The following is a 115,343-nucleotide window of genomic DNA, read 5'->3' as shown; positions in this document are numbered from 1 at the left end:
GACCGGGCAGCCGTTGTTGCAGAACGGGATGCCGCAGTCCATGCAGCGCGCCGCTTGCTGCTTGGCCTGCTCATCGGTCAGGTGCAACACGAATTCGCGCCAGTTCTTCAGCCGCTTCTGCGGGGCCTCGGCGGCCTCCTGCAGACGCTGATATTCCATAAAGCCAGTAATCTTTCCCATGGTATCCCTCACGCAGCCAGTTGTTGCTGGTTGGCTGCACGCCACATTTCACCCAATGCCCGGCGGTAGTCCGTCGGCATGACCTTTACGAATTTGCCGCGCGAGGCTTCCCAGTCGCCCAGGATTTCTCGGGCGCGGTAGCTGCCGGTGTAGCGGAAATGGTCTTCCACCAGGCGACGCAGGATGGTTTCATCCGTCTCGCGTTCGCCGCCGCGCTGCGCGCTGTGCCAGATGTCGATGTTGTTCAGCGCTTGCTGTTCCGCATGCGGCGCGACGCTTTCCAGTTCGACCATCGACAGGTTGACGCGGTGCTTGAGCGTGCGCTCGGGGTCCCACACGTAGGCCACGCCGCCCGACATGCCGGCCGCGAAGTTGCGTCCGGTGGCGCCCAGCACGACCACCGTGCCGCCCGTCATGTATTCGCAACCGTGGTCGCCCGTGCCTTCCACGACGGTGGCCGCGCCCGAGTTGCGCACTGCAAAGCGTTCGCCGGCCACGCCGTTGAAGAACGCTTCGCCCGCCAGCGCGCCGTACAGGACGGTGTTGCCGGCGATGATGTGGTCGGGGCCGAAGCCGCGGAAGTCGTTGGGCGAGCGCACGATGATGCGGCCGCCGGACAAGCCCTTGCCCACGTAGTCGTTGCCTTCGCCCACCAGGTCCATCGTGATGCCGTGCGCCAGGAACGCGCCGAAGCTTTGGCCGGCGGTGCCGTTGCACTGGATGTGGATGGTGTCGTCCGGCAGGCCGTCGTGGCCGTAGCGCGAGGCCACGGCGCCCGACAGCATCGCGCCGATCGTGCGGTTGCGGTTGCGCACCGGCACGATGAACGAGACCTTCTCGCCACGCTCCAGCGCGGGGCGGCTGCGGTCGATCAGCTGATGATCCAGCGCGCCGGCCAGGCCGTGATCCTGCTCTTCGGTCTGACGCACGTCGGCGTCCGACTGCGTTTGATGGAACACGCGCGCGAAGTCCAGGCCTTGCGCCTTCCAGTGTTCGACGCCCGAGCGCATGTCGAGCAGATCTGCGCGGCCGATCAGGTCATCGAACTTGCGGATGCCCAGCTGCGCCATGATCTCGCGCACTTCCTCGGCGATGAAGAAGAAGAAGTTGACGACGTGTTCCGGCTTGCCCTGGAATTTCTTGCGCAGGACCGGGTCTTGCGTGGCCACGCCCACCGGGCAGGTGTTCAGGTGGCATTTGCGCATCATGATGCAGCCTTCGACCACCAGCGGGGCGGTCGCAAAGCCGAATTCGTCCGCGCCCAGCAGCGCGCCGATGACGACGTCGCGGCCGGTCTTCATCTGGCCGTCGGCCTGCACGCGGATGCGGCTGCGCAGGCGGTTCAGCACCAGCGTCTGCTGCGTTTCGGCCAGGCCCAGTTCCCAGGGCGTGCCCACGTGCTTGATGGACGACACCGGCGAGGCGCCCGTGCCGCCGTCATGGCCGGCGATCACGACGTGGTCGGCCTTGGCCTTGGCCACGCCGGCCGCCACCGTGCCCACGCCCACTTCGGACACCAGCTTGACCGACACCGAGGCCTTGGAATTCACGTTCTTCAGGTCGTGGATCAGCTGGGCCAAATCTTCGATCGAATAGATGTCGTGGTGCGGCGGGGGCGAAATCAGGCCCACGCCCGGCACGGAATAGCGCAGCTTGGCGATGTATTCCGACACCTTGTGGCCGGGCAACTGGCCGCCTTCGCCGGGCTTGGCGCCCTGCGCCATCTTGATCTGGATCTGGTCGGCGGATGACAGGTATTCGGCGGTCACGCCGAAACGGCCCGACGCCACCTGCTTGATCTTCGAGCGCAGCGAGTCACCCTTCTTCAATACGACGTCGGCTTCGATGCGGTCCGAGCCCAGCAGCGAGGCCAGCGTGTCGCCGTCCTTGATGGTGCTCTTGCCTTCGCGCATTTCGGCGCGGTAGCGCAGTTCGTCTTCGCCGCCTTCGCCGGTGTTGGACTTGCCGCCGATGCGGTTCATCGCCACGGCCAGCACGGAGTGCGCTTCGGTGGAGATCGAACCGAGCGACATGGCGCCGGTGGCAAAGCGCTTGACGATGTCCTTGGCCGGTTCGACGTCATCGAGCGGGATGGCGCGCGAGGGGTCGAAGCGGAACTCGAACAGGCCGCGCAGGGTCATGTGGCGACGGCTTTGGTCGTTGATGATCTGCGCGTATTCCTTGTACGTGCGGTAGTTGTTGGCACGCGAGGCGTGTTGCAGCTTGGCGATGGAGTCCGGCGTCCACATGTGCTCTTCGCCGCGCACGCGGTAGGCGTATTCGCCGCCCGCTTCCAGATCGTTGGCCAGCACCGGATCGGTGCTGAATGCCGCGCGGTGCTGGCGCAGCGCTTCTTCGGCCACCTGGAAGATGCCGATGCCTTCGATGTTGGAGGACGTGCCCGTGAAGTACTTGTTCACCAGCGAGCTTTGCAGGCCCACGGCTTCGAAGATCTGCGCGCCGGTGTAGGACATGTAGGTCGAAATGCCCATCTTGGACATGACCTTGTTCAAGCCCTTGCCGATAGCCTTGATGAAATTCTTCACGGCCTTTTCGGGGTCATTCATCTTGCCCAGCGATTCCAGCGCCAGGTAGGGGTGAATGGCTTCGGCGCCGTAGCCGCCCAGCAGCGCGAAGTGGTGCACTTCGCGGGCCGAGCCGGTTTCGACGACCAGGCCGGTGTTGGTGCGCAGGCCGGCGCGGATCAGGTGCTGGTGGACGGCGGAGGTCGCCAGCAGCGCGGGGATGGCCACGCGCTCGCTGTCGACCAGGCGGTCCGACACGATCAGGATGTTGTAGCCGCTTTGGACGGCGTCCACGGCGCGCGCGCACAGCGCGGCCACGCGGGCTTCGATGCCCTCGGGGCCCCAGGCGGCGGGGTACGTGATGTCCAGTTCGAAGCTGCGGAATTTCTTGCCCGTGACTTGCTCGATGTCACGGATCTGCGCCATGGCGGCAAAATCCAGCACCGGCTGGGACACTTCCAGGCGCAGCGGCGGGTTGACGTTATTGATGTCCAGCAGGTTGGGCTTGGGGCCGATGAACGACACCAGCGACATCACCAGCTGTTCGCGGATGGGGTCGATGGGCGGGTTCGTGACCTGCGCGAACAATTGGCGGAAGTAGTTATAGAACGGCTTGGCGCGGTCGGACAGCACGGCCAGCGGGGCGTCGTTGCCCATCGAGCCGATCACTTCTTCGCCGGTCGAGGCCATCGGTTCGAGGATGAACTTGTAGTCTTCCTGGGTCCAGCCAAAGGCTTGCTGGCGGTCCAGTAGCGACACGGACGATTGCGTTGCGACCGCAGCCTGACGCGGAGCCGGCAGCGATTCCAGCTTGATCTGCAAGCGCTCGATCCACTGACGGTACGGGCGGCTGTTGGCCAGTTGCAGCTTGATCTCGGCGTCGTCGATGATGCGGCCCTGTTCCAGGTCGATCAGGAACATCTTGCCCGGTTGCAGGCGCCACTTCTTGACGATGCGGTTTTCGGGGATCGACAGCGTGCCGGCTTCGGACGCCAGGATGACCATGTCGTCATCGGTGACCAGATAGCGGGCGGGGCGCAGGCCGTTGCGGTCCAGCGTGGCGCCGATCTGGCGGCCATCGGTGAACGCGACGGCGGCCGGGCCGTCCCACGGCTCCATCATGGCGGCGTGATATTCATAGAACGCGCGGCGCGACTCGTCCATCTGCGTGTGCTGTTCCCAGGCTTCCGGGATCATCATCATCATGGCGTGGGCCAGCGAGTAGCCCGAGTTGACCAGCAGTTCCAGGCAGTTGTCGAACGTGGCGGTGTCCGACTGGCCTTCATAGACGATCGGGTACAGCTTTTTCAGGTCGTCGCCCAGCACGGCCGACTGCATCATGCCTTCGCGGGCGCGCAGCCAGTTGAAGTTGCCCTTGACCGTGTTGATTTCGCCGTTGTGCGCAATCATGCGGTACGGGTGAGCCAGCGGCCAGGCGGGGAACGTGTTGGTCGAGAAGCGCTGGTGCACCAGCGCCAGGGCGGACACGGTGCGCGTGTCGGCCAGGTCGCGGTAGTAGCGGCCCACCTGGTCGGCCAGCAGCAGGCCCTTGTAGACCACGGTGCGAACCGATGCCGACGGCACGAAATATTCCTTGCCGTGGGCCAGATGCATGTTCTGGATGGCATGGCTGGCGGTCTTGCGGATCACGTACAGCTTGCGTTCCAGCGCGTCCGGCACCATCACGTCGGCGCCGCGGCCGATGAACAGCTGGCGGATGACGGGTTCGCAATCGCGCACGGTGGGCGACATCGGCATGTCGACGTCCACCGGCACATTGCGCCAACCCAGCACGACCTGGCCTTCGGCGCGCACCGAGCGTTCCAGCTCTTGCTCGCAAGCCAGGCGCGAGGCGGTTTCCTTGGGCAGGAACACCATGGCCACGCCGTACTCGCCCGGGGGCGGCAGGATGATGCCTTGCTGGCTCAGTTCGTCGCGATAGAGCGTGTCGGGAATCTGGATCAGGATGCCCGCGCCGTCGCCCATGAGCTTGTCCGCGCCGACTGCGCCGCGATGGTCCAGATTTTCAAGAATCTTCAGACCTTGCTGGATGATCGCGTGGCTTTTCTTGCCCTTGATGTGCGCAACGAAACCAACGCCGCAGGCGTCATGCTCGTTCTTGGGGTGGTACAGGCCTTGGGCGGCGGGCAGACCCATGCGGCTGGCATCGATCGGGGTCGCCTTGGGCGTGGGACAGGATTCGTTGGGGGTAATTTGGGGCATGGCGCGCTCCGCAGTGAGCCTGCGTCGTAATGTTGCAGTGCAGGAATCGGACAATACCCCCGCTGAGGGTAGGGTGCAACTGAAACATAAGGGGTGCGACCCTATTTATATAGATGCTTTGTCATAGGGCATAAATAAGGGGACATAACAACGGCCGCGCCATTATTGGCTTGCCGGGATGGTGTGCGCAGGCGGAGTTCGTAGCATGCACCAATACCGGGCGAAAACGCGTAATACGTCCCTATTTAATTGGGCTGAAAACGGCAGCCGGCGGCGATTGAAATGTCGCAAAAAATGCACATTGCCGACGGTAGTCGCAGCCGGGCAAAAGAAAAACCCGCCGGGTCAGGGCGGGTTTGGCATTCAGGAAGTGCTCGGGGGGGTGCCCGGCGCGGGGGGTGTCGGAGCATCCGACTCCGACGTAGCGGCCGGCTTCTTGCGCGGCCGGCCGCGCTGGCCCGGCGCCACGCGCCGGCTGGCGGTATGCGCCAGACTGGCGATGAAGCTGGGTCCGCCCAGCGCCCATTGGCCAGAGACAGCCTGGTCGATGCGCTGAGATTCCTCGCGCGAAAGCCCGTCCTGCAAGCGCTTGCGGTAGTTGGCCTGGCGGTCGAACGGCGTATTGCCGCAAGCCCAGTAGTCAGCGTGGTCGGACTGCCATTGCGCAGGCGCGGCGCTGGTGTTGCCGGTATGGCTGGCGGCCGATGACCAGGGCCAGGAGTCCGGATCTTGCGAAGCGCCGCTGCGCACCGGATACGTTTCCAGCCAGACCAGTGCCGGCAATACCCATGCGCCGGGTTCAAGCAGCGCGGAACGGTAGCGACCCGCGAAGACGCGTCCACCGCGCAGCCGCGCCGCCAGATTGCGGCCCAGCGTCTGCATCAATCGCGGCAAACCTTCTTCGTCGGCGGGGGTGGCCAAGAGCAGGATGCGGTCATTGGCGAGCACCCAGCCGTGAACCGACACCCGATGGCGTTGAGCGGATTCGCCCAGCCAAGTGGCCAACTGGTTCAGGATATCGGCTGGCGCGGGCTGAGACGGCGCGGCCAGCGGCGAAATGAAATTGGCCTGCACCAGTTGGGGCAGCCCAGGGGCGTACAGGCGGGGCAGACGGGCCATAGTGTCAGGGCTTGCGTATCTGGAAGAACGGGTTGTCTTCGCTCACGGGATATAAATAGTGCCACGGTGGCCGCTGGTCAAGTCCCATGATCACAATATGGGCGCGGATTCGAATTTTTTTGTCGTCCGGCCTGTATGCACAGCAGGTTAACATTCGGCGACGGAACGTCGTACCGTGTATATACCCTAACCCGTCGACGCATTTTTCACCCCCGACCGGAGAACGTCCATGCCCGTGGCCCTGGAGCTCATTTCCCAGCATCGCTGCTTTGGCGGTACGCAGCGCTACTACCGCCATGAGTCCGCGCAGATCGGCCTGCCCATGCGTTTTTCTGTTTTCGTCCCGCCCCAGGCCGAGGCGGGCCCCGTGCCCGTCCTGTTCTATCTGGCCGGCCTGACCTGCACCGAAGAAACCTTCATGATCAAGGCGGGCGCGCAGCGCCTGGCAGCGGAACTTGGCGTCATGCTGGTCGCGCCGGACACCAGCCCGCGCGGCGCCAACGTGCCGGGCGAAGACGAAAGCTGGGACCTCGGCACGGGCGCGGGTTTCTACGTCGACGCGGTCACGCCCGCGTGGCGCGATCACTACCGCATGTACAGCTACGTGACCGACGAACTGCACGCTATCGTCACGGGCGACGCTTTGCCGGGCGATGCCTCGCGCACCGGGATTTTCGGGCATTCGATGGGCGGCCATGGCGCGCTGGTGCTGGCGTTGCGCAACCCCGGTAAATTCCGCTCGGTGTCGGCCTTTGCGCCGATCGCGGCGCCCAGCCTTTGTCCGTGGGGCAAGAAGGCGTTCGGCGCTTACCTGGGCGACAAGGAAACAGATTGGGCCAACTACGACGCGTCCGAGTTGATGCGCGCAATGAAGCAGCCCTTCCCGGCCGGCATCTTGATCGACCAAGGCGAATCAGACCAATTCCTGGCCGAGCAGTTGTATCCCCAGGTATTCGAAGCCGCCTGCGCCGCCGCCGATCAGCCTTTGACCCTGCGCCGCCAGCCGGGCTATGACCACGGCTATTACTTCATCTCGACTTTCATCGAAGATCACATCCGGTTTCACGTCGAACGGCTTGGAAAGCCGGCTGGATAAATCCTCGCTTCTATACTGGGGAGCCTGCCGAGGCAGGCTCGCGGCGTCGTGGACGCGTCGGGCTCTGAACCACGGCGCGCTCAATAGGAACGCGTGATTTGATCAACGGTATCGCTCCCTTCGTCTGGATATTGCTAGGCGCCGTCGTCGTCCTGCTGCCCGGCCTCGTCATGCTGCTAGGCCGGGGCGGTCCCCGCGACGAACGCGGCCGCAAGATATTCCAATTCCGCCCGGTGCGCCGCCTGTTTGGCCTGATGCTGGTGTTGCTGGGGTGCGTGTCGGGCTTGCTGGCGTTGTCGCTGGTGCAATTTTTCAGGCTGACCTCGGACGAATCCGTGGCGCGCGTGGAAGTGCGCCAGCAGGCTGAAGGCCAATTTCAGGTCACGACTGACGCGCAGGGCATCGGCCCGAAGCAATATGTTCTATATGGCGATCAATGGCAGATCGACGCCCGGGTCGTGCGCTGGAAGTTGCCGGCATTGATGGCGGGCGTACCGCCGCTGTATCGTCTTGAACGCCTGTCCGGCCGCTATAGCGACGCCGCGCGCGAAGCCTCCGCGACGCGGTCGGTCCATTCCCTGGATGACTGGCCGGCGCCGGACCTGGGATCGCTGAAGAAAAGTTTTCCGAACTGGTTCCCCTTTGTCGATGTCCAATTTGGCAGTGGCGCCTACATGCCCCTGTTCGACGGCGCGAAGTACCAGGTGTTCATGGACCCGCGCGGCGCCCTGTTCATCCGGCCGGATGGCCAAGCCACGGTGGACGGCCTGAAACGCCTGGGCTGGTAGGGCTGCAACGCGCTCGGAACAGGCGCCAAAAACATTAAGGGACACATCAGAAGTTCGAAACTTTGATGCGTCGCAGTAGTCGAATTAGCACTCCCTTTACCAGAGTGCTAACATCGAATCCATGTCGTTACCCCTTCGCTTTCCGGAGACCTCCGCTATGAAACAACCCAGTACCTCGTTGACCGCTTCCGGCAACGCTCTGGCGTTGGCCATTGCCAATCCGGGCGCACTTGGCACAATCGACGCGTATATCTCCGCGGTCAACCGCCTGCCGGTTCTGTCGGCCGAGCGTGAAACCGAACTCGGCCGTCGTCTGCGCGACCAGGAAGATCTGGGTGCCGCGCGTGAATTGATTCTGTCTCACCTGCGCCTCGTGGTGTCGGTGGCGCGCCAATATCTGGGCTACGGCCTGCCGCACGCCGACCTGATCCAGGAAGGCAACGTTGGCCTGATGAAAGCCGTGAAACGTTTCGACCCCGAACGCGGCGTGCGTCTGGTGTCGTTCGCCGTGCACTGGATCAAGGCCGAAATCCACGAATACATCATCCGCAACTGGCGCCTGGTCAAAGTGGCCACCACCAAGGCCCAGCGCAAGCTGTTCTTCAATCTGCGCAGCATGCGCCCCGACGGTCAGACGCTGGACCCCGATCAGGTTGACCACATCGCGCGCGAACTGAACGTGCGCCGCGAAGACGTCAGCGAAATGGAAGTGCGTCTGTCTGGCCGCGAAATGTCGCTGGAAAACCAGGACGACGATGACGACAGCTTCGCGCCCATCGCCTACCTGTCCGACGATGGCCGCCAGGAACCCACGCGGGTGCTCGAACGCGCCGCGCGCGACGAGCTGCAAAGCACCGGGCTGACGACCGCGCTTGAGGCGCTGGACGCACGCTCGCGCCGCATCGTTGAAGCGCGCTGGTTGCAGGACGACGGCGGCGCCACGCTGCACGAGCTGGCGCAAGAGTTCGGCGTATCCGCCGAGCGAATCCGCCAGATCGAAGCCGCCGCCTTGAAGAAGATGCGAGGCAACCTGGCTGCCTGACCCCCGTCAGGTGCTGGACACGAAGGGCCGCGTAACGCGGCCCTTTTTCATGGCTGCCGCATTCTCCGAGCCAAGAAGGGGCGTCTGTCGGTCAAATAAATTGATACAAATTAGGGGCGGAATTTCTGGTCCTTCCAGAAACTTAATAAAGAGCGCGCCGACTAACTTCATGTAGACCGCGAACTTTGGTTAGCAGTCTTGCCATCCGTCTCGGCTTCTCCTCTTTCCCCTCCCCTATGAGACGGATGCTTGCGGGGCACCACATATATTCATATATCTGGTGCCCCGATTTTTATGCGGCTTGCTCATTGACCGGCGCCAGCGCGGTGTGCCACAGCGCATCCTGAACGCGGCGCACGCCAGTCGCCATCGACCCATCCTGATAAAGCTTGATCCATCGATAACCGGGCGCCAGGTTGTCCACGACGTGCTTGCCGTCGCGGATGCTGAACTGGAAGCAGGTAGAGGGCGTGGCCAACATGCGCAGGTTGTGGCGGCGACGATCGAATTCGTGATGCACGTGCCCCCACAGCAGAACGCGCGCCTGCGGCCACCGCGTCAGGCGCTTGAACAGCGCTTGCGGGTTGTCGATCATCATCGAGTCATGCCAGTGGCTGTCGATCTGCATCGGGTTGTGATGCATGGCGATCAAGGTGTGGCGCCCGGGCGCATCGGCCAGCGCGGCCTCCAGCATGTCCAGTTGGCTGTCGGGAAGATGGCCGGCATTGGAGCCGGGCACCGTCGTATCCAGCGTCACCACGCGCCAGGCGCCCACGTCCGTGACCGGCGCGGACCATTGCGGCAACTCCTGCCGCATCACGGCGGGCAAGTCATGATTGCCGGGCAGGCAACGGATCTGCGCACCAGACAGGACGCCGGCCTGACCCAGGATCGCCGCGAAGCGCCGGTAGGCTGCGGCCTCGCCGTCTTGCGATAAGTCGCCGGTGGCCAGCAACAGGTCGGGCCGCTTGCCATCCGCTTCGATCTGGCGCAGCACGGCGCGCAGGCTCGCGTCGGTATTGACGCCCAGCATCGACGTGTCGGGCTCCCCGAACAAATGGCTGTCGGTCAACTGGACGAGCATGGCGGGCGCGTCGTGACGCCGGGCCAGAGAATGGACGCGTGGCAAGTGCCGCTCCTGCGTAGTTTGCACGTTTGAACGTTACCCAAAAAACATGGCGCGACGCGTTTCCGTGACGGCAAGCGGGGTAACGAAACGTGCATTCTCCACGATTGCCTACAGTTTCCCAGCCAGCACTTTCTGAAAATGCCGCTATTCTTGTGAAACTTTTCACTGTTCGTGACGCGGCGCTATTCATGGATGTAGGTTTCCTCGTATTCGGCCTGGCCGGATTGCTCACTCTGGTCTGTTTCATGCCACCGCTGGCGGGCCGCCTCAAGCTGCCCTACTCGGTGCTGCTGGCTATCGTCGGCTGCTTGCTGGGGATCATCATCCACGTGCACGGCTGGGCGCCCAGCTGGATCGGCGACTTCCTGGATTCTCTGGAACGGTTCGAGATTTCGTCAGAAACCTTCCTCATGGTGTTCCTGCCGGTGCTGCTGTTCGAGACCGCGCTATCCATGAACGTGCGCCGCCTGATGGATGACATCGGGCCGATCCTGATGATGGCCATCGTGGCCGTGGTGGTCTGCACGGTGGTGGTTGGCGTGACGTTGGACGCGATCTCGCCCTACGGTCTGGTGGTCTGCCTGCTGTTGGGGGCCATCGTCGCCACGACCGACCCGGTCGCCGTGGTCGGCATTTTCCGCGAGGTGGGCGCGCCCAAGCGCCTGACCACCCTGGTCGAAGGCGAAAGCCTGTTCAACGACGCCGCGTCCATCGCCCTGTACTCTGTGCTGCTGGCCGTTTTGAGCGGCCACGGCGAACTGACCGTCAGCGGCATTTTCAACGACTTCATCGTGCACTTCATCGGCGGCGGCATCGCCGGCTTCGCGATGGGACGGCTGGCCTGCTTCCTGTTTGCCTGGCTGCGCGGTTTCCCGACGGCAGAAATCACGCTGACGTTGACGCTGGCCTATCTGTCCTTCTTCATCTCCGAACATTACTTGAACGTGTCGGGCGTGGTCGCGACCGTCATTGCGGGCCTGGTCGTGGGTTCCACCGGCCGCACTCGCATGTCGCCCACCACCTTCGAATACCTGGCCAGCGCGTGGGAACAGTTCGGCTTCTGGGCCAATTCCCTGATTTTCCTGTTCGCGGCCATGCTGATCCCCAAGCTGATGGCCGCCGCCGATTGGCAGGAACTGGTGCTGGTGGCCGTGGTGTTCGTGGCCACCCTGGTGGCGCGCGCCATTGTCGTGTTCGGGCTGTTGCCGCTATTGGGGCTGACGCGCTTGGGCACCAAGGTCAGCAACCCGTACAAGGTCGTGATGTTGTGGGGCGGGCTGCGCGGCGCCGTGTCGCTGGCGCTGGCGCTGGCCGTGACCGAGCAGAGCGGCGTGGCGGAAGAGGCGCGCCAGTTCATCGCCGTGGCCACCACCAGCTACGTGCTGCTGACCCTGTTCATCAACGGCATCAGCCTGCGCCCGCTGATCCGCATGCTGGGCCTGAACCAGCTATCGTCGGTGGAGCGCACCATCCGCAATCAGGCGCTGGCCGTCGCGTTGGAAGACTTGCAGGGCAAGACCGACGAGGTTGCCAAGACCGAGCATATCGGCACGGAGGTGCGCGACCGCATCCGCGCCGTGTTCGACGCCAGCCTGACCAGCGTGCACGACGGCCAGGTCAGCCAGATGAGCGACGAACAGCGCGTGGCCGTGGGCCTGGCCATCGTGGCGCAGCGTGAAGAGGAAATGTTCTTCGACATCCTGAAGGCGCAGATCGTGGACTGGCGCATGGCGGAAACGCTGCTGGCGCGCGCCGAGCGCTTGGAAGACGCCATCCGGCTGGGTGGCGTGCCGGGCTTTGAACGCGCCATCGTGCAAGACGTGCGCTATTCCACCGCCTTCCGGCTGGCGCTGCGCATGCATTACTTGTTCGGTTTTCAAGGCTGGCTGGCGCGCGAACTGGGCCAGCGGTTCGCCAACCTGATGAGCAAGCGCTCTGTTGCGCAACGGCTGATCGCCTTCGCGCGTGAACAGATCACGCCGCTGCTGGGCGAAGAGGCCACGCAGCGCATTGTGTCTTTGCACCAGCGTCGGCTGGACCTGATCGAAAGCGCAATGCAGGCGCTGAACCTGCAATACCCGTCCTATGCGCAGTGGTTGCAGGAAAGCTACCTGGGCCGCGTCGCACGCGAGCTGGAACGCATACGCTATCGCGACATGCTTGAGCAATTCCTGATCAGCGGCGAGGTCTACGCTGACCTGATGGCGCAATTGAAGAGCCGTTGGGCGCACATCGACAAGCATCCGCCGCTGGATATCGAAATGAGCGCGGCCGATCTGATCAAGCGCGTGCCCTTGTTGGAAGGCCTGTCACCGGATTCTCTGCGCGCCATCAGCAAGCTGCTCAAGCCGCGCCTGGCGTTGCCCGATCAGCGCGTGCTGACCAAAGGCAGGCATGGCGAGGAAATGTGTTTTGTGGCGTCTGGCGCTGTGGCGGTGCATCTGCCCGACAACACCATGATCGAATTGGGCAGTGGCGAATTCTTCGGTGAACTCGGCCTGCTGGGTGAACAGCAGATCACCCCTGAAGTCACCTCGTTGGGCTACAGCAAGCTGCTGATGCTGTCGTCGCGTGACTTCCATGCGCTGCTGGCACGCGACGAAAATCTGCGCGAGCGGATCCAGGTGGTGGCCAAACAGCGTTTGCGCGCCATCGAAGTGTGGAAGCAGTTCTCGCAGGCTCAAGCCGCACCCACGCCGTCGCCCGCGCCGGCTTCTGCGCCCACGCCTGCGCAGGCTGCCGAAGCGGCGGAAGCCGCCGGCGCCACGCGCGACTCGATCGAGGATGAGGGCGTGGGCATGCAAATGCCCGGCGAACCCGCGGCCGATGCGCCGGGGGGCGTATCGCGCTGAATCAGGTCCGCTGAATCAGATCTGGCCGGCCGCTTGCCGGCGCATGATGTCTTCGACGATCACCAAGGCCGCCTCCAGCGTGAACTCCCCTTCGCCCACCTGGCGCAGCACGGTGGGCACGTCGGCGGTGGCGATCTCCATGACTTCGCCATCCCGATTGGCGGGCCGGACGTCGGCGGCCAGCACGCAGGTGCTGGTCAACACGTCCTCGACCTGATAGCCCTCGGGCAGGCGACGATGGATGCGCAGGATGGTGCGCAATGGCGTGCGGTTGGCCAGTTGCGGCGCGTCCAGCCCCGCTTCCTCGCCGCATTCGCGCACCAGCGCCAGTTCCAGGTCTTCGCCGCTGCCGGCCAAGCCCCCGACCAATGTGTCCCACATACCGGGATCCGTGGACTTGCTCAGTGCGCGCCGCGCGACCCAGATGCGGCCGTCCGGCGTCCACGCATTCAGATGCACCGCGTGCGTTAACAGCCCCAGCGGGCGCACCGCCGCGCGTTCGATCACGCCCAGCGGTTCGTCGCCGTCCATCACGTCCAGCAGTTCGTCGCGCCAGCCACGCAAGCAGTTGGCTTGGCGCAACAGTTGCGCGGTGTTTTCGAGCACGGCGTTCAGCGCCGCGCCCGGTTCGAGGTTGGGACCGATGTGCAGCGCGGCCTCGTCGCAGGCAATGCCGGGCGCGTCGCGCAGTGCGTCGCAGGCCGCATGCGTGGCCCAGCCGCAGCGACGCCCCGCTATATATAAAGCGTGTGCGCCGTCGGGGGCGGGTTGCTGCGCGCGCGCGCACAGGTCGGCATACAAGTCGGACAGCTGCTGGGGCATCGTGGCGTGTCGTGATGGGGTTGGCGACGATTTTATGCCACACGGTTTGCGGCGCGCGTCAAGGGCCGAACAGTGGGCGAGCGCAGATGGGGGCAGGCCCCCTTAATTCAAGAGGCTTGTCTTACATCTGTTTGCGTGTCCGCTATAATCCGCCAGTTTCTTTGTGATTTCGAGTGGGAACGCGGGGGCCGCTCTATCTCCCTGCTTAACCCTGCCATCTAATAATTGCGCGTAGTCCTGTTGAAGTGACACTCGTGCCACTAGGCGACAAGGGCCCTCGCGCCGTGTTTCGAGGTAAGCATGAAGAAGTGGAGAGGGATACTGGGGGCTTGTGCGATGCTGATTGGCAGCGTGGCCGGTGCTCAGGTGCAAGACATGCCCGGCGGCCCGAAGGTCAATCAGCTGAACCTGCATGAAGGCGTGACCGCAATATCACGCGACATCATGTGGCTGCATTGGATGCTGCTCACGATCTGTATCGTGATCTTCATCGGTGTGTTCGGGGTGATGTTCTATTCCATCTGGGCGCACCGCAAATCACGCGGGCACAAGGCGGCGACCTTTCACGAACATCTGGGCGTGGAAGTCGCCTGGACGGTCATCCCTTTCATCATCGTCATTGCCATGGCCCTGCCGGCCACCAAGACGGTCGTGGCCATGAAGGACACCTCCAGCGCCGACCTCACCATCAAGGTCACCGGCTATCAATGGAAGTGGGGCTACGAATACCTCGACGGCTCCGCCGCCGGCGTCAAATTCCTGTCCACGCTGTCCACGCCCCGCGCGCAGATCGAGAACCGCGAGCCCAAGGGCGAGTTCTATCTGATGGAAGTGGACAACCACATGGTGGTGCCGGTGGACAAAAAGGTCCGGGTCGTACTGACCGCGGCCGACGTGATCCACTCGTGGATGATCCCCGACTTCGGCGTCAAGCAGGACGCCATCCCCGGCTTCCTGCGCGATGCCTGGTTCCGTGCCGACACCCCGGGCATCTACCGTGGGCAGTGCGCGGAACTGTGTGGCAAGGACCACGCCTTCATGCCCATCGTTGTCGAAGTCCTGGCGCAAGCCGACTACGATAAGTGGGTTGAAGACCAAAAGAAGAAAATGGCGGCAAACGCCGACGATCCTAATAAAGAGTGGACGGAAGCCGAACTGGTTGCCCGTGGCGAAAAAGTCTTCGCCGCCAATTGCGTAGCCTGTCACCAGGCCAACGGCAAGGGCATTCCGGGCAGCTTCCCACCGCTTGACGGAGACAAGGTTGTGCTGGGTCCCAAGGCGGACCAGATCAACACCGTGCTCAAGGGCAAGCCCGGCACCGCGATGGCGGCGTTTGGCGGGCAGCTCAATGATGTCGAGATCGCAGCGGTCATCAGCTATACACGCCATGCCTGGAGCAATGCAGGCAAGGGGCAGGACCCGACGGTTCTACCGAAGGACGTTGCGGCCGCGCGTTGATCGCGCACGCTACGCCCTACACCGATAGAACCGGTTCCGTTTAGTTAGAGATACCCTGCCGGTCCCGTGGATCGGGGCCGGCACTCAGCAGGAAGGAGTCCATCATGAGCAGCGTCACTGTAGACCACGTGTCGCCGGGCCACGGCCACGGTCACGATGACCACCACCACGCCATCCCCACCGGTTGGCGTCGCTGGCTATTCGCCACGAACCATAAAGACATCGGGACGATGTATCTCATCTTCTCGTTTGCCATGTTGCTGGAAGGCGGCACGCTTGCCTTGCTGCTGCGTACCGAATTGTTCGAGCCGGGCTTGCAGTTCTTCCGCCCCGAACTGTTCAACCAGTTCACGACCATGCACGGCATCATCATGGTGTTCGGCGCCATCATGCCGGCCTTCGTGGGCTTTGCGAACTGGATGATCCCGATGCAGATCGGCGCATCCGACATGGCGTTCGCGCGCATGAACAACTTCAGCTTCTGGCTGCTGCCGGTGGCCGCCATCATGCTGACGGCATCGTTCTTCGTGCCGGGCGGGGCCACTGCCGCGGGCTGGACGCTGTACGCGCCCCTGTCCTTGCAGATGGGTCCGGGCATGGACCTGGGCATTTTCGCCATGCACTTGATGGGCGCGTCCTCGATCATGGGCGCGATCAACATCATCGTGACCATCCTGAACATGCGCGCGCCCGGCCTCACGCTGATGAAGATGCCGCTGTTCTGCTGGACCTGGCTGATCACCGCCTTCCTGCTGCTGGCCGTGATGCCGGTGCTGGCCGCTGCCATCACCATGGTGCTGACCGACCGCCACTTCGGCACGGGCTTCTTCAACGCGGCCGCCGGCGGCGACCCGGTCCTGTACCAGCACGTGTTCTGGTTCTTCGGGCACCCCGAGGTCTACATCATGATCTTGCCGGCGTTCGGTATCGTGTCGGCCATCGTGCCCGCGTTTGCCCGCAAGAAGCTGTTCGGCTACGCCTCGATGGTGTACGCCACCGCCTCCATCGCCGTGCTGTCCTTCATCGTGTGGGCCCACCACATGTTCACGACGGGCATGCCGGTCACCGGGCAGCTCTACTTCATGTACGCCACCATGCTCATCTCCATCCCGACCGGGGTGAAGGTGTTCAACTGGGTCGCCACCATGTGGCGCGGCTCCATGACGTTCGAAACCCCGATGCTGTTCTCGATCGGCTTCATCTTCGTGTTCACCATGGGCGGCTTCACGGGCCTGATCCTGTCGGTGGCGCCCATCGACATCCAGGTGCACGACACCTATTACGTGGTGGCGCACTTCCACTACGTGCTGGTGGCCGGCTCCCTGTTCGCGCTGTTCGCCGGCGCTTACTACTGGGTGCCGAAGTGGACCGGCCGCATGTACAGCGAAAAGCTGGGCAAGCTGCACTTCTGGTCCACGCTGATTTCGTTCAACGTGACTTTCTTCCCCATGCACTTCCTGGGGCTGGCCGGCATGCCGCGCCGTTACGCCGACTACGCCGCGCAGTTCACGACGTTCCACCAGATGGCCACCATTGGCGCGTTCTGGTTCGGCCTGTCGCAGCTGATCTTCCTGTGGGCGATCGTGCGCTGCTACATGGGCAAGGGCGAACCGGCGGCTGCCAAGCCGTGGGAAGGCGCCGAAGGGCTGGAATGGACGGTGCCTTCGCCCGCCCCGTTCCACACCTTCGAAACCCCGCCCGAAGTGAAGTGAACCCGTCTTTCATGTTCCAGGTAGCACAGCAATGACACCCGAGCAGCGCCGCCGTAACAAGATTGCAGGATGGGTCCTCGTGGCCTTTGTCATCGCCGTGTTTGCCTGGACCGTGTTGCGCGGTTCAGCGTTGCTGACAGGAAACGCGGTCAGTTAGGCCCGAACCATGAGCGACGACCTGCACGAAACCTCCCGGCGCAAGCTGAGTTTCCTTCAGACGATGAAGGCGGTGGCGTGGGGGTTTTTCGGCGTGCGCAAGGGCGCGGGCTACCGGGAAGACAGCGCCAAGCTGAACCCGGTGCACGTGATCCTGGCCGGGCTGCTGGCGGCGGCAATCTTCGTGACTGTGCTGGTATTAATTGTGCGTTGGGCCGTTTCCAGCCTGACTTGAATCACTTAATCTATAAATCTGTACCAGGGAGAAAGCCATGAGTGCAAGCCACTCGGTTCAAGGTAAAGAGGCACCGTACTACTTTGTGCCCGCCGACTCGGGTCATCCCGTGCGTACGGCGGTGGCGCTGCTGTTCATGGGGCTGGGCGCCGCAGGCTGGATCAACGGGGTCAGCTGGGCCAAGTGGTCCGTGCTGGCCGGCTTCATCGGTCTGATCGTGGTGCTGTATTACTGGTTTGGCGACGCCATCCAGGAATCCGAAGCCGGCTTGAACAGCAAGCGCATCGACGGCTCGTACCGTTGGGGCATGAGCTGGTTCATCTTCTCGGAAGTGATGTTCTTCGCGGCGTTCTTCGGCGCCCTCTGGTACACCCGCACCATCACCACGCCGTGGCTGGGCGATATCGATCACCGCCTGATGCTGTGGCCCGACTTCAAGGCCGCCTGGCCCAACTTCGGACCGGCTGGCGTGGTCGAAGAATTCCAGACGGTCGGCCCGTTCTGGCTGCCCACGATCAACACCGCGCTGCTGCTGTCCTCGGGCGTCACGCTGACCATCGCCCACCACGCGCTGCGCGAAAACCATCGCGGCAAGACGATGTTCTGGCTGGCCGCCACGGTCATCCTCGGCTTCATCTTCGTGGCCTGTCAGGCCGCCGAATACCATCACGCTTATACCGAGCTGAACCTGAAGTTCAACTCCGGAGCCTATGGCTCGCTGTTCTACATGCTGACCGGTTTCCACGGCTTTCACGTGATCCTGGGCGCGACCATGCTGACGGTGATTCTGGTGCGCCTGATGCGGGGACACTTCACCGCCGACCATCACTTCGGCTTCGAAGGCGCGGCCTGGTACTGGCACTTTGTGGACGTGGTGTGGCTGGGCCTGTACTTGTTCGTGTACTGGTTCTAAGACCGGTGCACAAGACGGGCGACGCGCGGGAACTCCGGGGCCCGAACCCGGTCGATTAACGCGCGGCGCTCGCATCGACTTCAGCGATAACCGCACCCCAGGGTCTGCGCGTCAGCGCAGGCCCGTGCTTTCGATCCAACCCATGTGGTGGGCGAACAGCACGAACAGGAACAGGGCGACCGACAGCCCGATGCGCACGGTCAGCGCATTGACGGTGCGGCTGGTGGACCCTTTGTCCCGCATCAGATAGACCAGGGCGGATGCCAGACTGGCCAGAATTCCGATGAAGGCCAGTACGACGAATACGCGCATGGTGGTCTCCGGACAAACAGAGTTAGCAACGATACATGGCCCGACCGCATTCAACCCGCTACACCATAGCCGCCCTACTTCTGCTTGGCATCGCCGTGGTGATTCTGGTGTCGCTCGGGCAGTGGCAATTGCGTCGCAGCGATGAGCGACGCGCCATTCTGGCCGCTATCGAAGCGGGCCGCAAGCAAGCGCCGGTGATGCTGACGCCTGCTACCCCTTCCGATGACTTCACGCCCTGGCGCGTGGCGCAGGCCACAGGCGCGTGGCTGCCGCAATTCAGTGTACTGCTGGACAATCGCAACCACGAAGGGCGTCCGGGCTATTGGCTGGCCACGCCATTGCTGCTTGACGCGTCCTCGCGCCAGGCCGTGCTGGTGTTGCGGGGTTGGTTGCCCCGGGTCATGCCCGGCCAGGGCGACCCCGTGTTACCCGCCGCGCCGCAAGGCCCACAGACGGTGACCGGCGAAATGAACGAACGCGTGCCGCGCATGTTTGAATTGTGGTCGTTGGGCGGATCGGACCAATCTGCCCTGCCCGCGACCTTGCCCGCCGCCGAGGGGCGGATTCCACAGGTGCAGAACCTGCCGCTGGACGCCTATGCGCGCGCCACGGGGCTGAACCTGCTGCCCGTGGTGTTGAGCCAGACCGACCCGCACAACGCCGACGGCCTGGTGCGCGACTGGCCGCGACCGCCTGTGGATTTTCAGAAAAACACGTCTTACGCCGTGCAGTGGTTCGCGTTTGCTTCGATTGCCGCCATCGCATGGCTGGTGGTGCTGGGGGGCGCCATCAAGCGCATGCGCCAGCGCGCGGGACAGGGCTCAAGGCCCTGAGCGCGCATCAACGAAAGATTCTTCCAGGATACAAAGTGGCTCGCGACATTTCATCCCATCCGCCCGCACGCAAGCGTTCATTGACGCCCATGGTGCTGGTGTTCCTGTGTTCGCTGGCGCCCATCGTGGCCGCCTTCGTCGTATACATGAATCCGCAATGGTGGCCGGCGGATTCCAGCAACTACGGGACGCTGGTCTCGCCGCAGCGGCCCATGCCCGCCGCCAACGAGCTGAAGCTGACCACCCTGGACGGCAAGCCCTTCGATCTGCAAAGCCTCAAAGGCAAGTGGCTGCTGGTGGCGGCCGACGGCGCGGCGTGTCCTGAAAGCTGCGCGCGCAAGCTCTACATCACGCGCAACACGCACGCCAGTCAGGGCAAGAACGTGGACCGCCTGGCCCGCGTCTGGTTCATTACCGACAACGAGCCGGTGCCGGAAAAGGTATTGGAGGCCTATCAAGGCACGGTCATGCTGCGCGTGAATGCGGATCAGCTTGCCCACTACCTGCTGGCCCGCGACAGCGCCGCCGGACAGCCGGCCTTGCAGGATCCGATCTGGGTGATCGACCCGCTGGGCAATCTCATGATGCAGTACCCTGCCCAGGCGGATGGCGTGAAAGTGCGCAAAGACATCAGCAAGCTGGTCTACAACTCGCGCATTGGTTAAGGGTTTTTTCTTTTGGTTGACATGGAACGCATCAAAGCGCGTTATCGCAAGCTCGTTTTCTTCACCTGGTTCCTGACGCTGGACCTCATCATGTTCGGCGCCTTCGTGCGCCTGACGGACTCCGGCCTGGGCTGTCCCGATTGGCCTGGCTGCTACGGCAGCGTGACGCCGCTGGGCGCGCAGGGCGACATCCATCAAGCGTCGCAGGCCATGCCTTTCGGCCCCGTGACCATGTCCAAGGCCTGGATCGAAATGATCCATCGCTACGTGGGCTCCATCCTGGGCATGCTCATCATCGGCATCGTCTACATGGCGTGGCGCTACCGCCGCGAACTGGGCCGGTCGCCCGCGCTGGCGGTGACGACGCTGGTCGCCGTGTGCGTGCAGGGCGCGTTTGGCGCCTGGACCGTGACCCATAAGCTGATGCCCGCCGTCGTGACGGCGCATCTGGTGTTCGGGCTGTCGGTGCTGGCGCTGATGACGTGGCTGTCCGCGCGCGAGCGTCCGCACTTGGCGATCGCAGCGGCGGCTTCGCGCTGGAAGCCCTGGGTGGCGGTGGGCTTCGGCCTGCTGCTGGTGCAGGTGACGCTGGGCGGCTGGGTCAGCACCAACTACGCGGCGCTGGCCTGCATGGACTTCCCCATGTGCCACGGCAAGTGGGTGCCCGACATGGACTTTCACGGCGGCTATTCCGTGATACGCGGCCTGGGCGAACTGCCCTCGGGTGAAATGATCTCTCAGCCCGCGCTGACCGCCATCCATTGGGTCCACCGTAATTTTGCCTTTGTCGTGTTCCTGTACCTGGGTACGCTGGCCTGGCGGTTGCGGGCCGAGCCCGGCCTGCGCGGCCCGGCCACCTTGATGCTGGCGCTGCTGGTGGCGCAATTGTTCACCGGCCTGACGACCATATTTTTCCAGTGGCCGTTGCTGATCGCCGTGCTGCACAATGGGGGCGCGGCCGGCCTGACCTTGGCCGCCGTGGTGCTGATGGTGCGCCTGTCCACGGCGGGCAGCGTGCCGGCAGGGGGCAGTGGCCCCAATTCGGTGCGCGTTTAAAATAGGGTCCACTATGACCAGTCTTGCCGCTCCTCAATCCGGATTGCTTCGCCAATACCTCGTCCTCACCAAGCCGCGCGTTACGCAGTTGGCGGTGTTCTGCGCCGTCATCGGCATGTTTCTCGCCGTGCCGGGCGTGCCCGATATGCGCCGCGTGCTGTTCGGCACCATCGGCATCTGGCTGCTTGCCGCAGCCGCCTTCGCCATCAACTGCCTGATCGAACAGGAAGTCGATGCGCGCATGCTGCGCACGGCGCGGCGCGCCACCGCTCGCGGCACCATCTCGGCCTTCCAGGTGTTGAGCCTGTCCGGTTTGCTGGGCGGTGTGGGCATGTTCGTGCTGTATACGCTGGTGAACCCGCTGACCATGTGGCTGACGTTCGCCACCTTCGTGGGCTACGCCGTCATCTACACCGTCATCCTCAAGCCGCGCACGCCCCAGAACATCGTGATCGGCGGCCTGTCGGGCGCGATGCCGCCCGCGCTGGGCTGGGCGGCCGTGGCCGATTCCGTGCCGGCCGAGGCCTGGGTGCTGGTGCTGATCATCTTCATCTGGACGCCGCCGCATTTCTGGGCGCTGGCGCTGTACCGCAACCATGACTACGCCAAGGCCGGCTTGCCGATGCTGCCGGTCACGCACGGCAACCAGTTCACGCGTCTGCACATCCTGCTCTACAGCGTGGCGCTGGTGGCGACGACGCTGTTGCCCTACGCCATCCGCATGAGCGGTGAACTCTATCTGCTGTCGGCGCTGGTGCTGGGCGGCATGTTCGTGTCCTATGCCTGGCGTCTGTACCGCGCTTATAGCGACGAACTTGCGCGCAGCATGTTCCGTTTTTCCATTCTCTACCTGGCGTTGCTGTTCGGTGCTCTGCTGGTGGACCACTGGGTCGCCCTGCTGCGCTGACCCCTGGAGATTGTTGATGTCCGTGTTTTCCGCCAGCCGCCGGCTCGGCCTGCGCATTGCCGCAGCCACCGCCGTGACGGTCCTTACCGCCGCCCTGGCCGCCTGCGGCGACGCCGCGCCCACCTTCAAGGGTAGCGACATCAGCGGCACCCAGCTGGGACGCGGCATGGAGCTGACCGACACCGACGGCAAGACCCGTCAGCTGTCCGACTTTGCAGGCAAGGTCGTCGTGGTGTTTTTCGGATTCACGCAGTGCCCCGACGTGTGCCCCACGTCGCTGGCCGAGCTGACCGAAGTGATGAAGAAGCTGGGGCCGGACGCCGATCGCGTGCAGGTGCTGCTGATCACGGTCGACCCAGAGCGCGACACGCAGGAAGTGCTTAAGCAGTATGTCACCGCATTCGATCCGCGCTTCCTGGGCCTGACGGGCACGCCCGACCAGATCAAGAAGGCGGCGGCGTCGTTCAAGGCTTACTACGCCAAGGCGCCCACCAAAGATGGCAACTACACGATGGACCACACCGCCGCGTTCTACCTGCTGGACGGCAAGGGCGAATCGCGCGTGCTGGCCAACAACACGCTGGGCGTGGACGCGCTGACGCACGACATCAAGGAATTGCTGAAAGGCTGAGGGGTGCCGTGCAAAAGAAGGATCAGCGGGCGCCAGCGCTCGCCGCAGCCCAGCCGGCCAACGCCGCCTGGGCTTTTTCATGCAGCTCGGCGACCGCGATGTCGTGGCGGTGCGAGATGATCATCAAGGCGTAGGGCGTGGCCAGCGCAGCGGCCTCGGGACACAGGCGCGACTCTTCGCCGACCGAGGGCGAGACATTGCGCCAATAGTTGATTGCCTGTTCGAGTTGGGGCAGGGAAATGGAATCCATGGCGCCTATTGTCCACGAATGCACAAGGCTGTCCACCGCTCCAGCACGCGCTGCAACGCCTGCAAAGAAGCGTCACCATCGCAACATGCCGAAACCGCGCCCGGGTGCTATACCGATGCCGGTTAGTTACGATGGAGCATCGTCATGAATACATCCACCCGAATTCAACAGGCGCGCAGCGGCCTGCACCCGCTGGTGGCAGCGGCGGCCATCGCCGTCATCGTCATGTGCGCGGTAGGTGTGGCAGCCGTGATGGGCTGGCTGCCCTCGCCGTCCGCCAATCCGCACGCCGATACGCCGGTGGCCGAAGCCGGCCCTGAGAACGCCAACCTGGCGCCCGCCCCGCAAGAAGCGCCCGCGCCGGCGTCGCGCCAGGCGCAGCAGTCCGCGCCGGCTACGCAGCAGGCCCGTCCGGCCTCCGCTTCGGCCCCGCGCGCGCCTGCACCCGCCCCGGCCCAGCAGGCTTGCCAAAGCTGCGGCGTGGTGGAAACGATCCGCCAGGTTCAGGTCCCGGTGAAGGACAATAGCGATCATCTGGTTGGCACCATCGGCGGTGGCGTGGTCGGCGGCGTCGTAGGTAATCAATTTGGCGGAGGCAGCGGCAAGACGGCGCTGACGGTGCTGGGCGCAGTCGGCGGTGCTTTGGCAGGCCGTGAAGTTGAGCGTAATATCAGACAGCAACAAACGGTGACGCACTATGAGCTGACGGTCCGGATGAGCGACGGCAGTGCGCGCCAGTTTCGCAGCGCGCAGCCGTTCGCCTTTGCGTCCGGCGATCATGTGCGTGTGGAAAACAACCAGCTGCTGCCCGGCTAATCCGCGGCCAGCCGCAATCAGTCTATGGGGAGACCTGGCATGAGCGACCAATTCACAAACCCGTTCGTCCTTCCTGGCATGGGACAGAATTCCGATCTGTCGGGCAATCCCTTGCTGGCCAGCATGGAAATGATGCGTCAGGCCTGGGCGGGGTTGACCGGCCCGGGCGGATTGGCCAGCAGCCTGCCGATGGCCCCTCCCATGAATCTTGAAGACCTGGATCGGCGCATCGCCGAGCTGCGTTCGGTCGAGAACTGGTTGCGCATGAATCTGTCGATGTTGTCATCCACGATCCAGGGCATGGAAGTGCAACGCTCCACGATCAGCACGTTGCGCGCGTTCGTGGACAGCGCCGCCAGCATGGACATGAGCGCGGTGCGAGATAGCGGCGCGGCCTCGCCGCTGGAAGTGGTGCTGGGTTTGAAGCCCGCACCCAAGTCCACGGCCAAGCCGACGTCGTCGGCCTCCTCGTCGGGCGCTCGTACCGACGCGCCGCACGACACCAAGCCGTCATCCGACACCGGGGCCGGCGCTACCAAAGCGTCCGCTTCCGAATCGGATGGCCCCGGCATGACCGAGCAGATGGGCGCCGCCGCGCAGTCCGCCTCCAACGCCTGGTGGGACTTGCTGCAACAGCAGTTCAATCAGATCGCCGCCGCCACCGCCGCGTCCATGCCGTCCAACCCCGCCGCGCCAGCAGCTGGGTCCGGTGAACCCGGCCAGTCCAAGCCCAAGGATTCCAAGGCTGCCGCCAAGCCCGAGGCCAAGGCGTCCAAGCCCGCCGCCCGCAAGCCCGCGGCCAAGTCCGCTTCGAAGAGCGCCGCCAAGAGCGCCCCTCGCGCGTCCAATAAAGCGGGGCCTGCCGACGGCAAGCCCTGATCTTCTTTCAATCGACCCGCGTCGGCCGCAAGGCCGTTCGCGCCGTCTCTCAACCTTACAGAACCTATGCTTAATGTAGTGATCCTCGCCGCCGGACTGGGCAAACGCATGCAGTCCAACCTCCCCAAAGTGCTGCACACGCTGGCCGGCAAACCCATGCTGGCCCATGTGCTGGACAGCGCGCGGCAATTGAAGCCGGCGCGCATCATCGTGGTGGTGGGCCACGGCGCGGACCGCGTCAAAGAAGCTTTCGAAGGTCAGCCCGACCTGCATTTCGTGCTGCAACAACCGCAACAAGGCACCGGCCACGCGGTGCAGCAGGCGGTGCCGCTGCTGCAGGAAGGCAGTGGCAAGGACGACGTGACGCTGGTGCTGTACGGCGACGTGCCGCTGGTGCAACCGGACACGCTGCAACGCCTGCTTGATGCGCGTGGCGCAGGCGCCGCCGTGCTGACCGAAGTACTGGACGACTCCACCGGCTATGGCCGCATCGTGCGCGACGCCAAGGGCAACGTGTGCCGCATCGTCGAACACAAGGACGCCTCGGAAGCCGAACACGCCATCAAGGAAGTGAACACCGGCATCCTGACCGCGCCGACCGCCAAGCTGAAAGACTGGCTGACCCGCATCGACAACAAGAACGCGCAGGGCGAGTACTACCTGACCGACGTGGTGGGCCTGGCCGTGGCCGATGGCGTGCCCGTGGGCGCTGCGCAACCGGGCGCGGGCTGGGAAACGCTGGGCGTGAATAGCCGCGTGCAGCAGGCCGAACTCGAACGCCGCTGGCAGGCCGAGCAGGCCCGTCGCCAGTTGGAAGCCGGCGTCACGCTGGCCGACCCGGCTCGTTTCGATGTGCGTGGCTCGCTGACCTGCGGACGCGATGTGTTCATCGATGTGGGCTGCGTGTTCGAAGGCAACGTGACGCTGGCGGACGGCGTGCGCGTGGGTCCGCATTGCGTGCTGCGCGACGTGGCCATCGGCGCGGGCACGCAGATCGAAGCATTCAGCCATCTGCAACAGGCCGAAGTGGGCCGCGATGCGCGCGTGGGTCCCTACGCGCGCCTGCGTCCGGGCGCTGAGTTGGGCGACCGCAGCCACGTGGGCAACTTCGTCGAAATCAAAAAGAGCGTGCTGGGCGCCGACAGCAAGGCCAATCACCTGGCCTATATCGGCGATGCCGACATCGGCGAGCGTGTGAACGTCGGCGCGGGCACCATCACCTGCAACTACGACGGCGTCAACAAGCACCGTACCGTCATCGAAGACGACGCCTTCATCGGTTCGGACACGCAGCTGGTGGCCCCGGTTCGCGTCGGTCGCGGCGCGACGCTGGGCGCTGGCACCACGCTGACCCGCGACGCGCCGGCCGACAAGCTGACGGTATCGCGCGCCAAGCAGCTTACCGTTGAGGGTTGGCAGCGTCCCGCGAAGAAGTCGTGATGGCGCAGAACGACCCCACCCAGGACGCCGCCCCGGGTGGGCCCAAGGGCGGCGCCAAGAGCGCGCTGCCCGACGGCTTGCCGGCCCCGCGCCGGTATTGGGCGGCCGCTACCGTCATGACGGGCATCAGCCTGTCGGTGCTGGACACCACGATTGCCAACGTGGCGCTGCCCACGATCTCCGTCGACCTGAACGCCTCGCCGGCCCAAGCCGTCTGGATCGTCAACGCCTACAACCTGGCGGTGGTGATGACGCTGCTGCCCTTGTCGGCGCTGGCCGAGCGCATCGGCTTTCGCCGCATGTTCACCTTCGGCCTGATGTTGTTCACGTTGGCCTCCTTGGGCTGCGCGCTGGCGGGCACGTTGTGGCAGTTGACGGCGGCCCGCGTCTTCCAGGGCGTGGGTGCCGCGACCTTGATGTGCATGTTCGGCGGCCTGGTGCGCAACATCTATCCGCTGCATATGCTGGGCCGGGGCATCAGCATCAACGCCACCACGGTGGCCGTGATGTCGGTGCTGGGCCCGACCATCGGGTCCGCGATCCTGTCGGTCGCGCCCTGGCCGTGGATCTTCGCCGTCAACCTGCCGATCTGCGTGCTGGCCATGTTCGGCCTGCGCCATCTGCCCGAAGTGCCGCGCAACGACGTGAAGCTGGACTGGGTCAGCGCCTTGCTGTGCATGGTGACGCTGGGCGTCTTCATTTCGGGCGTCGACATGATGGGGCAGGACCTCTTGCGCGGAATCGGCCTGGTGGCCATCGCGACGGTGGCTGGCCTGGTGCTGGTGCGACGCGTGCGCAAGCAGCCCGCGCCGCTCGTGCCGGTGGACCTGCTGCGCATCCGGCCGCTGGCGTTCGCCGTGGGGGCGTCCGCCTGCACGTTCGCCGCGCAGATGGCGTCCTACGTATCGCTGCCGTTCTATTTTCAGCAGGTGCTGGGCCGGCCGTATCTGGAAGTGGGCATGCTGATGGGCGCGTGGCCCGTGGGCACCGCGCTCATCGCCCCACTGGCGGGCCGCTTGTCGGACCGCTACTCGGCGGCCACGTTGAGCGGCGTGGGCGCGGCGACGATGGTGGTCGGCATGTTGTGGCTGACCTTGCTGCCGGTCAATGTCTCGAATTGGCCCATCGTCACGGGCATGTTCGTGACGGGGGTGGGTTTCGGCTTTTTCCAGACGCCGAACAACCGCGCCATGCTGTCGGCCGCGCCCCGTTCGCGCAGCGGCGCGGCGGGCGGCTTGCAGGCCACCACCCGCGTATTCGGCCAGAGCTTCGGCACTGCGCTGGTGGCCATCGCGTTCAGCGTCAGCCTGGCGCACGGCCCCGGCCTGGCGCTGGTGCTGGGCACGATATGCGCCGCGCTGGCGGTGGTGGTCAACACCGTCCGGTTCAACAAACTGCGCGTCTGACGGCGGTTGCGCCCCTGGCTCCCGGCCGCTTCTATAATGGCGGCCGGCGCCTGGTTTCTTTTGCCAGGCGCGCGAAATTCCCTATTTTGAAGGCGTGCAGGCATGAAAATCACGGTCGTGGGTACCGGTTACGTGGGGTTGGTGTCGGGAGCGTGCCTGGCCGACATGGGCAACGACGTCATGTGTCTGGACGTGGACGCGGCGAAAATCGCGCTGTTGCGCCAGGGCGGCATCCCCATCTACGAGCCCGGCCTGGAAGACCTGGTCCGCCGCAACGTGCAGGCGGGCCGCCTGCAATTCACCGACGACGTGGCGCAAAGCGTGGCGTTTGGCGACGTCCAGTTCATCGCGGTCGGCACGCCGCCCGGCGAAGACGGCTCGGCGGACTTGAAGTACGTGCTGGCCGCCGCGCAGAACATCGCGCGCCACATGACGTCCCGCAAGCTGATCGTGGACAAGTCCACCGTGCCGGTCGGCACGGCCGACAAAGTGCGCGCGGTGGTGAACAAAGAACTGTCCGCTCGCGGCGTCGAGATTCCGTTCAGCGTGGCATCCAACCCCGAATTCCTGAAGGAAGGGGCGGCCATCAATGACTTCATGAGCCCGGATCGCGTGATCGTCGGCGCGGACGACGACTACACCGTCGGTGTCATGCGCCGCATCTACGAGCCCTTTCAGCGCACGCACGACCGCCTCATGGTGATGGACGTGCGTTCGGCCGAGCTGACGAAATACGCCGCCAACGCCATGCTGGCCACCCGCATTTCCTTCATGAACGAAATGGCCAACCTGGCCGAAGCGCTGGGCGCCGACATCGAGCAGGTGCGCCGTGGCATTGGCGCGGATCCCCGCATCGGCTACCACTTCCTGTATCCGGGCGCGGGCTACGGCGGTTCCTGCTTCCCCAAGGACGTGCAGGCGCTGGTCAACACCGCCGCTGAAAATTCGCTGCCCATGCGCGTTATCGAGGCGGCCGAAGCCGCCAACCATGCGCAGAAATTCCGCTTGTCCGAAAAGCTGGTCGCTCGTTATGGCGACGACCTGCGCGGCCGCAAGATCGCGTTGTGGGGCCTGTCCTTCAAGCCCAACACCGACGACATGCGCGAGGCACCCAGCCTGACCGTGATTGCCGAACTGACGCGCCGGGGCGCGGACGTGCGCGCCTATGACCCCGTCGCCATGCACGAGGCGGCGCGGGTGCTGGTCGGCCAGCCCGGCATCAGCTTCGCCACCGATATGTACGACGCGCTGGACGGGGCGGACGCGCTGCTGATCGCCACCGAATGGAAGGTCTTCCGCGCACCCGACTTCGACCGCGTGAAAGCCCTGTTGAAAGCGCCGGTGATCATCGATGGCCGCAACCTGTATACGCCGGCCGACGTGCGCGCCATGGGCTTCGAATACTCCGGCATCGGACGCGCATGAAAATCCTGCAACTGAACTTCGAAAAAGGCTGGCGCGGCGGCGAACGGCAGACGCTGTATTGCATGCGCGCTTTCCGCAAGGCCGGCCATGATGTCGAAGTGATGTGCCGGGAAGGCGCGCCGCTGGCCGAGCGCGCGCGCCAGGAAGGTTTTGTGGCGCACACGCGCCGCAATGTGCCGGGGCAACTGGCGTTCCTGGCCGGCGCGGGCCGCTATGACATCATCCACGCGCAGACAGCCAACACCATCACGTGGGCCGTGCTGACCAAATGGCTGCATCGCCGTCCGGTGGTGTTCTCGCGCCGCACCTCGTTCGTGGTCAAGCCGGGCGACGAATGGAAGACCGGGTTCAAATGGCGCCACGCCGATCTCTTCGTGGCCATCAGCGAGATGGCCGCCAGCGAACCGCGCCGGCTGGGCATCGAGCCCGTCATCATCCGCAGCGCGGTTGAGCCGCACGACATCAACGCCGACAACGTCGCCAGCCTGGTCCGGGAATTCGACCTGGATGGCAAGAAAGTCATGGCGACTTCCGCCGCGCTGATCCGCGACAAGGACCCGGTGACGCTTGTGCGCGCCGTGGGCGAACTGGCCAAGACCCGCCGCGACTTCGTCTTCCTGCACTTCGGCGCGGGCGGCAATCGCGAGCAAGAAGCCAAGGACGAGGTCCGCCGCCTGGGCATCGAGGACGTCTATCGCTTCGCGGGCTTTCGCCGTGGGGTCGAAGACTTCTACAGCATTCTTGACGTCTTCGTCATGAGCTCAGAGGAAGAGGCGCTGGGCAGCAGCGTGCTGGACGCCTTCCTGCAACATGTACCGGTTGTCTCCACCGACGCGGGCGGCCTGAAGGAAAGCCTGGCCGACGGCCGGGGCGTGCTGGTGGCCGTGGGCGATTACCAGGCCATGGCAGCCGGCATGGCCCGCTGCCTGGACGACGCGGCCTTCCGGCAAGACATCACCACGCGCGCCTACGACTACGTCAAGAGCGAACACGACGTCCAGAAGATGGGCAACCGCTATCTGGCGCAATTCGAGCGCCTGCTGGCCCGACGCTGAACCCGGCGCGGCCTTATCCGCGCACATCGATCCTGGTTTCGAACTTGGCGCGATGCACCGAGAAAAACGTGCGCACGTTGCGCACGTTGGCCTGGGCCGTGAACGCGCGGTGCACCAGCGCGTGATAGGCGGGCATGTCCTTGACCTGCGCGATCACCACGAAGTCCGGCCCCGGCGACACCCGATAGCACTGCAAGACTGCCGGTTCGGTCAGCATGCTCTGTTCAAAGGCGTCCAGGCTTTCAGCGGCCTGCACATCCAGCGTGATCTCGACAATCGCCGTCAGCGTGCTGCCCAGCTTTTCCGCCGCCAGGATCGCCACCTGCCGATCGATGACCCCTTCGTCCACCAGTCGGCGCACGCGCCGCAGGCAGGTCGGCGGCGACGCATGCACCCGCGCCGCCAGGTCCTGGTTGGTCAGCGAACTGTCTTGTTGCAGCTGCTCAAGGATGCGCAGGTCCAGATCGTCCAGCTCAGGCTGGAAATTCGCGGCATTTTGCATGATTAATTCAAAAACGTAGATTTAGCGAAAGATTATTTAATCACAATTATGTAAGTGAATTAACTTCCAAATTTGGCCACATTAAGAAATCAAATTTCTTCCCGGGGCGCGCACAATGCGTCGGTACACGAACTTAAGTGGAGTTTTCCTATGTGCGGCATTGTTGGCGCCGTCGCCCAGCGCGACATCACCCCGATCCTGGTTGAAGGTTTGAAGCGGCTGGAATATCGCGGCTACGACTCTTGCGGCGTCGCCGTCTATGCCGACGGCCATCTGCGCCGCACGCGCAGCACGCAGCGCGTGGCCGAGTTGGCGGATCAAGTCGCCCAGGACAAAGTCCAGGGCTTCACCGGCATCGCCCACACGCGTTGGGCCACGCACGGCGTGCCCGCCACGCACAACGCCCACCCGCACTTTTCGCACCTGGGCAACGACGAGCCGCGCATCGCGCTGGTGCACAACGGCATCATCGAAAACCACGACGAACTGCGCGCCGAGTTGCAGGCCGTCGGCTATGTCTTTGAAAGCCAGACCGACACCGAAGTCATCGCGCATCTGGTGAACCACCTGTATGCCGGCGACCTCTTCGAAGCCGTGCAAAACGCCGTACGCCGGCTGCATGGCGCTTACGCCATCGCCGTGTTCTGCCGCGACGAGCCGCATCGCGTGGTGGGTGCGCGCCAAGGCTCGCCGCTGGTGGTGGGCGTGGGCCAGAATGAAAACTTCCTGGCTTCCGACGCGCTGGCGCTGGCCGGCACGACCGACCAGATCATCTACCTGGAAGACGGCGACGTCGTCGACCTGCAGTTGTCGCGCGTGTGGATCGTCGACGCCAACGGCAAGAACGTGGACCGCGACGTGCACACCGTGCACGTGCATACCGGCGCCGCTGAACTGGGCCCGTACCGCCACTACATGCAAAAGGAAATCTTCGAGCAGCCGCGCGCCGTGGGCGATACGCTGCAAGATATCGAAGCGATCACCCCCGAGCTGTTTGGCGATGACGCCTACAAGATTTTCAAGGACATCGATTCGCTGCTGATCCTGGCTTGCGGCACCAGCTACTACGCCGGCCTGACCGCGAAGTACTGGATCGAATCCATCGCGAAGATCCCGGTGGCCGTTGAAATCGCCAGCGAGTATCGCTACCGCGACAGCGTGCCCAACCCGCGTTCGCTGGTCGTCACCATTTCGCAGTCCGGTGAAACCGCCGACACGCTGGCCGCGCTCAAGCATGCGCGTTCGCTGGGCATGGACAAGACGCTGACCATCTGCAACGTGTCCACCAGCGCCATGGTGCGCGAATGCAAGCTGTCGTACATCACGCGTGCCGGCGTCGAAATCGGCGTTGCATCGACCAAGGCTTTCACCACGCAGCTGACCGCGCTGTTCCTGCTGACCCTGGCGTTGGCGCAGGTGCGCGGCCACCTCAGCGATGAACAGGAAGCCGAGCACCTGAAGGCGCTGCGTCACCTGCCGGTGGCCATCGGTTCGGTGCTGGCGCTGGAACCGCAGATCATGGCGTGGGCCGACCGCTTCGCATCCAAGGAAAACGCCTTGTTCCTGGGTCGTGGCATGCACTACCCGATCGCGCTGGAAGGCGCGCTCAAGCTCAAGGAAATCAGCTACATCCACGCCGAAGCCTACCCGGCTGGCGAACTGAAGCACGGCCCGCTGGCGCTGGTGACGGAGCACATGCCCGTCGTGACCATCGCGCCCAAGGACGAGCTGCTGGAAAAGCTGAAGTCCAACATGCAGGAAGTGCGCGCGCGTGGCGGCGAGCTCTACGTCTTCGCCGACGCCGACAGCAAGATCCAGAGTGCCGAGGGCATGCACGTGATCCGCATGCCGGAAAACTACGGCAAGCTCTCGCCGATCCTGCACACGATTCCGCTGCAACTGCTGTCGTACCACACGGCATGCGCGCGCGGCACGGATGTGGACAAGCCGCGTAATTTGGCCAAGAGCGTGACGGTGGAGTGATTCCGGCGGCTATCGTTGTTTGGTGAAAACGATAAATAAAGTCGGTCGCAATGCTGGCGGCTGTTCTTGTCGTTATCTTGTCTCCAAATGCACCGCTGTAACTTCGAAAGTCGAGAAGGGCCGCAAAGCGGCCCTTCTTTTCGCTGCGCTGTATTGAGACCGAGGGCCCGTACAGCTTGCGCCCCGAGCCCGGCGCCATGGCGTCAATGGCCAGTGCCACTGAAGGCGGTTGCGCGCAGCGTGGCCTGGGCCTTTTACAACCTGATCTGCGTTTTTAAATGAAGTCCGTCCGCCAGCTACTGCCGGCTGGATTGCCCATGCATGTCGCCGACAGCATCCTCAACGGCCTGCAAGAGGCCGCCAACGAAATCAACCGCCGCAGCGATTGACTGCCAAATTCAGAACGGTTTGGTCGGGAGATACTTGCCGTCGAGCGTGATGACTGCACGTTCACCGCCTTCGGGGTCTGGCACCTTCTGGATGTCGAGTTTGAAGTTGATCGCGCTGATGATGCCGTCTCCAAATTTTTCGTGAACCAGCGCCTTCAGCGTCGAGCCGTAGACCTGCACCATTTCGTAGAAGCGATAGACGGTGGGATCGGTCGGAACACCACCCGGAATGCTGCCGCGCATTGGAATGGTCTGCAATAGACGCACGGCGTTTTCGTCAAGTCCGAGGCGTTCGGCGACCAAGCTCGCCGCGCTCTCCGGCAGCGCATGTTGACCGAGCAGCGCGGCGGTCGTGTACGCAATGCTCAAGCCAGTACCTTCGTTGATGGCTTCAAACGTGAGGTTCTTGATCATCTTCGCGTTAATGATCGTTTCCGTCAGTGCTACGCGTGCGTTCGGCGTGACTTGCGATTGGGTCATGGTGTTGCTCCTTAAGCAAACTAACTCGGTGGGATCGGCCGTCGGAATGACGCGCCGGGATTCAGTGCGACGCTACGAACTCGGTAGGCGTCGCTGTCGCCTGGGGATGCGCGGCGAGCGGCGCAAACTTTCCTGTCGCACCGTCCAGCGCTTCGATCAAGCCGGATTCGATGTCGTAGACCCATCCGTGCAGAGTTAGCCGGCCCTGCGAGAGTGCGAGCGCGACGGAGGGGTGAGTCTTGATATTGTTGAGTTGCGCGATCACGTTCTCGCGCACCATCGCGTCGACGCGGTCGCTCTCGCTCGCATGTTCACGAGATTCGTTGACGAGCTTCGCTGAGTCGGCGTAGCGCAGCCAGTTCGAGACTGCGGGCATATGGTCGAGGCACTTGCATGTCGCGATGGCGGTCATCGCGCCGCAGTCTGAATGGCCGCATATCACCACATCCGTCACACCCAGCGCGGCGACTGCGTATTCGACAGTCGCTGACACGCCGCCCGGCTCTGGGCCGAACGAAGGCACGATATTGCCCGCGTTGCGGATCACAAAGAGATCGCCCGGTTCCTGCTGTGTGACCAGCTCAGGAACCATCCGGCTGTCAGAACACGAGATGAAAAGCGTGCGCGGCGACTGGCGAGAGGCCAGCTTGCGGAACAACTCCCTGCGTTCGGGCACGATGTCCCGTTGGAACTTCAGAAAACCTTCGATGATCTCTTGCATGGTCTGCTCCATTCAATCTGCGTTTGTCGCGGTGTTTGTCAGTGCGCGCCGTCAGGGAGAGAATGAGCCAGCTCCGTCATAAGGTCCAAGACTTGTTTATGATGTTCTCCATAGGCAATACCAATAGTTATCCAGGGCAAGGAGCCGCGTCATGATGCTGCGTCATATCCGTTATTTTTTGGCGGTCGCGGAACACCGCAATTTCACGCGCGCCGCCGAAGCGCTGCACGTCTCGCAGCCCACGCTATCGCAGCAGATACGGCAACTGGAGGACGTGCTGCGCACGCAGCTGCTAGACCGTTCCGGGCGGCATGTGCAATTGACGGATGCCGGTGTGGCGTGGATGCGCTATGCGAAGCTCGCCTTGCAGGATCTTGACGCGGGTGTGCGAGCCATCCACGACGTCAGCGAACTGAACCGCGGCAGTCTGCGCCTTGCCCTGACGCCCACGTTCGCGGCGTATCTTGTGGCCCCCTTGATGGATCGCTTTCATGGCCTGCATCCTGGCATCACGATCGACATTCAGGAACTCACGCAGGATCAGATTGAGGCGCAGATCGCCGATGACAGGCTCGACGCCGGCATCGCCTTCGAACCCGTCCACTCTGCGGATATCGTAAGCGAACCTTTGTTTCGCGAGACGCTGAGTCTCGTCGTCGGTCGTGGCCATGCGCGCGCGACGCGCCGCAAGCCGCTTTCCGCCCAAGACTTCGCAAGGGAACGGCTAGTGCTGCTGAACAAGGCGTTCGCGACGCGGCGCTACATCGATGAATACTGCATGCAGAATCGGATTCGCCCGCAGGTTGCTATCGAAGCCAGTTCGATCGGCGCGATTGTCGAGATCGTGCGGCGGGGGCAGCTCGCAACCGTACTGCCTGACCGCATAGCGCGCGAGCATGCCGAGCTGCACCACGTGCTACTCGAACCGCCGCTTCCGGCGCGTACGGTCGTGCTGCTTCAACGCAAGGACGGTTATCGGACGGCGGCGAGCAAAGCCTTCGTTCAGGCTTTGAAGGAAGTGGTCGAGGTCTTCCGACGCTGATAGCGCGCTTACCCACCTAGCCAAATACTGGTGCGGTTGAAGTCGATGCTTGTCTCGAATAAGCGAAGCATCTCCTGCAGTAGCGGGCGATGGTCGTCGCGTCGAGACAGGAAGAAATATTGCAGCGGCGTTGGGCTGCTCTTTGTTTTCAGCATGTGAACCTTGCCGCGCTTTTCCAGCGCAACGGCCCAGCCCATGGGCAGAAGGCCGAACCCCATGCCATCAGCGATCAGCGATGCGACGACCGGCCAGCTATTGCACAGCAGCCTTGATGCGGGTTCCAGCCCATTAGCCTCAAGACAGGCATCGACGATTGCAGCCGTGCCGCTGCCGACTGGCAGGGTGATCAGTGGCAGTCCGTCAATTACCTTGGCAGTCAGGCTTTTCGGCGGCGCACCGGAACGTGTCCCAATGACCCAGCAGAGTTCGGCTTGGCCTACGGGTCGCAAGCGGATGTTCTCGCGTGGTGAGCGGCTGGCAGCGATCGCGAAGTCGAGCGAGCCGTCGCTTACCCGTTGTGCCAGACCACCAAGCGAACTTCCCGCCTCCACCGTGGGCTCCAGGCGCAGTGCCGGGTGAGCCAAGCGCACATTCGAGATCAGGATAGGCAGCCAGGTCAAAGCTGTTAATTCGCCGACACCGAAGCGGCACAGGCCCCGGAGCCCCTGGGTTTGCTTGAGCTGTTGTTCGATGTCATCGGCCTCGCGGATCAGGCTCTGCGCTCGCGGCAATAGCAAATCCCCTGCACTGGTCAACACGGCCCTGTGCCCGCTGCGGTCGAATAGCTCAACGCCCAGTGCTGTCTCCAGTTCCGATATGCGCTTGGACAGAGATGACAAAGACAAGTGAAGCCGGTCTGCCGCCACAAGAAAACTCGAACAAGTCGCCGCCCAGTAAAAGGCCTCAAGCTGTTTCAACGTCATCTACTTCGCCTAAATCGAATCAGATGCTGCGATTTTACTCGCTTTTGGAAAATTAGAGCCGGTCTTAGAGTGCGCGTGGTGGGTAAGCAATCTTGCCCGTGAAGATGAAACACACCGTGCTAGCACCGTGACCGACTGTTGACCACACACCGAGGAAAAACAATGAAGCGGCTTCTGTCGAGCTTGGCTCTTACGGCCTTGATTCCCTGCTTGGTTCAAGCCCAGCAGTTCCCGAACAAGCCCGTCACTGCCGTCGTGCAGATGGCGCCGGGTGGGCCGACGGATCTCATCGTGCGTGCGATTCAGGCGCAGATGGGGGCTGCTCTTGGAGAGCCGTTGGTCGTCGAGAATCGTTCCGGGGCCAGCGGGCTCATCGGCTTGAAGTATGTGCTGAGTGCGCAGCCTAATGGCTATACGGTCGGCATCGCGACAGGCACCTCGCATGGCGTTGCCGTGAATTTCTACAAAAACCTCCCGTACGACCCGCTTAAGGATTTCAAGTCGGTCGGAGGAATCGCCTTGGCGCCAGGCGTCGTGCTGACAAGAAAGGAAATCGCGCCCGACTGCAAGTTCGAGACGCTGGTTGCGAAGCTCAAGGCAAAGCCGGATGAATATAAGTTTGGGTCGCCCGGTGCAGGCACCTTGGGTCATATGTCGGCCGAAGCCTTCATGAGCGAGGTCGGCGTCAAGATGATGCATGTGCCGTATCGCGGCTTGGCGCCTGCGATCAGTGACCTTTACGGTGGCGTCATCGATGTGGTTTTCGACAACATCAGCTCGTCACAAGCCCACCTGAAGAGCGGCAAGATTTGCGCGATTGCGATCCAGGCGCCTGAACGGCTGGAAGCATTTCCAGATATTCCTACTTACCAAGAGCTGGGCTATCCGAATCTGAATCGGCCCGCCTGGTACGGAATGATCGTGCGCAGCGACACGCCCGATGATGTCGTTAAGCGTCTGAATACGGCGTTGAACCAAGCGCTTGAGACCGATGCGGTGAAAAAGACGTTCCAGGGTTTGGGGATTTCGGCGATCCCCGGCAGCCCGGAGCCTTTCCAGTTGCGCATGAAAGAGGAAATTGAATATTGGCGAGATGTCGTCGAACGCGTCGGCATCGCCAAGGAAACCCTTTGATCGACGCGCCGTGCGCCGCATGCGCATCCCCACCCATCGCGCATTGAATTTGGCGCGGCGCCAAACGCACACGATGGGTAAGCGTCGGCCCGACCTCTGTCGGTCATGGGCCGCCTCTTTCACTACGCATCCCTGCTTTCTCCAACGATGAGCTTCAACGAACTAATCCATCTGACCGCGACGCAAGCAGTCCAGGCGCTGCGCCGGGGCGACGTCTCGCCCCTTGATTTGATCGATGCCGCAGAGGCTCGCATCGCCGAGGTGGAGCCGCTGGTGAATGCGCTGCCGACGCTGTGCTTCGATCGTGCGCGAGAGCATGCAGGAAGGCTGATGCGCGCAGGGGCGGCAGCGCAGGACGGTTCGCCGGGTTGGCTCGCGGGACTGCCCATCACGATCAAGGACATGACGGATGTCGCGGGTGTGCGCACCACCTATGGATCGCCGATCTTCAAGGATCACGTACCCGGTCTCTCTCATCCGCTGGTCGAGCGTCTTGAAAGACAAGGCGGAATTGTTATTGCAAAGTCCAACACGCCGGAGTTTGCAGTCGGCGCCTCCACCTTCAACCAAGTATTCGGGCGGACACGAAACCCCTGGAACACGTCGCTGACTTGCGGCGGAAGCTCGGGAGGGGCCGCCGTGTCGGTCGCGACGGGAGAGGCTTGGCTGGCGCATGGCAACGATATGAACGGCAGCCTGCGACGCCCCGCCACGTATTGCGCAGTGGTTGGCTTGCGCCCATCGCCTGGAAGGGTGACACGAGGCACGGTAGATGATCTGTTCTCGCCGCTAATGGTCGAAGGCCCGATGGCGCGCAACGTTCCCGACCTTGCGCTGTTTCTCGATGCCATGGCCGGACTCTGCTTGCACGACCCGCTTACGCACGCCGCACCCAGCCGCTCGTACGTAAACGCCGTCGCGGTTGCCGAGCAGGAGCCGCCGCGGCGAATCGCCTACTGCGCCGATTTTGGCGGCAGCGTGCCGGTTGATAGCGAGACACGTGACCGCTGCGCCCAAGCCGTTCGTGCATTCGAAGCGCTGGGCTGCGTGGTTGATGAAGTCAGTCCAGATATCGGCGAATTGGATGAGGCCTCATTGATCCTGCGCAGCCAGGCGTTTGTCGTCGATCGCGAGCTGCTGATCAATGCGCACCCAGACATGATCAAGGCTGACATCGTCTGGAATACGGAAATCGGCTTGAAGACCAGCCCGTCCCGGATAGCCTGGGCGCAGAGGCGGCGAACCGCATTCTTTCGCCAGATGACTCGCGTGTTCGAGCAGTACGACCTGTTTGTCACGCCGGGAGCATCGACGCCGGCCTTCGACGTCAACTTGCGGCATCCGGCCACGATCGCCGGCACCAAGCTCGACAACTATTTGGCGGGGTCGATGCTTAACGGCGCCATCACGCTCACCGGCTGCCCGGCCTTGTCTGTTCCTTGCGGGCTCGATCAGTTCGGCAGACCCATTGGCCTGCAACTTGTTTCCCTGCCTCATCGTGAGGATCGATTGCTCCAAGCCGCCGCATTGTTTGAGCGTATTGCAGGGTTTAGGAGTGGGGTTCCGATAGACCCGCGATTTGGCGAAGTTCCACCTGCCGAATGACTCAATCGCGCCCGCCACGAAGTCGCGGCAGTCGTCGGTCAAAAGGTTCGCTAAAGGTGGACTTTCCATTTGATAAATGATCGCCCTTAAATCACGAAAGCAGTAATTGGAGTGCAACTATGAATACCTCGATCAATCCCCAATCGCTACCGCTACGCCCGTACCGTGTATTGGATCTGACACGAGTGCGCGCGGGCCCCACGGCCGTCCGTCAGTTAGCCGATTGGGGCGCTGATGTGATCAAAATCGAGGAGCCGGTCGACGAGGGCAACGAGACCGAGATGGGCGGCGTGCGGCTCGGTCCTGACTATCAGAATCTGCATCGCAACAAGCGCAGCCTTACGCTGAACCTCAAGTCGCCGGAAGGCGTGCGCATCCTGAAGGAGCTGGCGAAGGACGCGGATGTGGTGGTTGAAAACTATCGCCCCGACGTCAAAAAGCGCTTGGGTATCGACTATGAGACGCTGAACGAGATCAATCCCCGCCTGGTCTACGCGAGCATTTCTGGTTTTGGACAGGACGGACCCTATGCGCGGCGTCCCGGCTACGACCAGATTATTCAGGGGATGACCGGAATGATGTCTGTGACGGGCATCCCCGGTCATGGACTCGTTCGCGCAGGTATTGCCATCGCCGATACGACGGCCGGAATGTATGCGGCGATGGGCATCCTGATGGCGCTACTGGACCGCGAGCGCAGCGGGAAAGGACAGTGGATTCAGACATCGCTGCTTGAGTCGCTGCTCGCCGTCATGGATTTTCAATGTGCACGCTGGCTGGTCGCCGGCGAGGTCCCGACCCAGGCGGGCAACGATCATCCGACGATCATCCCCACAGGGAATTTTCCGACTCGGGACGGCATGATCTGCATTTGCGTATCTGGCCGGGTGATGTGGACCCGTCTGTGCAAAACGCTGAACCGTGAAGACTGGCTTACCGATCCGCGATTCGAAACGAATAAGGCGCGTTCGGCCAATCGAGAACAGTTAAATGCTGAACTCTCGGAGATCTTCTCCGGCAACACCACCGCCCATTGGATAACGTTGTTGAATGACGCCGGCCTGGCTTGTGGTGCGGTCAATAGCATCGACCAGGCATTCGAAGATGCGCAGGTTCAGCATCTGGGTGTGAGATGGCCTGTGAGTCACCCCCAGCTTGGGGAGATCGGATTGGTGGGGCAGCCCTATCGCACGAGCCGACATGTTGCCCAGCTTGCGCGGGTAGCGCCAATGCCTGGCGAACACACGATGGAAATCTTGCGTGAGGCCGGGCTTACTGTTGAACAAATTCACGAACTGAAGGAAAGCCATGTCATCTGATTCCCTGATGCAAAGCGCAAGCGTGCCGCAGATCCATGCTCACATCGATGGCGCGATTGGCCGTCTGGTGATCGACAACCAGCCCAAGAAGAATGCACTGACGTTCGACATGTGGGCCAGCCTTCCCGAGCAGATCGGCCGACTCGATACGGATCCAGACGTTCGGGTCATCGTGGTCGAGGGCGCGGGGGGTAAGGCCTTCGCGTCGGGGTCCGACATCTCGCAGTTCGGCGAGAAGCGCAACAACGCGGAAAACGTGAAGCTCTACAACGATAACGTTGATCGGGCCATCTCCGCCTTGGCTTCGGCGCGCAAGCCGACGGTTGCACGAGTGCTTGGCTACTGCTTTGGTGGCGGGGTGGCGCTCGCGCTGCATTGCGACCTGCGCTATAGCAGCGAGGACGCGACGTTCTGCATACCGGCTGGCAAGGTGGGGGTCGGCTACAACGAGCTTTGGCTGCAAAGGCTCGGATGGATGGTCGGGCCCTCCAATGCAAAGGAAATCATGTTTACGGCCCGCCGCTACGGCAGCGCGGAAGCCTTTCGCATGGGACTCGTGACACGGGTTCTTGGCGAACCTGATTTCGATCAGATCGTTGCGGATATTGCCGGGCTGGCCCCGCTGACGCATGAGGCCAGCAAGATCGCCATAGACGCTGGCGCGCGTGGTTTCGATCAGGGCCGTAAGGCGAGCCAAGACGCGATCATGCGGTGCTTCATGAGCCAAGACTATGTCGAGGGCCGTGACGCGTTCACGGCAAAGCGCGCGCCCAAGTTCACAGGACGTTGACGTTCGGAAGTCCCTGTCATCGAGTCGACCGACGAGCCTGGCGCAGTGCGCCAAGCCGTTCGTGATCGCTTGTCGATGGCCGGGGCCCGCCAAAGTTGCCTTGGGTGCGTACGGCCAATGAGCCCTGCGCTTCTGTCCAACTACATGACGCCATAAAAATAATCAGGAGACGCTATGACCATTTTGATAAATCGACGCCGCTGCATGGCAATGCTTGCTCTGGCGGCATTAGCAGCGCGTGATGTGCGAGCCGCGACCAAACAAGTCAGGTTTGTCCTGCCTTATCCGGCAGGTGGCGGCGCAGACAACCTTGGCCGAGTTCTGCTCGCCCGCGCGAGCGCCGAACTCGGCGAAGTTTTCGTTATCGAAAACCGGCCTGGCGCCGGGGGCACAATCGGCGCCGCCCTAGTGGCCAATGCAGCGCCGGACGGCCAGACCTTTCTCTACGATGCGACCAGTCACGCTATCAATCCGTTTCTGTATCCGAAGCTGCCGTACGTGACGACGAACTTCGTGCCGGTCTTTTTGGCCGGTCGGGTGCCTAACATCCTGGTCACGCATCCTTCTGTCGAGGCGAATACGGTCGCGGAGATCATCGCCTTAGCCAAAGCGACGCCAGGAGGGCTTGATTTCGCCTCGTCGGGTAATGGCACCGTTCAACATCTGGCGCTCGAACTGTTCCAGCGTCAGGCAGGCGTCAAGCTGAACCACATTGCGTATAAAGGTGGTTCCCAAGCGCTGGCCGACGTTGCGGGTGGGCATGTCAAGTTCTACTTCAGCAATGCGGCAGCTTGCACGTCCTATATTCAGAGCGGTACGGTTAAGGCCATTGCGCATACGGCCGAGGGCCGCCTGGCGCAGTTTCCATCTTTGCCAGCGATAGGCGATACCGTGCCAGGGTTCGTGATTTACGAGTGGAACGGTGTATTTGCGCCGAAGGGAACGCCCGCTCAACTCGTGCTGGCGTTGAATAAGGCGCTGAATACGACCGTTGCCGATCCCGAGATCCGCAAACGAACCGACTTCTTCAGCGCGCTGACCTCGCCCAATACGCCCGACGAGTTCGCCCGATTCCTGGCGGCGGAAATGGAACGATGGGGCCAGCTCATCAAAAGTGCAGGGATCAAACTAGGCTGAACGAGATGGACCACACGAAAGATCAAGCTGTGAAAGTTGACCCCGCAAGCATTGCGCAATCGATAGAGCCGCCGGCGATCGCCGGGCCGGTCGACCATCCGCGACGACCAAGCTGGAAACCCCCCGCCGGTGCGTGCGACAGCCACGCGCATCTCTTTGGTCCTACCGACCGCTTTCCTTACACTGAAGGACGTGGCTATACGCCGCCCGAGGCGCCGCTTGAACGCTACCTGGGCCTGCTCGATCACCTTGGCTTGGACCGCGGTGTAATCGTTCAGGGAAATTCTCATGGCTACGATAATCGCGTGGTGCTCGACGCCGTCGAACGCGAACCCCAGCGGCTACGGGGGGTCTGCATTACCGATAATCGGGTCGGTCCCGCAGAACTGAAGCGCTGGGATGCCTCCGGCATACGTGGCCTGCGCTTTCACCTGTTTGCGAAGTCAAATCAGCCGGGCTATTTGCGTGGCGTCGGCTGGGATGTACTGCAAAGTTTCTTGCCTACGATGCGTGACCTGGGGTGGGTCGTGCAACTGTGGATCGACTGGCAACTCTTGCCCGACATCGTGGACGACATCGCGTTGCTTGGGCGACAAGCACCGGTGGTAATTGACCACGTCTTGAGCCTGCCCGCGTCTCGGGGCGTCGCGGATCCGTCGTTCCAGTCGCTCTTGAAGCTGGTGGGCGACGGGCTTGTCTACGCAAAGCTTTCTGCTCAGAACCGTCAATCGGATGACCGCGATCGCTATGACGACGTGCGTCCTATGCACCAACAGCTGGTGGCTGCCAATCCCGAGCGCTTGCTTTGGGGCAGCGATTGGCCGCACACGTCGAGTCCTGCTGATCTCATGCCTGACGATGGCGCGTTGGTCGATCTGCTTGAGCGTTGGGTGCCTTCCCCCGCGATACGAGAAACCATTCTTGTGCACACGCCACAGCGTTTGTTCTGGAATCACTGATTGGCTTACCTCTGACGGCGACGCCTGGATGAAGGGCGCGTTGAGTGCCATTCATGATGAACCGCAGCTGCCGACTGTATCCGCCCCTTTGGAGAAAGACGTGAACTTGCCCCCTGACCCAATCGGAGTGGTGGGCCTGGCTGATTACGGCCAGCGCCTGCGCGACGGCAGGACGACAGTAGTCAAGACGGTGCAAGACTACTTGGATCGTATCGAGCGGCTTGATTCGCAGTTGCGCGCCTTTGTTTATACCGACCCAGAATCGGCGCTTCGTGCTGCTTCGGCCATAGATGCTCTCTTGGCCAGTGGTACAGATCTTGGCCCCCTGATGGGTGTGCCGGTGGCAGTGAAAGACGTGTTGGCGGTGGCGGGAATGCCGACTCGCGTTGGCTCTGATGTCGATGTAGAAGATTTGGTCGGTGCAGAGGGCGGCTTCATTGGGGCTTTGCGGCGTGCGGGCTGCGTCATACTCGGCAAGACGCAGACCGTTGAGTTTGCGCTAGGGTCCGCCGGTACGAATTACCGGCGCGGAACTCCTCGAAATCCTAGGGACCCACACCACTTTCGCGTGCCTGGCGGTTCCTCCAGCGGCTCTGCTGTAGCCGTGGCGGCGGGCCTGTGCGCGCTCGCAGTCGGTACTGACACCGGAGGCTCGGTCCGAGGCCCCGCTGCATTCTGCGGCATCTTCGGTATGAAGTTTGGGGGGCTTTCAATGCCAGATGACGGCATGTTCTCCATGAGCCGGAGTCTTGACTCGCTGGGTCTGTTCGCACCGCGAGCGGTAGATGTTGCGATTGCGTGGGAGGCACTGTCGGGGCAGACGGTGCCCAGTGTCGACCTGGGCGCCGTCAAGTTAGGGTTGCCTCGATCCTATTTCTTCGACGGGCTTGCGCCAACGATGGCGGCATGTGTGCGCGAAGGAGTGGATGCTCTGGCAGCAGGTGGCGCGCGGGTCGTGCCATTTGATATGCCCGCGCTTTGCGAGACCGATGCTATCTATACCGATGTTGCGCGCCCTGAGGCGCTTGCGATGCTCGGCAGCGAACGGTTCCAGGAGATGCGCCCGCGGCTGAATCCAGACGTGGCTCATCGAATTGCCGCGGGGCTGGAGATATCAGAACAACGCTACTTGGCGGCGCAACGTCGCCGTCAGGTGCTGCTTTCTGAAGTCCATGCCACTTTCGAAAACTTTGACGCATGGATCGCGCCGGTCAAACAGCATTTTCCGCCGATCTACCCCGACGACTTCCCAACCGCCGACGCGGAAACGGCGATGGAAAGCCGTTGCTTCGGACCCACCCGACCGGCAAACATTTTTAATCTTTGCGCAAGTGCGCTGCCACTCAGGCTGCGCCATGAACTATTGCCTGCCGCGTTGCAGTTATTGGCGCCGGCGGGCCAAGAGGCGCGCTTGCTGGGTCTGTCCATTGCATGTGAGCAGGTGGTTGGCTCCGCCAGCCTGCCGGACATGTCGAGTTGGTTGCACTCGACTTGAAATGCGCGGCGATGAACTGCCCCTGTTGCATCCGGAAAGTCAGGCTGAATAGGGCGAAATAGGAAGCGGAGCTCAATCCCACGCGGGCTGGACGCTCCGGCTCACCATTCTTGCGATCGTTCAGAGTCCCAATTCCGACAAGCCCGGATGATCGTCGGGCCGGCGGCCCAGAGGCCAATGGAACTTCCGCTCCGATTCCTTGATCGGCATGTCGTTGACGCAGGCGTAGCGGCGATGCATCAGTCCATCAGGCATGAACTCCCAGTTCTCGTTGCCATAAGAGCGGAACCAGTTGCCCGCGTCGTCGTGCCACTCGTAGGCGTAACGCACCGCAATCCGGTTGCCATCGTGCACCCAGAGTTCCTTGATGAGCCGGTAGTCGAGCTCCTTCTTCCACTTCCGATCCAGGAAGGCCTGGGCTTCTGTCCGGTTATTGGCGAACTCGGCGCGATTGCGCCACTTGGTATCCAGCGTATAGGCCAGCGCGACTTTCGCGGCATCGCGCGTGTTCCAACCATCTTCGGCGAGCCGTACCTTCTGAATGGCGGTTTCCTTGGTGAACGGCGGCAGCGGGGGGCGAGTTTCCATGATTGCTCCTGGGAAAAAGTAAGTAGAACGATCTGTCTACGTGTGCAGATTAATGCAAGTAGAACGACCTGTCTACTACTGATTGCGACGGGTGGACCGATCTGTCTACAATGCGCCATGACACGCAACACTCCCCCCGTCGACACGCTCTCGCCCCGTGAACGCATCCTGCATGCGGCCCATGCCTTGTTTTACGGCCAGGGCATACGCGCCACCGGGGTCGACAAGATCATTGAAGCCGCCGCAGTCACCAAGGTGACGTTCTATCGGCACTATCCCAGCAAGGAATTGCTGGTAATGGCCTATCTTGAGTTCCGCCACGAACGCTGGATGCAGTGGTTTCGAGGGAGTCTCGCGTCCAACCTGGCCGCCGGCGCCTCGCAGATCGACGCGCTGGCGCTCACGCTGCGCGAGTGGTTCGACAGCGAAGAATTTCGCGGTTGCGCCTTCTTGAATGCCGCGGCCGAGTTCGGTTCCACGCATCCCGAGATACTGAAGATCGTCCGCGAGCACAAGAACGATGTCGCGAGATGTCTGGACGAGATCTTCGAGAGCCCCGGCCACTCCCTGGGCGGCCCCCTCACGGTCGCCATCGACGGCGCCATCGTGCACGCCCAGATGGGTGAATCCACCGATCGCGCCATCGATGCAATGCGGAGTCTCTCGCACTGCGTTCTGGATGAGTGACGCCAGCGTAGGCGTATGTTGGTTGCCGCGAATGGCTCTCCAGGTCGGCGCCTATCCGAGAAACTTCGCGATTTCCGTTGCCTTTCGGAGTTGCGGGCGCGATGTGGCCGACTTTCGTTCAATTGCCTTGAGCGTGAGGCGGGAACGCCGGCAGTGCGACCGACGATGGCCCAAGTTATCTAATCTCGGAGGTCGTTAGCGCCCGCGCAGGCCATCGCTGCTCAACACCGCTCCTCAGCATCACGTGAGATTCAATCCGCCATCGGACAGCAGAATTTCGCCTGTCAGATAGTGGGATTCGATGAGCATGGACACGGCCTGTGCAATATCGTCCGGGCTTGCCGCCCGCCGCATTGGCGCGCGCTCTCGCCACAACTGCTGGGCCTGCGTCCAGTCAGCGGTCAACGGTGTATCCACAAGCCCTGGCGCGACGGCATTCACACGAATGTCTGGGGCCAGTGAGACCGCAAGCAAGCGCGTGACGTGATTCAGCGCCGCCTTCGTTGCGGCGTAAGGGATGGAAGCCCCTTTCGGGCGAACGCCTGCATGCGAACTCACGTTGACCACGCAAGCAGGCCGTCCGTCAGCGGCAGACGCCCGCAGTGCAGCCTCCGCTTCCGCAACGATACGAAACGGCGCAATGACGTTGACCTCGTGCAGCTCGCGCCATATGTCAGGCGTCGCTGCTGCCATGTCGGCATGGGGAACCACGCGGCTGATTCCCGCATTGTTCACGACTACATCCAATCGACCCCATTGCGCGATGGCTTCTTGCACCAGTCGTATCCGGTCTGCATCGTCTGCGAGGTCTGCTTGCACGTAGGCCGCCAAACCCAGCTCACGCGCCATGGCCATGCCTACGTCCACCGAGCTGCGCGAATGCAAAACGACTGCGTAACCATCGCGGGATAGCCGGCGCGCTATCGCTGCTCCGATACCCGAAGTCGATCCGGTGACGAGAGCAACACGTTGTGGTTGAGCCATAGAGAAGCCGAATGAAATGGAAAAGGGGAGTTTTGCATACTGGGCGTCATGCTGCATGCCGCCGCACTTAAAGGGTAGACATCTGTCCCGGCAGCCACAGCGCCAGTTGCGGCGCGGCCAGCAGCAGCACGATCAGCAGCAACAGCATGGCGAGGAAAGGCATCACGCCCACCACGACGTCCATGAATTTTCCTTCGCCTCGCACGCTGTGCACCACGAACAGATTCATGCCGAAAGGCGGCGTGAGTTGGCCCATCTCGCACAGCACGATCAGCAGCACACCGAACCACACGGGGTCGTAGCCCAGCGCCACCACGATGGGAACGGTGAGCGGCGCCGTGGTCACGAGCATGGCAAGCGTGTCCATGAAGCAGCCGAGCAGGATGTAGAACAGAATGATCGCAAGCATCATGCCCAGGGGCGGCAGGTCCAGGCTGGTCACCGTGCTCACCAGCATTGTCGTCAGGCCGATCGACGACAGCACGAAGTTCAGAAAGAACGCGGCCAGCGTGATGAGGATGATCATGCCGGTGGTACGCAACGTGGCTTCAAACGCGCGGCCCAGCATTTGCCAGGTCAGCACGCGCTTGCCGGCGCACAGCAACGTCGCGGCCACCACGCCCAGCGCGGCGGACTCGCTGGCGGTGGCGATGCCGCCGTAGATGACGCCGATAACCAGCGCGAAGATGGCGAGGGGCGGCAGCAAGTGCGGCAGTGCGTCGATGCGTTCGGCCCAGCTGACTGTGGGGCGCTTGCCGGCCAGACCCGGTCGCCACAGGCACAGGCCAACGATCAGCCCGATGAACAGCACGGTGAGCAGTACGCCCGGCACGGTGGCGGCCAGGTAGAGCTTGGGCACCGACACGTTGGCGATCAGTGCGTACACGATCATGTTGATCGACGGCGGGATCAGAATGCCGAGCGTGCCGCCCGCCGCGATCGAACCCAGGAACAGCGGTGCGTGGTAACCCGCTTTGCGCTGCTCCGGCAGCGCCAGCGTGGAGATCGTGGCGGCGGTAGCGACGCTTGAACCGCTGGTGGCCGAGAACAAGGCCGATGCGCCAATGTTGGCGTTCATCAGTCCTCCCGGCAGCCACGAAACCCACTTGGACACGGCGCCGTACATGCGGCCAGCCACGCCCGAATGCACCAGCAGTTCGCCCATCAGCACATACAGTGGAATCGCGACCAGCAGGAACTCGGCGCTGGTGCCCCAGGCCAGTTCGCCGATGGCGTTGCTCAGTCGCAGCGGCGAATACGCGCCGGCCAGACTCATGCCCAACAGGCCCACGGAAGCGGCTGCGGTCACACTCAGCGCCAGCAGGCCGAGCAGCATGGAAATCGTCATTATCAACATGGCTCACTCCTGGGGTTGCGTGCGCGCCGGCACGAGCGCGTCGGCGGTTTCTTCTTCAATGCCCTCTTCCACGGTGTGGATGCCGATCAGCGCGTTGACCGCCTGCCAGCGGCCGCGCATCACGCGGCCCAACGCGCAGGCGCCCAGCACCACGATGGTGAGCAGGAAGAATGCGTAGCCCGCAAACCACAGCGATTGTGGGATCCATTGCGGCACCTGCAACGGCGTGTTGGAGACCGACTGGAAGGCGATGGAGTCGGCCAGCACGAACCATGCGTGCCAGGTCAGCGTGCCCACGAACACGCCAAGGCAAATGAGCGCGAACAGGTCGAGCGCCACTCGCGCCTTGGGGGGAAGATGGGTGTAGACCACGTCGACCCGAATGTGCGAGCGGCGCAGCAAGGTAATGGGGAAGGCCCAGGCGCTTGCTACCGCGAGCGTGTAGCCGGCCAGCTCGTCGGCGCCGCCGATCGAGACGCCCGCCACCTTGCGCGCGATCAGGTCGATCACGATGAGCCAGGATACGAGCAGCAGGCCAAGGCCGCCTATCCAGGCGCCGATGCGAGATACGCGCTCAAGCAGGCGCAACGAACCATGCGTTTCTGTCGTCATGAGAGTTCCTTGAGATTCAACGCAGCGTCACGCCCAGGGCCTGGCCCACGGACGCGCTCCAGTTGGCGGCGCATTCTTCGCCACAGCGCCGCGCCCAGCGGCTTGCCATGTCGGTGGCCACCTCGCGCAACGCGGCGCGCTCGGCCTCGTCGGGCGCCGTGGCGTGCATGTCGGCCTTCGTGTGGATGCGGCATTCGCCCTGTCCGGTGTTGCAGGCCAGCGCGTATTCGCCTTCGCGGCCGGTCTCGTCCCACAAGCGCTGCTCCAGCACCTGCGCCTCTTTGAGCATGAACTGCTGCACGGCGGGGTCGAGCTTCTGCCAGCGGCGTTCGGCGATGGCGTAGAAGCCGATGGACCAGTCGATCGGCAGTAGATAGAGGTTCTTGGCCACGTCGTACCATTTCGCGGCGTTGCCCGAGCCGATGCCGGTGACCGCGCAATCGACCACGCCTGTCTGCAAGGCAGGAATCACCTCGGCAAATGGAATGGTCACGGGTGCGCCGCCCAGCGCACGCACGTATTCGGCCATGTTGCTGCCGCGCGTGCGCACCTTGCGCCCCTTCAGATCGGCCAGGCGCGTGATGGGCGAGCGACAGAAGAACACCTGGGCGGTGTACGGCACGGTGGCCAGGAGCCGCACGCCGTGGCGCTTGAGCATGCGCTGCTCCAGCACAGGGCGATAGGCGGCGACCATCTTGCGCGCGGTGGCGAAGTCGGCCGCCATGCCGGGCAGGTCCACGCCCTCGAAGGTTGGATCGTCACCGCTTACGAATGCGAATACGCCCATGCCCACGTCGAGCGCCCCGGCGCGCATCAGGCGCACGATCTCCGGGCCCTTGAGGCCGCTCTCCGACAGGCCAACCAGTTCGGCTGTAATCTTGCCGCCGGAATCTTGCGGCAAGGTCTTTTCCCAAAAGGGCTTCTCGACGGCCGAGAAGGTGTAGTTGTGGCTGCCGCCGCCGACCACCGCGAAATGGGTTTCGGGCAGCGCGGCGGTCTGGGCGTTGGCCGGTTCGGGCGTGGCGAGCGAGGACGCGACGGCAGCCAGCAGCGCCGCCAGAATGCTGCATTTCATATTTTCCCCTGTGTTGTTGGTATGGAGGCGCGCGCGTCGCGCGCATCGCTGCGGTGTCGGGTCAGACCGCGTTCGCCTGCGCGTGTGCGTGTGCGTGGGCACGCTCGCGATGCCAATCGGAATGACGCTGGAACACCTCGGCCAGATACAGCGCCAGCCGGTCTTCGCCGCCAGGACACAGAATCTGCAGGCCGGTGGGCAGGCCGGCTTCGTCGCGGCCGTTGGGCACCGACACCCCGCACATCTGCAAGAGGTTGCCGATGCGGGTGTAATGCACCGGTGCATTGGCGTGATCGATCTCGGTGAGCGGCAGCGCGGTGGTGAACGTGGTGGGCGTCAGCAGTCCCGCCACGCCTTGCAGACGCGTCTGCATCTCTGCTTGCAGCCGATCGCGCTCGCGTAGCGCGGCCAGATACCGCACCGCCGGCACGTCCAGTCCAACCAGCAGGCGTGGACGCACCGAGTCATCCACCGGCAGGGTGGAATCAGTCATCTCGCGCTCGAACGAGGCCACGCCTTCGGTCATCATGATGTCGCCGGTCACGGCCTTGAATTCGGCCAGCGTGGCGGGCAGTGCGACCTCAACGATTTGCGCACCCAGGCCCTGATATAGCGCGATCGACGCTTCGTAGGCCCGGCGCACGGCGGGCGTGACGTCTGCGAGAAATGCCTCCGGCAGACGGCCCAGCGTGGCGCCGGCGATGCCGAAGCGCGACGCGTCGAGCGGCTCGCGCCATTCGCCCGGTTCGGCTGGCGCCAGCACGTCGAACACCAGGCGCGCGTCGGCGGCGCTGTGGGCGAAAATGCCGACGCTGTCGAGCGTCTGGCTCAAGGTCACCACGCCGCGCGATGAGATGCGGCCCACGGTCGGCTTCAGACCGGTGATGCCGCAGTAACTGGCCGGCACGCGCACCGAGCCGCCGGTGTCGGTGCCGATCGCGGCCGGCGCCAGGCGCCCCGCCACCGCCACCGCCGAGCCGCTGCTTGAACCGCCCGGTATGCGATGCACGTGGTCGTCCCAGGGATTGCGGGGCGTGCCCATGTGCTGATTGAAGCCCCACGCGCCCATGGCGAATTGCACCATGTGAGTCTTGCCCAGGATGATGGCGCCGGCGTGCTGCAACTGCTGCACCAACTCCGCCGTGCGCGCGGCAACGGTGTTGGCATGTATCGGCGAGCCGATGGTGGTCGGCCGGCCCGTAATGTCGATCAGGTCCTTTAGCGCAATCGGCACGCCATGCAGCGGACCCAGCCAGATACCCTGGTCCAGCTGCAAGTCGGCCGCGCGCGCGGCGGCCAGCGCCTCGTCGGCATACACCGCGACGTAGGCGTGCAGCCACGCATCGAGCGCCGTGATGCGCTCCAGATAGTCGCTCACCAGCGTTTCCGCGCGCAGTTCGCGGCGGCGTAGACGCTCGGCCAGTTCGGTGATGTCCAGGTCGATGCTCATCTTCATGCTCCTTGGGCCGCCGCGATGGCGCGTTCAATCTGCGAGCGCGAGCCCACGATGTCGGGGAATTTCTCGCCGGCGCGCAGCCGCGCCAAGGTGGTCTGTTCCTGGGTCTGGAAGTCGATTGCGCGTTGGGCGGCAGCACGCACGGCGGCGCGGTCGAGCACCAGCACGCCGTTCTCATCGGCCAGCACTGCTGCGCCCGCCCACACCGTGACGCCGCCGCAGTTGATCGTGCCGCAGAACTCGCCTTCATGGCCGAGCAGCCGCGTCGTGATCACCGATGGTCCCTTGGACCATACGGGCAGGCCATGCTGGCGCAGCTCGCCCAGGTCCGTGACCACGCCGTCCACGATGATGCCGGCCACACCCGCCTGTTTGGCGGCGTAGGCCATGGCGCCGCCGAAAGCCGCCGTCACGGCCTCGCCGCAGCGGTCGATCACCAACACGTCGCCAGGCCGCACGCATGCCATGGCATGGTGCAGAATGCCGCCATCGCTGCCCGGCATGCGCACCGTCACGGCCGGCCCGGCGATGCGCACGTCCTGCTGATGCGCGCGGATATCGTTACGCATGAAGCCCGTGGTCTGGAAGTGGCCGATGGTGGCCGGCTCGGCCTTCTGCAACAGCGCCAGATCGTCGGGCGGCAGCGCAGCGGGCATGGGATGAATCAGATACATCGTGTGTGTTCACTACAATCAGATGGGCCGGAACCCGTTGGAAAAAAAGTATCACGCGGGCTTTCCGGCTCAATAATCAAAGTTTCGGCGCTGTTTGAAAAAGACTCCTTATCATGCGGATAACCCTAAGCCAGCTTGAGGCCTTCTACTGGACGGCAAAGCTGGGCAGTATCCATGCGGCCGCGCGTCATCTGCACGTGACGCAGCCTGCCGTGTCGGCACGCATCCGCGAACTCGAAAGCGCGCTCGAAGTGCAGCTGTTCGATCGCTCGCGCCAGCGCGTGAGCCTTACCGACGTAGGCCAATCAGCGCTGCGGCATGCTGAAAGCGCGTTGCACAGTACGCGCCAGCTTGAACACTTCGGCAAGGACCGCAGCCTGGGCGGAAAGCTGCGGCTGGGCGCGGATGAATGCTCGGCCAACGTGGGCCTTACCGCCGTGATCGCGCAGCTCAAAGAGCACTATCCCTCGCTGGCATTGGAGATGACGGTGGACGTGGGCTCGGTGCTGAACAGCAAGCTCAATGCGGGCGAGCTCGATATGGCGCTGCTCACCAATCCGGCCACCGGCGACACCGTCACCGACGTGTTCATCGGCTGGATGACCTTTCACTGGGTGGCCTCACCCACGCTGCACATCACGGCCGATCCGTTTCGCGCCGAGCATGCGCGCGGCCATCACATCGCCACGCACTCGCCACCCTCCACGCTCTATACCGTGGTCGAAAATTGGCTGGCCTCGGGCGGCGTCGATATGTCGGGGCCCAGCACCACGAATTCGCTGGCGCTGATCTCGCGCCTGATCGCGGCCGGCCACGCCATCGGCATCCTGCCGGTGCCGCTGCTTCAGGACATGCTGACCATGGGCGTGCTGCGCGCCCTGCCCGCCGATCCGCCGATCCCGCCCGCGCGCTTCTACATCTCGTATCTCACGGCTTCGCACGGTGCTCACATCGACTCGATCGTGGACATCACGCGCGACACGCTCACGCGTTTGAACTTCCTGGCGCCCATCGACGCCACGCCGGCGCACGCCGACAAGGCATGACAAAAGGGGCCGCAGAAGCGGCCCCCTATCTGGTGCAAGGCCATCGCACCAGGACCGTGTGGCGGCAGGCTCAGTCGATTCGCGCACCCGACACGCGTACGACTTCGCCCCATTTCTGTACCTCGGCTTCCACCAGCGTCACGAATTGCTGGCGGTCGGTGAGCGGCGGAATCACCAGGCCGACGGCGCCGAGTTTTTCCTGAATGGCGGGCGACTGCATGGCGCTACGCGTGGCCTCGAACAGCTTCTGGAAGACCGGTGGCGGTAGCCCAGCGGGTGCGCTCAGGCCAAACCAGTATTCCGACGAGAATCCCGGATAGCCGCTTTCGGCGACGGTGGGTGTGTCGGGATAGGTGGGATTGCGCTGGGCGCTGCCGATGGCAAGCGCGCGCAATTTGCCGGCGCGCACGTGTGGCAAGGCCGTGTCCTGGTTTACGAACAGCACGTCGACGCGGCCCGCCAGTACATCATTGATCGCAGCCGAACCACCGTTGTAGGGCACGTGCATGATGTCGAGCTTGGCGCGCTGCTTGAGCATTTCCATGCCCAGATGGCCGGTGGTGCCGTTGCCAGACGAGGCGTAGGAATACTTGCCGGGTTGCTTGTGCACCAGCTCGACGAACTCGGCCAGCGTCTTGGCCGGGAAGGTGGGAGCGGTCACGAGTACATCGGAGCCGAACGCCAGCACGGCGACCTGGTCCAGCTGGTCGAGCTTATAGGGAAGCTTGCTGTACAGGCCCTGGTTGGTGGCGATTCCCACGCCCGACACCAACAGCGTGTAGCCGTCGGGCCGGGCCTGGGTCACATAGGCCGTGCCGATGTTGCTGTTGGCGCCGCCCTTGTTCTCGACCACGATCGTGGTGTTCAGTGCCTTGCCCATCTCCGAGGCCAGCAGGCGGCCGATGAAGTCGGTGCCGCCGCCAGCAGGGAACGGCACCACCAGGCTGATGGGCTTGCCGCCAGGAAAGTCGGCTGCCCGCGCTGGCGCGGCGGCCACGGTGAAGGCCATGCCGGCGATCAACGCGGGCGCCATCAACTTCAGAAATGTGTTGCGAACGGACGATGCCATCCCTGCCTTGCGGCATGCTTTATCCACGGCGTGCATGGTGTGATTCCCTTGTGTGTTATCGAGCGATTTTTTACCCGCAGGGAAAAATTAGCATGTGGGTTTGAGTCGCCAGTAATCACAAATGCCCGCTGAATTGAGAGATTTTTCTTATTACGGGTAATCCCGGCGATGTGTGGCGGACGCTCGATCACCCTACGTTCGACGGCCGGCTTGCGTGGCGGCTATCTAACCCGCAGCACGACCTTGCCCTTGGCGCGCCCACTATCCGAGTAGGCCAACGCTTGGACAGTGTCGTCAAAGGAAAACACTTTATCGACAACGGGCAGGATTGCACCAGATTCGACGAGGGTAGTGATCTGCTGCAACTGTGCTCCATCGGCGCGATTGAACACAAAGGTGTATTCGACGTTCTTCTGCTTGGCCTTCCTGCGAATGCCATGGCTCAACAGGCGCACGGCTTGCCTGATTGGCCATGGCAGAGCGCGCGCCGCCGCAAACGTCGGGGTTGGTGGTCCCGAGATGGAGATGAGATGCCCGCCCGGTTTCAGGACCTGGATGGATTTGTGTAGCACGTCGCTGTCCAGGCTGTTGAGCACCACGTCGTAGTCGCGCAGAACGGTCGAAAAATCTTGCTGCTTGTAGTCGATAACGACGTCCGCGCCCAAGGCTTTCACAAACGAGATGTTGGCGGTACTCGTGGTGGTGGCGACCCCTGCGCCCAGGTGCTTGGCGAGCTGGATGGCGATGGAGCCCACGCCACCGGAGCCGGCGTGGATCAGTACATTCTGTCCGCTTTTCAACTTGGCGGTTTCCACCAGCGCCTGCCAGGCGGTCAGGGCCACCAGCGGGAGGGAGGCGGCTTCGACCATGCTGACGTTTGCCGGCTTGAGCGCCAGTGATGATGCCTTGACGGCAATGAACTCGGCAAAGGCGCCCATGCGATCTACATCGGCGCGTGCATAGACTTCATCGCCCGGCTGGAACTGACGTACGCGGGCACCGACGCGCACGACCTTGCCGGCCACGTCGTTGCCCAGCACCAGCGGGAATCGATAGGGCAGGATCAGCTTGAATTCGCCACGCTTGATCTTCGCGTCCAGGGGATTGACGCTCGCTGCGTGGACTTGGATCAGGACATCATCGTCCCGCAGGGCCGGTTCCGGTATGTCGCCGATGCGGCCGGGGTCTTTCTTGCCATAGCGGTCGATGATGAAGGCTTTCATGGTTTTGCGTCTCAGGAAGGGCAGGCAAGCCGAAAGAGGCTGTCGCGAAGTCGAGTTCGGATGCGGGCGCACCGGCGCAGCGGTGCACCGCCCGCCGAACTTTCTTTCTCAGGCAATGCTGCGATAGCGTTCAGCAGCCTGTGCCTGTCGGATGTCGCCAAGCAGGGCCAGTCGCGAGGCTTCCAGTGTGTCCCAGCGTGCGGCCTCATGCAGCGGCGGAATGGTGACGGTCTCGCGGCGATCGAAGCCGACCAGGGCCGCATCGACCAGTTCATTCACGTCCATCACCTCGGGCAGCGTGTTGATGTCGATACCGGCGCGTTCCCAGATCTCGGTGCGCGTGGCCGCAGGCAGAACCGCTTGAACGTAAACCCCCTTGGGCGAGAGTTCCAGGTTCAGTCCCTGAGACAGAAACAGCACGAATGCCTTGGTTGCGCCGTAGATGGACATGCCGAATTCCGGAGTCAGGCCGACCACCGAGCCGATATTCACGATCGCGCCTTTGCCTGCCTTGGCCAGCCGTGGTGCGGCGGCGGCGGCCAAGCGCGTCGGCACGGTCGTGTTCAAGCTCACCAGCCGTTCGATGCTATCGGCGGATTGGTCGACGAAGCTGCCTGACTGGGCAATGCCAGCGTTGTTGATGAGGATGCCGATGTTCGCGTCGTCGCGCAGGCGCGCTTCGACAGTGGCCAGTTCATCGTGCTGCGTGAGATCAGCGCGCAGCACCTCGATCGCGACTCCGGATTCTTGGCGTAGTCGGTCGGCGAGCGCTTGCAGTCGTGCGCGGTCGCGCGCGACCAGCACGAGATCATGGCCGCGCCGCGCAAAGCGTTCGGCATAGGTTGCGCCGATGCCGCTGGAAGCGCCGGTGATGAGGACGGTCGGAAGATTGGACATAGTGGTTCTGCCTGGGGCGGATATGGAAAAGGGAGATCTGGCCAGAAGGGCCGCGTGCGCCGCGGCCTCGTCATCAGCCTTATTACGCGGGGATGTCGGCCAACGCCGGATAGTCGATGTAGCCATGTGCGCCGCCGCCGTACAAGGTCGCGGGATCCAATGCGGCAAGCGGCGCGCCGGCTTTCAGGCGTTCGACCAGATCGGGGTTGCTGATGAACGGACGGCCAAAGGCAAACAGGTCTGCCTTGTGTTCGCGCAGGTGGGTGGCGGCCAGTTGCAGGTCGTAGCCGTTGTTGGCCATATAGGTGCGTGTGAAGCGGCGGCGCAAGCTATCGAAGTCGAACGGCGCCACGTCGCGTGGGCCGCCCGTGGCCCCTTCCACCACGTGCAGGTAGACGATGCCAAGCGCATCGAGTTGTTCGGCGATGTAGTCGTACTGCGGCTGCGGATCGCTGCACGAAATGGCGCCGGCCGATGACACGGGCGAGATGCGCACGCCGGTGCGATCGGCGCCGATCTCCTTGATCACTGCTGCGGTGACTTCCAGCAGCAGCCGCGCGCGGTTTTCAATGGAGCCGCCGTAGGCGTCGGTACGCTGGTTGGCGCCGTCCTTGATGAACTGTTCCAGCAGATAACCGTTGGCGCCGTGGATCTCGACGCCGTCGAATCCGGCCGCGATGGCGTTGGCCGCGGCTTGGCGGAAGTCGTCCACGATGCCCGGCAACTCGGCGATGGACAGTGCACGCGGTTCGGACACGTCGACAAAGCCATTGTTGACGAAGGTCTTGGCCTGCGCGCGGATGGCCGAAGGCGCAACCGGGGCTGCTCCGCCATGCAGATCGACATGAGAGATCCGGCCGACGTGCCACAGTTGCGCGAAGATGCGCCCGCCTCGGGCGTGGACGGCGCTGGTGACTTCACGCCAACCCTGGATCTGTTCTTGCGTGTACAGGCCGGGGGTGTCCTGGTAGCCCTGCGCCTGAGCCGAGATTTGAGTGGCCTCGGTGATGATCAGGCCCGCCGAAGCGCGCTGCGCGTAGTAAGTGGCGGCCAGCGCGCTGGGCACCAGGCCCGCGCCGGCACGGTTGCGCGTCAGTGGCGCCATCACGATGCGATTCGCCAGGGTCAGCGAGCCCAGGGTGTAGGGCTGGAAAAGAGTGGTGTCGGTCATGTCGAGTCCGAGGGTTGAGCCTGAATGAGCCGCGGGACAGTGACTGCCCGGGGCCCGGCGTTGTTGAAACGGAAACAATGATGACGACCATCATCTTTAATGTCAATGGTTTGATGATGATCATAATCTATGGGTGTTATAGTGCCGCCTATCCGTTGGCAGAGCACACAGAGAGATTGGCTATGAAGGTCACCAAGGCACAGGCGCAAGCAAACCGCGCGCACATTGTCCAAACCGCGTCCACCCTGTTCAGGGAACGCGGTTATGACGGCGTCGGCGTGGCAGACCTGATGGCGGCCGCCGGCTTCACCCACGGCGGCTTCTACAAGCACTTCGGCTCGAAGGCAGATCTCATGGCAGAGGCGGCTAGCTGTGGCCTCGCGGGGTCCGCGGACGCCAAGACGGGTGTCGATCCGGCAGACTTCATCAGGCACTATCTTTCCCGCGACCATCGCGACAAGCCGGGCGAGGGCTGCACCATGGCCGCGCTGTGCGCGGACGCAGCCCGGCAACCGGAGCCCGTCAAGGCGGCTTTTGCCGCGGGTATCGAGCATCAGTTGGCGACGCCGGCTGGCTCGGGGGATGAGTCGGTTGCACGTCCGGGCAGCGAGGCGCGCGCCCGCAGGCTGGCCATCATGGCGCAGGCCATTGGCGCCATCGTGTTGTCGCGCTCCTGCCCCGACGATTCGCCCTTGGCGGATGAAATTCTGGATGCCTGTCGGGCCGATATCCTGGCGCGCCTGCCGGACGCTCGGCCTGCCTGACGACAACTGCCGCACAACGCGCCACGAGTTCCGATGCGTCCGTTGCTGTCTCGACTGGCAACATCAAGTAATGGCCCACTGCGAGCGGTGGGCCATTTCTATTGCGCCGTCCCATTATGCGGGATTATCCGCACCATTATGGATCGCAAAACCTCCCGATTTTGCATTACGGAATTATTGCTTTACGCTATTAATAAATAGCCACTGAATCCTCATTATCTTTTTCAGTTTGGTTAAACCATCATAAGAAATACCCTTTTTTATATTCGCTAACATTTACCGGAAGCCTCTGTGTTGCGGTTTGTGTAATGAATGTAATTATTTGAGGGAATTCCCGGGGTTTATTACGGAAACCCTGACTCATTTCCACAGCAATAATAATTTTTAGAAAGAATATTGCTGTCTGGCGCCTCTACGATTCGTTGGCTCGTCACCAAACACGTATGTGTAGGTATCGAGCCGTAACAATTCCTAAGCATTAAGTCCGCCCAACAAGGGCAGTCGTATATCGAATTTGATTCGATTTACGCGTCCTTGGGTGTCGATTTCTAGTGTCTACGACACGACGAAAACAGTGAGGCCCCCGTGGTAAAGAGAATCGCAGTGTGTGGCCTTGGATATGTCGGCCTGCCCGTAGCAGTCGCATTTTCCAAGCGCTTTGATGTCATCGGCTTTGATGTGGATAAGCGGAGAATCGCACGACTGAAAGAGGGACATGACTGGACCGGCGAGATTGAAGACGACGCCTTGCGTGCCTCTGCCATGACCTTTACCGACAAGGTTTCCGAACTGGAAGGCTGCGACTTCTTCGTGGTCGCCGTTCCCACCCCCGTCGACGAAAAGAACAACCCTGATTTTTCCCTGCTGGTGCGGGCATGCCAGTCGATCGGCCCCGTGCTGCGTCCTGGCTGCATCGTCGTTTTCGAATCCACCGTCCACCCCGGCGCCACCGAGGAAATCTGCGGTCCCGAGCTGGAAAAGGCGTCGGGCCTGCGCTGCGGCGTCGACTTCAAGCTGGGCTACAGCCCTGAGCGGATCAACCCGGGCGACCGTGAGCATCCGCTGGAGAAGATCGTCAAGATCGTGTCCGGCCAGGACGAAGCCTCGCTGGAAATCATTGCCGGCGTGTACGAAAAGATCATCGACGCCGGCGTGCATCGCGCCTCGTCCATCAAGGTGGCCGAAGCTGCCAAGGTGCTGGAGAACACGCAGCGCGACATCAACATCGCGCTGATGAACGAGATGTCCAAGATCTGCGACCTCGTCGGCATCCGCACCTCGGAAGTCCTGAGCGCCGCCGGCACCAAGTGGAACTTCCTGAAGTTCTCGCCCGGTCTGGTGGGCGGACACTGCATCGGCGTGGACCCCTATTACCTGACCTCCAAGGCGCAGGAACTGGGCTATCACCCCGAAGTCATCCTGTCCGGCCGCCGCATCAACGACGGCATGGCCAACCACGTTGCACAGCGCATCGTGCAGACCCTGGCCCGCCACGGCCGCCTGAACCCGACCACGCGCGTCGGCATCCTGGGGATGACGTTCAAGGAAAACGTGCCCGACATCCGTAACTCGAAGGTGGTCGATCTGTACAACGCGCTGGGCAGCTACGGCATCACCCCGGTGGCATGCGACCCGATGGCCGATCGGGACCAGATGGAACACGAATACGGCATCAAGCTCGTTTCCCGCGATGAATTCCGTGGGATGGACGTGTTGATTCTCGCGGTCCCCCACCGCGAAACCATGGAGACCATCTGGGACGACATCCCCGGCCTGGTCAACAGCGGAGGCATGGTGTGCGACTTGAAGTCGGTGCTCGACAGCAAGCGCCTTGCCCCCGACCTCTTGTACTGGACTCTCTAAGTCCAGGCTCGCTATCCATCACTACAGGAGAGACCCTGGATGACTGCTTTCAATATCGCTCCGATCGGCACCTGCCGTATCCATACGCCGCTGCGCGATGCCGTGGGCCGCTACCCGATCAAGCTGCAACTCGGGCGCAACTACGGTTTCGTGCACACCAGCGCCGAGGCGCTTCAGCAGGCGCGTTTCATGTTTGGACAGGCCGACATTCCGGCCGACGTCCAGCGCCTGATCTTCCGCCCGTCCAATGGCGAGCAGGCTCGTCGCGGCGCGCACAAGCCGGCCGATCTCTACATGGTCGAGCTGTCCTCGCGCAAGCTGCTGACCATCGACGGCCATCCTATCCAATCGAACTACCTGGGACGCTACTTCAGCGAATTCTTCGCCGACCGCACGCGCACCCGGATGTTCTGGTCGCTAGCCAGCGCAGAAAAGCTTGCTGAACGGCGCACGCAGCTGGATCAGGACCCGGTGTTCAAGAGCCTGTCGCGCGACGATCAGGATCTGCTGTCGCGCATCGTCAAGCGCGATCAGACCGACGAGGAAATCGAAGCCGACATGCGCGAGCTGGTCGCGCTGCTTGGCCAGGACAAGGTGGTGTTCGTCACGCACGTCAACGCGCTGACGCCGGACAACGTGCCGATCGAACAACGCGCCCAGCTCATCGCCGCCGTTGCCGCCAGCGCGCAGCGCATCGGCGTGCCGTGCTATGACCCGACGCCGTTGATGGGCAAGATCGGCCAGGCCGACGCCATGGAAGACGGCGGCCTGGACCTGACGCACTACACGCAGGTCTTCGCTGAACGCCTGTGCGCCGAGTGGTTCAAGAACTACATGCGTCCGCGCATGAGCGCGTCCACGCCGCAGTCGTCCGTGCCCAAGCTGGGCGCCGAAGACAGCGCCGAACGCATCGAAAAGATATGGGATTCGGGCGACCTGCGCGAAGCCTCGCGCCGTGTGCGCGACGTGCTGCGCCGCCACCCCGGCCTGCCCGAGCACACGCTGCTGTTCGCTCGCATCCAGGAAGAGCTGGGCGACTACGAAGGTTCGCTGGCACTGCTGGGCAGCGCGGACGGTGCGCTGGCTTCCGGCAGCAAGGCCGAACAGATCCTGATGCGCAACCACTTCAAGCTGGGCCGCCATGATCTGGCGTATTCGCTGGCAGCGGGCCTCTTGGGCGACGAAATCGAAACCCCCGAGATCGTCCGCATCGCAGCCGTATCCGCCGGCCAGCTGGGCTACGTGGACGAGTCGCTGGGCAACTGGAAGCAGCTGTTCCGCATCTCGTCGCCGGAAGACGCCACCGCGCTGGAAGCCGCCGACACCGTGTTGTCGTTGTTGCAGACCAGCGGCGACATGCCCGCCGTGATCCGCTGGGTCAATGAAGTCCGCGAAGTCATCCCCACGTATGGCCGTGGCTTTGCCGTGCTGTGGCGCGACCGCCTGCTGGCTGGCGACCGCGCCGGCCTGCGCGCGCTGGCCTCGGAATCGCCCGCGTTGGAAGACGTGGACGCCCTGGAACTGGTCAAGGAAGCGTCGTGGCGCGGTTGCATCATGGCCGCCGCGGCGCTGGCCGTGTCTTGCAGCCTGGCCAAGAGCGAGCACGAAGAGGTCAGCGCCTGGCTGCAATCGCAGTCGGCGGGCTGGGCCGAAGAAGGCACGCGCGCCCTGGAAGAAGGGCGTCTGCGCGACGCGGCCGAACGCATCTGCGCTCACCGCCTGCTGAATCCGGACGCCTTGACCGCGCTGCGTGCGCAACGCTCGTTCGAACGGGCGATGCGCCTGGGCGTGCGCGCCGCGCTGCTGGCCGGCAATCACAAGGAAGTGATCGACCTGACCGACATCGCGCTGGACACGCGGGTTGATTTCCCCGAACTGGACGCCATGCGCGGCCGCGCCGCCGATGCGCTGGGCGACAAGCAAACCGCCATGCGCCATCTGGAGCAGGCCGCCGCCGACGAGGCCGCGCCCTTGAGCACCCAGCTGTACTTTGCCCGCGTCGCCTTCAACGGCGGCTGGTTCGGCGAAGCCATCGACGCCTACAAGGCGGTGCTGGCCAATGCGTCGGCCGACCAGGCCGCCCGCGATGAAGCCGAACGCCAACTCGGCCGGCTCGGCCCCCGCGCCATTCGCGGCGCCCGGGAAATCCTGGCGGCAGGCGATCACCGTGGCGCCTGGAATCTGCTGGAGCGCGTTGCGCAATCGTGGCCCGCAATGACGGAAGTCGAACACGAAAAGCGCCGCATCATCGCCGTGCTGTATGCCGAAGCGCGCGCGCTGGATCCGGCCAGCACCACCGAACGCCTGGCGCTGGGCGAAAAGATCGTGCAACTGGTCCCCACCGATGCCATCGGCCTGCGCCTGGCTGCCGTGGGCGCCATGCGGCTGCATCGTTTCGAACAGGCCCTGCCTTACTGGCGACGCCTGCGCGAGCAGTCGGATAACCCCGCGCAGTTCGACCACTACATCGATCGCTGCCTGGCGTGGATCGAGAAGGCCAATCGAAGGAAGGCGGCATGAATCCCCCACTGACTACCGAACGGGCGGACGTTGCGTCCGATCTCCAATGGGTGCACGCCCAGTTGGAGGAGATCGTCACGGCGTCGGTGCGGGTCCAGGTCGCACAAGAAAACCTGGCGCGCGCCGAAGCGTTGGCGCGTGATCATCTGGAAGATTCGAAGGTCCGCTTCCTGTTGCTGCGGCTCAAGGAGACGGCAGGCCTGAACGAAGAAGGCATGGCCGGCCAGTGGGCGACGCTGTTGGAAGAGTGCCCCGACGATCTGCAAATCGTGCGCTATTGCGCGACGCGCCTGGTCAAGGAACGGCATCTGGACGACGCGCTGTCTCTGGTCGATCGCCATCTGCCGGCGTCGTCCGAGAACCCCAGCCGGCTGTTCGCACGCGCCAAGCTGCTCAGTGACATCCGCGCGCACGAGCAGTCGGATCAGCTGTTTCGCCGGCTGATCCTGGAACACACGGACCGCAACATCCGCGTGGAGTTCGCCAAGCGCCTGCGCAAGCGTGGGCTGTTGGCGGAAGCCTATGAAGCGATCCGGCCCGTGGCCGCGCACCTGGCGCCCGGCAGCAAGGCGGCGGAACTGGCCAGTGCGCTGGCCAGCGACTATGCCTTCTACAAGGGCTTGGAGCCCGAAGGCGGCCTGGCAGGCAAGGACGTGCGGATCGTGTCGATGAAGCACGCGATCCTGCACTTTCGTAATCGCAAGATCGCCGAGCAGCCCGCCGAGAAACCCGTGTCCGTCGCCCTGGTGACGGGCAGCCTGGGGCCTGGCGGCGCCGAACGCCAACTGACGCGGCTTGCCGGTGAGTTGACGCGCATGGCGCAGACGCCCGAGCGGCGGCTGCCCGACGTGGCGATGCGGCCGGACAAAGTCGAAGTCATGGTCAAGCAGCACACCGAGCCCGCGGGCGCGGTCAAGAAGAAGCAAGGTCTGGACTTCTTCCTGCCGGTGCTGACCGAGGCGCGGATTCCGGTTACCGAGATCAACAAGCTGCCCGCCATTTCCGTTGCGCATCAGTCCGTGCCCGACGGCAGGCTGGGCCGCATGCTGGAACAGCTGCCCCCGCCCGTGCACTATGGCGTGACGCGGCTGGCGCCGGTGCTGCGCGCCAACCCGTTCGACGTGGTCAGCCTGTGGCAGGACGGCACTTGCCTGTTCGGCGCACTGGCGGCCTTGCTGGCCGGCGTGCCGACCATCCATCTGGTGTTTCGCGGCTTGCCGCCGAACATCCGCAAGGACCGCTTCCGGGAAGAGTATCCCGAGCTGTTCCAGGCGCTGGCGCAGGTGCCGGGCGTGTACTTCGTCAGCAATAGCCGCACGGCCGCAGAGGCCTATGCGCAGTGGCTGGGCATTCCGGTCGTGCGCTTTCACGTGCTGTACAACGGCGTGCCTGACCTGGCGACCAATGCCTCGGCAACGGACGAGCAGAAGTGGGAAGCCTTCAAAGCGACCACGACGGACGCCACCGAGACGATCGGTGGCGTGTTCCGCCTGGAGCCGGACAAGCGGCCGCAGTTATGGATCAAGCTAGCCGCGATGTATTTGAAGCGGCGGCCCAAGGCGCGCTTCGTCATCGTGGGTGACGGGCGTCTGCACGACAACATCGTGGCGCTGGCAGAAGAGCTGCGGGTGGTTGACCGGCTGTTGCTGGTGGGCCTGTCCAACCACGTGGGCTACTGGTATTCGCAGATGGATGCCAGCGTGCTGCTGTCGCGCTACGAGGGCCTGCCCAACGTGTTGATCGAGGCGCAGCTGCTGGGCGTTCCGGTGATCTCGACCCCCGCCGGTGGCGCGGGGGAATGCTTTGTCGAAGCCGAAACCGGGCATCTGCTCAGTGACGTCGAGCACCCAGACATGACCGAAGCCTGCGACAAAGTCGAATCGATGGTCGACCGGGTACGCGACAACCAGGCATTGCGGCAGCAAAGCCGTCAGCGCGCACAAAAGCTGTTTTCGCTGGACGCGATGCTGTCCATGTTCCTGAGCCTGTGCGTGCCCGTCATGCCCGTCTCGGAGAACGATGAGCGCATCGACTTCCAACCGATGCAGCGCATGCTCGCCTGATTGGCGGCGGGGTTTTTCCGAGGTCCTACAGATTAAGGTTTTTATGCAAATGAACGTCCCGGCTTTCGGCCTGCGGCGCAATGCGGCGCTTGCCATGGTGGTGCTGGCCGCGCTTTCACTTTCGGGATGCCAGCTGCCGCGTTCCGGTCCGATGTTGAGCGAGATGACGGGCGCTCACGATGACAAGGACGTCATCGTGATGCCCGCCTCGCGCGAACTGGTGCAGGCAAGCAGGGTGCCCGACGTGGCCGACTTTCCCGTGCGCTATCGCGATCTTACGCAGGCGGGATTCGATCGCCTGGTGCCTGGCGATGGCATCAACGTGCGCGTGTGGGAACGCGGTGGCCTGGGCGTGTTCGCGGCGGACCCGTCCGGCGTGAGCGATCTGGGCAACCAGGATATCGACCGGTCCGGCAATGTCTATTTCCCCATCCTGGGCAAGTTCCGCGCCGAAGGGCTGACGCTTGCGCAGCTGCATGACTCGGTGGTTGCTCGCCTGAGCAAGCTGGTCGTGGGCGCGGACGTCAGCGTCACGCGCGTGACCGATACGCGCGGCCAGATGGTGACCGTGCAAGGCAACCTGACCAAGCCCGGCATGTACCCGATCACGCAGACTGCCCAGCGCCTGAGCAGCGCGCTGGCGCAGGCCGCGCCCGTGCAGACGAATCCCGAGCAGCTCGTCATCAGCTTGCGCCGCGACAATCAGGTGGCGTCGGTGCGTCTGTCGGACATCTACCGCAACCAGAACAATGACATCCTGCTGCGGCCGGGCGATGTGATCACTGCCTACGACTCGCGCGAATACCTGACGGTATTGGGCGCGGCCGGCAATCAAGGCCGCGTGGCGATCAGCAAGCGCAATTACTCGGTGCTGGACGCACTGGCCGATTCGCGCGGCCTGGACGACAAGCTGGCCGACCCGCGTTCGGTGTTCCTGTTCACGCCGGCCAAGGCGGGCGTGGCGGGCAAGCCGGACATGCTGCCGGTGGTCTATCAGTTCGACCTGACGCGACCGGAGCAAGTGGCCTTGGCGCGCGAATTCACCGTGCATGAAGGGCAGGCCATCTACATCTCGGATGCGCCGTTCACGCAGGTGCAGAAGGTGCTGTCGGCCTTCCGCGTCACCATGAGCGCCGGCTTCAGCGCCACGCGTGCGATCGATAGCGATTCGGGCTCCAGTTCCGGCGTGTCCCAATAGCGTGTCGATGAGTAACGAGGACCGAATCAAGGGGTGGCGTAACCGCCGCAAGGACAGTAGCTACGCGGTGGGTTCGGGGGTCGATGCCTGGCGCCTGGACCCGGCCGCGCTGTTTGAAGCCAAGGCCACGCCCAGCGTGCTGCTCAAGCCGCTGCTTGCGCGCCTGCTGGGAGAGCCGCACGATTCCGTGGCCGCCCGGCGGGCGGTGTACGAGGCGGTGCAGGCCGAGCTGGATGCGGAAATCGCGCGCGGCAAGGTCGATGAGACGCTGGCCGACTTTTCACGGCGTCGGCTGCGACTGATCGTGCGACTGTTGGAGCAGGACATCCGCGCGGGCGTGGATGTCTTCGCCACCAGCTACATGCCGGCCAAGCTCATCGCCGAAGACGAACGGCTGGCGGCGGCGCATGCACGGCGCGTGGAGCGGCGCAAGCAGGAAGAGGCGCGCGATGCCCGCCGTCATGCATCGCGCAACGACATCGCATTGCAGATCGAGCTGCCGCAAGGCGAAGCCGGCGACCTCGCGATCCTGCGCGAACGCCTGCAAGCTCTGCATGAAGGACATCACCCGGGCAACGCCGCCAAGGGCCGGCCCGTGGGGCGTACGTTGATGGCGTTGTTCGTCTATCAGCTGCGCGTGATCCATGGCGAGAGCCGCATCGCGCTGCTGTGGGCGCTGGTCGGCCCGGTCGTGCTGCTGACGCTGATCTCGTCGCTGTACATCCTGATGGGGACGCACTTCATTCTTGGCATGGACGTGCAAACGTTTTCGCTGTTGGGGGCAACCACATGGATCATGTTCCGGCAGATCGTCTTTCGCAGCAGCACGGCCTATGTCTCGGCCCGTGGCCTGCTGAACTTTCAGGGCGTCACGCCGCTGATGTGCGCGCTGGTGCAGGCGATGATCTACGTGTCCATCTACCTCGTGGTGTTCGCGGTGCTGATCAGCGCGGGCCATGCGCTGGGGCTCATCACGCTGCCCGAAAGCTGGGCAGGATTCATCCTGTTCGTCGTGCTGATGGGATGTTGCGGGTCTGCGATGGGCATCCTGTTCGGGTCGATCGCCACGTTCTGGCACTTCTTCCTGCGCCTGGCGCCCGTGATCGAACGCTTTCTTCAGATCTTCTCCAGCGTGTTCTTCGTGTCGGAGCAATTGCCCGAGCATCTGCGTCCGTGGATCCTGTGGTCGCCCTTCGCGCACGGCATGCAGCTGCTGCGCTCGGCGTACTTCAGCGCCTACGAGTCGCACGACGCCAGCCTGGGTTATTTCCTGACCTCATTGGTGTTCCTGATGGTGGTCGCCCTGGCGGCCGAGCGTCTTGCGCGCCCCAACGTGCAGCCGATGTAAGGGGGGAAGATGATTCATCTGAATGGCGTCACTGACGAACCCTATGCATTTGGCAGCCGCCAGCCGCTGCTGTTGAACGCCACGCTGGATATCCCGGTAGGGCGCTACGCGCTCTTGTCGCATACGCCGGAAATGCACCGCCAGATCGTGGACGTGTTGTGCAACCTGCGGCCGCCGCGCCAGGGCTTTGTCAAACACGATGGCAACGTCTCGTGGGCGATCGGCCGGCAAGGCTTCATCCGTGGCAAGGCCAGCGGCCTGAGCGTCATCGACTTCGTGTGCGAGATGTACGAAATCGATGTCGCGGCCACGCATGAACTGGTCGCGGACCTGATCAGCGATCCCAAGTGCCTGGCCAAACCCATGGAACATTGGCCGCTCTACGCACGGCAGGAATTCTCGTTCGCCCTGGCGCTGGCGCCGGCGTTCGATGTGTACGTGATCGAAGGGGCCATTCCTTTCGAACCCTGCCGGTTCACCCGGCTCTGGCTGGCCCTGTTCGAAGAGCGGTTGATCGGCCGGACCCTAATTCTCTCTAGCTACCGTCAGAACCAGATGGCGGACTATTGCCTCAAAGGCTTGATTTATGAACGAAGCGCTCTCAGCATCGAAGACGACCTCGACCTCTGCCTCAACAAGTACCCCCCGCGACGATCACGAAGCGACTCCGGCACCGGCGATGACGTCTTCGGAGGCGGCTTCGAAGACAGCCAGCTCGGGATCTGAGGGCGGCTCCGAAATCGAGCGCCGCCGTCGCGAACGGCAGGCCGCGCTGCGCGAGCGCCGTCGCCACCGCTGGATCAATGCGTTCATCGTCATTGCGCCCGTCGCGCTCGCGCTGGTGTACGTGCTGTGCGTCGCCACGCCCCGCTACGAAGCCGAATCGCGCTTCTTCGTGCAGTCCGGCTCGGGCCAGCAAGGCGGCGGCGGGGCCGCCAGCCTGCTGACCACGGGCAACATGGGCGGCATGCTGGGCGGCTTTGTCGACGGCTGGGCGGTCAGCGATTTCCTCAAATCGCGCGACGCCATGCAGCAGCTGGACAAGAAGGTCGGCCTGCGCCAATACCTGATCCACAAGGGTGTCGACCCCTTCAACCATCTTGCCGAAGACTCCAGCGAAGACGATCTGTATCGCGCCTATCAGTCGGCGGTCCATGTTTCCTTCAATGCGTTGGAACAGATCGACGTGCTGCGCGTCAGCGCGTTCTCGCCGCAAGACGCCGCCACGCTGTCCAAGGCGCTGATCAGCCTGGCCGAAGAGTTCGTCAGCTCGATGAACGAGAAGGGCGTGGCCGACAAGTTGAAGGTCAGCGAAGAGTCGGTCAAGCTGGCCGAGCAAAAGGCGCTTGCCGCGCGCGAGGCATTGACGACGTGGCGCACCACGCACGGCAACATCGACCCGACCGCCACGGTGGCGATGCTGTTGAATCTTTCGAGCCAGCTGGAGACCGAACTGAGCAGCGCCCAGATCAATCTGGACAAGATCCGCGCGCTGAACAACAAAGACCACTTCATGCTCAAGCCCGCTGAAATGCAGGTGCTGGCGCTGCAAAAGCGCATTGCGTCGGTGCGTCGTCGCTTGAGCGGCGACGGCAATGCCGAAGCCAAACAGCTGAAATCGTATGAGGCGCTGAGAAACACCCAGGCGTTTGCGGACTCGAACCTGACGCTGGCCCAGCAGTCGTATCAGCAGGCCATGACGGATGCGCTGCGCCTGCAACGCTACCTGTCCATCATTGCCCAGCCGGTGCCGACGGACCGTCCGAGCAGCCCGCGCACCGGCATGTTGCTGCTGCAAGCGTTGGCGCTGGGCTTTGTGCTGATGTTCATCTCGCGCGTTGCGATGGCATTGCTCCGGGGGCTGCGTCATGGTTGATACCGCAATCGACGAACGCCGCGTCCAGGCGGACGCGACCGCGCAACTGCGCCAGGTCATCAAGGACATCCTCGCGGCCGATGACCCGAATGCCGAGCTGGCGCGGCTGGCTCCGGCCCTGGCGCAGACCAACGAGGGCTGGCGCGACGTGCGCCGCCTGTTGGTGGCGCCATGGATGCGGCAGGCGCGCTACGCGCCCGCCATCGCCGCGCTTGAGATGCTGGCCGTGGCGTACCCCACGCGCGCCGATGACCGCCGATTGCTGGCCAGCCTGTTGGGCCGCATCAAGGACTGGGACCGCGCCATCGCCCAGGCCGATGCCGCCGCCGACATCGATCCGGCCGACGCATCGCTGCATGCCGCCCGCATCCAGCTGCGCGTGCAGGCCGGCCGGGTGCCGGACGCCGCCCAGGTGGCGCGCGCGACCGCCCAGATGGCCAACAAAGATCCAGGCCAGGCCTATGCCTGGATGATGGCTTACGCACGCAATGGCGACGTGGCCGACGCGGCGGGCATCGCGGCAAGCCTGGATTCGGATCAGCTGCCCAACGAACGGGTGGCGACGATGGCCGTGCGGGCTTTGCTTGAAGACGACCGGGCTGAAGCGGCGATCCAGCTGGGCGGCAAGGCTTTGAGCGCGGGCCACGATTGCCCGGCGCTGCGCGCATCCCTGGGGCTGGCGCACCTGCGGCGCGCGTCCGAGGAAGACCGCAAGGTGCATGCGCTGGCGCATTTCGAAGCGGGCCTGGCCGCCGCGCCGGCTGACGTCAGGCTGTTGACGCTGTATGGCGAAACCCTGCTGCGCGCCGGCCGCTACAAGGAGGCCGTGGCGCCGCTTACCCAGGCCATCGAACTGGCGCCGGACCTGGAGCAGACGCGCGCCCTGTATGCGCGCGCGTTGCGTTATACGCAGCAGTACGACGTGGCCGCCGACCAGATGTTGCAGTTGGTCGGCAAGTCGCCCGACAAGCTCATCTGGCAGCGCTCGGCGATAGGCGCCCTGTCGCAGGCTGGCCGCAAGCAGGAAGCCGAGACGCTGTACGAGAAATACATCGCGACCCGCAGCGCGCGGCTGCCCAAGACCTTCCAGCAGGCCTTGGCCCAGATGGAAGAACAGCTGCATACCGCGCCCATCCCGCAGGCGCGCCTGGATTGGGCCTGGTCGATGCGGGGCGATCCCGACGCCGACCGCGCGCAGTGGGAACGCCGCGCGCGCTGGGGCCACATGATCGATCACCTGCTGTTCGACTGGCTCGAATGCCGCGAGGACGACGTCGAAGAAGCCATGCAGATGCTGGGCGAACTGGACACCGGCGAGCGCTTCTTCGCACCGCTGCTGGCGGCGGGCAAGGGCGTTGTGGTGGCCACCGCGCACGTCGGCCCCATGTATGCGGGGCTGATGGCGCTGGAGCTGTTGGGCATCCCTTCGCGATGGCTTGCGACCGCGCCCAGCGTCGCCCAAAGCAGTTACGCCACCGCCCTGATTTCCACGGCCGACCAGACCGAGGCGCAAGTGGCCAAGGCTTGCATGCGCGCCATCAACGAGGGCTACGTGCTGTGCCTGGCGATCGATGGCGCGGCCAATCCCGCCGCGCCGCGCACGACGTTCGAAGGTCAGGAGGTGACGTACTCCAGCTTTGCGTCGCACCTGGCGCATCGCATGGGCGTGCCCTCGGTGTTCTACACCCCGCGTTGGGAGAACGGCAAGGTGGCGTACACGCTGGCGATGCTGCCCGCCGCCAACCCCGGCGAGGATGCGGACGCCTATGCGCTGCGATGGCAGAAGGCGTATCTTGAACGGCTGCGCGAACACGTGGCTGGCCCGCCGGAAGACCTGCGCCTGAGCGGGGGCATCTGGCGCCATGTGCAGTCCGCGGATCGATCCGCGCAGCAATAGGAATCACGCACTGATGAAGCCTGCAATGAAAACGATGCGTTGGCTGCTTGCCTTGCTGACCTTGCAAGGCGGCGTAGCGGCCGCGAATCAGCCCTGCCCCAGCCCGGACGAGCACTGCCCGCTGGTGTCTTCCTTGCTGTCCCAGCGCGAGGGCTACGGCGCCAAGGCCACGGGCGGCCTGGGCGGGAAATTCATCGAAGTCACCTCGGATCAGGACTCGGGGCCGGGCACGCTGCGCGCCGCGCTGGCGCAAGCCAAGAAAGGGCCGACGTGGATTCGTTTTGCATCCGACATGACCATCGTGCTGGACAAGCAGTTGCGCGTGCCGTCCAACACCACCATCGACGGGCGCGGCAAGCGCGTCACCTTGATCGATGATGGCCTGGGCGTGTACGGCAGCCAGAACGTGATCCTGACGCATCTGACGATCGATGGCCGCCTGAACCGGCTGACGCAGGCGGTGAACGTGGCCAATGGCAGCCGCGATGTGTGGGTGGACCATATGGATCTGTCGCGCATGTCCGACCGGCTGCTGAACGTGAAGAACGGGTCCACCGATGTGACGATTTCGTGGACCAAGTTTCACAATTCGAACAAGGTCATGCTGCTGAACAACATTACGTCGAAGAATCTGTTCCAGAACTACGACCGTGATTCGATCGCGCGCGTGACGTTGCATCACAATTACTTTTTCAATACGGTGCAGCGCAATCCGCGCGGCCAGTTCGGCACCTTCCATCTGTTCAACAACCTGCTTGAAAACTGGGATTTCTACGGCATGAGCTTCAGCCTGGAAGCCCGCGCGCTGGTCGAAGGCAATATTTTCAACAACACGGTCCAGCGCAAATGCGTGGAGCCGGCGTTCTTTCCGACGGTGGAAGGCATCAACGTCAACTACTGCCATTACATCCCCATCGCCGCGCAGCGCAGCGCGCTGGCCAATGGGGAGTCGGATCGCGGCGCGTATGAAAAATTGAAGTCGCAGCATGGGTACACGCGCGACTACAAGGCGTTCCTGCGCCTGAAAGACAATCTGTACCTGGGCGATGCGAAGCCGGTGTTGCAAGACTATCGTCCCGAGGACGCGCCCACGCCGCCGTATTGCTATGGGTATGAACGTCCCACCCCGGAACTGGCTCAAAAGATTCGTGATTTCGCCGGCAATACCAGTGGCGATACGCCCTTGCCCTCGTCACGTATCGGCTCGGGTTGCGGCGCAAAGCCGTAACCCGCCACCCCTGCCGGAAAAAAACTGTCCACGCTGAGAGACACTGCGCCCGCCGTCCCCCGATGATTGCAAAGCCCTGTGCTGCAATAGACGTAACAACGTTTACAAATTCGTCCCGCCAAGGACGAGGGGACAGCAATCATGAGTCAAACACCACGCTACCAGCGTCGTCCGGAGGGATCGAACTGGGGTGATTTCGGGCAGGACGACCAGCTGGGCACGCTGAATCACCTGGACAGCCAGGCCCGTCTGGCCGCCGTCGCCGAGATCAAGACGGGGCTTTCCTTTTCACTGAGCTTGCCCTTGACCGTGCCGCGCGCACCGGTGCTGAATCCGCGCCGCAAGGGGCCGTCGATCGTGCCCGCCGAGAAGAATGGCGTGCCGGTGTACCGGTACCCGCTTGCGCTTGACGTGCCGGGCGCCACCGACGTCGTCAGCGACGATCGCGTCACGCTGTCGCCGCAGTATTCCACGCAGTGGGACGCATTGGGCCATGTGGGGTCGATGTACGACGCCCACGGCACCGGCCAGCCGCAGCCCACGGGCTACAACGGCTACACCGTCAGCGAGCCGGGCGGCGACCCCTTCACCGGTACCGAAGACCTGTCCATCGCACCGATGGCGCGCCATGGCATTCAGGGACGCGGCGTGATGGTGGACCTGCGCGCCCGTTTCGGAGATGAGCGCCGCAAGGTGTCGTACCGCGACCTCATGGATGTGATCGATAGCGACGGCGTGCAGGTGCGGCCGGGCGATGTGCTGTGCCTGCATACCGGGCTGGCCGATCTGGCGTTGAGCCTGCGCGACGATGAACAGGAACGCCTCAAGACCAGCTGCTGCGTGCTCGATGGCGCGGATGCGCAACTGCTGGCCTGGATCAAGGACAGCCGTATCGCCGCCATCGCCGCCGACAACCACGCCGTGGAACTGCGCAATCATCAACTGGATGCCGACACCGGGCCGCTGCTGCCCTTGCATGAACAATGCCTGTTCAAGCTGGGGCTGCCGCTGGGCGAGCTCTGGCACCTGACCCCGCTGGCGCAATGGTTGCGCCAGCATGGCCGGCACGCCTTCTTCCTGACCGCCGCACCGATGTACGTGCCCGGTCTGGTCGGCGCGCCGGTCAACCCCATCGCGACCGTCTGACCCTGTCAGGCGGATCGCGCAACGATCCATGATTATTAATTGACTATCCCCGTCGGGGATTTGTGAGGAGCACACATGAAGAAGAACCGTCACGCGGCCTTGGCCGCCTTGCGCCCGCTGGTTGCAGCCATCGGTATGGTCAGCGCCTTGGGCGTCGCCCAGGCCGCTGGCTATCCCGACCAGCCGATCACCCTGGTGGTCCCCTATTCTGCCGGCGGCGGCGCTGACAATGCCGCGCGCATCATCGCGCAAGGCATGGGCGAAGTGGCGGGCCAGAGCGTCGTGGTCGAGAACAAGGGCGGCGCCAGCGGCTCCATCGGCGCGGCGTTCGTGTCGCGCTCCAAGCCGGATGGCTACACGGTGCTGTTTGATGCGTCCGCTTTCTCGATCAACCCCGTGCTGCGCAAGCTGCCCTACGACGCCAAAAAGGATTTCGTGCCGGTGTCGCAAGCGGTCAGCGTGCCCAACATCCTGGTGGCCGCGCCCGGTTCCGCCTTCAACAACCTGCCGGACTTCATCAAGGCCGCGCGCGCCAATCCTGGCAAGTACACCTTTGCGTCGTATGGCCCCGGCAGCCTGGCGCAGATGGCGGCCGAACTGCTCAAGAAGGATGCCGATGTGAACGTGGTGCACGTGCCTTACAAGGGCGGCGCGCCGGCCATCGTGGACGTCATGGGCGGACAGGTCGATGTGTACTTCGCCAACGCTGCCTCCAGCCTGAACTACGTCAGCGGCGGCAAGCTGAAGGCGCTGGCCGTGTCCTCGGCCAAGCGCATGCCGGAGCTGCCGAACGTGGCCACGGTGGGCGAAGCCGGCATCAAGAATTTCGACGTGGTGGAATGGAACGGTTTGTTCCTGCCCGCTGGCGCCAGCCCCGAGGTGGTCGCCAAGTTGCAGGACCTGGTGCAAAAGGCGCTGGCGCGTCCCGACACGCGCGACAAGCTTGCCAAGCTGGGTTTGACGCCCGTGGGTAGCAGCGCGGCCGACTTCGCCAAATTCGTCGACGCAGAACAGGTCCGTTGGGCCGAGGTCGTGAAAGCCAACAACATCACGGTGAACTGATGCACCGCCGGGGCGCGGGCGCTTGGCCCGTTGCCCCGGTTGTGCTTGAACAGGGAGATGCACACGATGAGCCGGGAAGAAGACTTCGAGCGCGGGCTGGCCAACCGCCGCGCCGTGCTGGGCGATGAATGGGTGCAGCGATCGCTGGACCGCGCCACCACGTTCACCGCCGATTACCAAAACATGATCACGCGTTACGCCTGGCACGATATCTGGAGCCGGCCGGGCCTGCCGCACAAGGCGCGCCGCATGATGGTGCTGGCCGTGACCTTGTCGCTGGGCCGTTGGGAAGAGTTCGAACTGCACGTGCGCGCCGCGCTGACCGCTACCGACGCGTCGCGCCTGACGCCCGACGAACTCAAGGAAGTGCTGTTGCAAAACGCGATCTACGCGGGCGTGCCGGCGGCCAATACGGCGTTCAATCTTGCGCAGAATATCCTGCGCGAAGTGGCGGCGCAGATAGGCTATGACCTGGCGGCGGCGGATCCGCGGCAAGCGGATCTGTTTGGCGCGGATTCCCAGCCGTAGCCGGTGCGGTGGATGCGTCGCTGCTGGCGCCTGCCGGCGCGGCGGGCGGCTCATCCGTCCCGAAGCGCCCGCCCAGGGCCAGATGCAGGTTCACGCGCTGCACCAACCTTTCGGCGCGTACGTGCAGCAGATCGCTCTGGACGCGCAGCGCGTCGCGCTTGCGCTGCAATACGTCAAAGTCGTCGAACTGGCCGATCTGGCGTTGCACCTGGGCCAAGGCCAGCGCGCGGCGGCTTTCGGCATATTGGCGTTGTATCGATTGCTCGCGCATCGCCAGCTGTTGCTCGCCCGTCAGGCCGTTTTCAACCTCGCCCATCGCGGTAAGAATGGCGCGCGCGTACAGCGCCAGGGCTTCCTGCTGTTGCTCGGTGCGCAATTCCAGCGTGATCTGGCGGCGGCCCGCATCGAACAAGGGCCAGGCCAGCGACGCGCCGACCGGGTAGACCCAGCTTTGCATGCTGGTCGCAAGACCGGAATAGTCTTTGGTGAAACGGCCCGCGCCGGCGAAGATCGAAATCGTGGGCAGGCGCGCCGCCTTCGCTTCCTCGGCCCCGTAGTACGCCGCCACCAGGCGTTCGCGCGCGGCCACCAGGTCGGGCCGGCGGTCCAGCAGCGACAGGGGCAGCCCGGGCGCCAGCGGCGCGGGCGAATCGGGCATGGGTTCGTTCGCGTCGGCGACGCCTGCGGGATAGCGACCCAGTATCAATTCCAGCGCGCGCAGCGCCTGCATCCGCGCCAGTTCACGTTGGGCAACCACGTCCGCGGCGGCGGCCACTTGCTCTGACCACTGCGCAACTTCCACTTCGCCGACCTTGCCGATGCGGCGGCGATACTCGATCAGCTTGAGTTGTTCGCCGGTCATGGTTTGCAGATCGCGGGCCAGCGCCAACTGAGCGCTGGCTTCCAGCGCCGCGAGCCAACTGCGGGCCGTCAATGCGCCGATGGATTGGCGGGCGTAGGCGTAGTCCGCTTCCGAGGACCGGTAGCCCGCCATGCCCGCGAGCTTTTCGGCGCGCGCCCTGCCCCACAAGTCGATCTCCCAATTCATCAGCACCGCGTAACCGTTGGCTGAAAACGCGCTGCCGGGCGTCGGGTCTGTGGCCGCGCGTGCGCCGATGCCGACCGTGGGCAAGAGCGATGCGCCCGCCAGCCGGGCCTGATGCGCCGCCTGCTGCATGCGGCTGGCCGCGACACGCAAGTCCACGTTGTTGGCCAGGGCTTCGTCGATCAACGCCTGCAACGTGCCCGACTGCGGAAAGCCGGCCCACGCGGGCTCGAAGGCGGCGGCTTGCGCGCTGGTCACCCACTGCGGCGGCACCTGCGTACCGGCCATGGCGTCCTTGACCATGGCGTCGTCCGCCGGCCGGTCCAGGTTGGCGCAGCCCGCCATCGCGGCGGCCACGCAGGCCGTCGCCAGAAGTCGGGAAAACGGGATCAGGGGCGCGGACATAGGGGGCCGGTCAGTGAAGCTTCAGAACCAGATAGTCGAGCTTGGCTGACACGCGGAAAATGACTTTGCGCACCATGTGCAGCGCTCGCAGGCTTTCCGTGTAGATCGCGGCGTTGCCTCGCGCGCCCATCGCCAACACCACGTCCTGCGGCGTATCCAGGTCGATGCGCACCGCGTACTGCATGGGCGGCGCGGCGCTGGCGCCCTCGGACGTGGTTCCCGGCAATGCGCCAGAGGCCAGGAACTGGCCTTGCGAGGTCGCCCACACGATGGAATCGACGTTGCCTTTGAACACGTGGCCCGGCACGGTGCGCAAGGACACCTCCACTTCGTCGCCCGGCTTGACCTTGGTCAGCTGGTTCTGGTCGAAGAACGCAATGACCTGCTGCGTGGTTTCGACGAACGACATGATGGGGCGCAGCGGTATCGCGGCGGCGTAGGAGCCCACGCGTGCTTGCAGGTTGATGGCGTAGCCGTCGGCGGGGGCGTACAGGGTCGTCTGTTCCAGCTCCCACTTGGCGTTGTCCAGTTCTGCCTTGACCTGGGCTACGGCGGCCTGGTCGCCTTCATACATCGCGCCGATGCTCAAGCGGATTTTCTGCTCGGCCTCGCGCGCGGCTTCCAAATTGGCCTGCCGCACTTTCAACTCGCTCTGATAGCTCTGCACGTCGTATTGGCTGCCCGCGCCGCGTCCGGCCAGGGCGGTGCTCTGGCGCAGCCGCATGCGCGCCAGATCGACCTGCGCCAACGCCGCCGCCGTCATGGCCTTGGCGGCGGACAGATCGGTGTCCAGCGATTGCTGGGTGGCTTGCGCATCGACGAGCTTCGCTTCCAGTTGCCGCAGCTTCAGCCGATAGGGTTCGGCGTCCAGGCGCAGCAGCACGTCGCCTTTCTTGATGAGCCGATTGCCCTCGACGGCAATCTCCACCACGCGCCCGGTCACGCGAGGAACGATCTCGACCACGTAATTGACCACGCGCACTTCCGAAGACGAGGGCGTGACGACGTTGATGATCAGGATAAGCGCAGCCAGGCCGGCCGCGCCTATCGACACCACGCCGACCTGCGACTGGATATTCCACGGCAGCAGCTTGAGCTTGATGAAGATGAGCCACACCAACCCGCCGTAGACGACGGCAATGAGTTCAAGCATTCAAACCTCCTGGGCCAGTCCGGCCCCAAAGCTGTCCCGCTTTGGGGCACATGCCGCACGTGCGTCGCGGAACGCCCCGGCGATCAACCGTCTGTTCGGGATGGGTGGGGCGGTATATCGGGAGCAGGGTCGGCGGCGGGGGCGGGCGCCTCGGGAAGGACATAGCCGGACGGGCGTTCCGGTTCTCGTTCCCAGGGGTAGTGGTCATGCTTGTCGCGGCCATACGCCAACTGATAGCCGATGGGTTTGGTGTGCGCCCACAGCCAGGCAAAGGGCCACAACATCCCGCCGAACGCGAGCGATAACAGGCACAGCGATTTGATGGCTTCGGCTTGCGGATGATGTTTCTTTTCCGCGATGACTTCCGGCAAGACGTGCAGCTTCCAGAATATCCAGATCGCGAGAATGGGAACCATCACCAGGACCACCCAGACCAGCACATCCGCGATGGCGTCTTCAAGATGACCGGCTGCCGCGTGCCCGGCGCAGGGCAGCGTCGTCCCGACGATGGCCAAAGACATGAGCCAACCGCGCCCTAAGCGGGATATAGACATTTCGCGCCCCTTTTCCCTGTGGGATGCCGATCATTCAGCGCGTCGCCGGGGTGGCTTCTTGCGAAAAATGTGAATTTATTTTCGCTAGTGACGGGCTGATGTGTCCATGCTAATTTCGGCAATATGTTGTCAGGTCCACGCAGTCGGCGCCTCTACGGGGAATCAGATGGATCTTCATCATTTCAAGTCGTTCGATTCGTATGCCGACGCGATTTTCGACGCCGATGCCCGGATATTTCTTTTAGGCTCGGGAGCTGGCGATTGGACAATCAACCGTTTTGATATTGATGGGCTCAAGCTCCAGCACGGGCGGGCCGCCGTCTCGAATATCTGCGAGGTTGTATGCCGGTCCACGCACCTGACGCTGCTGTTGTCGCATCCCGCGCCCTCTCAGAGCTGGTTGAACGGCGTGCCCTTGAATGCGGCGTCGCTGGGCGTGCTGGCGCCGGGCAAGGGTTATGTGTTTCGCGCGGCGGGGCCAACCGAATGGATGAGTCTGTCGCTGCCGATCGATGCCGACGTGTTCAACGGCGTCGGCCTGATGGCGCAGACGCTGCGACGATGGCGTAGTGCGGGCGGCATGGAGAAAACAGATCCCCTGCAATGGAGCGCGCTGCGCGAAGCCGTGCTGATGGCGATGACTCCGGACTGTCCCCCGGGTACGGGCCGCCGTTTCATCGAGCGCAGGCTATTCGACCTGATCGCCAGCCGCGCGCCCAACGATCAAAGCAAGGGACGGCCTTCGTCCTCCTTGTCGGGGCTGTGCGACGCCACGCTGGCGCTATTGCGCGAACGAAATGAACGCGCCCAGGTCGACGACCTGCGCCGCGGCCTGAAAATAAGCGAACGCAGTTTGCGCGGCTTTTTCCAAACCTGTTTCGGCATGGGCCCGGGGCATTATCTTTGCCTGCGTAAGCTGCACGACGTGTATTGGGATCTGGCTTCCGGGACGGATGAGCGAATGACGGTGGCGGACTGTTTCTTGCAGCATGGCTATGCCTATTCCACCCATTCCGCCGCGCAATACCGGGCGCTTTTCCTGGAAACACCTTCCGCCACGCGCCAGCGGCTGCATCCGCGCCAGCAGCATGCAGCCCTTAAACACCAGCGCGCGCGTACCCCTATCCGAACCTGACGATTTTTCGCCGGAATCATCATGGACGCCCGCCCAAGTCTCGGAACACAATTTCCGTTGACCGAGCCAAGGGAGCCCCATGATGAAAGCAAAAAAAGACATCGCGCAGGATGAAGCCGATAACGCGGCCCCTGACACCGACGCGCCGCCCGATGCGCGTTTGTCGAGCAAAAAGTACGAACGCGAACTGGCGCGGCTGCATGTTGAATTGGTGAAGCTCCAGCAATGGGTCGTGCATACCGGGGCGAAGATCTGCGTTCTGTTCGAAGGACGCGATGGGGCCGGCAAGGGCGGCACCATCAAAGCGCTGACAGAAAGGGTAAGCCCGCGCATATTTCGGGTGGTGGCGCTGCCCTCGCCGACGGAACGCGAAAAGACGCAGATGTACCTGCAACGCTATCTGCCGCATCTGCCAGCGGCCGGCGAGATCGTCATCTTCGACCGCAGTTGGTACAACCGCGCCGGCGTGGAACGCGTGATGGGATTCTGTACGGAAAGCCAGGCCAAGGTATTTCTCAAAGCCGTTCCGCTGGTCGAAAGGGCCATCGTCGATTCAGGCGTGATCCTGCTGAAATATTGGCTGGAAGTCAGCGAGGCCGAGCAGACGCGCAGGCTGCGCGCGCGTATTCACGATGAGCGCAAAATCTGGAAGCTGTCGAAACTGGATCTGGATTCATACAGCCACTGGTATGACTATTCCCGCGCGCGCGACGATATGTTCGAGCAGACGGATACCGGCTTTGCGCCATGGTTCGTCGCCGATTCCAATGACAAGAAGCGGGTGCGGCTGAACATCATCAGCCATTTTCTCCAGAGCATCCCGTATAAGGCGCCGCCCCGCGCGAAGATCACGCTGCCCAAGCGGCAAAAGCGGCAAGGCTATCGCGAGCCGACGCGCGAGGTCAGGAACGTGCCACGACTGTTCTAGACGCCGTCGGGGCCGCGCGGGTGGTATCTTGTGTCTGTTTTTTTATTGACGCATCGATTGCCGCCCCGCCCCATGTCCGACCACGCTCCACCCGCGCAGCCCACCCCTTCCGACGAACCGCAAGCCATCCACCGGCCCTTCGTCCAAAACCTGGGCACGCGGCGCATGCTGCATTTCACGCAGAAGGAAATCCAGAGCAGCATGTCGCTGCTCAATCCTGATGCGCTGGAAATCGAATACACGCGGATGATGATGGGCTTCGTGCTGTTCAACCCCGAGCCCGCGCGCATCCTGATGGTGGGGCTGGGGGGCGGCTCGCTGCCCAAGTTCTGTTATCGCTACCTGGCCGGCGCGCAGATCGAGGTGGTAGAGATCGATCCCGCCGTCATCGCGCTGCGCGAAGCGTTCATGGTGCCGCCCGACAACGACCGCTTTCGCGTCGTAGAGGCGGATGCCGCCGATCACTTGCGTGATTTGTCGGACTACGCCGATGTGATATTCCTGGATGGCTACGGCGTGGGCGGCATTCCCGATGCGCTATGTTCCGAAGCCTTCTATGCCGATTGCCACCGCGCGCTGCGCGATGACGGCATCCTCGTCATCAACTATCACGTGAACCATCCCATGCATCACGAGTACCTGGCGCGCGTGCGCGCCTCGTTCGGATCGGCGATGTTTGAAGTAGTCGACGACGACATGACCAACAGCGTTGTCTTCGCCTGCAAGGGGGATTTGTTGAACGACCCGGCCGCGGCCGAACTGAAGCGCCCCGCCGCCATCCCCCGCGACGCTTGGCGTCAGCTGATGCCGACGCTGCGCGTCATCGGGGCCACGCTAGAGCTCAGGTAGCGGCGCGGACCACCACAGGAATGGATTTGTAGCTGGGCGTGCCGCTTTGCTTGTCCTGATAGTCAAGCGGGCAAAGATTGTTGGCTTCCGGGTAGTACGCGCCCACGGATCCGGGCGCGATGTCGTAGGCGATGGCGGTCAGTCGCAGGCGGCGGTGCGATTCGCCGGCCAGGCCCGTGCTGATGTCCACGTCGTCGCCGTGTTCGATACCGTGCCGCGCCATGTCCGAGGCGTTCATGAACAGCACGTCGCGCCGCCCGAAGACGCCGCGATAGCGGTCGTCCAGCCCGTAGATCGTGGTGTTGTACTGGTCGTGGCTGCGCAGCGTGGTCAGCCTGAGCGTGTCCGGCGCGCCGGCGGGATCTTCGCGCAGTCCCTTGAACGGCAGGAATTGCGCTTTGCCCGACGGCGTCTTCCAGATGCGTTCGGTGGGCGGCAGCGACAGGCGAAAACCGCCCGGCTTCAGGATCCGTTCGTTGTAGCCGCGAAAGTCGGGATAGACCTGTTCGATCAGGTCGCGGATGCGCCCGTAGTCTTGCACCAGGTGCAGCCAGGGCACGCGGCTGCGCGGCAGCGTGGCGGCTGCCATGGCGGCGATGATGGCGGGCTCGGAACGCAGATGTTCCGAGGCCGGCGTCAGCTTGCCGCGCGATGCATGCACCATCGACATGGAATCCTCGACCGTGATGGATTGCGCGCCGCTGGCCTGCACGTCGCTCTCGGTGCGGCCCAGCACGGGCAGGATGATCGAATCGCGGCCAATTAGCAGGTGCGAGCGGTTCAGCTTCGTGTTCATGTGCACGGCAAGGTCCAGCCGGCGCATGCCGACCGCGCATTGCTCCGTGTCTGACAGGGCCATCGCCAGGTTGCCGCCCAGGCAGATCAGTGCGCGCGCGGATCCCTCCACCATGGCCTTCATGGCGTCGACGGCGTCATGCCCGTGGCGCTCGGGCGGCCGAAAGCCGAACGTCTTCTCGAAGTTGTCGAACATCACGGGATCGATTTTTTCCGTGATGCCCACGGTGCGATTGCCCTGCACGTTCGAATGCCCGCGCAAGGGGCAGATGCCGGCACCCGGCTTGCCGAAGTTGCCGCGCATCAGCAGCAGCGCCGCGATCTGCTGCACGTTGTCGGTGCCGCGCGCGTGCTGGGTGATGCCCATGCCGTAGGTGACGATGGTGGCGTGCGATTTTGCATAAGCCGCCGCCACCGCCTCCAGATCCGCCCGCTTCAATCCACTGGCGACTTCGATGTCGTGCCAGGCGGTGTCGTCCAGGTCCTGCACGTAGGCGTCAAAGCCTTGCGTGTGTTGCGCAATGAAGTCGTGATCGAGCGCGCCAGGCGCTGCGCGGTCCGCATCGACCAGCGCTTTCATGATGCCCTTGAGCGCCGCCGCGTCGCCGCCGACCTTGACCTGATAGTAGGTGGATGCGATGCGGGTGGAGCCCAGCGTTCCCATCTCGATCGGGTTTTGAGGATCGGCGAAGCGTTCCAGCGCGCGTTCGCGCAGGGGGTTGAACACGATGATGGGTACGCCGCGCCGCGCGCATTCGTGCAGGGTGCCCATCATGCGGGGATGATTCGTGCCCGGGTTGTGGCCCATCGAGATGATGAGGTCGCAGGTGTCGAAGTCGTCCAGCGACACCGTGCCCTTGCCGATGCCGATGGCTTGCGGCAGCCCGACACTGGTGGCCTCGTGGCACATGTTCGAGCAGTCGGGAAAATTGTTGGTGCCCAATTCGCGCGCAAACACGCTGAAGAGAAACGCGGCTTCGTTCGAGGCGCGGCCCGACGTATAGAACTCGACCGTGTCCGGATCCGGCAGGGCGGACAAGGTGGCGCCGATGCGGGCAAACGCCGCATCCCAGTCGATGGCCCGATAGGTGTCGCTGGCGGCGTCGTAGGCCATGGGGTGCGTCAGGCGGCCGGCGTCTTCCAGGTCGTGATCGCTCCAGGTCAGCAGCTCGGAGACGGTATGCGCGGCGAAGAATTCAGGCGTGACGCGCTTCTTCGTGGCTTCCCACGTCACGGCCTTGGCGCCGTTCTCGCAGAATTGGAAGGTGGACGATGGCGCTTTGTCGGGCCACGCGCAGCCCGGGCAGTCAAAGCCGTCGGGCTTGTTGGCGCGCAATAGCAGTACCGGCGCTTCGGCGATGCGCATCTGGTCGGCGACTGCCTGCGCCGTGGCCTTGAGTGCGCCCCAGCCGCCCGCGGGTGCGTCGTAGCGGTGGATGCCGGTCAGGTTGCGAGGCTTCATGCAAATCTCTTTATCGAATTGGAAAGGCGATTCATGCGCGGGCAAACGCCAGCGGCCCTGTGCGAATCGGCAAGCATGCCGCGCGCGGGGATCCATGAATCGTCAGCGCGCTTTATTTTTTGCGCGCCACGAATAGGGGACTTTTTAAATCGTTTCGGCTGAATAGCGCGTGTCGCGGTCCACCGGGTGATATTTCCAATTGTTTCAAAAATATTCATTTGCTTATAATGCGCGCTCGATTCAATAACGATTAGATGCTTTGCCACCGCCGGCGCGGTGAGGGAGCAGGAGAAAGAGATGTTGAACAAAGTCGTGAAGATGGGTGCGTTGGCCGTGTTGGCCACGGCAATTTCCGGTTGCGCCACCGAGCGCTCGCAGGCGTTGGCGGTTCCGGCCGTGCAGGCGGCCAGCAAGCCCTATCAAGGCGTGCGCAGCCCGATCTCGGTTGGCAAATTCGATAACCGCACCAATTATCTGCGCGGCGTGTTCTCGGACGGCGTCGACCGTCTGGGTGGCCAGGCCAAGACCATTGTGATCAGCCATCTGCAACGCAGCGGTCGGTTCCAGGTGATGGACCGCGACAACCTCTCCGAAATCGCCCAGGAAGCCGGGTTCAACAAGAAGGCCAGCCAGATCAAGGGCGCGCGCTATGTGGTCACCGGCGATGTCACCGCTTTCGGACGCAAGGTCACGGGCGACCAGCAATTGTTCGGCATCCTGGGGCGCGGCAAGGAACAGGTCGCCTATGCCAAGGTCGATCTGAACGTGGTGGACGTGTCGAGTTCCGAAGTGGTGTATTCGGCATCCGGCGCGGGCGAGTACAGCCTGTCCAACCGCGAAGTCATCGGCTTTGGCGGCACCGCCAGCTATGACTCGACCTTGAACGGCAAGGTGCTGGACCTGGCCATCCGCGAGGCGGTCGACCGCTTGGTCGAAGGTATCGAACAAGGCGCCTGGCAGCCTTCCGCCAATTAAGGAGAGCTTCCATGTTGAACCTACAGGCGATTCGTCGCCCGGCGATTCGTCGCCCGGCGACGCTTGCGCGCGCCGGACGCGGTTTGGCGGTAGCCGCCACCGTGGGCCTGCTCAGCGCATGCGTGCAGCAGCCCAAACCCATGTACAGCTGGCAGGCCTATCAGCCGTCCGTCTATGCCTATCTGAAGGAAGACGGCTCGGATAGCGCCGTGCAGGCGCAGGCGTTGGAAAAGAATATCGAGACCGCCCGTGCGGCCAATGTCGAGTTGCCGCCGGGGTTCCGCGCGCATCTGGGCATGCTGTACCTGAAGATGGGCGACGGTGACAAGGGCGTGGAACAGCTGCAAGGCGAGAAGGTGGCGTTCCCGGAATCCGCGCCGTTCATGGACTTTCTGATGCGCAACGTCGGCAAGCCCGCGCTGGCCACGGCCGCGCAGCCGCAGGCGGCCAACGCGCCCGCCGCCCCGTCCCCGGCGTCCGTCGACGCTGCCGCCGAGAAGAAAGGATCGTGATGAAGACTCGATTGTTCCGCACCGGCCTGCTGGCCGCCGTCGCCATGCTGGCAGGTTGCGTCGCGCCGCAGCAGCATGTGGACTACACCGCGTTCCGCGAAAGCAAGCCCGCGTCGATCCTGGTGCTGCCGCCGCTGAACACGTCCGTGGATGTGGCGGCCACGGCGGCCGTGTTGTCGCAGGCCACGCGGCCGCTGGCAGAGTCCGGCTACTACGTGATTCCCGTCGGCGTCATGGACGAAACCTTCAGGCAGAACGGCTTGAATTCCCCGGACGAGATCCACGGCTTGCCGGGCGCCAAGCTGCGTGAGATCTTCGGCGCCGACGCCGCGTTGTATATGACGGTCAAACAGTACGGATCGAGCTATGCCGTGCTGTCCAGCAACGTCACGGTGGCGATCGACGCCGAACTGATCGACCTGCGCAACGGCGCCAAGCTGTGGACCGGCTCCAAGCAGGTGGTGCAGGCCAGCAACAGCAGCGGTGGGCTGATCGGCATGCTGGTCCAGGCCGTGGTGGACCAGATCGTCAACACGCTGTCCGATCGCAGCTACGGCGTCGCCGGCATGACGAACAACATGCTGCTCAGTGCCGGCCAGCCCGGCGGCATCCTGTACGGGCCGCGTTCACCGCGATACGACACGCAATAAGCGGCGCGTCTTCAATCCCAGGCCGCGGCCAGTCCTTCCGGGCTGACTTCGCGGCCATTTCTTTCCAGCGCCGCGATCTGCGCCATGTCCTCGTCGCTCAGGCGCAGCTGCTGGGCCAACAGATTGCTGGCCAGGTTTTCGCGCCGCGTCGATGACGGAATCACGGAATAGCCCAGCTGCATCGCCCAGGCCAGCGCTACCTGCGCGGGCGTGGCCTGATGGCGCGCGGCGATCTGCTGGATCACCGGGTCCTTGAGCACCCGGCCATACGCCAGCGTCATGTAGGACGTGACGTGGATGCCCTGTTCCTTCAGGAAGGCGGTCAGCGCGGCGTTTTGCAGATACGGGCTCAGTTCGATCTGGTTGGTGGCGATGGCGTCGCGGCCCACGGCGGCGATCGCGGCCCGGGTCTGCGCGATGGGAAAGTTCGAAATGCCGATCTGGCGCGTCAGGCCTTGTTCGCGCGCGTCGGCCAGTGCAGTCATGAATTCATCGACGGACACGCCGTTGTCCGGCGCGGGCCAGTGGATCAACGTCAGGTCCACGTAGTCGGTGCGCAGCTTGGCCAGGCTGTCCCTGAGGCTGGGCGCGAGCTTCTCGCGGCCATAGTTGGGCACCCAGATCTTGGTGGTGATGAACAACTCGTCGCGCGGCACGCCCGATTCGGCGATGGCCTGGCCGACTTGTGCCTCGTTCTCGTAAATTTGTGCGGTGTCGATGGCGCGGTAGCCCAGTTCCAGCGCGTTGCGCACCGAATCGATGACGACCTGGTCTTGCAGCCGGAACGTGCCGACGCCAAAACGGGGAATGCTCATGTAAAACTCCGAAAGCGGGATGAAGAACCGGGCGGCAATGGCCCGGGAATGCAGTCAGTGTGCCCGCCGGATACTTGCTAAAAAAGCCCTATATCGGCGAAATACTTTTGATATAACGTCAAATATGAAAACCACACTCGACGAAATGCAGGTCTTTATCGCCGTGGTGGACAGCGGTTCCATCACCGCTGCCGCCGACGTGCTGGGCCAGACCATCTCCGCCACCAGCCGCACGATGAGCCGGCTGGAAGAAAAGCTGCAAACCACCTTGATGCGCCGGACCACGCGCAGGCTGGCGCTGACCGAAGAAGGCCGCGCCTATCTTGAGCAAGTGCGCCGCATCGTGGCGGCGGTCGAAGAAACCGAAGACCTGATGAACGTGCGGCGCAATCAGCCCGCAGGGTTGCTGCGCGTGGACGCGGCCTCGCCATTCATGCTGCACGTGATCGCGCCGCTCGTGCCCGGCTATCGCAAACGCTACCCGCAGGTCGAACTGGAACTGAACAGCAACGAAGGCAATATCGATCTGCTGGAGCGTCGGACAGACCTCGCCATCCGCATCGGACGGCTGAAGGATTCGTCGCTGCACGCGGTGCCGGTGGGCCATAGCCGCGTGCGCGTGCTGGCCAGTCCGGCCTACCTGGCGCAACATGGCGTGCCCAAGCGGGTGGCGGACCTGGCGCGGCACACGCTGCTGGGATTCAGCCAGCTGGAATCGCTGAACGAATGGCCGCTGCTCGATGCCGACGGCCAGGCCCTGCACGTCAAGCCCGGCGTGCGCGCGCACAGTGGCGAGACGCTGCGGCAGTTGGCGCTGAACGATGGCGGCATCGTCTGCCTGTCGGACTTCATGACGCGCGGCGACCGCAGGTCGGGCACGTTGCATCAGGTGCTGGTCCGGCAGACCCAGGACGTCAAACAGCCGATCAACGCGGTGTACTACCGCAACACCGCGATCTCGTCGCGCATCAAATCGTTCATCGACTACCTGGTGGAACACGTCGGGCCGCAAGGATTCGAGGAGTAGCTCGGTGAGAGATGTGTCCAATGGAGACATCGTCGTCAGTCGCGCCGGGGGCAACCTTATACTGCCCCCGTTTTGATTCTTGATCGCCCTTATTCCCATGAGCATCTTCTCCCGCTTCTTCGGCCGCAAGGAAGAGTCCACCGACGCGCGCGCGCTGGCAGCCAATCCCGACATCGAAAACCCGCTGAGCCTGCAAGTGCTGTTCGCGCAGCCTCTGGCGCTCGATGAGGACGGCTTCACCGATGCGCTGCGCGCCTACCATCCCTCGATGAGCGAGGCGCGCGCTGAAATCGCGCCCGACATGCAAGAGGTGCTGGGCCTGGCAGGCTGGGGTGAACATGTAGTGCGGCTCGTGGGCTTTAACGCGCCTTACCCGAAGGATTCGCTGGAAGTGTGCGTGGCGACGTCGCATTACCCGGCGACGGTCAAGGACGAAGTGCGCGCGCACACCAGCCACATCATCCTGTACTACGGGGGCGAGGCCACCGACCCGCTGGAGCAGTACGTCGCGCTGGCCGCCGTGGCGGGCGCGTTGACGGGATTTGGCGCGATGGCCGTGTTGAACGAGCACGCGCACACGTCGCTGCCGGCCGGCGTATTCGATGCCGAGTCGCTGGGCGAGGAAAGCCTGGAACTGCTGCGCGCGCTGCCGCTGAACATGCTGTATTGCGGCTTTGTGAAGTATGAAGTCGATGGCGTGGACGGGGTGTGGATGCGCACCTATGGCGCCGACGTGTTCGGCTTGCCCGACTTCGCGGCGCTGGCCCGCAGCCATGATGAAGGCGAGTATTACTCGAACATGTTCAACAACATCATGGGATACATGCTGGAGAGCGGCGCGGAACTGGCCGCCGGGCACACCATGCAGATTGGCGAGAACGCCTATATGAAGCTGCGCGAGCCCGCCCGGGAAGAGTATTTCCTGGACGGCCCCGCGCAGGTGCTGGTCGCCGAGATCATCACGGCGGACGAGATCAACGCGCCGCAATAACCGCACGGCTGCCGGACGCGGGCCACACCCGCAGGCCCAGCGCCAGCGCCGCCGCGCCTGCCGCCACCAGCGTCACGCCGGTCCAGCCCCAGTGCGCCAACGCCAGGCTGCCCAGTGCGCCGCCAGCTGCCATGCCGACGAACACACCCGTCATCAGGATGGCGTTCAGGCGGCTGCGGGCGGCCGGGTCAATGCCATAGACGATGCTTTGATGCGCGATCAGCGAGGTCTGGATGCCCAGGTCGAAGCCGATGGCGCTGCCCCCGATTAACCAGAGCGCGGCATGCGGCGACAGAAAGGGCAGGAAGATCATGGCGGCGAACGACACCATCGTCAGTCCCGCGCCCAGGCTGGCCACCGCCAGGGGGCCACGCGTGTCGGCCACGCGGCCGGCCAGCGGCGCGGCCAACGCACCCGCCGCGCCGGCCAGGCCGAACGCCCCGGCCGCGCCTGCGCCCAGATGGAAGGGGGCGCCATGCAGCATCACCGCCAGGGTCGACCAGAACGCGCTGAAACCCAGCGACAGCAGGCCCTGCGCGGTGGCGGCGCGGCGCAGGCTGGGGTGTTGGCGCCACAGCGTCGCCAGCGAACCCAGCAGCGCGGCGTAGGACAGTTGCGCGGTCGGCACGAAGCGCGGCAGGCCGCGCCACAGCGCAGCGCCCAGCGCCACGATGGTGACGGCGGCGGCCACGAACATGGCGCGCCAGCCAAATTGCTCGGCCACGAAACCGCTGACCACGCGCGACAACAGGATGCCCAGCAACAGGCCGGTCATGACCGTGCCGACGATCTTGCCGCGTTGCTCGACGGGCGCCAGGTGCGCGGCGGCGGGCACGATGTCCTGCGCCAGCGTGGCTGACAGGCCCACCACGAAACTGGCGGCCAGCAGCACGCCGATGGACGGCGCGACGGCAGCGGCCAGCAGCGCCAGACTCAGAACGGCAGCCTTGATGAGGATGATGCGCTTTCTGTCATGGCGGTCGCCCAGCGGGGCCAGCATCAGGATCCCGAAGGCATAGCCCAGCTGCGTCAGGGTGGGAATCCAGCCCAGCGTTTCGGCGCTGGCGTGGATGTCCGCGCCCAGCACGCCCAGCATCGGCTGGCTGTAATACAGGGAGGCGACGGACAGGCCGGCGCCTATCGCCAGAAGAAAGACGAGGCCGCGCGACAAGGCGGTGGTGGAAGTGTGGGATGACATGATGGGGTGTCCGAAAGATCTTGTACGGAGCAGATTCTGTGCGCCGGCCCCCTCTTTTGGTAGCCGACTTGCGGGTACATCGGTTATACGATTGGCGTATGACCACCTCAGCCCGCACCTCCGCCGCCGCCACCGCTGCCGCCACCGACCGCCTGCTGCTGATCGAAACGTTCGTGCGCATCGTCGAGGCAGGCAGCCTGTCGGCCGCCGCCGCGCAACTGGGCGGCACGCAACCCACCGTCAGCCGCCGCCTGCAATTGCTTGAGCGCACGATGGGGGTGCGGCTCTTGCAGCGATCCACGCACGCCATCCGGCTGACCGAAGACGGCCAGCGCTGTTATGAGCGCGCCAAGGATCTGATCGCCACCTGGCAATCGTTCGAAAGCGAGGTGCGCGGCGCGGGCGACGAGCCCATCGGGACGTTGCGGGTGGTGGCGCCGCACGCGTTCGGCCAGGATCAGTTCGTCCTGCCGCTTGCCTGCTATCTGCGGAAGTATCCGAACATGCGCGTCGAGTGGCTGCTGCATGACCGCATGCCCGACCTGATCGCCGAGAACGTCGATTGCGCCATCCGCGTCGGCGCGGTGACCGACCCGTCCGTGATCGCGATCAAGCTGGGCGTCGTGCCCCGCATCGTGATTGCGTCACCCGAGCTGTTGCAGGGCGCACCCGTGCCGCAGCACCCCGAAGAGCTGGCGCGCCTGCCCTGGCTGGCGCTGCGCACGTTCTATCGCACCGAGGTCAGCCTGACGCATTGCGCGACGGGCGACACGGAGCGCTTCGGTATCCAGCCGCGTCTGTCGACCGACGGCCTGCAAGCCTTGCGCAAGGCCGCCGTGCTGGGCCTGGGCGTGGGGCTGGGTTCGGCCTGGGCCATGCAAGAGGATCTGGCCGCTGGCCGGCTGGTACACGTGGCGCCCGAATGGCGCGCGGATCCGCTGCCGGTGTTCCTCGTGTACGCACCGTCGCGCTTCCAGCCGGCGCGTTTGCGTCGATTCATCGAGATCATGCGCGAACATCTGCCGGTGGAGTTGGGCGGCGGCTGAACTCAAAAGCGAGGCGGCAACGCGTCAGGCGCTTGCCGCTTCGTACACCAGCGTCGCCAGCGTCAAGTCTTCCAGCGCGCTGCCCACGGCCTTGAATACCGTGATCTCTTCATCGTTGCGTCGCCCCGGGCGCTGGCCTGTGGTCAATTGATGCAGGTCGCCCTGGATGGCCTCGCGCGTCAGCACGCCGGCCTCGAAGGCGGCCAGCAGGTCGCCGGACTTGGTGGGCGCTTCGTCGGTATCCACGTAGACGGTCGCACCGTCAAAGCAGGCCGGGTCCGTCTCGCGCATCTCGGGTTTGAAGCTGCCGATCAGGTCCAGGTGGACGCCCGGCCGCAGCCATTCTCCGCGTATCAAGGGCACGGTCGATAGCGTGGCGCAGCTGATGATGTCGGCCTGGCGCGCGGCGGCTTCCAGGTCGGTCGTGGCTTCGGCGTCGAAGCCTTGTTCACGCAGGCTTGCCGCCAGTGCCTGGGCGCCGGCCTCGCGCACGTTCCACACCACCACGCGCTGGATCGGCCGCACTTGCCGCATGGCTTGGGCCACCAGACCCGCGATGCGGCCGGAACCGACGATCAGCAAGTTGCTGGCGTCCTTCCTGGCCAGATAGTCGGCGCCCAGCGCTGCCGCGCCCGCCGTGCGGAAAACGGTGATGACGTCGCCGTCCACCTGGGCGACGGGTACGCCGGTCGTGGCGCTGTAAAGGTTGTAGGTGGCGTGCAACCCCGGCAAGCCCAGATGCGTGTTGTCGGGAAAGATGTTGATGATCTTCACGCCGAAGTAACCGCGATCGCTCCAGGCCGGCATGATCAGCGTCGTGCCGTGGGCCGTGCCGGATTGGATCGCGTGGACGTGGCGCGCGGGGACGGTGGCGCCCTCGCGGAAAGCCGCGCGCAAGGCGTCGATGACGGCCTCGAAGGACAGAGCGGCGCGGGTTTGGTCGGTGTCGATAAAGCGCATGAAGGGCTGCCTGAAGAATTGATCGATCTGAAAGGGCAGCAAGCAGTCTAGCAGCGCGCGCGGCGCGCGATGAAGAGGCACGGCCTATGCCGATCCGGCGATCTGGCCCGTGGATGCGCGATGATTCGCAGCGGCGGCAAGCGCCGCCGGACAGAAGCCGGCCACCAACGGCGCGGCGGCGGGGGCGAGGCTTGCGCGAGGGGCCAGCGCGGGCAGCAGTTCCGCGCGGCACGGGCGCCCATACAGCCAGCCCTGACCGGTCGCTTCGGGTGCGCGCTGCAAGACATAGCGCGCCTGCTCTTCGGTCTCGATGCCTTCGACGATGACGTAGATATTCAAGCGTCGCGTCATGTCGAAGACCGAGTCCAGCACGGTGGCCGCCCAATCGTTCGCGCTGACCCAGCGGATCATCGAGCGGTCCAGCTTCAGGCCGCTGACGCCCCACGTAAGCAGGTTGCTCAGGTTGGCGTAGCCGGTGCCGAAGTCGTCGATGACCACGCGAAAGCCCGCTTGCAGGTAGCGCGCGATCAGCGTGCGCGGATCATCCACCACGAACGCCAGCGACTCGGTGATCTCAAGCACGATCCTGTCGGGAGACACGCCGAATTCGCGCGTGATCTCCTGCATGAAATCGGCGAAGGACAGATCCTCGATATCGCGGGGCGTCACGTTGATGCTGCAATAGAATCCGCCCGCTTCGCGCAGCGCGGCTTGCAGGTCGGTCAAGGTGGCGCGCACGATGTGCCGGGTCAGCGCGCGTCCCAGGCCGGTCGCTTCGGCCCACGCAAAAAACGTTTCGGGCGGGACCGCGCCCCAGGTCTCATGCGTCCAGCGCGCCAGCGCCTCGACCCCGACCGTACGGCCCGATGACATGTCCACCAGGGGTTGGTACACGACGTGGATATGGCCACGCCGCATAGCGCGCTTGATCCGGCGTCGCACGCCGGGCGCACCGCTGGACCAGCGGTACAGCAGCAGACTGAGCAGCATGCCGCCAAACGCGCCCGCCAGCGCGGGCACCACGATATCGCCTGCGGGATGCATGGCTGCTTCGCTGAAAAGCGCGCGCGGCGCGGGGCTGTATGCGCCCACGGCAACGCCCAGCACAGCGCCTGCCAGCACAAGCAATAAGAAGTACGGCAGGCAAGGGCGCATAAACCGGTGAGATATTGTCATGGAGCCAACGAAAAAGAAGAGCAACGAACGCGGCGGAGAGACGAAGCAATGAAATTCTTGAACCGCCGACCGGCATGCGCGGGGTGACCATCCGGACACGTTGAACCACTGTGCGAAAACAGGTGAACGCGCTCTAACTAATTCGCATCGAAAGGCTCGCTTGTTGCAGCCTTGACGTTAATTTGCATTTGATTTGGACGTACATTTGCGAGCGTCGGCAGGCCCGCAACAATCGGTTATAGGTATCCCGAAAATTTATGTATCTGTGTGTTTTCCCACGCGTATACTCCGCAGCAAGGTTCAGCCCCCGAGATGCTGTCTTTGCGGCAAGGCCGCTGACCTGAATGGCGAACGACATGCCAAGAGAATTTTCCGCCCGTCTGGGTACCGTGGAATCCGAACTCAGGGCGCTGTGGCTACAGGCCCAGGCGGGGGATGAGGGCGCCTATCGGGACGTATTGGGCCGTATCGCAAGGCTGCTTCGCGCCTATCTGCGTCGGCGCATGGGCGGTTGGCAGGACGATGTCGAAGACCTGGTCCAGGAATGCTTGCTGGCCTTGCACCTGCAACGCGCCAGCTATGACCCGGCCCAGCCGCTGTCAGCATGGGTGTATGCAATCTCTCGTCACAAGCTGATTGACTTTTGGCGTAGAAATCGGCGCTATGGTGCCCTTAACGATTCGATTGATGACATCGATGAATTGCTTCTTGCAGGCGAGCCTGAGGAAACGTCATCGCATGTAGATCTGGCCCGCCTGTTGGCAGTATTACCGGACGCGCAGCGACGGGCCATTGAATTGACGAAGCTGGAAGGATTGAGCGTGGCGGAAGCGGCCACGCGGAGTGGAATGACCGAGGGCGCCATCAGGGTTCAGGTGCATCGCGGATTAAAAAAATTGAGCCTGCTCGTGAAGGTGGTCATATAGTGAAAACAGAGGACTTCATCGATTTTCTCGCCACCGGCGCCGGCCCCGCGCCGGCATTCAATATGTCCTTGAAGTTCCGCGCCGCCTTGCTCGCCGGGCTGGCCGCCAGCCTGGGCATGGGCCTCGTCGCCAACGGCATGGCGTCCGGCTCGCTGCCCTCGTTCGTGCGTTGGTCCAAGCTGGTCTACGCGATGTCGGTGCTGACCTTTGGCTGGGTCCTGCTCAAGCAATTGGCTCGGCCGCTATCCGATGTCAGAGCATCCCTGTGGGGCTTGCTGCTCGTAGTGTTGGTAATGGCGGGATTCGGTGTTTCCGACCTGACGGCTGCATCCTCCGATCAATACGACGACCTGCTGCGGGGCCACACCTGGTTGATGTGCTCCTTGTCGATCCTGCTGTTCTCCTTGCCCGCATTGGCGGCCGCGTTGTGGATGTTGCGTTCGATGGCGCCCACCCGGCTGCGGCTGGCTGGCTTTGCCGCCGGGATCTTCGCCGGCGCGCAAGGCGCCCTGGGTTATTGCATTGTCGGCCCTGATGATTCACCGCTATTCGTGGCCATTTGGTACACGTTGGGAATCGCATTGAGTGGCTTGCTTGGCATGCTGCTGGGGCCCCGCATACTGCGCTGGTAAGCGCGAGGCGCACCTCGCCCATGTCATCACGGACCCTCTCGGGTCCGTTGTTGTTTGCAGGCTCGGTAACGAAACGGCTCGTCCCGTCGAATAAGAAGACATGCCGGCGCTAGCGAGCTTCCCATGACCGCCCAAGAATTGTTCGATGTATTGACCCGACTTGCGGCAAGCACCTATCGGCCCGCGGTGATTGGGGGACGGGCGACGCTGTCTTACGGTGCGTTCTGCACCCAGGTGCAGGAGCGCAGCGCCCTATACAAGAACTTATCGGTCAAGGTGCTGCTGACCATGCAGGACAATTCGCCCTGGACCGTCGTCGATGATGTGGCGGCGCTGATGGCCGAGGTGGCGCACGTGCCCTTGCCGCTGCTTGCGACGGATCGCGTGTTGACGCGCGTGCTGGAGCGATGCGCCGTCGATACGGTGATCGCGCCCAGCGTCATGGCGGCGCGCCTGGTCCGACTTGGGCTGCTGCAAGCGGTCTCCTTGCCGGGCGGCGATGGCGTGTTCATCCGCCAGGCCGAGCCACCGCCGCGCACGTTGCCCCCGGGCACCGCGAAGATCGTGTTCGACACGGACAGCGACAACATCGGCAAGGGCATCTGCCTGAGCGCGCCGGCGCTGCTGTCGGCCGCCCGTTCAGTGGCCGATGTGCTGGCCGACCGGGGCATCAAGCGGCACCTGATGACGCGGCCGCTGGCAACGTTGCAAGAGTGCGTGACCGGGGTCTATGCAAGTTTGATCTCGGGAGCAAGCTGCGTCGCCTTGCCAGCCTGCCATCTTGGACTGGACGCGATGGGCGTCGACCCGCTGGTCCTGCACGACGAGCTCGAACACCACGGCGCGCAAAGCTTTTTGGCCACGCCGCAGGCGCTGGTGGACTACGCCACTTTTCTACAGGACCGCCGCGCCCGCGCGCCCGTAACCCTGCGTTGCGCGCTGGTCGATGGTCCGGTGCAGGAACTGGGCCTGCGTCGCCTGTTCGAGGCGGCGGGCCTGCCCGTGGTGCCCACGTTCGCCGTGCCGCAGGCCGGCTCGGTCGTTGCGATGAACACCGACGGCGTACGCCACGGCGGCTCGGCCGGCAAGACCTTGCCGCACCTGCGGATGCGCGTGTCCGCAGGCGGAGACCTTGAGATCGCGGGCTCCGGGTTCCTGGGCTATGTCGATGAGGAACCCTACGTCGGCCAGTGGCTGGATACGGGCCGGCACGGCGAGATCGACGCCGACGGATACGTCACGCTGCTGGACCGCGCGGGCACGTCCATCGTCTCGGCCTCCAGCATCGGCCCCGTCCAGGCGAACGCCGAGCGGGCGTTGATGGACACGTCGCTATTCGTGCGGGCTGTCGTGTTTCTCAAGCCGCGTGTCGGCTGCTGCGCGGTGTTGTGGCTGATCGGGACCAGCGTGTCCGACGACGAAATCCAGGCCGCCGTCGACCGCTGCAATGCGCGCCTGGACAAGCGTTCCAAGCTGGTGCGCTGGACCTTGGCGAAGGCGCCATTCTCGCTCGTGTCCGGCTTGGCCACCTCGCGTGGCCGACCCCGCCGTTCGATGATCCTGCGCCTGCACGATCATGAATTCAACGAAGCCATTGCCGAAGACGCTCGACACGATGCGTTGATTTCCGACGCGTGACCGGCCGGTCAAGTGCGAGCGGCATGCGCCGTTTTCTTCCCTGATGCACTGCCCAACATCGCAAGATTGTTGCGTGAGGGCGTTGTCTTGTTGCGTTCTTCGACTGTCTTAATTTCCCGAACGTAGCGATCAAGCGGGAAACCGTGGCGATTCCCTCAAAGTTATTTCCTTAATTTACCGTCCTTAACTATTGAGGCCGTAACCGGTTGCAGTCGCCGTTCGTATTTACAGCTATGGGCCGCTCGTGCAGATGTTTCCGAGGCGATTCCATACGAGTGATTTTTACGGATCGGGAAGTTCAACCAGGCGAGTGGACACGGCGATCAGGTTGCCGTGACCCAGGCGGATTCAGTCAGGGACGCACGCGATCGTGCGCGACAAGGGTAAGAACATGAGCACCATCGTAAGACACTGCATCGGCGGCACCCGCCGGCCCAGGATAGACAGCAAAGTCCGGTTGAGCGCCATGGCCGCTTGCGTGTCGGCGGCATTGCTGGCCGGCTGTTCCATTCAGCCCAAGCAGTTCGAAGCCGCAGAGAACCGCGACCGCGCCACGGACCTGATTGCCCGATCGACGGCCGAGCAGGAACCCATCACGGCTCCGGTGGATCTGTATGAAGCCATGGCCCGCGCCATCAAATACAACCTGGATGTGCGCGTTGAAATGATGGGCGTGGCGCTCGCGCAGCGTCAGCTGGACGTCAAGCGCTACGACATGCTGCCCAAGTTCGTGGCGTCGCTGGACTACTCCGGCCGCAACAATTATTCGGGCGGCACGAGCCAATCGCTGCTGACCGGGCAGCAGTCTTTGGAGCCTTCCACCTCGTCCGACAAGAACGTGCTGCAAAGCAGCTTGCAGCTCAGTTGGGACGTGCTGGATTTCGGCCTGTCGTACGTGCGCGCCAAACAAGCGGCCGATCAGATCAACATGGCCGAAGAGCGTAAGCGCAAGGTCATGAACCGGTTGATCGAAGACGTGCGCACCGCCTATTGGCGCGCCGTAAGCGCCGAGCGGCTGCTGGGCAAGATCCGCGAGCTGGAGGCGGCCACGCAGACCGCGCTGGACCTGGCCGCCGAGCAGGACAAGCAAGGCCTGACCGCGCCGCTTGCACCCTTGAGCTATCAACGCGAAATGCTCGGCATCCGCCGCGACGTGCAGGCGCTGGGACGTGAGCTGGGCGTGGCCAAGCAGCAGTTGGCGGCCTTGATGAATCTGCCGCCCAACACGCAATACACCATCGCCATGCCGCCAGCCATAGAGAACAACAAGCCGCTGGTGCTGCCCGGCATCGCAGATGATCCGGCCGCGTGGCTGCAAGTGGCTATCGAGAACCGGCCTGAGCTGCGCGAAGTGGCGTATCAGTTGCGCGCCAACGATCAGGAAAACACCGCCGCCTTGCTGCGCGCGCTGCCCAGCCTGAAGTTGTTTGGCGGACTGAACGCCAGCACCAATGACCTGCTCTACAACAGCAACTGGATCGGTTGGGGCGCGGTCGCCAGCTGGAACCTGCTGAACGTTTTCCGCCTGCCCGCCGAAAAGGCGCAGATCAAGGCCGAGGGCGATCTGCTGGACCAGCGCCAACTGGCGCTGACCACCGCCGTGGCCACGCAGGTCGAAGTCAGCCGCGCGCGTTACGCGTTGCGCCAGGACGAGCTGGACACGGCGCAGCGCTTCTATGACGTGCAGACGCGCATCGAAGGGCAGATCGATTCGGGCTACAAGGCGGAGAAACTCAGCCGGCAGACCTTGATCAGAGAGCAGATGAACACCCTGGTCGCGCGCGTGCGCTACGACCTGGCGCTGGCGGATCTGCAAAACGCCTATGCCAACGTCTTCTCCTCGCTCGGCATCGACCCGGTCGATACGACGATGAGCACCTCCGATCCGGTGTCCACACTGGCGACCAAGCTGCGCGACATGTGGACGGCGCGCAGCGGCTTTGCCAGCAACGAGACGGACGCCCGCATGGCAGCCGTCGCGCCCACACGCTAACCCACCCTGGCGGGATCCATCATGAACAAGCAAACAAGTCTTGCGCTTCGGGCGGGCTGGACCCGCCGTGTCTGGCTGACGCCGCTGTTGCTGGCCTGCGCCACGGCCTGGGGCGCCGATCCGCCCGCGGACGGCGGCACGGCTCGCGGCGTGCTGCGCGCCACGGCCGAGGCCACGCTGTCATCGTCCGTCTCGGAAAAAATCCTGAGCATGCCGCTGCGCGAAGGCGAACGTTTCAAGCAGGGCGACGTGCTGGTCGCTTTCGATTGCCGTCGCATGGAAGCCGAGCTGCGCGCCGCGCGCGCCGGGGCTGCTGCCGAAGCGCGCAACGCGAAGGTGCAGTCGGAACTGCTGCGCATGGCGGCCACGGGCCGCGCCGACGCCGACATCGCTCGCTTCAAGCAGCAAGAGCGCCAGGCGCAGGCCGACGCCATCCAGCAGCGCATGGTCGATTGCAAGGTCGTGGCGCCGTATGCCGGCGCCGTGGTGGAAACGCTGGCGCGCCTGGACGAAACGCCGCCGCCCAACGAAAAGCTGATCTCGATCGTCAGCGACGGCCCCTTGGAATTGCACATGGTGGTGCCGTCCAAGTGGCTCGCGTGGTTGAAGGAAGGCTCCAGCCTGGACTTCATCGTCGATGAGACCGGCGACGTGCTGCCCGCCAAGGTGACGCGCGTGTCCGCCGCCGTGGACGCGGTCAGCCAGACGATCAAGGTGGTGGCGCGCGTGGACAAGGCGCCTGCAAGCGTGCGGCCAGGCATGAGCGGCCGCGCCACGCTGGAAGGTCTGGCCGCCGCGCCGGCCGCCAGCCCGCTGGCCTCCACGCCCGAGCCTGGCGCGATGGCGAAGACGCCTGTGCAGGCGATCTATCGCGTGCCGACCGGCAGCGAAGGACAGCCGCCCGCCGTCACGCCCATCCCGTCGGCGTCAGTCGATGGCGCGTCGATGACGTCCATGCGCGTGGGATCGTCAACGGCCTCGCCCCTGTTCAGTATTTCCAAGACCGTTGATCGGCCCTTGAACGGCCCGGCGCGGTGATGTGGATGTCGGGACGCGGACGCATGGCGATATCGCCGCGCTGACGCCCCGGCGATTGCGGTTTCGGTAAGGAGTGGTTCTCATGGCCCTTCATGTGGCGAGTTCTCGTAGTGGGCCGGCAGAACCGGCGGCGGCAGGTGAAGCCGCGCGGCCCCGTCCCGCCGCGAATGCGCCGTCGGTGGCGCAGGCCGATCCGCAAAACACCACGGGCGCGCAGCTGATCCGCCTGGAAGGGGAATTGCGCCGTTGCACCACGCGCGAAGCGTTGTGGCAGCACCTGGCCAACGAGCCCATCGCCTTGCTGCCCTTTGGCCAGGCGCTGGTGTTCGATGGCGTGGCCGGTGGCCGCTTGCGTGTGGCGGCCATCTCCGGGCTGGCCAGCGTGAATCGCGATGCGCCGCTGGTGCGCTGGTACGAAAACATGGTGCATGCCATGTGTCGCCCCAGCAAGGACGCGCCCGATCCGCTTGCGGTGCGCGCCTTCGATGCGCATATCTATGCCGACCCGGCCGATCCCTGTTCGGCCGACGCGGTCCTGACCTCGCTGATGTGGGTGCCCTTGGCGGATGTGGGCCAGGCGCCGCGCGCGGGCTGGTTGCTGGCGCGTGACCAGCCCTGGGAAGAGGCGCACATGCGTCTGGCGGGCCGCCTGGCTGGCGCTTATGCCCACGGCCTGAGCGCCATCGCGGGCCGGGCCCGTCCCGTTCCAGGACTGCGCCGCCATCGCACGAAGCTGGTCGCGCTGGTGGCGGTGCTGGCGGCGGCGCTTGCCTTTGTGCATGTGCCGTTGACGACGCTGGCGCCCGTGGAAGTCACGCCGCAGGATCCGTTTGTCGTGACGGCGGCGCTGCCTGCTGTCGTCGAACGCATCCTGGTCCCGCCGGGCGCGCAGGTTGCCGCCGGCACGCCGCTCGTGCAGTTGGTGGACACGCAGTTGCGCAGCGACCATGAAGTGGCGATCCAGAAACTGGAGGTGGCGCGCGCCAAGGTGCTGCGCCTGCAACAGGCGGCGGTCACGGACCCCACCGCCAAACGCGAACTGGCCATCGCCCAGAGTGAAGAATCCGTCGCGGCGGCGGAACGCGATTACGCGCGCGCCATGCTCGCCAAGGCGGTGCTGCGCGCGCCGCAGGATGGCGTGGCGTTGTATGGCGATCCGCGCGACTGGCTGGGCCGTCCGGTGGCCGTCGGCGAAGCGATCATGCGCGTCGCCGATCCCAACCGCGTGCAGTACCAGTTGAAGGTGCCGGTGGCCGACTCGGTGAACTTGCACGAAGGCGCGTCGGTGCGCGTATTCCTGGACGCCGCGCCGCTGGATCCGCTAGATGCGCAGGTCGTGCGCGTGGCATACCGCGCCGAATCCGACGCGGCGGGCGTGTCCAGCTACACCGTGCTGGCGCGGGTCAATGATCCCGCTGCTCCGCCCGAGCGGTTGGGCCTGCGCGGCACCGCGCGCGTGTATGGCGAGCCGGTGTCCTTGTTCTATTACCTGCTGCGCCGGCCGATCACGGCATTGCGCCAATGGGCTGGAGTTTGACACCATGGACGCCACCGCCCTGCTCGTCGAGGATCCCCAAGCCGCCCTAGACGCGCGCGTGCTGCCCACGCTGCGCCAGGACCTGCGCCTGATTCCCGACCAGGGAGGCACGCGCGCCGGTGAATGGGGCGGCAACTGGCGCATCCATGACCCGGCCGCCCATCGCTTCTTCGCCGTCGATCAAGACACCGTCGGCATGCTGGCCCAATGGCATCAGGGCACGGTCGGCGCGCTGCGCGCGGCGGTGGCGCGCAAAACGGGCCGCGCGCCCGAAGACCAGAAGATCCTGGGCTTGATCGATTTTCTGCAACGCCACGAACTGGTGGCGCCGGTGGTCGGTGAAACCTATACCCGCGTGCGCCAGCAACGCTCGGCACAAAAGCGTTCGCTGGCGTCCAAACTCTTGCACAGCTATCTGTTCTTCAAAGTGCCGCTGGCCCGCCCCGACGCCTTTCTGCGCCGCACGCTGCCGTGGGTAACGCCATTCTTCTCGCGCACGTTCTGGATCCTGGCGGCGCTGCTGGGCGTGTTCAGCCTGTACCTGGTGTCGCGCCAATGGGAAACCTTCCTGCATACGTTTCCCGACATGATCTCGGCGACGGGGCTGATCGCCTACGGCGCCAGCCTGGCCCTGGTGAAGACGCTGCACGAGCTGGGCCACGGCTATACGGCCGTGCGGCTGGGATCGCGCGTGACCACGATGGGCGTGGCCTTCGTCGTGATGACCCCCATCCTGTACACCGACACGACCGACGCCTGGCGCCTGCCGCGCCGCCAGCGCGTGCTGATCGATGGCGCGGGCATGGCGGTCGAATTGCTGGTGGCGGTGTTTGCGACGCTGGCCTGGGTATTCGTGCCCGACGGCCCGTGGCGCAACGTAGCGTTTGCACTGGCGACCACGGGCTGGGTGTTGAGCCTGGCGGTCAACCTCAACCCCTTGATGCGCTTTGACGGCTATTACCTGTTCAGCGATCTGATCGGCATCCCGGGCTTGCAGGATCGTTCGTTTTCGATGGCGCGCTGGTGGATGCGCGAACGGCTGTTCGGCTATGGCGACGAGCAGCCCGAGCCCACCTACGGCCACACGCGCCTGCTGCTCATCGGCTTTGCCTACGCTACGTGGATCTACCGCTTCTTCCTGTTCCTGGGCATTGCGCTGCTGGTCTATCACTACTTCTTCAAGATCCTTGGCATCTTCCTGTTCGCCGTGGAGATCGGCTGGTTCATCGTGCTGCCGATCTGGCGCGAGATGAAGGTGTGGGTCAAACGTCGTCAAGAAGTCGGCCGGCAGGCGTTCGTAACGCTGGGCGTGGCGGTGTTGCTGGTGGCGCTGCTGCTGGTGCCCCTGCCCTATACCGTGCGCATCCCGGCCGTGTTGACCGCCACCGAGCAGGCGCCCGCCTTCGCTCCGCGCCCCGCGCGCCTGGAAGCAGTGCGCGTGCGCCAGGGCGAGACGGTGCGGGCGGGACAGATCCTGATGGCCTTGAGCGCATCGGAAATCGAACAGCAACTGGCCGCCGCCTATGAACGTGAACGGCTGCTGAACGAACGGCTGGATCGCCGCACCGCTGATCGCAAGGACCTGGCCGAATCCCTGACGCTCGTGCGCGAGGTGCAGGTAGAGCGCGACCGCGCCGCCGGACTGGAGCGCGAGCGTGCCCGCCTGGCGGTGCGCGCGCCCATCGATGGCGTGGTGGTCGAACTGTCGCTGGAACTGTCGCCCGGGCGCTGGGTGGACGAGAAGACCCGCCTGGCGATCGTGGCCGCACCGGGCGCGCTGGAGGCGCGCGGTTACGTCAATGCAGACGACTTGCGCCGCATCCGCGAAGGCGACAGCGGCGAATTCGTGGACGAGCAGCGCCTGATGCCCGCGCGCGCCGTGCAGATCGCGCGCGTCGGGGCCGCGGCCAATGAAAACCTGGATAACTGGATCCTGACTTCCGCGCACGGCGGCGAAGTGCAGGCGCGCCAGTTCGAAGGCAGGCTGCGCGCAGAGCAGGCGGTGTTTGAAGTCGCCGCCAACGTGACCGACGCGTCGCGCGACGACCGGCCGCTGACCGAGGTGCGCGGCGAAATGCAGATACGCGGTGAACCCATCAGCCTGGCCAGCCGCGTCGTGCGGCGCGTGATGAGCGTGTTGATGCGAGAGGCCGGCGCATGAACGCTCAAGAAAATTCCCGGCGCGCCATCGGCGCGTTGCATGAATGCGGGACCTTGCCGTCGGCAAGGTCCGCTCTGGTTGTAGCAAGAATGTCCGCGGGTGCGTCCAAGCGCCACGCTTCAGCGATCTCTGTGAGAGGTGTGCAGTGAAAAACAAATCTTCCGCTTCGCGTTTTGGCAAGAAGGCCCCGCAAGCCCTCGGCGCTCGCACGCTGACGTCGCGCCTCTTCCTCCAGGCTCTGGAACCTCGCGTCCTGCTGGACGCCGCTGCCGCCAAGACGGCGCACGAGGCGGCGCACGCCGTCCCGGATGTGCCGCCCGCGGCGGAAACGCAGGCGCATGCAGAGCTGATCGCCGCGCTGGGCGCGGTGGAGCAGCACAAGTCCACGCCCGCGATGCCGGCTGCCCAGCACACGGACGTCTACTTCATCGACCGCACCGTGGATCAGGCCGACGTACTGGCCAAGTCGTTGCCGGCGGGCGCCGAAGTGCATTACATCGAGCCGGGCGTGGACGGCGTGCGCTTCATCGCCGATACGCTCAACGGCCGCCACGATGTGGACGCCATCCACATCCTGAGCCACGGCGAAGAAGGCACCTTGCAGGTGGGCACCGCGACGCTGACGCTGGCCTCCATGCAGGGCGAATACCGGGCGGAACTGGCGCAGATCGGCTCGGCCCTGAGCGCCAACGGCGACGTGCTGTTGTACGGCTGCGATTTTGGCAAAGGCGCGGACGGCGCGGCGGCGGTGCAGACGCTGGCGACGATCACAGGCGCGGACGTGGCGGCCTCCACCGACTACACCGGCGCGGCGGCGCTGGGTGGCGACTGGACGCTGGAACGCCAGAGCGGATCTATTGAGGCCGTTGCAGTCTCGGCGCAGGACTGGAGCCATCTGATGGCGCCGCCCGTGCTGAACAATGCGCTGGTACTGACCTATACCGGCGTCGAAGATTCCGGCTTCCCGACCGGGGCGGTCGGCACCCTGATTTCCGCATACACGGCCGGCCAGACCGACCCCGATCCGGGCGCGCTCAAAGGCATTGCGCTGACAGCCGCCACCGCCAGCAACGGCACGTGGTGGTACACGCTGGATGGCGGCAACATCTGGAACCAGGTCGGCACGGTCAGTGCAAGTAGCGCCCTGCTCTTGCCCGACACGCCGAATGCGCGCATCTACTTCCAACCCAATTCCGACTTCAACGGCAGCGCGGGCAATGCGCTGACGCTGCTTGCCTGGGATCAGAGCGCCGGCACCGCCGGCGCTACGGTGAATCCCAGCACGATCACCGGCGCGGTGTCGACCGCCTCGGACACTGTAGCGGTATCGATCACGGCGGTGAACGATGCGCCGGTGCTGGTGGCGGGCACCCGCGTGTTGTCCACCATCAACGAAGACCTCAACACCAGCCTGCCCGCACCCGTGCCGACGGGCGCGGTGGGCACGTCGGTCAACAACTTCATCGGTTCGACCACGGATCCGGATAGCGGCGCCTTGACGGGCGTGGCTATCGTGGGCGCGGACACGTCCAACGGCACGTGGTGGGTGTCGACCAACAACGGCACCAACTGGACGCAGATGAGTTCGGTGTCTGACAGCAATGCGGTATTGCTCGTCAACAGCGGCAGCTCGCGCGTGTACTTCCGCCCCAATGCGGACTACAACGGCACGGCAACCATCACGATCCGCGCGTGGGACCAGACCACCGGCACCAACGGCGGCACGGCCAACGCCAGCGTCAACGGCGACGTTACGGCCTTCTCCAGCGCGACGAGCGCGGTCACCATCACCGTCAACGCCATTGCGGACATCACGGCCGACACGTCGACCACGGCCGAAGATACGCCCGTCATCATCAACGTGCTGGCCAACGACTCGTTCGAGAACAGCGGTCGCATCATCTCCGCCATCAACGGCAACGCCATTACCGTGGGCGGCCCGGCCGTCTCGGTCACCAACGGCTCGGTGGTGTTGAACGCCGACGGTACGCTTTCCTTCACGCCGGCTGCTGACTACCCGGGCGCGGCCGCATCCGCCAACGCAGTCTTCTCGTACACGGTAACTTCGGGCGGTGTGACCGAGACGGCCAACGTCACGGTCACCGTGACACAGGTGCAGGATGCACCGCGTATCGACCTGGACACTACGACGGCCGGCTCCAATTACAGCGGCACCTATGACCAGAGCAGCGTGTCGATCGGCAACCTGGTGTCCGTCACCGACCCCGAAGGCAATAACCTGGCGTCGATGACCATCACCCTGTCGGGCGCGACGGCGGCCGACACCTTGGCGTTGAACGGCACCGTCAGCGGCATTACCGCCAGCTACAACAGCGGCACGGGCGTGTTGACCCTGTCTGGCAACACGACCTTGGCCAACTACCAGGCCGCGCTTGGGCTGGTCACCTACACCACCACTTCCGGCGCGACGGCTGCACGCACGATCTCCGTGCAGGCCACCTCGGGTACCGCGCCCACCGCCTCGAACGTGGCCGTTGCGACCATCACGCCGCTGGACAATGATGGCGATGGCGTGGCCAACGTAGCCGACATCGATGACGACAACGACGGCATCCTCGATATCAACGAACCGGGCAGCACCGACAGCGACGGTATCCCTGATCGTCTTGACCTCGATAGCGACAACGACGGCATCCCCGACAACGTCGAAGCACAGACCACGGCGGGCTACAAGCCGCCCAGCGGCAAGGGCGCGGCGATGGTGGACGTGGACCATGACGGCCTGGACGACCGCTACGACGCCGACACTACCAGCGTCAACAAGACCACGGCGGCGGCCAGCGTGGGCCTCATCCCGGTCGACACCGACGGCGATGGCACGCCGGACGTGCGCGACTCCGACAGCGACAACGACGGCACCCCGGATGTGGCCGAACGCGGCGATGGACAACCCACGTCCGTCACCAGCACCACCGACACGGACGGCGACGGCCTGCTCGACATCTTCGAACACGGCACGCCCAACGACGGCTATGCCGTGCAGGACGGCACCGTCAACACCAGTGGCAGCGGCCTGACCACGACCGTCGTGAGCTTCAACCTGAGCGACAGCGACGGTGACATCCTCGCCAACGGCAGCAATGCGCAGGCCTTGAGCGCCGACCTGGACTGGCGCGACAACTTCGTGGGCATCGCCCCGCCGGTGGCGCAGGCTGACACCGCAATCGCCGTGGAAGACACGACGCTGACGGTCTCGGCGGCGGCCGGCCTGCTGGCCAACGACACCTTCAACCGCAACGGCAGCATCACGGCCGCCAGCTACGACAGCAATGCCGACGGCACACCCGACACCGCAATCACGTTGGGCGTGGCCACGACCTTGATGCGCAATGGCGTCAACACCGGCAGCCTGACATTGAACGCGGACGGCTCCTATACCTTCACCCCGGCATCCAATTACGACACCGTGGTGCCGCTGGTGCGCTATACGATCACCACGCCGGGCGGCAGCTCCAGCGCCAACCTGACGCTGACGATCACGCCGGTCAACGATGCGCCGGTCCTCGTCGACACGAACCTGACCGTGGCGGGGGTCATGCCGACCAACGGCGCGCCCGTCGGCCAGGTTGGCTCTCTGATATCGGACCTGGTGGGCGGCGTCACCGACGTCGACACGGGCGCGGTCAAGGGCGTCGCCGTGACCGCCATCAACAGTTCCGGCACGCTGTATTACTCGCTCGACAACGGCACCACCTGGACGCAGGTATCGACTTTGACCGAAGCCACGTCGCGCCTGCTGGCCGCCGATAGCGCGACGCGCCTGTACTTCCGCCCCAATGTGGGCGTGGTCGGCAACGTGGCCAACGCGCTGACCATCCGGGCCTGGGATCGGAGCACCGGCACGAACGGGGCGACTGGCGATGCCTCAGTGCATGGCGGTTCCACCGCGTACTCGGATGTGACGGACACCATACTGATGCGGGCAAACACCGCTCCGGTGCTCAACACAGCACCGGTGCTGACCTATACGGGTAGCGAGGATGATCCGTCGCCCGTCGGCGCGGTGGGAACTCTGATTTCCGCGTACACGACCGGTCAGACCGACGCCGACACGGGCGCGCTCAAAGGCATCGCGCTGACCGCCGCCACCGCCACCAACGGCGCGTGGTGGTACACGCTGGATGGCGGCACTACCTGGAACCAGGTGGGCACAGTCAGCGCAACCAGCGCGCTGCTCCTGTCCGACACCGCGAACTCGCGCATCTACTTCCAGCCCAACGCTAACTTCAACGGCAGCGCGGGTAACGCGCTGACCTTGCTGGCCTGGGACCAGAGCTCCGGCACGGCGGGCACCAAGGTCAACCCCGGCACCTCCACGGCCTTCTCCACGGCGAGCGACACCGTGGCGGTATCGGTCACAGCGGTCAATGACGCGCCGGTACTGGCGGTCGCGACCCGGACCCTGACGGCCATCAACGAAGACCTGAACGCCAGCGTTCCTGCGCCCGCGCCGGTTGGTGCGGTGGGCACGTCCGTCAACAACTTCATTGGCACGACCACGGATGTGGACACTGGTGCGCTGACGGGCATCGCCATCGTCGGGGCCGACACGTCCAACGGCACGTGGTGGATTTCGATCAACAACGGCACCAACTGGACGCAGATCAGTTCCGTGTCCGACAGCAGCGCGGTGTTGCTCGTCAACAGCGCCAACTCGCGCGTGTACTTCCGCCCCAATGCGGATTACAACGGCACGGCAACCATAACCATCCGTGCCTGGGACCAGACCACCGGTACGAATGGCGGCACGGCCGACGCGAGCGTCAACGGCGGCATCACGGCATACTCCGGCACGACGAGCGCGGTCACGATCACGGTCAGCGCCATTGCGGACATCGTGGCCGACACGGCGACGACCGCCGAAGATACGTCGGTCATCATCAACGTGCTGGCCAACGACACGTTCGAGAACAGCGGCCGGACGATTACCGCCATCAACGGCACGCCGATCACCGTGGGCGGCCCGGCCGTCACCGTCACCAATGGCTCGGTCGTATTGAACGCAGACGGTACGCTGACCTTCACCCCGGCGGCTGACTACCCCGGCGCGGCGGCCTCCGCCAATGCGGTCTTCTCGTATACGGTCACCTCCAGCGGCGTAACCGAGACCGCCAACGTTACGGTCACCGTGACGCAGGTGCAGGATGCACCGCGCATCGACCTGGACAGCACGACGGCCGGCTCCAATTACAGCGGCACCTACGACCAGAGCGCGGTGTCGATCGGCAACCTGGTGTCCGTCACCGACCCCGAGGGCAACAACCTGGCGTCGATGACCATCACCTTGTCGGGCGCGACGGCGGCCGACACCCTGGCGTTGAACGGCACCGTCAGCGGCATCACCGCCAGCTACAACGCCGGCACGGGCGTGCTGACCTTGACGGGCAACGCCACCCTGGCCAGTTATCAGACCGCGCTGGGGCTGGTCACCTACACCACCACTTCCGGCGCGACGGCTGCGCGCACGATTTCCGTACAGGCCACCTCCGGCACCGCGCCGACGGCTTCGAACGTGGCGGTCGCGACCATCACTCCGATCGATACGGATGCTGATGGCGTCGCCAATGCCGCCGACATCGACGACGACAACGACGGCATCCTGGATATCAACGAGCCGGGCAGCACCGACAGCGACGGCATCCCTGATCGTCTTGACCTCGATAGCGACAACGACGGCATCCCCGACAACGTCGAAGCGCAGACCACGGCGGGCTACAAGCCGCCCAGCGGCCAGGGCGCGGCGATGGTCGACGTGGACCATGACGGCCTGGACGACCGCTACGACGCTGACACCACCAGCGTCAACAAGACCACGGCAGCAGCCAGCGTGGGCCTTGTTCCGGTCGACTCCGACGGCGACGGCACGCCGGACGTGCGCGACTCCGACAGCGACAACGACGGCACCCCGGATGTGGCCGAACGCGGCGACGGCCAGCCGACTTCCGTCACCAGCACCACCGATACAGACGGCGACGGCCTGCTCGACATCTTCGAACACGGCACACCCAACGACGGCTATGCCGTGCAGGACGGCACGGTCAACACCAGCGGCAGCGGCCTGGCCACGACCGTGGTGAGTTTCAACCTGAGCGACAGCGATGGCGACATCCTCGCCAACGGCAGCAATGCGCAGGCCTTGAGCGCCGACCTGGATTGGCGCGACAACTTCGTGGGCATCGCCCCGCCGGTGGCGCAGGCCGATACCGCAATCGCCGTGGAAGACACGACGCTGACGGTCTCGGCAGCAGCAGGCCTGCTGGCTAACGACACCTTCAACCGCAACGGCAGCGTCACGGCCGCCAGCTACGACAGCGATGCCGACGGCACGGCGGACACCCCGATCACGCTGGGCGTGGCCACGACCTTGATGCGCAACGGCGTCAACACCGGCAGCCTGACGTTGAACGCGGACGGCTCCTACACCTTCTCACCGGCATCCAACTACGACACCGTGGTGCCGCTGGTGCGCTACACGATCACCACGCCGGGAGGCAGCTCCAGCGCCAACCTGACGCTGACGATCACGCCGGTCAACGATGCGCCGGTCCTCGCCGACACGAACCTGACCGTTGCGGGGGTCATGCCGACCAACGGCGCGCCCGTCGGCCAGGTTGGCTCGCTGATATCGGACCTGGTGGGCGGCGTCACCGACGTCGACACGGGCGCGGTCAAGGGTGTTGCCGTGACCGCCATCAACGCTTCCGGCACGCTGTATTACTCCTTGGATAACGGCACGACCTGGACGCAGGTATCGACCCTGACCGAAGCCACGTCGCGCCTGCTGGCCGCCGATAGCGCCACGCGCCTGTACTTCCGCCCCAATGTGGGCGTGGTCGGCAACGTGGCCAACGCGCTGACTATCCGGGCCTGGGATCGGAGTACCGGAACAAACGGCGCAACCGGCGATGCCTCGGTGCATGGAGGTTCTACCGCGTACTCGGATGTGACGGACACCATACTGATGCGGGCAAACACCGCTCCGGTACTCAACACAGTACCGGCGCTGACCTATACGGGTAGCGAGGACGATCCCACGCCGGTCGGTGCCGTGGGGCAGTTGATATCCGCCTACACGGTAGGCGTTACGGATCTGGATACGGGCGCGGTCAAAGGCATTGCGCTGACTGCTGCCACCGCCACCAACGGCGCGTGGTGGTACACGCTGGATGGCGGCACGACCTGGAACCAGGTCGGCACAGTCAGCGCAACCAGCGCGCTGCTCTTGTCCGACACGGCGAATTCGCGCATCTACTTCCAGCCCAACACCAACTTCAACGGCAGCGCGGGCAACGCGCTGACCTTGCTGGCCTGGGACCAGAGTTCCGGCACGGCGGGCACCAAGGTCAACCCCGGCACGTCCACGGCCTTCTCCGCCCTGAGCGACACGGTGGCGGTATCGGTCACGGCAGTGAACGACGCGCCGGTGCTGGTGGCAGGCACCCGCGTGTTGTCCACCATCAACGAAGACCTGAACGCCAGCACGCCCGCGCCTGCGCCGACTGGCGCGGTGGGCACGTCGGTCAACAACTTCATCGGCACGATCACGGACGTGGACAGCGGCGCCCTGACGGGCGTGGCCGTCGTGGGCGCGGACACGGCCAACGGCACGTGGTGGTATTCGATCAACAACGGCACGAGCTGGACGCAGATGAGTTCGGTGTCCGACAGCAATGCGGTGCTGCTCGTCAACAGCGGCAACTCGCGCGTGTACTTCCGCCCCAATGCGGACTTCAACGGCACGGCGACCATCACGATCCGCGCCTGGGACCAGACCAGCGGCACCAACGGCGGCACGGCCAGCGCCAGCGTCAACGGCGGCATCACGGCCTACTCCAGTGCGACCAGCGCGGTCACCATCACCGTCAACGCCATTGCGGACATCGTGGCGGATACGGCGACCACCGCCGAAGAAACGCCAGTCATCATCAACGTGCTGGCCAACGATACGTTCGAGAACAGCGGCCGCGTGGTGACCGCCATCAACGGCACGGCCATCACCGTGGGCGGCCCGGCCGTCACCGTCACCAATGGCTCGGTCGTATTGAACGCCGACGGTACGCTGACCTTCACCCCGGCTGCCGACTACCCCGGCTCGGCGGCGTCCGCCAACACGGTGTTTACCTACACGGTCACTTCGGGCGGGGCGACCGAGACCGCCAACGTTACGGTCACCGTGACGCAGGTGCAGGATGCGCCGCGCATCGACCTGGACGGCTCGACGGCCGGCTCCAACTACAGCATCGCCTACGACCAGAACACGGTGGCGATCGGCAAGCTGGTGTCCGTGACCGACCCAGAGGGCGACAACCTGGCGTCGATGACGGTCACGCTGGCGGGCGCCACCGCCGCCGACACCCTGGCGCTGGGCGGCACCATCAGCGGCATCACCGCCAGCTACAACGCCAGCACCGGCGTGCTGACCTTGACGGGCAACGCCACGCTGGCCACCTACCAGTTGGCCCTTGGCCAGATCTACTTCACCACCACGTCCGGCTCGACCGCAGTACGCACGATCTCGGTCCAGGCCATGTCGGCTGTCTCGCCCACGGCCTCGAACGTGGCCGTCGCGACCATCACGCCGATCGACACCGATGGCGATGGCGTGGCCAACGCGGGGGATCTGGACGATGACAACGACGGCATCCTGGACACTCTGGAATCGCAGAACGAACCCGCCTCGCTGATCGATGGTTCCATGGAGGGCGCGCTGGGTGTAGCGGGCACCGAGAACACCAGCCTGAACTTCAGCGTCGCCGGCACCGGTTTCACGTCGGCCCTGAACACGCCTGACACGTGGAAGGGCAACTTCTCGCTGGAGGGTTCCGGCCAGTGGGCCGGCTCCATGAACGGCGTGCCGGGCGCGGCAGAAGGCCAGGTATTCATGGGGATCTACAGCGGCTTCGTGGAAGAAGCCTCGCAGGTCGTGGTGCCTGCTTCGGCAGGCATTCAGGTCGGCGACGTGGTGCGCATTTCGTTCCAGCAGGTGTTTGGCGGCGTCTACGGCGTCACGTCCGCAGTGGGCATGCAGGCGTACTTTGTCGTGACGGTGGACGGTGTGTCCTTCAACTCCGACACGCTGACCTACAACGGCAACAACTTCAAGAGCTGGTCCAAGGGCGAGATCACCTTCACCGCCACCACCAACGCACCGGTCATCGTGTTCTCCATCGTGCGCCCGGCTGGCGGCGAGGGCGCTTACCTGGGCCTGGACGACGTGAAGGTGTACAAGCTTAGCGCCTGGATCGCCGCGAATGACCACGATGGCGACGGCATCGTCGACCGTCTGGATATCGACAGCGACAATGACGGCATTGCCGACAATATCGAAGCGCAGACCACGGCCGGTTACAAGCCGCCCAGCGGCAAGGGCGCGGCGATGGTCGACGTGGACCATGACGGCCTGGACGACCGGTATGACGCCGACACCACCAGCGCCAACAAGACCACGGCAGCGGCCAGTGTGGGCCTGACGCCCGTGGACACCGACGGCGACGGCACGCCGGACATGTACGACACCGACAGCGACAACGACGGCAAGGCCGATGTGACCGAGCGCGGCGATGGCCAACCCACGTCCGTCACCAGCACCACCGACACGGACGGCGACGGCCTGCTCGACATCTTCGAGCACGGCTCGCCCAATGACGGTTTCGACGTGCAGGATGGCACGGTCACGACCAGCGGAACAGGCCTGGCGACCACCGTCGTCAAATTCAACCTGGCGGACAGCGACGTGGACACCGCGGCCGACGGCAGCAACGCCGCGCCGCCCACGCGCGATTTCGACTGGCGCGACAGCGTCAGCGCGCCGGTCATCGACCTGAACTCGGTGGTGGGCGCGGCGGACGGAACGTTGAGCTACAGCACCAGCCAAATCGGCAATGGCGCGGCGGTCAATGTGGCGGCTGCCGCCGCCGACGTGACGGACTTTGGCGACAACGACATCACCCAGGTGAGCATCGCAGTATCCGGCGTGCAGGATGGCGCCAACGAAATCGTGAACCTGGGCGGTACGAACTTCGCGCTGAACGCCAGCGCCTCCAACAGCGTGACCGTGGGCGGCGTGAACCTGCTGATCAACTACACCGTGGCTGGGGGCTTCGTCATCACCCGCAGCGGCGGCGGCTCGATCGCCAGCTCGGCGCTGGACACGCTGGTACAGGGCGCAACCTACCGTGACGCGCTGCTCTCGGCCACGGCCGGCACGCGGCAACTGAGCTTCATCGCTACCGACAGCTCGGGCTATTCGTCCGCGGCGGCCGTTGCCAGCATCGCGGTCACGCCGGGCAATCGTCCGCCGGTTGCCGCCGATCCGGCCGTTGCCGGCCAAACCTTCAATTCGGCCACCGGCAACTACGCCGTCACCAGCAACGAAGACACGGCCTTCAACGGGCGCGTCTTCGCCACGGACGCCGACAACGATACGTTGAGCTATACCCTGTCCACGCCGGCCTCGCATGGGTCGGTCACGCTCAACAGCGCCACGGGCGTGTACACCTACACGCCCGCCGCGGATTACAACGGCAGCGACAGCTTCATCGTGACGGTGTCGGACGGCCACGGCGGTACGGTCCAATCCACCGTCGGCCTGACGATTACGGCGGTGGCCGACATCGCCAATGACTCGGTGACGACCAACGAAGACACGCCGGTCAACATCAACGTCAACGCCAACGACACGTTCGAGGACGCCGGCCACGCCATAACCGCCATCAATGGCGGCGCGGTGGTGGTGGGATCGGCGGTCTCGGTGGCCAACGGCACGGTGACGCTGAAGGCAGACGGCACTTTGGATTTTGTGCCCACGTTGAATTACAACGGCTCGACCAGCTTCACCTATACGGTGACCTCGGGCGGCGTTGCCGAGACGGCCACCGTGTCGATCACGGTGACTCCGGTGCCGGATGCGCCCGTGGCGGTCGACCCCGGCGTCGTGGGCCAGACCTTCAACCCGGCCACCGGCAATTACGCGATCAGCACCAACGAAGACAGCGCCTTCGTCGGCCAGGTGTCGGCAACCGATGGCGACAACGATCCGCTGACGTACAGCGTCTCGACGGCAGCAGGCCATGGCACGGTGACGGTCAACGCTACGACCGGCGCGTACACCTACACGCCGACCGCCGACTACTACGGCAGCGACAGCTTCGTCATCAGCATCAGCGATGGCACGGGCAACGTTATCCAGTCCACGGTCAGTGTGACGGTGGCGGCAGTGGTGGACATTGCCAACGACACGGTGACGACGAACGAAGACACGCCAGTCAACATCAACGTCAACGCCAACGACACGTTTGAGAACGCGGGTCATGCGATCACCGCCATCGATGGCAACGCTATCGTGGTCGGTACACCGGTCGCGGTGGCGAACGGGATGGTGACGTTGAAGGCCGACGGCACCTTGGACTTCGCGCCGGCCTTGAACTACAACGGCTCGACCAGCTTCACCTACACGGTGACTTCTGGTGGCGCGGTTGAAACGGCGACGGTCAGCATCACGGTGACGCCGGTTCCCGATGCCCCGATGACGGTGGACCCGGCTGTTCCGGGCCAGACCTTCGATTCGGCCACTGGCAACTACGCGACCACCACGACAGAAGACACGGCCGTCACCGGCCAGGTCTTGGCGACGGACGGCGACGGCGATCCGCTGGCTTACAGCGTGGGCACCGCGCCTGCGCATGGCACGGTAACGGTCAACGCCACGACGGGCGCGTACACGTACACCCCGACCGCCGACTACTACGGCAGCGACAGCTTCGTGGTGGCGATCAATGACGGCACCGGCAACATCACTTTGTCCACCGTCAGCGTGACGGTCTCGGCGGTGGCGGACATTGCCAACGATACGGTGACGACGAACGAAGACACGTCGGTCAATATCAACGTCAACGCCAACGATACTTTCGAGAATGCGGGTCATGCGATTACCGCCATCGACGGCAATGCGGTTGTCGTCGGTACGCCGGTCGCGGTAGCGAACGGCATGGTGACGCTGAAGGCCGATGGCACGCTCGACTTCGCGCCTGCGCTGAACTACAACGGCTCGACCAGCTTCACGTACACCGTGACCTCGGGCGGCGCCACGGAAACGGCGACCGTATCGATCACCGTCATCCCCGTTCCCGATGCCCCCGTGACGGTCGACCCGGGCGTTCCGGGCCAGACCTTCGATTCGGCCACCGGCAATTACGCCGTCAGCACCAACGAAGACACGGCCTTCAACGGCCAGGTGTCGGCCACCGATGGCGACGGCGATCCGCTGACATACAGCGTCTCGACGGCGGCCGGCCACGGCACGGTGACGGTCAATGCGACGACTGGCGCGTACACCTACACGCCGACCGCCGACTATTACGACAGCGACAGCTTCGTCATCAGCATCAACGACGGCACGGGCAACATCACGCAGTCCACGGTCAGTGTGACGGTGGCTGCGGTGGTGGATATTGCCAACGACTCGGTGACGATCAACGAAGACACGCCGGTCAACATCAACGTCAACGCCAACGACACGTTTGAAAACGCCGGCCATACGATCACGGCGATCGACGGCAATACGGTGATCGTGGGCACGCCGGTATCGGTGGCCAATGGCATGGTCACGCTCAAGGCAGACGGCACGCTGGATTTCGCACCTGCCGCCAACTACAACGGTTCGACGAGCTTCACCTATACGGTGACGTCGGGTGGGGTCGATGAGACGGCTACCGTCTCGGTCAGCATCACGCCAGTGCCGGACGCGCCGATGACTGTGGATCCGGCTGTCCCGGGTCAGACCTTCGATTCCGCTACCGGCAACTACGCCACGACCACGACAGAGGACACGGCCGTGACCGGCCAAGTCTCGGCGGTGGATGGCGATGGTGATCCGCTGGCCTACAGCGTGGGCACCGCGCCTGCGCATGGCACGGTAACGGTCAATGCAACGACTGGCGCCTACACCTACACGCCGACCGCCGATTACTACGGCAGCGACAGCTTT

Annotated in this window: 91 protein-coding genes (1 of these 91 running past the window's edge); 61 read left to right on the top strand and 30 right to left on the bottom strand. The window is 64.1% G+C overall.

Annotated elements, in window-relative coordinates:
- The 3 genes from API01S_RS21910 to API01S_RS21900 all read right to left on the bottom strand — a co-directional run.
- Positions 1 to 180: the 5' end (the start) of a glutamate synthase subunit beta gene (locus tag API01S_RS21910; RefSeq protein ID WP_061306146.1), read on the bottom strand. Its footprint begins 1,287 nt before the window's first position; the window shows 180 of its 1,467 coding nt (coding positions 1-180); its start codon is at positions 178 to 180; its stop codon lies off the left edge, out of view.
- Between the two features lie 8 nt (positions 181 to 188).
- Positions 189 to 4,928 (bottom strand): glutamate synthase-related protein, encoded by a 4,740-nt coding sequence (locus API01S_RS21905; RefSeq protein WP_061306145.1) that lies wholly within the window; start codon positions 4,926 to 4,928, stop codon positions 189 to 191.
- Positions 4,929 to 5,291: 363 nt separating this feature from the next.
- Complete coding sequence (locus tag API01S_RS21900) at positions 5,292 to 6,047, bottom strand: hypothetical protein (RefSeq protein WP_006216859.1); 756 nt, start codon at positions 6,045 to 6,047, stop codon at positions 5,292 to 5,294.
- 229 nt (positions 6,048 to 6,276) lie between these two features.
- Here API01S_RS21900 and fghA point away from each other — a divergent pair, with 229 nt between their 5' ends.
- The 3 genes from fghA (at position 6,277) to rpoH (ending at position 8,973) form a co-directional block, all read left to right on the top strand.
- Entirely contained in the window at positions 6,277 to 7,143 is an 867-nt protein-coding gene (gene fghA, locus API01S_RS21895) for an S-formylglutathione hydrolase (protein WP_050728252.1), read from the top strand.
- 98 nt (positions 7,144 to 7,241) lie between these two features.
- On the top strand, positions 7,242 to 7,931 hold the full coding sequence (locus API01S_RS21890; RefSeq protein ID WP_061306144.1) for a hypothetical protein: 690 nt from the start codon (positions 7,242 to 7,244) through the stop codon (positions 7,929 to 7,931).
- 157 nt (positions 7,932 to 8,088) lie between these two features.
- On the top strand, positions 8,089 to 8,973 hold the full coding sequence (gene rpoH, locus API01S_RS21885) for an RNA polymerase sigma factor RpoH (RefSeq protein ID WP_006216862.1): 885 nt from the start codon (positions 8,089 to 8,091) through the stop codon (positions 8,971 to 8,973).
- Positions 8,974 to 9,265: 292 nt separating this feature from the next.
- Here rpoH and API01S_RS21880 read toward each other — a convergent pair whose 3' ends face one another.
- A complete protein-coding gene (locus tag API01S_RS21880) occupies positions 9,266 to 10,102 on the bottom strand; it encodes a phosphodiesterase (protein ID WP_061306143.1) in 837 nt (278 codons plus the stop codon).
- A gap of 188 nt (positions 10,103 to 10,290) precedes the next feature.
- Here API01S_RS21880 and API01S_RS21875 point away from each other — a divergent pair, with 188 nt between their 5' ends.
- The gene (locus API01S_RS21875; protein WP_039882606.1) at positions 10,291 to 12,954 is read left to right on the top strand and encodes a cation:proton antiporter; all 2,664 of its coding nucleotides are present in this window, start codon (positions 10,291 to 10,293) and stop codon (positions 12,952 to 12,954) included.
- A 15-nt stretch (positions 12,955 to 12,969) separates the two neighbouring features.
- Here API01S_RS21875 and API01S_RS21870 read toward each other — a convergent pair whose 3' ends face one another.
- Positions 12,970 to 13,776, bottom strand: a complete 807-nt coding sequence (locus API01S_RS21870; RefSeq protein ID WP_006216865.1) for an NUDIX hydrolase — start codon at positions 13,774 to 13,776, stop codon at positions 12,970 to 12,972.
- A 300-nt stretch (positions 13,777 to 14,076) separates the two neighbouring features.
- On the opposite strand from API01S_RS21870, the gene coxB reads away from it, so the two are divergent.
- The 5 genes from coxB to API01S_RS21850 all read left to right on the top strand — a co-directional run bounded on the left by coxB (position 14,077) and on the right by API01S_RS21850 (position 18,250).
- Positions 14,077 to 15,234 (top strand): cytochrome c oxidase subunit II, encoded by a 1,158-nt coding sequence (coxB, locus tag API01S_RS21865; RefSeq protein WP_039882609.1) that lies wholly within the window; start codon positions 14,077 to 14,079, stop codon positions 15,232 to 15,234.
- A 104-nt stretch (positions 15,235 to 15,338) separates the two neighbouring features.
- Positions 15,339 to 16,946, top strand: a complete 1,608-nt coding sequence (gene ctaD, locus API01S_RS21860; protein ID WP_006216867.1) for a cytochrome c oxidase subunit I — start codon at positions 15,339 to 15,341, stop codon at positions 16,944 to 16,946.
- A 31-nt stretch (positions 16,947 to 16,977) separates the two neighbouring features.
- Positions 16,978 to 17,103, top strand: a complete 126-nt coding sequence (locus API01S_RS29450) for a cytochrome oxidase small assembly protein (RefSeq protein WP_006216868.1) — start codon at positions 16,978 to 16,980, stop codon at positions 17,101 to 17,103.
- Between the two features lie 9 nt (positions 17,104 to 17,112).
- Positions 17,113 to 17,337 (top strand): DUF2970 domain-containing protein, encoded by a 225-nt coding sequence (locus tag API01S_RS21855; protein WP_006216869.1) that lies wholly within the window; start codon positions 17,113 to 17,115, stop codon positions 17,335 to 17,337.
- 37 nt (positions 17,338 to 17,374) lie between these two features.
- The gene (locus API01S_RS21850) at positions 17,375 to 18,250 is read left to right on the top strand and encodes a cytochrome c oxidase subunit 3 (RefSeq protein WP_006216870.1); all 876 of its coding nucleotides are present in this window, start codon (positions 17,375 to 17,377) and stop codon (positions 18,248 to 18,250) included.
- Between the two features lie 111 nt (positions 18,251 to 18,361).
- On the opposite strand, the gene API01S_RS21845 is transcribed toward API01S_RS21850, so the two are convergent.
- Positions 18,362 to 18,562 carry a twin transmembrane helix small protein gene (locus tag API01S_RS21845; protein WP_006216871.1) on the bottom strand — a complete coding sequence of 67 codons (201 nt, stop codon included), beginning with the start codon at positions 18,560 to 18,562 and terminating at the stop codon, positions 18,362 to 18,364.
- Between the two features lie 35 nt (positions 18,563 to 18,597).
- Between API01S_RS21845 and API01S_RS21840 the strand changes: the two genes are divergently transcribed.
- The 5 genes from API01S_RS21840 to API01S_RS21820 all read left to right on the top strand — a co-directional run bounded on the left by API01S_RS21840 (position 18,598) and on the right by API01S_RS21820 (position 22,654).
- On the top strand, positions 18,598 to 19,395 hold the full coding sequence (locus tag API01S_RS21840) for an SURF1 family protein (protein WP_061306142.1): 798 nt from the start codon (positions 18,598 to 18,600) through the stop codon (positions 19,393 to 19,395).
- Between the two features lie 89 nt (positions 19,396 to 19,484).
- Entirely contained in the window at positions 19,485 to 20,060 is a 576-nt protein-coding gene (locus tag API01S_RS21835; protein ID WP_050728642.1) for an SCO family protein, read from the top strand.
- A gap of 21 nt (positions 20,061 to 20,081) precedes the next feature.
- Positions 20,082 to 21,116 (top strand): COX15/CtaA family protein, encoded by a 1,035-nt coding sequence (locus API01S_RS21830; protein ID WP_006216874.1) that lies wholly within the window; start codon positions 20,082 to 20,084, stop codon positions 21,114 to 21,116.
- Between the two features lie 13 nt (positions 21,117 to 21,129).
- Positions 21,130 to 22,023, top strand: a complete 894-nt coding sequence (cyoE, locus tag API01S_RS21825) for a heme o synthase (RefSeq protein ID WP_006216875.1) — start codon at positions 21,130 to 21,132, stop codon at positions 22,021 to 22,023.
- A 16-nt stretch (positions 22,024 to 22,039) separates the two neighbouring features.
- Complete coding sequence (locus tag API01S_RS21820) at positions 22,040 to 22,654, top strand: SCO family protein (protein WP_061306141.1); 615 nt, start codon at positions 22,040 to 22,042, stop codon at positions 22,652 to 22,654.
- 22 nt (positions 22,655 to 22,676) lie between these two features.
- Here API01S_RS21820 and API01S_RS21815 read toward each other — a convergent pair whose 3' ends face one another.
- Positions 22,677 to 22,904, bottom strand: a complete 228-nt coding sequence (locus API01S_RS21815) for a DUF3717 domain-containing protein (protein ID WP_006216877.1) — start codon at positions 22,902 to 22,904, stop codon at positions 22,677 to 22,679.
- Between the two features lie 144 nt (positions 22,905 to 23,048).
- Here API01S_RS21815 and API01S_RS21810 point away from each other — a divergent pair, with 144 nt between their 5' ends.
- The 6 genes from API01S_RS21810 (at position 23,049) to API01S_RS21785 (ending at position 29,925) form a co-directional block, all read left to right on the top strand.
- Positions 23,049 to 23,720, top strand: coding sequence for a glycine zipper 2TM domain-containing protein (locus tag API01S_RS21810; protein ID WP_061306140.1), 672 nt, complete (start codon positions 23,049 to 23,051; stop codon positions 23,718 to 23,720).
- A gap of 39 nt (positions 23,721 to 23,759) precedes the next feature.
- Positions 23,760 to 24,599, top strand: a complete 840-nt coding sequence (locus API01S_RS21805; protein ID WP_061306139.1) for a PhaM family polyhydroxyalkanoate granule multifunctional regulatory protein — start codon at positions 23,760 to 23,762, stop codon at positions 24,597 to 24,599.
- 66 nt (positions 24,600 to 24,665) lie between these two features.
- Complete coding sequence (gene glmU / locus API01S_RS21800) at positions 24,666 to 26,039, top strand: bifunctional UDP-N-acetylglucosamine diphosphorylase/glucosamine-1-phosphate N-acetyltransferase GlmU (RefSeq protein WP_006216880.1); 1,374 nt, start codon at positions 24,666 to 24,668, stop codon at positions 26,037 to 26,039.
- Positions 26,039 to 27,445 (top strand): MFS transporter, encoded by a 1,407-nt coding sequence (locus API01S_RS21795; RefSeq protein WP_061306138.1) that lies wholly within the window; start codon positions 26,039 to 26,041, stop codon positions 27,443 to 27,445. The genes glmU and API01S_RS21795 overlap by 1 nt, the downstream gene beginning before the upstream one ends.
- Positions 27,446 to 27,547: 102 nt before the next feature.
- The gene (locus API01S_RS21790) at positions 27,548 to 28,870 is read left to right on the top strand and encodes a UDP-glucose dehydrogenase family protein (RefSeq protein WP_006216882.1); all 1,323 of its coding nucleotides are present in this window, start codon (positions 27,548 to 27,550) and stop codon (positions 28,868 to 28,870) included.
- Positions 28,867 to 29,925, top strand: coding sequence for a glycosyltransferase family 4 protein (locus tag API01S_RS21785; protein WP_061306137.1), 1,059 nt, complete (start codon positions 28,867 to 28,869; stop codon positions 29,923 to 29,925). Before API01S_RS21790 ends, API01S_RS21785 begins: the two co-directional genes overlap by 4 nt.
- Positions 29,926 to 29,938: 13 nt before the next feature.
- Here API01S_RS21785 and API01S_RS21780 read toward each other — a convergent pair whose 3' ends face one another.
- Positions 29,939 to 30,427, bottom strand: a complete 489-nt coding sequence (locus API01S_RS21780; protein WP_006216884.1) for an Lrp/AsnC family transcriptional regulator — start codon at positions 30,425 to 30,427, stop codon at positions 29,939 to 29,941.
- A gap of 150 nt (positions 30,428 to 30,577) precedes the next feature.
- Here API01S_RS21780 and glmS point away from each other — a divergent pair, with 150 nt between their 5' ends.
- Positions 30,578 to 32,410 carry a glutamine--fructose-6-phosphate transaminase (isomerizing) gene (gene glmS / locus API01S_RS21775; RefSeq protein WP_006216885.1) on the top strand — a complete coding sequence of 611 codons (1,833 nt, stop codon included), beginning with the start codon at positions 30,578 to 30,580 and terminating at the stop codon, positions 32,408 to 32,410.
- 398 nt (positions 32,411 to 32,808) lie between these two features.
- Here the strand turns inward: glmS and cynS are convergent, their stop codons facing one another.
- Positions 32,809 to 33,279: a cyanase gene (gene cynS, locus API01S_RS21770; protein ID WP_061306136.1), complete on the bottom strand. Its 471-nt coding sequence runs from the start codon at positions 33,277 to 33,279 to the stop codon at positions 32,809 to 32,811.
- A 61-nt stretch (positions 33,280 to 33,340) separates the two neighbouring features.
- A complete protein-coding gene (locus API01S_RS21765) occupies positions 33,341 to 34,000 on the bottom strand; it encodes a carbonic anhydrase (RefSeq protein WP_061306215.1) in 660 nt (219 codons plus the stop codon).
- Between the two features lie 151 nt (positions 34,001 to 34,151).
- Between API01S_RS21765 and cynR the strand changes: the two genes are divergently transcribed.
- Positions 34,152 to 35,042, top strand: coding sequence for a transcriptional regulator CynR (gene cynR, locus API01S_RS21760; RefSeq protein ID WP_061306135.1), 891 nt, complete (start codon positions 34,152 to 34,154; stop codon positions 35,040 to 35,042).
- Positions 35,043 to 35,050: 8 nt separating this feature from the next.
- On the opposite strand, the gene API01S_RS21755 is transcribed toward cynR, so the two are convergent.
- The gene (locus tag API01S_RS21755; protein WP_061306134.1) at positions 35,051 to 35,965 is read right to left on the bottom strand and encodes a LysR family transcriptional regulator; all 915 of its coding nucleotides are present in this window, start codon (positions 35,963 to 35,965) and stop codon (positions 35,051 to 35,053) included.
- 162 nt (positions 35,966 to 36,127) lie between these two features.
- On the opposite strand from API01S_RS21755, the gene API01S_RS21750 reads away from it, so the two are divergent.
- From API01S_RS21750 to API01S_RS21720, 7 genes are all read left to right on the top strand, one after another.
- Positions 36,128 to 37,099 (top strand): Bug family tripartite tricarboxylate transporter substrate binding protein, encoded by a 972-nt coding sequence (locus API01S_RS21750; protein ID WP_082305970.1) that lies wholly within the window; start codon positions 36,128 to 36,130, stop codon positions 37,097 to 37,099.
- 147 nt (positions 37,100 to 37,246) lie between these two features.
- Positions 37,247 to 38,704, top strand: coding sequence for an amidase (locus API01S_RS21745; protein WP_061306133.1), 1,458 nt, complete (start codon positions 37,247 to 37,249; stop codon positions 38,702 to 38,704).
- Between the two features lie 119 nt (positions 38,705 to 38,823).
- Positions 38,824 to 40,023 carry a CaiB/BaiF CoA transferase family protein gene (locus API01S_RS21740; protein WP_050728235.1) on the top strand — a complete coding sequence of 400 codons (1,200 nt, stop codon included), beginning with the start codon at positions 38,824 to 38,826 and terminating at the stop codon, positions 40,021 to 40,023.
- Complete coding sequence (locus API01S_RS21735; protein ID WP_084802478.1) at positions 40,013 to 40,813, top strand: enoyl-CoA hydratase-related protein; 801 nt, start codon at positions 40,013 to 40,015, stop codon at positions 40,811 to 40,813. The genes API01S_RS21740 and API01S_RS21735 overlap by 11 nt, the downstream gene beginning before the upstream one ends.
- Positions 40,814 to 40,987: 174 nt before the next feature.
- Positions 40,988 to 41,950 carry a tripartite tricarboxylate transporter substrate binding protein gene (locus API01S_RS21730; RefSeq protein WP_061306131.1) on the top strand — a complete coding sequence of 321 codons (963 nt, stop codon included), beginning with the start codon at positions 40,988 to 40,990 and terminating at the stop codon, positions 41,948 to 41,950.
- 5 nt (positions 41,951 to 41,955) lie between these two features.
- Entirely contained in the window at positions 41,956 to 42,909 is a 954-nt protein-coding gene (locus API01S_RS21725; protein ID WP_167351732.1) for an amidohydrolase family protein, read from the top strand.
- 28 nt (positions 42,910 to 42,937) lie between these two features.
- Positions 42,938 to 44,404 carry an amidase gene (locus API01S_RS21720; protein ID WP_061306129.1) on the top strand — a complete coding sequence of 489 codons (1,467 nt, stop codon included), beginning with the start codon at positions 42,938 to 42,940 and terminating at the stop codon, positions 44,402 to 44,404.
- A 120-nt stretch (positions 44,405 to 44,524) separates the two neighbouring features.
- On the opposite strand, the gene API01S_RS21715 is transcribed toward API01S_RS21720, so the two are convergent.
- A complete protein-coding gene (locus API01S_RS21715) occupies positions 44,525 to 44,992 on the bottom strand; it encodes a nuclear transport factor 2 family protein (protein WP_050728230.1) in 468 nt (155 codons plus the stop codon).
- Between the two features lie 117 nt (positions 44,993 to 45,109).
- On the opposite strand from API01S_RS21715, the gene API01S_RS21710 reads away from it, so the two are divergent.
- On the top strand, positions 45,110 to 45,679 hold the full coding sequence (locus tag API01S_RS21710; RefSeq protein WP_050728229.1) for a TetR/AcrR family transcriptional regulator: 570 nt from the start codon (positions 45,110 to 45,112) through the stop codon (positions 45,677 to 45,679).
- Positions 45,680 to 45,919: 240 nt separating this feature from the next.
- On the opposite strand, the gene API01S_RS21705 is transcribed toward API01S_RS21710, so the two are convergent.
- The 6 genes from API01S_RS21705 to API01S_RS21680 form a co-directional block, all read right to left on the bottom strand.
- Positions 45,920 to 46,663 (bottom strand): SDR family NAD(P)-dependent oxidoreductase, encoded by a 744-nt coding sequence (locus API01S_RS21705; RefSeq protein ID WP_061306214.1) that lies wholly within the window; start codon positions 46,661 to 46,663, stop codon positions 45,920 to 45,922.
- A gap of 67 nt (positions 46,664 to 46,730) precedes the next feature.
- Complete coding sequence (locus API01S_RS21700; protein ID WP_061306128.1) at positions 46,731 to 48,020, bottom strand: TRAP transporter large permease; 1,290 nt, start codon at positions 48,018 to 48,020, stop codon at positions 46,731 to 46,733.
- A 3-nt stretch (positions 48,021 to 48,023) separates the two neighbouring features.
- Positions 48,024 to 48,632 (bottom strand): TRAP transporter small permease subunit, encoded by a 609-nt coding sequence (locus API01S_RS21695; RefSeq protein ID WP_061306127.1) that lies wholly within the window; start codon positions 48,630 to 48,632, stop codon positions 48,024 to 48,026.
- A 16-nt stretch (positions 48,633 to 48,648) separates the two neighbouring features.
- On the bottom strand, positions 48,649 to 49,707 hold the full coding sequence (locus API01S_RS21690; RefSeq protein ID WP_061306126.1) for a TRAP transporter substrate-binding protein: 1,059 nt from the start codon (positions 49,705 to 49,707) through the stop codon (positions 48,649 to 48,651).
- 61 nt (positions 49,708 to 49,768) lie between these two features.
- The gene (locus API01S_RS21685; protein WP_061306125.1) at positions 49,769 to 51,157 is read right to left on the bottom strand and encodes an amidase; all 1,389 of its coding nucleotides are present in this window, start codon (positions 51,155 to 51,157) and stop codon (positions 49,769 to 49,771) included.
- A 2-nt stretch (positions 51,158 to 51,159) separates the two neighbouring features.
- Positions 51,160 to 51,819: an RraA family protein gene (locus tag API01S_RS21680; protein ID WP_254598427.1), complete on the bottom strand. Its 660-nt coding sequence runs from the start codon at positions 51,817 to 51,819 to the stop codon at positions 51,160 to 51,162.
- 131 nt (positions 51,820 to 51,950) lie between these two features.
- Between API01S_RS21680 and API01S_RS21675 the strand changes: the two genes are divergently transcribed.
- On the top strand, positions 51,951 to 52,883 hold the full coding sequence (locus API01S_RS21675; protein WP_050728222.1) for a LysR family transcriptional regulator: 933 nt from the start codon (positions 51,951 to 51,953) through the stop codon (positions 52,881 to 52,883).
- Between the two features lie 70 nt (positions 52,884 to 52,953).
- On the opposite strand, the gene API01S_RS21670 is transcribed toward API01S_RS21675, so the two are convergent.
- The 4 genes from API01S_RS21670 to API01S_RS21655 form a co-directional block, all read right to left on the bottom strand.
- Positions 52,954 to 53,952, bottom strand: coding sequence for a Bug family tripartite tricarboxylate transporter substrate binding protein (locus API01S_RS21670; RefSeq protein ID WP_061306123.1), 999 nt, complete (start codon positions 53,950 to 53,952; stop codon positions 52,954 to 52,956).
- A 221-nt stretch (positions 53,953 to 54,173) separates the two neighbouring features.
- Complete coding sequence (locus API01S_RS21665) at positions 54,174 to 55,175, bottom strand: NADP-dependent oxidoreductase (protein ID WP_061306122.1); 1,002 nt, start codon at positions 55,173 to 55,175, stop codon at positions 54,174 to 54,176.
- A 108-nt stretch (positions 55,176 to 55,283) separates the two neighbouring features.
- Positions 55,284 to 56,072 carry an SDR family NAD(P)-dependent oxidoreductase gene (locus API01S_RS21660; protein ID WP_061306121.1) on the bottom strand — a complete coding sequence of 263 codons (789 nt, stop codon included), beginning with the start codon at positions 56,070 to 56,072 and terminating at the stop codon, positions 55,284 to 55,286.
- 82 nt (positions 56,073 to 56,154) lie between these two features.
- Positions 56,155 to 57,243: an alkene reductase gene (locus API01S_RS21655; RefSeq protein ID WP_061306120.1), complete on the bottom strand. Its 1,089-nt coding sequence runs from the start codon at positions 57,241 to 57,243 to the stop codon at positions 56,155 to 56,157.
- Positions 57,244 to 57,425: 182 nt separating this feature from the next.
- Between API01S_RS21655 and API01S_RS21650 the strand changes: the two genes are divergently transcribed.
- The 13 genes from API01S_RS21650 to API01S_RS28945 all read left to right on the top strand — a co-directional run bounded on the left by API01S_RS21650 (position 57,426) and on the right by API01S_RS28945 (position 74,736).
- Entirely contained in the window at positions 57,426 to 58,007 is a 582-nt protein-coding gene (locus API01S_RS21650; protein ID WP_050728640.1) for a TetR/AcrR family transcriptional regulator, read from the top strand.
- Positions 58,008 to 58,610: 603 nt separating this feature from the next.
- On the top strand, positions 58,611 to 59,870 hold the full coding sequence (locus tag API01S_RS21645; protein ID WP_006216908.1) for a nucleotide sugar dehydrogenase: 1,260 nt from the start codon (positions 58,611 to 58,613) through the stop codon (positions 59,868 to 59,870).
- Positions 59,871 to 59,909: 39 nt separating this feature from the next.
- Complete coding sequence (locus API01S_RS21640) at positions 59,910 to 62,390, top strand: hypothetical protein (RefSeq protein ID WP_050728217.1); 2,481 nt, start codon at positions 59,910 to 59,912, stop codon at positions 62,388 to 62,390.
- On the top strand, positions 62,387 to 64,453 hold the full coding sequence (locus API01S_RS21635) for a glycosyltransferase (RefSeq protein WP_061306119.1): 2,067 nt from the start codon (positions 62,387 to 62,389) through the stop codon (positions 64,451 to 64,453). Before API01S_RS21640 ends, API01S_RS21635 begins: the two co-directional genes overlap by 4 nt.
- Positions 64,454 to 64,496: 43 nt before the next feature.
- Positions 64,497 to 65,651, top strand: a complete 1,155-nt coding sequence (locus API01S_RS21630) for a polysaccharide biosynthesis/export family protein (protein WP_050728216.1) — start codon at positions 64,497 to 64,499, stop codon at positions 65,649 to 65,651.
- A 7-nt stretch (positions 65,652 to 65,658) separates the two neighbouring features.
- Positions 65,659 to 66,999 carry an ABC transporter permease gene (locus tag API01S_RS21625; RefSeq protein WP_006216912.1) on the top strand — a complete coding sequence of 447 codons (1,341 nt, stop codon included), beginning with the start codon at positions 65,659 to 65,661 and terminating at the stop codon, positions 66,997 to 66,999.
- 9 nt (positions 67,000 to 67,008) lie between these two features.
- Positions 67,009 to 67,725 carry a P-loop NTPase family protein gene (locus API01S_RS21620; RefSeq protein ID WP_006216913.1) on the top strand — a complete coding sequence of 239 codons (717 nt, stop codon included), beginning with the start codon at positions 67,009 to 67,011 and terminating at the stop codon, positions 67,723 to 67,725.
- The gene (locus API01S_RS21615; protein ID WP_254598426.1) at positions 67,679 to 68,875 is read left to right on the top strand and encodes a sugar ABC transporter; all 1,197 of its coding nucleotides are present in this window, start codon (positions 67,679 to 67,681) and stop codon (positions 68,873 to 68,875) included. Before API01S_RS21620 ends, API01S_RS21615 begins: the two co-directional genes overlap by 47 nt.
- Positions 68,868 to 70,772 carry a tetratricopeptide repeat protein gene (locus tag API01S_RS21610; protein WP_061306118.1) on the top strand — a complete coding sequence of 635 codons (1,905 nt, stop codon included), beginning with the start codon at positions 68,868 to 68,870 and terminating at the stop codon, positions 70,770 to 70,772. The genes API01S_RS21615 and API01S_RS21610 overlap by 8 nt, the downstream gene beginning before the upstream one ends.
- Before the next feature lie 13 nt (positions 70,773 to 70,785).
- Complete coding sequence (locus API01S_RS21605; protein ID WP_061306117.1) at positions 70,786 to 72,000, top strand: pectate lyase family protein; 1,215 nt, start codon at positions 70,786 to 70,788, stop codon at positions 71,998 to 72,000.
- Between the two features lie 141 nt (positions 72,001 to 72,141).
- On the top strand, positions 72,142 to 73,146 hold the full coding sequence (locus API01S_RS21600; RefSeq protein ID WP_006216917.1) for a cyclase family protein: 1,005 nt from the start codon (positions 72,142 to 72,144) through the stop codon (positions 73,144 to 73,146).
- Between the two features lie 75 nt (positions 73,147 to 73,221).
- A complete protein-coding gene (locus API01S_RS21595; protein WP_061306116.1) occupies positions 73,222 to 74,208 on the top strand; it encodes a Bug family tripartite tricarboxylate transporter substrate binding protein in 987 nt (328 codons plus the stop codon).
- Between the two features lie 66 nt (positions 74,209 to 74,274).
- Positions 74,275 to 74,736 carry a carboxymuconolactone decarboxylase family protein gene (locus API01S_RS28945; protein WP_039883767.1) on the top strand — a complete coding sequence of 154 codons (462 nt, stop codon included), beginning with the start codon at positions 74,275 to 74,277 and terminating at the stop codon, positions 74,734 to 74,736.
- Here API01S_RS28945 and API01S_RS21590 read toward each other — a convergent pair.
- The 3 genes from API01S_RS21590 to API01S_RS21580 form a co-directional block, all read right to left on the bottom strand.
- Entirely contained in the window at positions 74,627 to 76,186 is a 1,560-nt protein-coding gene (locus API01S_RS21590; RefSeq protein WP_061306115.1) for a TolC family protein, read from the bottom strand. The two genes, API01S_RS28945 and API01S_RS21590, sit on opposite strands and share 110 nt — an antisense overlap.
- Positions 76,187 to 76,196: 10 nt before the next feature.
- Entirely contained in the window at positions 76,197 to 77,339 is a 1,143-nt protein-coding gene (locus tag API01S_RS21585) for an HlyD family secretion protein (RefSeq protein ID WP_061306114.1), read from the bottom strand.
- Between the two features lie 83 nt (positions 77,340 to 77,422).
- Entirely contained in the window at positions 77,423 to 77,860 is a 438-nt protein-coding gene (locus API01S_RS21580) for a DUF3302 domain-containing protein (protein ID WP_084802473.1), read from the bottom strand.
- Between the two features lie 199 nt (positions 77,861 to 78,059).
- Here API01S_RS21580 and API01S_RS21575 point away from each other — a divergent pair, with 199 nt between their 5' ends.
- From API01S_RS21575 to API01S_RS21565, 3 genes are all read left to right on the top strand, one after another.
- Positions 78,060 to 79,028, top strand: a complete 969-nt coding sequence (locus API01S_RS21575; protein ID WP_061306113.1) for a helix-turn-helix domain-containing protein — start codon at positions 78,060 to 78,062, stop codon at positions 79,026 to 79,028.
- A gap of 82 nt (positions 79,029 to 79,110) precedes the next feature.
- On the top strand, positions 79,111 to 79,956 hold the full coding sequence (gene ppk2 / locus API01S_RS21570) for a polyphosphate kinase 2 (RefSeq protein ID WP_084802481.1): 846 nt from the start codon (positions 79,111 to 79,113) through the stop codon (positions 79,954 to 79,956).
- Between the two features lie 72 nt (positions 79,957 to 80,028).
- Positions 80,029 to 80,805 carry a fused MFS/spermidine synthase gene (locus API01S_RS21565; RefSeq protein WP_061306111.1) on the top strand — a complete coding sequence of 259 codons (777 nt, stop codon included), beginning with the start codon at positions 80,029 to 80,031 and terminating at the stop codon, positions 80,803 to 80,805.
- Here the strand turns inward: API01S_RS21565 and API01S_RS21560 are convergent.
- Complete coding sequence (locus API01S_RS21560) at positions 80,798 to 83,062, bottom strand: FdhF/YdeP family oxidoreductase (RefSeq protein WP_061306110.1); 2,265 nt, start codon at positions 83,060 to 83,062, stop codon at positions 80,798 to 80,800. The two genes, API01S_RS21565 and API01S_RS21560, sit on opposite strands and share 8 nt — an antisense overlap.
- A gap of 297 nt (positions 83,063 to 83,359) precedes the next feature.
- Between API01S_RS21560 and API01S_RS21555 the strand changes: the two genes are divergently transcribed.
- Genes API01S_RS21555 through API01S_RS21545 form a run of 3 tightly spaced genes read left to right on the top strand, consistent with a single transcriptional unit; the run spans position 83,360 to position 85,199 of the window.
- On the top strand, positions 83,360 to 84,037 hold the full coding sequence (locus API01S_RS21555; RefSeq protein WP_039882617.1) for a CsgG/HfaB family protein: 678 nt from the start codon (positions 83,360 to 83,362) through the stop codon (positions 84,035 to 84,037).
- Positions 84,038 to 84,048: 11 nt separating this feature from the next.
- On the top strand, positions 84,049 to 84,549 hold the full coding sequence (locus API01S_RS21550) for a DUF4810 domain-containing protein (RefSeq protein WP_050728204.1): 501 nt from the start codon (positions 84,049 to 84,051) through the stop codon (positions 84,547 to 84,549).
- Positions 84,549 to 85,199, top strand: a complete 651-nt coding sequence (locus tag API01S_RS21545) for a DUF799 domain-containing protein (RefSeq protein ID WP_061306109.1) — start codon at positions 84,549 to 84,551, stop codon at positions 85,197 to 85,199. Before API01S_RS21550 ends, API01S_RS21545 begins: the two co-directional genes overlap by 1 nt.
- Before the next feature lie 11 nt (positions 85,200 to 85,210).
- Here the strand turns inward: API01S_RS21545 and dkgB are convergent, their stop codons facing one another.
- Positions 85,211 to 86,014: a 2,5-didehydrogluconate reductase DkgB gene (dkgB, locus tag API01S_RS21540; RefSeq protein ID WP_061306108.1), complete on the bottom strand. Its 804-nt coding sequence runs from the start codon at positions 86,012 to 86,014 to the stop codon at positions 85,211 to 85,213.
- A gap of 124 nt (positions 86,015 to 86,138) precedes the next feature.
- On the opposite strand from dkgB, the gene API01S_RS21535 reads away from it, so the two are divergent.
- On the top strand, positions 86,139 to 87,041 hold the full coding sequence (locus API01S_RS21535; RefSeq protein WP_061306107.1) for a LysR substrate-binding domain-containing protein: 903 nt from the start codon (positions 86,139 to 86,141) through the stop codon (positions 87,039 to 87,041).
- Positions 87,042 to 87,138: 97 nt separating this feature from the next.
- Positions 87,139 to 88,032 (top strand): DUF4261 domain-containing protein, encoded by an 894-nt coding sequence (locus API01S_RS21530; protein ID WP_006216935.1) that lies wholly within the window; start codon positions 87,139 to 87,141, stop codon positions 88,030 to 88,032.
- Here the strand turns inward: API01S_RS21530 and API01S_RS21525 are convergent.
- Positions 88,016 to 89,230, bottom strand: coding sequence for an MFS transporter (locus API01S_RS21525; RefSeq protein WP_061306106.1), 1,215 nt, complete (start codon positions 89,228 to 89,230; stop codon positions 88,016 to 88,018). The two genes, API01S_RS21530 and API01S_RS21525, sit on opposite strands and share 17 nt — an antisense overlap.
- 98 nt (positions 89,231 to 89,328) lie before the next feature.
- Between API01S_RS21525 and API01S_RS21520 the strand changes: the two genes are divergently transcribed.
- Complete coding sequence (locus tag API01S_RS21520; protein ID WP_061306105.1) at positions 89,329 to 90,276, top strand: LysR family transcriptional regulator; 948 nt, start codon at positions 89,329 to 89,331, stop codon at positions 90,274 to 90,276.
- A gap of 24 nt (positions 90,277 to 90,300) precedes the next feature.
- Here API01S_RS21520 and lhpI read toward each other — a convergent pair whose 3' ends face one another.
- On the bottom strand, positions 90,301 to 91,236 hold the full coding sequence (gene lhpI, locus API01S_RS21515) for a bifunctional Delta(1)-pyrroline-2-carboxylate/Delta(1)-piperideine-2-carboxylate reductase (protein WP_039883771.1): 936 nt from the start codon (positions 91,234 to 91,236) through the stop codon (positions 90,301 to 90,303).
- Positions 91,237 to 91,320: 84 nt separating this feature from the next.
- Positions 91,321 to 92,280 (bottom strand): EAL domain-containing protein, encoded by a 960-nt coding sequence (locus tag API01S_RS21510; protein ID WP_167351731.1) that lies wholly within the window; start codon positions 92,278 to 92,280, stop codon positions 91,321 to 91,323.
- A 476-nt stretch (positions 92,281 to 92,756) separates the two neighbouring features.
- Here API01S_RS21510 and API01S_RS21505 point away from each other — a divergent pair, with 476 nt between their 5' ends.
- From API01S_RS21505 to API01S_RS29225, 8 genes are all read left to right on the top strand, one after another.
- Positions 92,757 to 93,338 (top strand): sigma-70 family RNA polymerase sigma factor, encoded by a 582-nt coding sequence (locus tag API01S_RS21505; RefSeq protein ID WP_061306103.1) that lies wholly within the window; start codon positions 92,757 to 92,759, stop codon positions 93,336 to 93,338.
- Positions 93,338 to 93,970, top strand: coding sequence for an NrsF family protein (locus tag API01S_RS21500; protein WP_061306102.1), 633 nt, complete (start codon positions 93,338 to 93,340; stop codon positions 93,968 to 93,970). The genes API01S_RS21505 and API01S_RS21500 overlap by 1 nt, the downstream gene beginning before the upstream one ends.
- Positions 93,971 to 94,093: 123 nt before the next feature.
- Positions 94,094 to 95,608 (top strand): acyl-CoA synthetase family protein, encoded by a 1,515-nt coding sequence (locus API01S_RS21495; protein ID WP_061306101.1) that lies wholly within the window; start codon positions 94,094 to 94,096, stop codon positions 95,606 to 95,608.
- Between the two features lie 391 nt (positions 95,609 to 95,999).
- On the top strand, positions 96,000 to 97,601 hold the full coding sequence (locus API01S_RS21490; protein WP_254598418.1) for a TolC family protein: 1,602 nt from the start codon (positions 96,000 to 96,002) through the stop codon (positions 97,599 to 97,601).
- A 21-nt stretch (positions 97,602 to 97,622) separates the two neighbouring features.
- The gene (locus API01S_RS21485) at positions 97,623 to 98,639 is read left to right on the top strand and encodes an efflux RND transporter periplasmic adaptor subunit (RefSeq protein WP_061306099.1); all 1,017 of its coding nucleotides are present in this window, start codon (positions 97,623 to 97,625) and stop codon (positions 98,637 to 98,639) included.
- Between the two features lie 82 nt (positions 98,640 to 98,721).
- Entirely contained in the window at positions 98,722 to 100,176 is a 1,455-nt protein-coding gene (locus tag API01S_RS21480) for an efflux RND transporter periplasmic adaptor subunit (protein ID WP_156329830.1), read from the top strand.
- Positions 100,177 to 100,180: 4 nt separating this feature from the next.
- Positions 100,181 to 102,337 (top strand): HlyD family efflux transporter periplasmic adaptor subunit, encoded by a 2,157-nt coding sequence (locus API01S_RS21475; RefSeq protein WP_061306098.1) that lies wholly within the window; start codon positions 100,181 to 100,183, stop codon positions 102,335 to 102,337.
- Positions 102,338 to 102,482: 145 nt separating this feature from the next.
- Positions 102,483 to 115,343, top strand: a 12,861-nt coding sequence (locus API01S_RS29225; RefSeq protein ID WP_061306097.1) for a tandem-95 repeat protein, incomplete at its 3' end; no start/stop codon positions are given.

The sequence above is a fragment of the Achromobacter piechaudii NBRC 102461 genome (genome assembly GCF_001571245.1).
Classification (GTDB): Bacteria; Pseudomonadota; Gammaproteobacteria; order Burkholderiales; family Burkholderiaceae_B; genus Achromobacter; species Achromobacter piechaudii.
This window is presented reverse-complemented; position numbering and strand designations above follow the sequence as displayed.

Bases quoted from the DNA above. Each gene is read 5' to 3' on its own strand.
- API01S_RS21655 (WP_061306120.1), bottom strand. From the start codon at position 57,243: ATGACCGACACCACTCTTTTCCAGCCCTACACCCTGGGCTCGCTGACC.
- glmU (WP_006216880.1), top strand. From the start codon at position 24,666: ATGCTTAATGTAGTGATCCTCGCCGCCGGACTGGGCAAACGCATGCAG.
- API01S_RS21850 (WP_006216870.1), top strand. From the start codon at position 17,375: ATGAGTGCAAGCCACTCGGTTCAAGGTAAAGAGGCACCGTACTACTTT.
- API01S_RS21805 (WP_061306139.1), top strand. From the start codon at position 23,760: ATGAGCGACCAATTCACAAACCCGTTCGTCCTTCCTGGCATGGGACAG.
- API01S_RS21685 (WP_061306125.1), bottom strand. From the start codon at position 51,157: ATGAGCATCGACCTGGACATCACCGAACTGGCCGAGCGTCTACGCCGC.
- API01S_RS21610 (WP_061306118.1), top strand. From the start codon at position 68,868: ATGGTTGATACCGCAATCGACGAACGCCGCGTCCAGGCGGACGCGACC.
- API01S_RS21790 (WP_006216882.1), top strand. From the start codon at position 27,548: ATGAAAATCACGGTCGTGGGTACCGGTTACGTGGGGTTGGTGTCGGGA.
- API01S_RS21605 (WP_061306117.1), top strand. From the start codon at position 70,786: ATGAAGCCTGCAATGAAAACGATGCGTTGGCTGCTTGCCTTGCTGACC.
- API01S_RS21495 (WP_061306101.1), top strand. From the start codon at position 94,094: ATGACCGCCCAAGAATTGTTCGATGTATTGACCCGACTTGCGGCAAGC.
- API01S_RS21595 (WP_061306116.1), top strand. From the start codon at position 73,222: ATGAAGAAGAACCGTCACGCGGCCTTGGCCGCCTTGCGCCCGCTGGTT.
- API01S_RS21900 (WP_006216859.1), bottom strand. From the start codon at position 6,047: ATGGCCCGTCTGCCCCGCCTGTACGCCCCTGGGCTGCCCCAACTGGTG.
- API01S_RS21575 (WP_061306113.1), top strand. From the start codon at position 78,060: ATGGATCTTCATCATTTCAAGTCGTTCGATTCGTATGCCGACGCGATT.
- API01S_RS21740 (WP_050728235.1), top strand. From the start codon at position 38,824: ATGAATACCTCGATCAATCCCCAATCGCTACCGCTACGCCCGTACCGT.
- API01S_RS21835 (WP_050728642.1), top strand. From the start codon at position 19,485: ATGGTGCTGGTGTTCCTGTGTTCGCTGGCGCCCATCGTGGCCGCCTTC.
- API01S_RS29450 (WP_006216868.1), top strand. From the start codon at position 16,978: ATGACACCCGAGCAGCGCCGCCGTAACAAGATTGCAGGATGGGTCCTC.
- API01S_RS21855 (WP_006216869.1), top strand. From the start codon at position 17,113: ATGAGCGACGACCTGCACGAAACCTCCCGGCGCAAGCTGAGTTTCCTT.
- API01S_RS21505 (WP_061306103.1), top strand. From the start codon at position 92,757: ATGGCGAACGACATGCCAAGAGAATTTTCCGCCCGTCTGGGTACCGTG.
- API01S_RS21795 (WP_061306138.1), top strand. From the start codon at position 26,039: ATGGCGCAGAACGACCCCACCCAGGACGCCGCCCCGGGTGGGCCCAAG.
- API01S_RS21735 (WP_084802478.1), top strand. From the start codon at position 40,013: ATGTCATCTGATTCCCTGATGCAAAGCGCAAGCGTGCCGCAGATCCAT.
- API01S_RS21640 (WP_050728217.1), top strand. From the start codon at position 59,910: ATGACTGCTTTCAATATCGCTCCGATCGGCACCTGCCGTATCCATACG.
- API01S_RS21675 (WP_050728222.1), top strand. From the start codon at position 51,951: ATGCGGATAACCCTAAGCCAGCTTGAGGCCTTCTACTGGACGGCAAAG.
- API01S_RS21625 (WP_006216912.1), top strand. From the start codon at position 65,659: ATGAGTAACGAGGACCGAATCAAGGGGTGGCGTAACCGCCGCAAGGAC.
- API01S_RS21590 (WP_061306115.1), bottom strand. From the start codon at position 76,186: ATGTCCGCGCCCCTGATCCCGTTTTCCCGACTTCTGGCGACGGCCTGC.
- API01S_RS21715 (WP_050728230.1), bottom strand. From the start codon at position 44,992: ATGGAAACTCGCCCCCCGCTGCCGCCGTTCACCAAGGAAACCGCCATT.
- API01S_RS21475 (WP_061306098.1), top strand. From the start codon at position 100,181: ATGGACGCCACCGCCCTGCTCGTCGAGGATCCCCAAGCCGCCCTAGAC.
- API01S_RS21635 (WP_061306119.1), top strand. From the start codon at position 62,387: ATGAATCCCCCACTGACTACCGAACGGGCGGACGTTGCGTCCGATCTC.
- API01S_RS21845 (WP_006216871.1), bottom strand. From the start codon at position 18,562: ATGCGCGTATTCGTCGTACTGGCCTTCATCGGAATTCTGGCCAGTCTG.
- API01S_RS21785 (WP_061306137.1), top strand. From the start codon at position 28,867: ATGAAAATCCTGCAACTGAACTTCGAAAAAGGCTGGCGCGGCGGCGAA.
- fghA (WP_050728252.1), top strand. From the start codon at position 6,277: ATGCCCGTGGCCCTGGAGCTCATTTCCCAGCATCGCTGCTTTGGCGGT.
- API01S_RS21480 (WP_156329830.1), top strand. From the start codon at position 98,722: ATGGCCCTTCATGTGGCGAGTTCTCGTAGTGGGCCGGCAGAACCGGCG.
- glmS (WP_006216885.1), top strand. From the start codon at position 30,578: ATGTGCGGCATTGTTGGCGCCGTCGCCCAGCGCGACATCACCCCGATC.
- cyoE (WP_006216875.1), top strand. From the start codon at position 21,130: ATGACCAGTCTTGCCGCTCCTCAATCCGGATTGCTTCGCCAATACCTC.
- API01S_RS21615 (WP_254598426.1), top strand. From the start codon at position 67,679: ATGACGTCTTCGGAGGCGGCTTCGAAGACAGCCAGCTCGGGATCTGAG.
- API01S_RS21905 (WP_061306145.1), bottom strand. From the start codon at position 4,928: ATGCCCCAAATTACCCCCAACGAATCCTGTCCCACGCCCAAGGCGACC.
- cynS (WP_061306136.1), bottom strand. From the start codon at position 33,279: ATGACCCAATCGCAAGTCACGCCGAACGCACGCGTAGCACTGACGGAA.
- API01S_RS21620 (WP_006216913.1), top strand. From the start codon at position 67,009: ATGATTCATCTGAATGGCGTCACTGACGAACCCTATGCATTTGGCAGC.
- ctaD (WP_006216867.1), top strand. From the start codon at position 15,339: ATGAGCAGCGTCACTGTAGACCACGTGTCGCCGGGCCACGGCCACGGT.
- API01S_RS21750 (WP_082305970.1), top strand. From the start codon at position 36,128: ATGAAGCGGCTTCTGTCGAGCTTGGCTCTTACGGCCTTGATTCCCTGC.
- API01S_RS21565 (WP_061306111.1), top strand. From the start codon at position 80,029: ATGTCCGACCACGCTCCACCCGCGCAGCCCACCCCTTCCGACGAACCG.
- rpoH (WP_006216862.1), top strand. From the start codon at position 8,089: ATGAAACAACCCAGTACCTCGTTGACCGCTTCCGGCAACGCTCTGGCG.
- API01S_RS21490 (WP_254598418.1), top strand. From the start codon at position 96,000: ATGAGCACCATCGTAAGACACTGCATCGGCGGCACCCGCCGGCCCAGG.
- API01S_RS21525 (WP_061306106.1), bottom strand. From the start codon at position 89,230: ATGTCATCCCACACTTCCACCACCGCCTTGTCGCGCGGCCTCGTCTTT.
- API01S_RS21830 (WP_006216874.1), top strand. From the start codon at position 20,082: ATGGAACGCATCAAAGCGCGTTATCGCAAGCTCGTTTTCTTCACCTGG.
- API01S_RS21585 (WP_061306114.1), bottom strand. From the start codon at position 77,339: ATGCTTGAACTCATTGCCGTCGTCTACGGCGGGTTGGTGTGGCTCATC.
- API01S_RS21550 (WP_050728204.1), top strand. From the start codon at position 84,049: ATGTTGAACCTACAGGCGATTCGTCGCCCGGCGATTCGTCGCCCGGCG.
- API01S_RS21535 (WP_061306107.1), top strand. From the start codon at position 86,139: ATGAAAACCACACTCGACGAAATGCAGGTCTTTATCGCCGTGGTGGAC.
- API01S_RS21545 (WP_061306109.1), top strand. From the start codon at position 84,549: ATGAAGACTCGATTGTTCCGCACCGGCCTGCTGGCCGCCGTCGCCATG.
- API01S_RS21700 (WP_061306128.1), bottom strand. From the start codon at position 48,020: ATGTTGATAATGACGATTTCCATGCTGCTCGGCCTGCTGGCGCTGAGT.
- API01S_RS21650 (WP_050728640.1), top strand. From the start codon at position 57,426: ATGAAGGTCACCAAGGCACAGGCGCAAGCAAACCGCGCGCACATTGTC.
- ppk2 (WP_084802481.1), top strand. From the start codon at position 79,111: ATGAAAGCAAAAAAAGACATCGCGCAGGATGAAGCCGATAACGCGGCC.
- API01S_RS21680 (WP_254598427.1), bottom strand. From the start codon at position 51,819: ATGCCCGCTGCGCTGCCGCCCGACGATCTGGCGCTGTTGCAGAAGGCC.
- API01S_RS21710 (WP_050728229.1), top strand. From the start codon at position 45,110: ATGACACGCAACACTCCCCCCGTCGACACGCTCTCGCCCCGTGAACGC.
- API01S_RS21530 (WP_006216935.1), top strand. From the start codon at position 87,139: ATGAGCATCTTCTCCCGCTTCTTCGGCCGCAAGGAAGAGTCCACCGAC.
- API01S_RS21755 (WP_061306134.1), bottom strand. From the start codon at position 35,965: ATGACGTTGAAACAGCTTGAGGCCTTTTACTGGGCGGCGACTTGTTCG.
- lhpI (WP_039883771.1), bottom strand. From the start codon at position 91,236: ATGCGCTTTATCGACACCGACCAAACCCGCGCCGCTCTGTCCTTCGAG.
- API01S_RS21520 (WP_061306105.1), top strand. From the start codon at position 89,329: ATGACCACCTCAGCCCGCACCTCCGCCGCCGCCACCGCTGCCGCCACC.
- API01S_RS21665 (WP_061306122.1), bottom strand. From the start codon at position 55,175: ATGAAAGCCTTCATCATCGACCGCTATGGCAAGAAAGACCCCGGCCGC.
- API01S_RS21690 (WP_061306126.1), bottom strand. From the start codon at position 49,707: ATGAAATGCAGCATTCTGGCGGCGCTGCTGGCTGCCGTCGCGTCCTCG.
- API01S_RS21670 (WP_061306123.1), bottom strand. From the start codon at position 53,952: ATGGCATCGTCCGTTCGCAACACATTTCTGAAGTTGATGGCGCCCGCG.
- API01S_RS21705 (WP_061306214.1), bottom strand. From the start codon at position 46,663: ATGGCTCAACCACAACGTGTTGCTCTCGTCACCGGATCGACTTCGGGT.
- dkgB (WP_061306108.1), bottom strand. From the start codon at position 86,014: ATGAGCATTCCCCGTTTTGGCGTCGGCACGTTCCGGCTGCAAGACCAG.
- API01S_RS28945 (WP_039883767.1), top strand. From the start codon at position 74,275: ATGAGCCGGGAAGAAGACTTCGAGCGCGGGCTGGCCAACCGCCGCGCC.
- API01S_RS21840 (WP_061306142.1), top strand. From the start codon at position 18,598: ATGGCCCGACCGCATTCAACCCGCTACACCATAGCCGCCCTACTTCTG.
- API01S_RS21660 (WP_061306121.1), bottom strand. From the start codon at position 56,072: ATGTCCAATCTTCCGACCGTCCTCATCACCGGCGCTTCCAGCGGCATC.
- API01S_RS21810 (WP_061306140.1), top strand. From the start codon at position 23,049: ATGAATACATCCACCCGAATTCAACAGGCGCGCAGCGGCCTGCACCCG.
- API01S_RS21510 (WP_167351731.1), bottom strand. From the start codon at position 92,280: ATGCATCCCGCAGGCGATATCGTGGTGCCCGCGCTGGCGGGCGCGTTT.
- API01S_RS21695 (WP_061306127.1), bottom strand. From the start codon at position 48,632: ATGACGACAGAAACGCATGGTTCGTTGCGCCTGCTTGAGCGCGTATCT.
- API01S_RS21820 (WP_061306141.1), top strand. From the start codon at position 22,040: ATGTCCGTGTTTTCCGCCAGCCGCCGGCTCGGCCTGCGCATTGCCGCA.
- API01S_RS21765 (WP_061306215.1), bottom strand. From the start codon at position 34,000: ATGCAAGAGATCATCGAAGGTTTTCTGAAGTTCCAACGGGACATCGTG.
- API01S_RS21720 (WP_061306129.1), top strand. From the start codon at position 42,938: ATGAAGGGCGCGTTGAGTGCCATTCATGATGAACCGCAGCTGCCGACT.
- API01S_RS21560 (WP_061306110.1), bottom strand. From the start codon at position 83,062: ATGAAGCCTCGCAACCTGACCGGCATCCACCGCTACGACGCACCCGCG.
- API01S_RS21815 (WP_006216877.1), bottom strand. From the start codon at position 22,904: ATGGATTCCATTTCCCTGCCCCAACTCGAACAGGCAATCAACTATTGG.
- API01S_RS21580 (WP_084802473.1), bottom strand. From the start codon at position 77,860: ATGTCTTTGGCCATCGTCGGGACGACGCTGCCCTGCGCCGGGCACGCG.
- API01S_RS21555 (WP_039882617.1), top strand. From the start codon at position 83,360: ATGTTGAACAAAGTCGTGAAGATGGGTGCGTTGGCCGTGTTGGCCACG.
- API01S_RS21870 (WP_006216865.1), bottom strand. From the start codon at position 13,776: ATGCCCCAGCAGCTGTCCGACTTGTATGCCGACCTGTGCGCGCGCGCG.
- coxB (WP_039882609.1), top strand. From the start codon at position 14,077: ATGAAGAAGTGGAGAGGGATACTGGGGGCTTGTGCGATGCTGATTGGC.
- API01S_RS21485 (WP_061306099.1), top strand. From the start codon at position 97,623: ATGAACAAGCAAACAAGTCTTGCGCTTCGGGCGGGCTGGACCCGCCGT.
- API01S_RS21780 (WP_006216884.1), bottom strand. From the start codon at position 30,427: ATGCAAAATGCCGCGAATTTCCAGCCTGAGCTGGACGATCTGGACCTG.
- API01S_RS21630 (WP_050728216.1), top strand. From the start codon at position 64,497: ATGCAAATGAACGTCCCGGCTTTCGGCCTGCGGCGCAATGCGGCGCTT.
- API01S_RS21875 (WP_039882606.1), top strand. From the start codon at position 10,291: ATGGATGTAGGTTTCCTCGTATTCGGCCTGGCCGGATTGCTCACTCTG.
- cynR (WP_061306135.1), top strand. From the start codon at position 34,152: ATGATGCTGCGTCATATCCGTTATTTTTTGGCGGTCGCGGAACACCGC.
- API01S_RS21600 (WP_006216917.1), top strand. From the start codon at position 72,142: ATGAGTCAAACACCACGCTACCAGCGTCGTCCGGAGGGATCGAACTGG.
- API01S_RS21730 (WP_061306131.1), top strand. From the start codon at position 40,988: ATGACCATTTTGATAAATCGACGCCGCTGCATGGCAATGCTTGCTCTG.
- API01S_RS21725 (WP_167351732.1), top strand. From the start codon at position 41,956: ATGGACCACACGAAAGATCAAGCTGTGAAAGTTGACCCCGCAAGCATT.
- API01S_RS21745 (WP_061306133.1), top strand. From the start codon at position 37,247: ATGAGCTTCAACGAACTAATCCATCTGACCGCGACGCAAGCAGTCCAG.